This is a genomic window from Methanobrevibacter thaueri (assembly GCF_015062915.1).
Classification (GTDB): domain Archaea; phylum Methanobacteriota; class Methanobacteria; order Methanobacteriales; family Methanobacteriaceae; genus Methanocatella; species Methanocatella thaueri_B.
This window is the reverse complement of sequence record NZ_SUTJ01000002.1, coordinates 127,315-242,657: the sequence shown is the minus strand read 5'-3', so window position 1 is coordinate 242,657 and position 115,343 is coordinate 127,315. Positions and strand designations below refer to the sequence as shown.

Here is a 115,343-nt window from a genome sequence, read left to right as displayed (position 1 = left end):
GATTGACATGGCGATTGAAAGGATGAACATTCTTTTTAATCGGGCTGAGATGGAATTCATCACCCATCCTGAACGATCCAATCGCTACGTGGAACTTGCACTTAAATTATCCACCAAATACAATACAAAGGTGCCTGAAGAATGGTCCCGAAGGTATTGTAAGAATTGCAAGAGTTTCCTCACACCTGGTCGCAATTGCACCGTCCGGCTAGTTAACGAGTCAGTTAACATTTTTTGTGGTGAATGCGGTCATGTAATGAAAGTTCCTTACAGTAAGGAAAAAAAGTTTAAAAGGAGAGCTAAATATGAGTCACGAAAAGAAGGAAATGATGAATAGAGCTCTTAATGCGATGACAATTAACATTGGCAAATCTGGCGTTAATGATAATGTTATTGAAGAAATCAAACGCCAACTGAAAGCTAATGAAATCGTTAAACTTAAATTTGCAAAAAATATCGCTAGAGATAAAGATAAATACATCGACGAGATAGTCTCTAAGACAAGAGCAAAACTCATTGACGTTAGAGGTCATGTCGCTGTTATTTACAAGAAAAAGCCTTAAACATTATAAATTTAGAGTTACAGGCCCTATTTTTTTAGGTCTTAAATTTACAGTGGATTAAGCTACAATAAAAATAAATATTGGAGAATTAATATGACTACTGTATTTGATGTACCTGCAGATTTATTAATTGAAAAAGTCGCAGAAGAATTTAAAAGTAATGATAAGATAGAATCTCCTGCATGGTCCAATTTTGTTAGAACTGGTGTTCACAAAGAAAGAAAACCAGAAAATGCTGATTGGTGGTTTGTAAGAGCTGCTTCAATCATCAGAAGAGTTTACATTGATGGACCTGTTGGTGTTGAAAGTTTAAGAACTTTTTACGGTGGTAAAAAAGACCGTGGAGTACGCCCTGAAAAATTCATGAAAGGTAGCGGATCCATTATCAGAACTGCACTCCACCAACTTGAAGACGCAGGATATGTGGAAAAAGTTGAAGGCGGAAGAGTTGTCACTCCTCAAGGAAGATCCTTTTTAGATAAAATTTCTGGAGAAATAATTAAAGACATTCCTGAACTTGAAAAATATTAATTATAATTTGGAGAGTTTGATATGAGCGATTTAGATGAAATTCGTCAAAGAAGAATGGCTGAGTTGCAAGCTCAACAAGCTGCTGCGCAAAACCAAGCACAACAACAGGCTATGGCACAGGCTCAACAGCAAGAAGCTCAAGCACAATTCGAAGCTCAGAAAAAACAGATCTTAGGCCAAATTATGACTCCTGAAGCTCGTCAAAGATTATCAAATCTTAAATTGACCAAACCTGAAATGGTTAATCAAATCGAACTTCAATTAATTCAATCAGCACAGGCTGGAAGCCTAAGAGGAAAGGTAACTGACGAGCAATTGAAAGTCTTGCTCAGACAAATTGCAGGTCAGAAAAGAGAAATTAAAATTACAAGGAAATAATATCGATGAAAGCAGCCGTTTTATATAGTGGAGGTAAAGATTCATCCTTTGTTGCAGTAATGCTTAAAAGACTGGGTCTTGACGTTGAATTGTACACTGCAAACTTCGGAGTTTATGATTCATATGTTCCGGCTGGAAAATCCGCAGAGGCATTAGGATTCAAGCACAACGTTTTGGAAATGGATAAAAGCATCCTTGAAAAAACCTGTGAGATGATAATGGAGGACGGATTTCCAAACGACGGGATAAAATACATACATGAGAAAACTATTGAAACACTGGCTGAAAACCATGATATTATAGCGGATGGGACTAGAAGAGACGACAGAACCCCAAAGCTAAACATCAATCAGATAAAAAGTCTCGAGGATAGAAAACAGGTGCAATACATTAACTTGGACAGTTTCGGTCACAAGTCAGTAAAACTGATCACCGAAAACCTATTCGAAATCTCAAAGGAAAAGTCAAACAAGGACAACAGTTCCGATTTTGAGGTTGAAATAAGGACATTGATTGATGAGATGGGCGGAAACTCTTTGGACATATTCCCTGAGCATTATCAAACTCGTGTTATCGGATATAAAAAATAATTATTATTACAGGTGAAATAATGAGTAGAAATAAACCATTAGCTAAAAAATTAAGAATGGCAAAAGCAAACAAACAAAATAGGAGAATTCCAATCTGGGCTTATGCTAAAACTAACCGTAAACTTAGATACAGACCTAAACCTAGACATTGGAGAAGAAACAGTCTTAAATTATAATTGAGGGGTTAAAATGGAAAGAGTTTACACAATTCCACTAAGAAATGTAAAAGACATTAAAAGGACTATCAGAGCTCCTAGAGCTATTAGGGAAATTAAAATCTTTTTAACCAAACACATGAAAGCAAGTGATGTTAAAATTGACGAATCTGTTAATCATGTTATTTGGGCAAGAGGTATCCAAAAAATACCTTCTAAAATTACTGTAAAAGCAGTTAAAGATGATGATGGTGTTGTAACAGCTACTTTAGCAGAATAAACAAGACACCTATATTAATGTGAGGTAACAATATGTTAAAAAGAGTTGATATTGTAGGAAATCCAAATTTAGGAGTATTTATCACTGCAACTGATGATGTAGCTATTGTTCCTTATAATCTTTTAGACGAAAAAGCGGAAATTATTAAGGAAACATTAGAAGTTGAAGTAATCAAGTCTTCTATTGCTGGAAGTAGCCTTATAGGATCTTTAACCGTAGCTAATTCAAATGGTATCGTTGTTTCCCCACATGTTTTAGACAGAGAAGTTAAACAATTGGAAGATTTAGGTTTAAAAGTAGCTACCATTCCTGGAAAATACACTGCTGTGGGTAATATTGTCGCAGCTAATGACAAGGGTGCAATAGCTAGTCCATTTTTAAGCCAAGAAGCAATTGAGGTTATTGAAGAGACTTTAGATGTTAATGTTCAAACCAGCCACATTGTTGGAAGCGACATTATCGGTTCCTTGATTAAGGTAACCAATAAGGGATTTTTAATAAGCACAAACGCTTTGCAATCTGAAGTTAACTTTGCTCGTGAAGTATTTGGTGTTGAAGGAGATATCGGTACTGTTGGCAGAGGCATTCCTTTAGTGGGTGCATGCATCATTGCAAATTCAAACGGTGCAATAGTTGCCAAGGACAGTACAGGTCCTGAAATGGCTAGAGTTGAAGAAGCCTTAGGCTTTTTAGATGATGATTTTTAATTAATATATCATGAGGGATTTATATGATAACAAAAATTTACAGAGTTAAAGGTACTTTTGTAATGGGTGACGAATACCATGAATTCACCAAAGAATACAAAGCTACCAGCGTAAAAGACATAGAAGAAAAAATCTATGCTAGATTCGGTAGTAAACATGGTATCAACAGGAACCAAATCTCAATTGAATCAATTGATGAAATTGCTCCTGAAGACGTTGAAGACCCAATCGTAAAAGAAATTTTATAAATCACATTGAGGCGTTATTATGGAAGATCAACAAAGACTCAATAATCTTCTCAATGAAATTAATGTATACAGACAACAAGCTGAACTAATTCAACAACAAATTGAATTAATCCAAGCTTCCATTGCTGAAGTTGATGCATTGTTCAGTACTTTAGATGATATTGAAGGCAAAGAATCCGTTGAAGCATTCGTGCCTGTCGGTGCAGGTTCATTCGTTAAAGGAGAACTCAAAAGCACTGATGAAATCATTGTAAGTATTGGTGCAGGGCTTGCTGTCAAAAAAGACGCTGCCGGTGCTCGTGAAATAATCTCTGGGCAAAAAGAAGAATTGAAAGACAGCTTAGACAAGATGCTTGCTAACTTACAGCAAGTGACTGACATGGCTGGAAATCTTCAGGCTCAAGCAGAACAAATCGCAGCTGCAGCTCAAGGTAATATGACCCAAATGGGTTAAATTATCTTATTTTATTTTTTTTCATCTATTTTTTTCAAAACAATTTTTTAAATATTATAAACAATATATCTACTATTAATCGATTTTTATACTAACTTATCAGGTTGGGTTAATTTTGTTTGAATCATTAAAAAAGAAATTTTCACGAACCAGTGAGAAACTGGAAGAGGAATTAATAGAAGAAGCAGAAGCAGAAGACAACCTTCAAGAGGAATCAGGTTCCAGATTCTCATTCTTCTCATTCGGTAAAAAAAATAAAGAAGAGGAAAAGGAAGAGGAAGTTGAAGAGGAAAACTTGCTCCCTGAACCGGAAGAGGAAATTGAGGAAGAAGCTCCTGATGAAATTGAAGAGGTTGTTGAAGAGGAAGAAGTTCCTGAGGAAGTTGAAGAGGAAGAGGCTCCCGTTGAGGAAGTTAAGGAAGAGAAGAAGTCCCGCTTCTGGAACAGAAACAAGGATAAGGAAGAAACCTCCGAAGAGGATGAGGATTCCATTGAGGAAGTTGAGGAAGAGAAGAAGTCCCACTTCTGGAGCAGAAACAAGGATAAGGATGAACCTTCAGAAGATGAAGACGTTGAAGAGGAAGCTCCTGAGGAAGAGAAGAAATCCCATTTCTGGAGCAGGAACAAGGATAAGGATGAAGATAAAAGCGATGTTTCTGCTGACGGTGAGGCAAAAGGAGGAATATTCTCCTTTGTGCGTGAAAAAACCATTCAGGAAAAGCACGTTGAAGACATTCTCTTTGAACTTGAAATGGAACTCCTGCAAGGGGATGTTGCAATGGAGGTTGCAACAGAAGTTGTTGAAAGCGTAAAGGAAAACCTTGTAGGTAAAAAAATCAAAAGAAGCAATGACATTACCGAATACACATTCTATGCATTGAGAGATGCCGTTGAGGAAATCATCAGCATTCCGGGCAAGTCAATGACTGAAATGATTGAGGAGAAAAAGGCTCAGGGAGAGCCATTGGTGGTAATGTTTGTTGGTATCAACGGTACCGGTAAGACCACAACCATCGGTAAGCTTGCCAATTATTACATGAAAAAGGGTTACACTCCTGTTATTGCAGCATCAGATACATTCAGGGCTGGTGCAATCGAGCAGGTAACCTATCACGCTGACAATGTGGGTGTTAAAATCATCAAGCACCAGAAAGGATCAGACCCTGCTGCTGTTGCATATGATGCAGTTGAGCATGCACGTGCACAGGGCAAGGAACTTGTTCTAATCGACACTGCAGGAAGAATGCAGACCAATACCAATCTTATGGATGAGATGAAAAAGATTAAAAGGGTGTCAAAACCTGACTTGGTCATTTTTGTAGGTGATGCGATAACCGGTAACGATGCAACCGAACAGGCCCGTAAATTCAACGAGGCAATTGACATTGACGGTGTTATTCTCACCAAGGCCGATGCGGACAGTAAAGGAGGAGCATCACTTTCAATCGGTTACGTTATCCAAAAGCCAATCATGTTCTTAGGTGTTGGCCAAGGATATGACGATATCATGGAATACGATTCAGAGTGGATGCTGAACCAATTGTTTTCAGATGATGAGGAAGTTGTGGCAGATGAAGCTTAGAAATATTCTGCTCATAGTGCTTGTGATTCTTGTAATCATTGCAGTTTGGGCTACAATCTTCAATCCGTCAAGCTCCGTTGTTGATATGGGAAATAAGGAGAATGCATCCATTGCAGTCACAGGAGATGTGATGTTTGCACGTAATATGCCGGGCGTTTTGAGCATGGACTCATCACCTTTCAGCGGAGTAAGCGATGTCACATCCAATGTTGATTTGCTTTTGATTAACTTTGAAAATGCGGCAACAACCTCAGGTGATGCCTTGAAAGGGGATGTTCCCTTAAAATGCGACCCTAGCTATGTGCCATTGGCAAAGGCCAATAATGTCACAATTGCTGCTTTGGCAAACAATCACGCAATCGATTACGGTATCACTGGAATGCAGGACACACTGGATAACCTTAAAAGCGCAGACATCACTCCGATGGGTGCCGGCAATACTGAGGATGAGGCCCATCAGGCTGTGGTGAAGGAGGTCAATGGTCGAAAAATCACCATCCTGAACTATATGGATTCTGAGAATTTCGCTGAATACTCATATGATGTGATGCCTTATGCAAACGGATCAAGTCCAGGATATTCCGCATATGACTCTGAGGATGCCCAAAAGCAGATTGCAGCAAATAATGATTCAGACTTGATTGTTACTTACATGCACTTTGGAAACGAGTATTCAAATTCACCGAATGAAAATCAGGTCAAGATTGCACATGAACTGATTGATTACGGTGCGGATGTGGTCATAGGCGCCCACCCTCATGTGACTGAGGGAATCGAGATGTATAATGGAAAGCCGATATTCTACTCATTGGGTAATTTCATATTCGACCAGTCCAACACTGCAACACATTCAGCATACTTCGTCAAGATTGACCTTGTCGGAAACACCGGTGAATGCACAGTCTATCCTATCTACATTTCCAATTACCTGCCTCAGTATATGAGCGCATCTGATGGAACATCACTTCTCCAAGGATTATCCCCTCAATGCGACCAATTGGAGATTACAGGCAATGGAACTGGTAAATTAAGCTTTAATTTAACTGATAGTTAATATTATCAGTTAAAAATTTTCTATTTTTTATTTTAACAGATTCAAATCAAATATTTAAAATCTAATAAAGTCACTATTTTTTTAATTTCAATTCAATATATTTAAGCTTTTTATAGGTTATTTTAACATATTTTTTCTTTTAATTGCTATTTATATATGTTTTTATTTTATTTTTCTTAATTTAAGCGGTTTTAATTCGATTTTTCAAGTAAAAAGATTTATATATGTTTTTTTATAAATTTTTATTTACTATAGGAAGGTGAAAGAATTTCGATAAAAAATAAGACATTGTTGCTATCATTTTTATTAATATTCTTTTTCACATTGGCTGCAGTCAGCTCTGCAGACAATTCAACTTTAGGTGATGAACATGACCTTGTCGCAGTCAGTGGCGAGGAACTGCAATTGGAGGAAAATGCGACAGATTCCAATGAGGAAGATGATTCAGCGGATTCATCCGAGAGCAACAAAACCATTAAAACATCACTTGAAAGCGATGATACAACAATAATAAAAGGTAAAGACTTTTCAGTAAAACTAACTGACGAAAACGGAACAGGAATTGCCAACAAGACAGTTACATTCATATTGAACAAGGTGACTAGTGAAGTTTTAACTGATGAGGATGGAATAGCCAAGATTAAAGTAAATGTGAATCCTGGAACATACACCATCAAATACTCCTTCAAGGGAGATGGATACACAGACGCAGCGGGTTCAAAAAAGATTCTGGTTGTTTCAACAAGTACCTCAAAAATCAAGGCATCAAATTATGTTGCTTATGTCGGTGCCAGGAACAAGTTTGTCGTTCAGCTCACCGTCGGCGGACTTCCATTGGAAGGAAGGACAATCACATTCAAGATTGCCGGAAAGACATACAATAAAAAAACCAATTCTAAAGGACAAGCCAAATTAAGCATTAAATTGGGAAGAGCCCAATATAGGATAACCTATTCCTATGCCGGTGAGGACAATATCAAAAAGACTTCAGGATATAAGACAATCAAGGTTTATGAGGGCGTTCCTGTAAAGATTAGCAAGTACTACTCCCAGATTTACCGTAACAAGAAAGCGGCAAAGTTCAAAATCAAATTGGTTGATGTAAGGGGAGACGTTTTGGCCAAAAAGAAAGTCAAGTTCAAGTTTAACAAGAAGACCTATACCAAAAAGACCAACAAGAACGGTATAGCGACCGTTAAAATCAAACTGAAAACCGGAACCTACAAGATTAAGGTCTCCCATGCAAAGGATTCCATATACAAAAAGGCATCCAAAACCTACAAGATCAAGGTCAAACCGAAACAGGCCCGTAACAATGGATTTTGGCTATTGTCAACTGACATGAAAAGCGTGAACTTCGACAAGCTTCAAAAGTACGGCACAAAGCACATTTTCCTCAATGAAATGGCATTGTATCGTTTCGGCCAAGGCTATGTGGAGTCATGGATTAAGGATGCGAAATCACATGGAATAAAGGTTCATCTGTGGGTGCAGGTGTTCTACAAGTCAGGCAAATGGCAGAACCCTGTAAAGAACGGTAAAATCAATTATGATATGATAAATACGAAGGTTAAAGAGGTTAAAAAACTTGCAAAAGTCAAGGGCGTTGGAGGAATCCATTTTGACTATGTGAGATATCCTGGAAATGCATATAAATATGATGGTGCAGTCAAGGCTGTGAACCATTTTGTCAAGAAGGCATCCAAGGCAGTCCATAAGGTCAACAAGAAGATCATAGTTTCAGCGGCAGTAATGCCTGAACCGTCCTCCATGAAAAAGTATTATGCCCAGGACATTCCTACAATGAGCAAATACCTTGATGCAATAATTCCAATGGTCTATAAGGGTAACTACAATGCGGGCACCAGTTGGATCAAGTCCGTAACGAAAACCTTTGCTAAGCAATCCAAGGGAGCAAAAATCTGGACCGGCCTTCAGACATACAAGTCAGATTCAAGCCTGAAGAAACTGTCCGCCAAGGAACTGATGAATGATGCCGATGCAGCGGCACTTGCCGGAGCATATGGTGTCATAATGTTCAGGTACGGACTGCTTAATTTCATAAACTTCAATGAGGTGTAAAGCGTGAAAAGGATATTGATGCTTTTAATAATTATTTTAACATTGCTGTCAGTCGCTGCTGTTTCAGCAGATGACAATTCAACAGTGATTGCTGATAATCCAACAGCTCATGAAGTGGCCACCGTAGATGACTTGCCCGAAAATAACGGTGAAAATACAGGCGAACTCTCCTCTTCAAATTCAACAGGCATTGTCAGTGAAGAGGCAACTGGCGAGGAGGAGCCTGCAGTCAACAAGACTCCTTCCACAATAACCGCCTCAAATGTCATTGGGTATGAGGAATTCACTACAACATTCAAGGTTAAACTGACAGCAAACGGCACTGCACTGGCTTCAAAACAGATTAATATTTATCTGGACGGCATCAATTATAAGATGTACACTGACAGCAAGGGTGTAGTCACCTTAAAGCTTCTCATGACCAAGGGCACATACACCGCTCAGATAACATACCTGGGGGATGATTTGACAAGCAATGCAACAGGCACATGCAAGGTCACAATCAAGGCTCCAACCAAGACAAAATTGAAGTTGGGCGACAAGTACATTAACTATCGTCAGGGTTCAAAGTGCCTTTTCTATGTGAAGCTGGTTGATGCCAACAATAAGGCCATAAAAAACCAGATTGTCAAATTCAAGGTTGCAGGAAAGACCTACAGTGTCAAAACCAACAAGAACGGTAATGCAAAAATCTATCTGAACCTTAAAAAGGGCACCTATAAGATTAAGTACTCCTTCAAGAAGACTTCGCCATACCTTGCCTCAAGCGGGTCCTATAAGATTAAGGTAAAGGCAAAGATGGCAAAGGGCAACGGGTACTGGCTGTGGCCTGCTCACATGAAAAGTGTGAATCTCAAGAAACTCTCCAAAAAGGGAACCAAGCACATCTTGCTTCATGTTCAGGCGTTATCAGTCTACGGTAAGTCAGGTGTAGTTTCATTCATCAAGAAGGCTCACAAGTACGGCATGAAGGTTCACCTTTGGATGCAGGTATGCTACAGCGGAGGCAAATGGGTAAGGCCGATTAATGACAACAACAAGATTAAATACTCATTCCTGAACAAGAAAATCAAGGAAGCCAAAAAATACGCTAAAATCAAGGGCGTGGACGGTATTCACTTTGATTATGTGAGATTCGGCGGAACCGCACACCTCTATAAGGATCCTAACCGTGCAATCAACTACTTCATGAAGAAGTCATCCACACAGATTCATAAGGTGAGGCCGAACTGCATTGTTTCGGCGGCGCTGATGCCTGAGCCGAGTGCGATGACATATTATTACGGTCAGGATGTCTCAACAATGAGTAAGTATGCTGATGCATTGATTCCAATGGTCTATAAGGGCAATTACCATCAGACCAGGTCCTGGATTACATCTGTAACCAAGGCATTCGTTAGCCAGTCAAACGGTGCTCAGATATGGACTGGCCTTCAGTCATATCATTCCGATGACAACGTTAAAAAGCTCTCTCACTCAACATTGATTAAGGATTCAAAGGCTGCAATGAAGGGTGGGGCAAAAGGAGTGATACTGTTCCGAATCGGTATCAGCCATTATTTGAATTTTAAAAAGGTTTAATTAACCTTTTTACCATTTTCTTTTTGATAATGCCTTAAGGCGTTTTTTCTCAAGGCTTTTCTTTTTTTCACTTTGATATTGCTTGTTCTGGCGATTGGTTGTTGTTTCATTGTTTCTCATTACGGTTACAAGGTCGATTGAATTGCCTGTGCATGCCATCAATACTCTTATTTCCTTGTAATCCTTTCCAGGTGGGGCATTGTAGACAACTGCATATTTTTCTTTTTCAACATGTTCATAGGTGATTGGATCCTCGTTCATCAGGCAATCCACAACATATTCACGGCTTATCCCATTGTCATCCAATCGTTCAATGAAATGCCTGTTTTCAAAGCACCAGTTAATGCTTGCAGTGTCACCTATTATAAACTTGTCAAATACATTCATAATAATTTTATATGTTAGGAATATTATATATAGTATTATGAGTGAACATGCGCAATGGGATTCATCATTATCATTTATTTTTGCTATGATTGGTGCTGCCGTTGGACTTGGAAACATATGGAGATTCAGCTATGTTCTTTATTCCAATGGTGGAGGATCATTTTTCATTCCTTATCTTATAGCAATCGCTATCATGGGAATTCCATTTTTAATACTAGAGTACGGTGTGGGATTCTCATTCAAGGAATCCTATTCAAAAATCATGTCGAAAGTCAATCCGAAGTTCGAGATAATCGCTTGGATTTTGGTTTTATTTGTTTTTATTGTTACAATCTATTATATGGTAATCCTGAGTTGGGATTTGGTTTATCTTGCAAGCAGTTTCACCTTCAGTTGGGGAACTGATGCGGCACACTACTTTGTTAACAATGTAGGTGGAAGCTCAAACCTTTCCAATGCCAGTTTCCTGCTTTTCCCGACCACAATCGGTGTTTTACTGTTATGGATAGTTTTATGGTTCATTTCACACAAGAATGTTGATAAGGGTATCGGTAAGGTTTCCAGGATTCTTATTCCAGCATTGTTTATCATAATGGGAGCTATTATCATTTATGCATTGACATTGCCTGGTGCAGGAATCGGTGTTACAACATTGCTCGCTCCTGACTGGGGAAAACTCTTGGATGTAAACATTTGGCTTGCAGCATTTGCACAAATCATCTTCTCCCTGAGTATGGGTCAGGCAATTGCAGTTACATATGCCAGTTACCTTCCTGAAAACTCCAAACTCATTGATAATGTTCTGATTGTTGTTGCTTCAAACTCCCTGTTTGAAATCTGTACAGCATTCGGTGTTTTCTCAATTTTAGGTTACATGTCATACACCGGCGGAACACCTATGGTTCAGCTGATTACCGAAGGAACCGGTCTGATATTCATTGTATTCCCAATGATTTTCAACATCATGGGACCGATCGGAAGAATAATGGCACCGCTATTGTTCCTGGCGATTCTGTTTGCAGGAATCACTTCAGCATTAGGGTTCTTCGAACCGATGCTTAACTCAACAACTGAAAAACTCGGTTGGACAAGAAGAAGAACCGCAACAGTTCTGTCTGTGATTGGATGCATATTCTCATTGATTCTTACAACCGGTATCAGCAGCTACCTGGTCGGAATCATTGACGGTTTTGTAAATGAGTTCGGTATTCTGCTCCTTATCGGAATCCAGTGTATCATATTTGCATGGTTCTACGGAGTCGACAAGTTCCTTCCAGCACTTAACGAGTTTTCAACATTCTCAGTTGGAAGAATCTGGACATTTGTAATCAAATACCTGTTGCCGCTTGTTTTAATCGTGATGTGGGTAATCGGTATCATTAAACTGTTCTCAACTGCAGCCGAATTCGAGATAATAGTTGACTTGATAATTATTGTTGGCGTATTGGTTGCGGCATTTGTGTTATATAAAATTAAACCGGCAAATGATTAACTCATTTGCTTCAATTCTCTTTTTTTTAATAATTTTTGTATGCATCATAACCTGCATACAGGTGGTATAAGGTTTGTATTAGGCTTCCAAGTGGGTTGTTTAGTAAAAACCATATTAACAGGTGCAATATGACTGCTCCTCCGAACAGTGCCAGTCCCTTTTGCCTGTCTCCGCTCAAGGCCTGTCCAAGCCCAGGTATTATGAATGAAAAAATTCCGTTTTTTAATGAATTTGTATCCATTTTATCACTCCATGTAGATTACTAAAATAATAATTTGTTTTCAATTTGTTTAAGTTAATTAAATTTACTTTGTCTTTAATAATTTTAATAGTTTTTGGAACAACATTATTAATTATTTGGGCTATCTTTTAAATTAATGATACTTTTTTCCCATGCATATCACAATATTTATTTTATATGATATACAGAATACTAATCATGAACATGATTAAGGTATTTTCAGTAATTCTATTCGCATGTTTACTAATCGGCATGGTAAATGCAAGCGATGACATCAATTATTTCAACAACACTACAAACATTACTTTTGAAGGTGTTAACTTTACCATTCCCCAAGGATTCGGCGAGCTGAAAGACTCACAGGATTTCAATGACCTTGGCTCTGAAGGACAGACCTGCTTTTATATCAATGAGGCTCATGGTGAAATCCAGATAACCGTAATCTCAGACTGGATGGGAATGAGTCTTGATGAGCTTAAAAAGGACGGCGCAACCAAAACCAAATTAAACGGCCATGAGGGCTGGAATTACACTGAAAACAATTTGACATATTTCGCATATGTTGAAAACGATACCGGAATACTGGTTGGAGCCACAAACCAAACAAGATTATTTGAAGTAGTCTTATAAACTTTTTTTTTTAAAATGAGCAATATAGTTTGCCCTAAAGGAAGGATGGATCCTTTAGGACTTTAACTAAAAAAATTTTTTTGTAACACGGGAAAATGTTACAAGTTATATTATGGTATCAGGTCTTATTTAAAGATATAATTATTTTTATGTGCCTAAAAATTATTTTGTTGACTTATGTTTCATTAAATTAGATTTAAAGTTATATTTACATTACTTTTTTTGTATAGAAATGTTTTTTAATATGCACCGACTATTCATTATTATGAAATTCAAGTATCTTTTTGCAATGATTCTTGTTCTTGTCTGTGTCGGTTTCGCATCAGCCGAAACATTCACTCCTGACCATGGAAACTTTGCATACAGGGAAGTTGAAATATTTGAAATCAATGACATTAACTTCACAGTGCCGACAGATTACGAGGTTACATTTGAAAACAGCACCGAGATGCACTTCAAAAACAGTGGCGACAAGCTTGAAATCAGTGTCGTTGAAAACGGCACAGTGAAGAAGGTCAAGGAAAACAAGACCAAAAACATCACCTCAGGCAAAACAATGCTCGGATTGGTTGATGGATATCTTGTGGATAAGAATGGAACATACACATTCTCTTATGAGGATAATGACAAGCTCGTGGTCATAAAATCCGAAAACATGCCATTGATGATTGGAGTAATGGAAAAAGATTATTAGCATTCTTTTAGTTCATTGTTAAAAATATATTCCAATTAAATATATTTTAACCTCCAACATATTATTAAATACCTATGGGAGGTAATGTTATGAACAAAAAGATATTGGCTCTACTAACATTGCTTGTCCTTGCGGCAAGCGTAAGTGCAGTTTCTGCATTCGGATTTGAAGACCTTTTGGGCGGTGAGAATGAAACAGTCACCATAGACGGTATTGATTTCAACATTCCGGCAGGCTTCAAGGAGGATGCAAACTATTCTGCTGAAGACGAGAAGACATCAGTCGGAAGCATATCATACACCTTTGACCAAAAACTATATGAGAAAGGTAGCACTGCAGTTTCCATACTGGTGGCGGATTACGGTGAAAATAAGGTAACTGATGAGATTGTCGGTTCAATCGGTGGGGAAAAAGCCACCCTCAACGGTATTGATGGGTATTCAAGTAAAGAAAATGATATCTACATATTCAGCTATGCCAAAAACGACAAACTGGTAACAATAACATCAACCGATGAGAAAGTTATTGGTGATTTCTTAATAGCCTGATAACAGGCTATTAACATTATTTTTTTATACTTCTTTTTAAATATTATTAAATATGACTTTCAACAAGAGAAACATAATTATCCTTTTGATTTTCATAGCGGCCCTCTTTGTCATCGTGGCAGTCAGCGCCGAAGCGGACAGCGCCGCCAAGACACCGACCAAAAAGGTCAAGGTCAAGATTCATAACTTCAAGCCAGGGGTTCTCTGGGCTCCAAAGGCGGTTAAATTGCAAAGCGGCGATGCCATTGCAGGTTATGTCTCCTATGACGGCAACATGATGTTCGACAAGGGAACAGGTGTCACCTCATGGTATATCGGAAGCGGACTTGACGGGGATATTGAACCTCACCACACAAAAATGGTCAAGGTGAAGTTCTACTTCAAGAATAAAAAGGGTAACGTCAAAACAAAAACCGTTAAGGGATCAGGTGCCCACATCAGCACCAGCCTGATTAAAGGTTACATTCCATACAAGGCTAAAGTATGGTATAATGAATATTAATTAAAAAAAGATAAGGAAAATGAATCATGATTCATTTTCACTATTTAATTTTTTTATAGGAAATCTCAGTGTATTTGATTGCAACGTATACCTTATTTGTTGATTGGTATTGGTATTGGTGCATATCATCTTTTTTCTTGCTTTTCAGCCATTTCTTGAATGCATATACCTTTTTTCCATGTGATTTGGCATAGATGTTTGAAGAAAATTTAATGAATTCACTGTACTTGCTTGTTCCGCCCACTGCCAAATAGTGAGTTGTGCCTGATTTTTCATGAGCAACTATGAAAGCATAATTCCCGAACTTTTTAATGTTTGTTTTCTTTTTAACTGGAATGGATACAGTCTTTTTCTTCTTGATGACCTTATACTTTTTCACTGTTGACTTTTTCTTAGAGGTTACCTTGAATGTTGCGGAAGACTTTTCATAGTCATCGTTCCCATCAAAGGCAACGCTGCATGAATAGACAGTTTTGTACTTGGTTGTTTTGGTCATTATCTTTCCCTTGGTTTTCATTTTAGTCTTGAAAACTTTTGCGGTTGGGAATTTAATGGTTTTAGTGGCCACACCATTTGCATTTGTTGTTGCAGTGTATTTCTTGCCGTTAACCTTGAAAACAACCTTGACATTTTTAACCGGTGCGTTTGAAGAAATCTTGACAGTGGCAGTCAATTTCACTTTCTTTCCCTGTTTGCCGCTAACGGACTTAGCGGTGATTTTAGTCTTTTCTTTTGTAACGGTTGTGGGTGTTGAATTCCCGCTGACTGCTGATGAATCGTTTGCGGCATCTTCAGTTAAAACGAATTCATTATCATCGGATGTCAATTCAACAGGCTCATCCGCTTCTGCAATGGGTTCGCCTGTGATGTTGTCGCTGGCTGAAACCATGCTGACTGTCGCCAATAATATGAATAGCAATCCGAATATTATGACTCCCCTTTTCAAATTATCGCTAAACATGAAATTATGTTTGTTGGAATGATGTATTAAGGTTATCTGTTAAAAAATTAAGAAATGATTATTTTTTAAAACGAGCGTCAACGTATGTTATACCATCAAACATTCAGAAACATAGGTATGTAAATATCAGTTTATCTGCCCTTCATGTCTCTGGTATAGTTATGTATAAATATATTTATTGATAGATTTTTATTCATGTTTTAGAAGTTTTAAACAAAGGGCATGTATTTTTATGATTGTTTGAATGAAATAAAACATTTTTTAGCATACAATTTTCAGGAGTTCAGGGAGAAAATGAAATACAGGAAAATAATGTTCATGCTGGTGCTGGCCATATTCATATTCGGTGCGGCCAGCGTCTGTGCCAGTGATGTGAACGATACGGTGATTGCTAGTGAAGATACAATTCAAACAGAATTGTCTGCAGGCAATGAAAATGAGATAGTCGAACAAGCAAGCAATGATGAAGTAATCAGTGAGGCAAATGTGGGAACATTCCAGGAGCTTCAGGAAAACATTACACAAGGATATTCATCCGGTGAAATAACTCTTGATAGAGATTATGAATGCGAAGACGAATTTAGTGCTGAAGGAATCACAATCGCACAAGGAATAATTATTAACGGACAAGGACATAAAATCGACGCCAAAGGAAAAGCAACAATATTCAACATCCAAGCAGATTGGGTTTTTCTAAAAAATATCACATTTCTAAATGGTAAATCAAAAGATGGGGGTGCCATTAACTGGGAAGCTAACCTGGGAAGTGTTTTAGATTGTCGTTTCGTGAACAACACTGCAACAGATGATGGTGGCGCAATCTATTGGCATAATCGTGGAATACTTCCATATCTTAATTCTAATCTTGTTCGTGGATGTAGTTTTGTGAACAACACTGCAACAGGTAATGGTGGTGGAGCAATTTTCTTTGCAGGTGGTGAAAATGAGTATGATACTACTGTTGAAAATTGTAATTTTGAAGGTAACTCCGCACCTACTGGAGGTGCTATTTACTATATGAGTGAGTATACTGCCACTGTGACAGATTGTAATTTTACTGGCAACACTGCAACTGTAGATGGTGGTGCAGTTTATTTTTGGTATCAAGGTACTGTGACAAATTGTAATTTTACTGACAACTCTGCATACTATGGTGGTGCAGTTTACTTCTTGGATCAAGGTACTGTGTCAAATTGTAATTTCACGGGCAATACTGCATCTCGTTATGGTGGTGCAGTTTACTTTGATGAAACTGGTAATGTAACAAATTGTAATTTTACTGACAACACTGCAACTAGAGATGGTGGTGCAGTTTACTTCTCTAATACTGGTAATGTGACAAATTGTAATTTCACTAACAACAAAGCAACTGGAACTGTCAAGTATGATGGTGGTGGTGCAGTTTACTTCTATAGTGCCGGTAATGTGACAAATTGTAATTTTACTGACAACACTGCAACTAGAGATGGTGGTGCAGTTTACTTCTATCAAGGTACTGGTAGTGTGACAAATTGTAATTTTACTAACAACAAAGCAACTGGTACTAACTCTTGGGGTGGTGCTATTAGGATCTCTTTTGGTAGTGTTGAAAATTGTAATTTTACTGGCAACACTGCAACTGGAGATGGTGGTGCAGTTTACTTCTCTAATACTGGTAATGTGACAAATTGTAATTTTACTGGTAACACTGCAACTTATAATGGTGGTGCTATCTGGATGGATTCTGGTAGTGTGTCAAATTGTAATTTTGCTGGTAATAATGCTACTACTGGTTCTGCAATTTACTTCTACAAAGGGGATTCTTCAGATACTTTAACTGTTTCCTATTCTACTTTCTTAAACAATAGGGCAAATGCAGGAGCTTTAGATATTGTTAAAACTGAAAATAATATTACAATCACATTCATAGGTCAGAATAACCTTTTAAATGCAATTTATTCTAGAATTGATGCTGAAGTTGCTTTTACCAATGTGACATATTGGGGAGCAAAGGGAATTACAACAGTCAGTGCTACAATGTCTGGATCCAATAAGGCTGCTGGTCAAAATATCACTGTGGGCGTTGTTGTAAATGATAAACTTGTTTTAAATGATGTTATAATCACAAATGAAAACGGTACAATTGTTTTGGATATAAGTGCAGGTGAAAATTATTACATAAGCGCTCGCCATGACGCAGATTCATACTATACTGAAGCTGAAAAAACAATCTCAAACAACACTAAATTCAATGTGAATGTCACCTCTCAGACAACAACTAATAAGACTGTTAACATCACTGCAAAATCCAATATTTACAGTGAGCTTATGCCAGATAAATTACTATTTATCTTACCAAACGGCACTCAAATCGAGGCAACCTATGGCACTAATGGTACCTGGTGGGCAGTGCATAAATTTGATGCTTATGGTGATTATCAGGTCAATGCAACATATGTTGGATTGGATAATGTAACAATTACAAATGCAACAATCGGTATTTCTAAAACTCCAACTGAAATCACAATTGTAAATGAAACTGTCGAATTGCTTGTAGGGGATTCCATTGGTACTGGTGCTGCATTAACTCCTGCAGATGTGGGTGAGTTAACTTTCACTTCAAACAACATTACTGTTGCTAAAGTTGAAGATGGAAAAATCGTAGCTGTTGGTGAAGGCTCCGCAATCATTACAGTCAGTTTTGCCGGTAATGATGATTATGCAGCAGCTGAAAACAAAACAATAAATGTTAAAGTAATCAAATACGATTCCAAAGTCACAATCGAACCAATTAACAATACCATATATCCAAACAACGTTACAATCAAATACACTATTGAAAACAAAACCAACGTAACAGTAACAATTGATGGAGTATCCGATGATAAAATAATCATCACAAATGACACTATTACTGTTATTGGCCTCGACGCTGGCGAATACACAATAACAATACTCAACAACGAAAGCAGAATATACCATCAATCAAACGACACAAAAACATTCACTGTAAACAAACAGGCAACCAGCATTACCGGTGCTGATGTGTCCACAACATACAACATCAACAAAGAGTTGGTAATCACTTTAAAAGACAGCAACGGCAATCCGTTAACTGGTGCTAGCGTAACTGTTGACTTGAACGGTGCTAAAACCTACACCACAGACAAAAATGGTCAGATCAAGGTATCAACCAATGGACTTGCTCCTAAAACATACACTGCAAAAATAACATTCAACGGCAACACTAACTATGACAAGTCAACCAAGGATGTTAAAGTCACTGTCAAAAAGGCCACTCCTAAACTTACCGCCAAAAAGAAAACCTTTAAAACCAGTGTCAAAACCAAAAAATACACTATTACCTTAAAGGACAATACCGGCAAGGCAATCAAGAAGGCCAAAGTCACCCTGAAAGTCAAAGGAAAGACTTATAAGGCCACTACCAACAGTAAAGGTAAAGCGGTCTTCAAGATTAAAAATCTCAAAAAGAAAGGAACCTTCAAGGCAACAATAACCTATAAAGGAAACAAGTACTACAACAAAATAACTAAAAAAGCCAATATCAAAGTTATTGTCACCTTCAAGACTGTTTCCAAAGGAAGCAAGGACAAATCAACTGTTAAGGAAATCCAAAGGGCCTTAAAAGACCATGGATACTACCTCTCATACAAAGGACACTACCTTAAGGTTGACGGCAAGTTCCAAAGCTGCACCGAGAGATCCGTCAAGGAGTTCCAGCATGACAAAGGTCTTAAAGTGACCGGTAAAGTTGATGAAAAGACAGCCAAAAAGCTCGGTTTAATTTAAATCTAATGTGGATGCAATTGCATCTGCACTTTTTTCTTTTTTTGCATTTTTCATTTAATCATTTTTTAATAGGTACTCCTTTTTTTTTAGTTTTTAAAGTCAAATCAATATGTGTATAAATATCAGTTGTATCTTGTAAGCTAAGTGCAGAATTGGCGAAAGTATTATATGTCTTTTTCTATTAATATATAATTAGATAATTTTTCTTTTATAGGAGGAATTTTTTTTAATTTATGAAAATTTTTCTTTTATAGGAAGAATTTTTTTATATATTTTAAAAATTTTCTTTTATAAAATGTATTTTTTATTAAAATATAAAGGGGTGAAATTTCATGATGAATAAATTAATCAAACGTTACGATTATGTTGATAACTTAAAGGATTATGTTAACTCTGATTTTGTTAAGGTATACATTGGAATTAGAAGGTCTGGTAAGACTAGTTTAATGTATAATATTATTGATGAAATCAAATCAATGGGAGTAAAAGAAGAAAATATAATATTCATTTCCTTTGAATCACGAGAATATGCTCATATAGATAGTTGCGAACAATTAGATGAAGTTGTTTACAGCAAAACAGATAATCTTGAGGGAAAAGTATATCTGTTTTTTGATGAGATCCAACAGGTTAAAGGATGGGAAAAATCCATCAACAGTTATAGGGTTTCAATCGATTCAGACATTTATATCACAGGTTCAAATTCAAAATTGTTGTCCGGTGAACTTGCAACACTCTTGACCGGAAGATATCTCACAATCAATGTTTATCCATTCTCATTCAAGGAATTCCTGCAGTATAAAAATGAAATAGAGGGAATGGAATTAACAAAAGACACAATAAGTGAGCTGTATGATGATTACTTTAACTTTGGAGGCATGCCAGGTATACTGTCACTGGGCAGTGATGAATTTAAAAAATTGGCCCTGAAAGACATTTATAATTCCATATTATTTGAAGATGTGGTTTCTCGATTTAAGATAAACAACATTGACTTGCTGCAACGCTTTGTAAGATATATGATTAGCAGTACTGGTGAAATATTTTCATCCAAAAGCATAAAGAACTACTTGAAAAGCAATAACATCTATACTTCTCAGGACACATTGCTTAAATACAATCAATATTTAAACCAGTCATTTTTCATTTCCAAATGTAAATGCTTTGAGCTTAAAGGAAGAAAAGAAATGAAAATACTTGGAAAGTACTACTTGACAGATCATGGATTTCACCATGCACTAATAGAAGACAACATGTTGAAGGTTACTAAAATTCTTGAAAACATTGTTTATGTGGAGCTTTTGAGAAGAGGATACAAAATCAATATCGGGAGACATCCCGACAATACTGAAGTGGACTTTGTATGTGAGAAATCAGGTAAATACAAGTATATTCAAGTTTCTTATAGGTTAACAAGTGAAAAGACACTAAATCGTGAAATCACACCATTATTGAGAATTTCTGATAAATTTGAATCAATATTGATAACAACTGAAAATCATGACTTTTCAAAAGAGGGTGTTAAACATATTAACATAATTGATTTTCTATGCGGGGATGAAGTATAATAGTATCGCCTGTAAATATATTCAAGTTTAAATGTTTGGTGCTGCGCTTTCAATGTGAGGGGCATCGCCAAATGAATTGGAGTATCCCGGCACATGACTCACGTCACCTGATCCACTAACATACAATCCGTCTACCTTCTCGGTTGTGTCATGGTGTGGGGCGTCTCCGGCTTCTCCTGCATAGACTCCTGCAAATGCGATTGAAACAACCAATACAAATATTAAGCCTTGAATCAATATTGCTTTGTTCATTTTAACTTGCCCCTTTTAATTTTTTTAAGTTTTTTACAAACTCTACTTTATAGTTTAAAGAGGCCCATATATAAAGGTTTTCGACTGCAAGTGCTCACTTGCATCTTAAAATTACTTATAACTGATTATTATCAGTTTAAATTATGAAATAAGTTATTTAAGATTAATTTTTAAAAAATAATTCATTTTCATTGAATATTTTTGCAGAAATTATTCAAAAGGATGAACACTAATTGTTAATAATAAAAAAAGAAGAGGATAATTATTCAATGTTGTCCTCAAAATTAACATTGTTTGCAACATGAATATCTATCCCTAAGTTGTTTTAATTTGAACTACCCCACATTTTTTAAATCGGTTGTTAAAATATTCTTTTCTCAAATTGTTTTCATTTAAATTTTACCGAATTTCCCATTTCTTTTAACAAATCCAAATTCATATTGGTGTCTGTTAGAACAATCAATTTGTTATTTGATTCTTTACATACTACATACACATCATGATCATTTGGGTGTGCTGTAAAAATATGTAAGTCTCCCTCTTGTCTTTCATTTTCAGGAATGCAAATTTCAGCAATAGAATTAATTTGAGCACTTAACACCTCCCTGTAATCAGAAAATCCGTCGTCTTTATAATCAAAATAATGAATTGAAATATTTCCATCGCTCCAAGAAGGATGTGATCCTTCAGGACTATCATCAGACAGGAAGTTCATTGCATTTTCACTGTCATCGCCATCATACCTATTCATTGAACTGGATTCTTTGAATGTTGAATCTACTGGAACTTTCATTGTAAAATTTTCAAAATCTTGTTCAGAAAGTTCAGGCACATCAGATAAAAAATCGAAGAATCCTGCATTAACAGCACTCATTGATAGGACAATCATTGTTAAAGCCAATGAAGTTACCAAAATTTTTTTAATATTCATTTTTCCCCCCATATATTACTGACATTTAATTTAACTAAAGTTAATCTCGAAGTTTTCTTCGCTGATTATCAGTTTTCCAGAAGTAATTGAACCTTTACTTGAATCTGAAACAGCATTGTTAAACTTATTTGCTGGTTGATTTTTAACATGTACATTTAAAACATTGTTTTCCAAACTCAACTCACTAAAAAGATCATTAATACTTATATTATCATTGTTTGAACTTACATCTGAAATAATCGATGTATCTTCAGGAACAACAGCAATATCAATGGTTTTATTTTCATCAATTGCATTTTGAAGTTTATTCAATTGATCTTCTGAAGCATTTAATTCAATTTTAATATCACAATCGAAATATGCCAAATCTTCATGATTTCCTGTGGTTACTTCGGTTGATGGAACAACCCTGAAATCATATGAGGAAGATTGGATATTACCATCAATTATTCCAGAATCATTTCCTGAAAAATCGAAAAGTCCAGCATTAACAGCACTTACTAATGAAACAGTCATTATTAAAGCTAAAAAAATGACTAAAATCTTTCTAATATTCATTTTTCACCATCCTTAATATAAAAAATTTTTTAATACATGAATTTGATTGACTTTTCCTAAGAAATAATAAAGTCTCCAATTATGTCTTTATTGTTTGTTAAAATTCCAACAGACTTGTTGTCTTTTGCATAATAGAAAAAATAATTACCACTTTTCTCAAAGTGATGCAGATATCCATTAACACCATTTAATGTCATTGAATCATCATTTTCGTTTTCCCCTTTGATTTGTACATAAATATATTTATAAATTTAAATTATGGAATTTATCCTGCCCATTCACCAACGCCATCCCAACATGCTTCAAGATTTCTACCATTAACTCCTCTCATTGTAGCCATCCTATGTGCTTTAAGCATAAGACCCATCCCTCCAGCATCATATAATTTCTGTCCAATATTACGTAAAGGTTGAGACTCAGGAGAACGCATTATAAAACCACCAGGGTTACGGCTATATATCCTTACAATTTCATCCACACTTTCTTTCAATACTTTTTCTTTACTCGGCTTAAAAAAATCAAATAAACCCATAATATCACCTTTAACTATTTTTATCCTTAATATCGAAATTTTATCAAAGGATATATATGTACATATATAATAACTTTAATTTAAGTGAAATAAAGGAATTTATTTAGTTTTAAACTTTAACACCCCCATCACCAATTCAAAACCTAATTTCTAGAACGCTTTCATATATATCCAAGTGCAAAATCAAAAACCCAAAACTGAAAACTTCTCCGTTAATGTCAATCCCATCAATTTAAATCAAAACAAAAACTTCAGTTATTGTTTTCTAATGGCAATCGGTTTATATAATACTTTGTTAATGTTTACCCATTTTTAATAACAAGGCAAAAAATAGTGTTATGGCTTAAGCTATTGAAAATTGGTGTTATAAGTTATTGTGAATTTTTAAACCGATTTCGGTCAGTTTGTAGAGTCTTCCGGTTTCATCTTCTTCATTAACGCAAACAAGTATTTCTTTATCTTTTAAATCTCCAAGTATCCTTGAAACAAGACTGAATCGTGCATCCATCTCTTCAACTATTTCAGTTGGTGTTTTCATTGAAGTTGCAATGATCCTGATTACGTATAAAACGAATGTTTTTGTCTCAAATATACGTTGGATTTCAATTGGCTGTGCGTAAAATAATAGGGAGGAAGGAGGGTTCAAGTCAGCCCTCCGTAAACATCATTCATAGGTATGTAGCGGGATGGTGTCAATCGGATTTTCGCCGTCAAAGGTACAGGTATGTCCAGGCACATGAATTTCATCGCCTGATACGCTTACATATGGTTTGTCTACATTACTGGTTGTGTCATCATGCAGAACGTCTATCGTCTCTCCAGCATGCGCTCCTACAATTACAAGTGAAACAACCAGTACAAATATCAAACATTGAATTAAATCTGATCTGATCATTGTATCACCTTTCATGTTTTAATTCTTCTGCTGTATTTAATAGTTAAATAAGCTCTATATATAAAGGTTTTTGAAAGTAAGCGCTCACTTGCATCTTAAAAGGCTTTTTAGTTCTTTAAAAATTGATTTAGGCTGTTTAAGAGTGTTTTAAAAAAATAAAAAATAAGTTTTGGTGGGTTGAAAAATGGTTGGATAATTTTCCTATTATTGTGGGATTAATAGTAGGGAGGAAGGGGGGTATTCAAGCCAAAACCCTCCATGAGTGTTAATAATTAGATATGCAATGGTATTGTGTCAGGTTGCACTTTGCTGAAGCTGAAAGTGTTTCCCGGTGCATGTGCGACGTCACCTGATCCGCTTACATATAATCCATCCACATTATCGGTTGCATCATCATGTGAAGATTCAGCTGCCTCTCCGGCATACACTCCTGCAATAGCGAGTGAAACAACCAATACAAATATTAAACCTTGAATCAAACCTGTCCTGTTCATTTTGTTCACCTTTTAAATTTTAGTTTTACAAACTCTACTTTATAGTTTAAAGAAGGCCATATATAAAGGTTTTCGAGTGCAAGTGCTCACTTGCATCTTAAAATCAGTAAAAAAAGATTATTATTTCTTTATTGTATTATTTGAGTTGTTTAAGATTGGATTTTTAAAAACAAGGTATAAAAAGTGCGTTAACTTCTGTTCGTATTATTTTTTAATAATGATGATTTCTCTGAATTATATAAAACAGTATGCCCTTAATATCATGGCAATATTGAAGTTAGGTTGTAAAATTTTGAGGTTGTAAAAAAAATAGTTTTTAATCGAATTTGAGACGGTTGAAGATTTTTTGCATGTGGTGTATGGAGTCATTAACTTCTTTTGGAGTAATGTTTACAAAGGGGTCATAATCAGCCTTTTGTCTTAATATGGCCAAATTTTGAAGTTCAACTTTCATATTATTTTCACCAAAATCAGATAATGCAAGTCGTACTTGTTTGTGTTCGCTAATTTGATTTTCACCATTTTCAAATTCCCAAGGTTTGAGGACTTGGAAGTTCTTAACATATTCTAACCATAATTCACAGTATAAATATGAACTATAATAAGCTCTGTTGATTATTGTAGCATTAACACACCATTCATCACAGTTTTCTGGAATTAACTGATTTTTTAACATCAACAAATGCAATGTCAATAAGTATAGATGATATTGGGGGTATTTGGTTATATCCATCAGGAATCACCTTTTGTATAATATGGTTGCGTTTCTGCAAAATTCGGCAATGCCATTTGCTTTTGAAAATTCTTCCATATGATTGTGAAGCTCATTCAGGGTTTGGTCCAATATGTCCTCGCTGGTTCCATTTAAATTTTCAAAAGAGAAGAGATAATCTAGCGTGTCAATATCTGGCCTTTCGGTTAAGGTTATGTCGCCCAGATAATCATATTTTTTTGAGAATTCTTTCAATTCCTGGGTGTAAATCTCTTTTGCAGGTTCCATTTTACGTTTAAATGTGTCTAATCGTGTAACCATTTTATCACATCCTCTTTATTTCTAATATTTTCCAGTGTTGGGAAAATTTTTGCCACAATTAGTATATTATTTTCCTTAAATATAAATTTAACTATTCTATGTGCTTTATTTTATTCAATTACAAATCAATATTTAAATTAACATATTAATGGCAATATTTAATCTTTAATTAATATTTGGAGGAAATATAAAACGAGTTTAAATCAATATTGCTTTTACTGTGTATTGTAATAATTGTGGGTGACATTTTAAATATGTGGTTTTTTAGCATTTCAATTACTCATATCTAAAATTAAGCATAAATACAATATTACAGAGTATTCTAGATTTAACAGTACTGTCAAATTTTCAATCAGCAAATGTTTGGAAATAATTGGAAAAAAGAAATGATTCTGTTTCGATAAACTTTAATAGTGTTAATCAATATAGAAAATATTAATCCATCAGTGGAGCGAAAACCATGTCTAGGCGAATTGAAATTGCAAAAAATTTTGCAAGGGAAATGAAATCCGAAAAAATAGGAAGGATGATATTGTTCGGTTCCGTTGCAAGAGGAGATGACCATTCTCATTCCGATATAGACATACTGGTCGTTTCCAATCATCGAAAGGAAATCTGGCCAAAAATTTCACACATTATTGCTGACACTGTAATGAATGAAGGGGAATTGCTTTCGGTGCATGTCATGCCTGAAAACATTTTCAATGAAACCAGGGATTATTCCTTTTTAACTAATGTTAAAAGAAGGAATACTTCTCGAATTCTAGACCATGTACTGTTTGTTTAACCTTATTTTTTTTAACAATCATCATTTCACTATTTGGAATAATTATGGGATAACTTTAGAATATTGTTGGGATGGAGTTGGAACACATTTGGGATAACTTTGGAATGGTTTTGGAATATTATTGGAAAATATTTGGAATAATGTTGGTATAGGTTTGGAATATTATTGGAAAATATTTGGAATAATTTTGGGATAGAGTTGGTATAGATTTGGGATAACTTTGGAATGGTTTTGGAATATTATTGGAAAATATTTGGAATAATTTTGGGATAGAGTTGGTATAGATTTGGGATAACTTTGGAATGGTTTTGGAATATTATTGGAAAATATTTGGAATAATTTTGGGATAGTATTGGTATAGATTTGGGATAAGTTTGGTACATTGTTGGGTTGGAGTTGGAACACATTTGGGATGGTGTTGGAATAGGTTTGGTATACCTTGGGGATATTGTTGGTATAGTGTTGGTATAGATTTGGGATAACATTGGAATAATGTTGGGAAAGCCCTGATAACTTTAACTGTCATTACAAATCCGCTGATGGCTGAGAAATGTCCAGAACGCAACCGACGGGTTTATCGATGCATTTCCATTGATTGATGGCTATGAAGCCTACAAGGCCATTGTATGGTATGAAAAATAGAAAAGGATTAAACACAATTCGTGTTTAATCTGTTAATTCAATTGACTGAAGCATCTTAATCATGGCATCCTCATTGTTCCCGATTAAGGTGACTTCATAATCTCCAACATCACGTTCAATATAATAGACATTCTCGCCCTGATTGTCCTTGTAGACGGTAATGTCTCCAACCTGACTGTCCAGTACGGTTCCTGATGGGTATGACCCTCCCTGTATTGTGGAAATCATTATGCTGTAAACCTCATCGGAGTAGTCTCCGGCATTTTCCATTCCATAGTATCCTCCATATCCGTAATCAGGTATTGAGGAGGTCTCAACATAATTCGAACCTTCTGGAATGAGCATTGTCATCACTCCAAAGTCCTGTGTCACAAGAGGCACTTCCGGTGTCAGCACTCCGCTGAATAATGTCACTGCGACAAGAAGAATCGCAACCACTGCCACGAGTCCTATAATGATTGTCCTGTTGTTGTCTTTTGGTTTTGCACGTTTTGCCAGTGCACTGCTCATGCCGTGTCCGCATTCGCCACAAAAACTGGCACCAGGGCTAAGTTCGCTTCCGCAATTTTCACAGAAGTTCTTGTTTTCGATTATTGTTTCTTTTGCTTTTTCTATTTCGCTTCCGCAGTCCGGGCAGAATTTCGCACCGTCCCTGATGGCTGCGCCGCAGTTTTTACAGTATTCTTCCATGATAACTCCTAGATTTTTTTGACAATAGTATTGGTTATATAATTATTTGATGTTGCTTGGTTATATCTTTTTAACCGCAATATTTAGGGGGTGTGAAATTTTATGATGAGTTTCTCTTGATTGACGGCTATGGGCCTACAAGGCCATTGATGGTGTGAAAAATAGAAATGTAAGGGTTTAATCAATTAAACCCATTTTATTTTATAGTATAAGTGTCCTTCTCCAGCGCTGTTTCTTTGCTTGCAGAAGTTCCATCCTTTCTTGCCCCAATCATCAGGATAATGTGTATAGTATAGGCGGAATGTATGTCCACCTTTCTTTTTAGTGCTGTCGTAGACCTTGTCTCCATAATATTGTGAAGCTTTCTTGTTTTTCTTGAGCTTGGCCTTGTACTTGTGGCCTTTATATTTGAATTTGGCAGTGTAGTACTTCTTTTCTTTCTTGATTTTTACAATTGGCTTGGCATCAACCGGTTCGCAGGCATATGCGCAAATCATTCCCACCACAAAGATGGTGAGGATTGCCATAAGCAATACTTTTTTGTTCATTTGTTTTCCTCCTTTTAGATTTTCATATTGTAAAAAATACTTGTCAAGGATATATTGTAACTGATAGTTTATATCCTTTTAGTAACAATATTATAATAATGGTGATAATATGAAAATGAGATATGCTGCTATTCTTATCTTCATCGCTCTCGTTTCAATCTCAGCAGTTTCCGCTATGGACAATCAAACACTAATTTCAGCCGAAAGCGATGATGTGGATGAAACACTCTCTCTTAGCAATGATGAGGACACACTGGAGAAATCCTACTTCTATGATGCAGAGTATGATGAGGAGTATGAGGACGACACTGTCGTGACACATAACGTGGTCAAGTACTACGGTGACACCGACACTAAATTCAAGGTCAAGGTCTATGATGCGGACTACAATCCTGAGGAGGGAGTGTATGTGTCTTTAAGGGTAGATTGGGGAAACTATAAGGAAAAGGTGACCAACGCCAACGGCAATGTGTACTTTCCATTAAACTATAAGGTTGGAACATACTATGTTGATACTTATATCGAAAGCGATGACGGTGAAAGCTACTGGTATGCTGACAATACCGTTAAAATCAAGTCCACAATACCGACAAAAGAGCTTGTGAAGTATTCTACAAGCCATAAGAAGTTCAAAATCAGGTTTCTGGACACCAAGGGCCATGCCCTTAAAAACAAGGTTGTGAAGATCAAGAAGAACGGCTACTGGTACAAGTTCAAGACCAACAGCAAGGGATACATTAAAATTCGAAGCACATTCAAGGTCGGAAAACACAAGATAACTGCCTACAATCCTGTTTCAAAGGAGAAAAGAAAGATTTCAGTTGTGGTCTTGAAGAAGGGTACTCACAAGGTCAATGTGAAGTTTCACAAATCGGAATCTGGTGCAGGGGTGAAGAAACTGAAGAATGGTGATGGATTGTATACAATCTATTCGACAAAATATGGACAATATTATCCTGGAGCTTATGTACAAGGGTTTTCCAGTGGAATTGAACTTCCAAAACACACTAAAATCGTAAAGGCAAAATTTTTCTTCAAGAACAAGAAGACCGGAAAGGTCATCACCAAGACCTCCAAGAATGGGGGCTATGCAATCAATGTAAATCTTGTAAATGGGTACATTCCGTATAAGGCAACTGTCTGGTATAAGGACAAAATCAAGGCTTAAACATTTAAATGAAATCAGTCATCTCATTGATGGCTGATTATTCAATTATTTTTATTCAAATCGCCTGATGGCATTTATTTTTTACGCTATATTTATATATCTCTCGTGATAAACCTTCAATCATAATTCCAAATAGGGAGGGATTATGGAAATGAAGTTTAAAAAGAGCTTTTCAACATTAATATTGCTCCTTTGCGTCCTGTTCACCATGACCTGTGCCTTTGCAGGTGATGTGGATGACACTATGGCGGTCAGTTTGGACAATTCGCAAATGGAAATGTCACAAGATGATGAGAACAGTGAAGTCATTTTCGCTGATGAGACCCAACCAATCGGTGAAACTGATGATGGAACATTTGCAACTTTGGAAAGCAAAATCAATGCGGGCTACGGTTCAACAATAACATTGGAAAACAATTATACATATGAAGGTTCTGGATACACCAACGGAATCAAGATTGAACGCAGCATAACAATCGACGGTAAAGGTCACACTATCGATGCCGACGGCAAGGCAAGAATATTCGATGTTCAGGATGGTGATGTGACACTTAAAAACATAGTTTTCAAAAATGGATATCAAAGCTTCTTTTTCGGAGGGGGAGCTGTTCGCGTTAATACAATTGACTGTGTTATTGACAACTGCACATTCATTGACAATTCAGCCCCTAAAGGAGGAGCCATTGAATATCAGGGAGGATGGAACAATGTGACTAACTGCATTTTCATAGGCAACTATGCCGAACAGGGTGGAAGTGCCATATATTTGGGTGCCGCCAATTGCATGTCAATTTCAAGATGCCTGTTCATAGGAAATGACATTGTAGGATCTCAGGCTGATTCGTCTAAAATCAATAACAACATTTTCATCTTTTCAGGTGCTTCTTTCGACTTTACATTCGATCTCGACTTAAACAACAACTGGTTTGGAAACAATGCTTATTATTATGATGAAGCGCCACAGGATAACATGAACGCCTGGCTGTTTTTAAATGCAACAGCTGAACCTGATGAAATTCCACTTTCAGGCACTTCAGATGTCACATTCAAGCTGTACTTATATGACGCATCTTCCGGTAAAGTCTTAGACTATGACAATTCCCTGTTGCCTGAGTTTCTCATGACACTCTTTGCCTCCAACGGGAAACTCAGTGATTATGAAAACGTCACCCTCGGCCAAAAAGTCCAGTTCACAGGAACCGCTCTTGGAGTTGGAACAGTCGGTGTGGAGATGGATGATTCTTCATTTGAAATTGAAATTCCAATCACACAGATGAAAACAGAGATTGCAGCCGATGACGTAACCTCATCATACAATGACAACAAAAACCTTGTCATAACCTTAAAGGACGCAAACGGCAAGCCTGTGGCAGGAGCTAGCATAAGCGTTGACTTGAAAGGTGTTAAAAAATACACAACTGATGCAAAAGGACAGGTTAAGGTGTCAACCAAGGGCCTTGCTCCCGATAAGTATGTGGCAAAGATTGCATTTGCAGGAAATGACAACTATACTGCATCATCAAAAGAGGTCAAGGTCACAGTCAACAAGCTGGCATCAAAAATAACCGCCAAGGCAAAAACCTTCAAAACTACTGTTAAAACCAAGAAATTCACTGTAACATTGAAGGATAAGACCGGTAAATCAATCAAAGAAGCCCAAGTTGCATTGAAAGTCAACGGTAAGACATACAAGGCCACAACCAACAGCAAGGGCAAGGCGACCTTCGAGATTGCCAAGTTGACCAAGAAGGGAACCTACAAGGCAACAGTCACATTCAAGGGTGATGCATACTACAAGAAGGCAACCAAGAAAGTGAATATTAAGGTCAAGACAGCCTTCAAGACAGTTTCCAAAGGAAGCAAGGACAAGGCAACAGTCAAAAAGATTCAAAGGGCACTGAAAAAGAACGGATACTATCTGTCATACAAGGGCCACTACCTAATGGTTGACGGAATCTACCATGACTGCACTGTCAGGGCCGTCAAGCAGTTCCAAAAAGCCAATGGACTGAAAGTGACCGGTAAGGTTGACGAGAAAACAGCATTGAAACTTAAAATAATTTAATGGATGACTATCATCCATCTTTTTTCTTTTTTTAGACACTTCCATTGTCTGAACTCTGATGAAGTGGGATTTAAGCAAATTCATCTTTAATCTCATGATTTTTGAATGTAATTTATTTGCATAATTGGTGATGTCAACATCTTCCTTTATGCGACTTATATCCTAAAATCCACAAAGGATAGTTTAAGGTGATAATCATGGGATTTTTAGACAGCATATTCAAAAGAAAAAGCGAAGCCAAAAAAGAAGAGAATGTGGATGAGATGCTAATCGAGTGTGTAAAGGAGCTTGTAATGATTTACAGTCGAAATCCAGGAGGATTTCTAATGGACTCTCCAAGCGCAGAGCCGGTAAAGGCGATTGGAAGAAAGCTGAACGAGGCGGGTGGAATGGACCTTATGCTCAGGGCGCATGGAATCTTTTCAGCAAATGCGCCGGGTCCGGGATTGGCCCGTAACCTGGAAATGGTTTGGGACGGCATCGGTGGCTGGTGCGGATAAAACTCCACAAAAAAGATTAAAAGGGGTTGTGTTCACAAGATTCAGGCACTCCCTTTATAATCCCTCTAAAGCCTTAACGCCCTTGTAGGTGTAAAGCAGGGCAAGTATGCCGCAGACCGCAGATACAACCAATATCACCGCAAGCATGGGCATCTGGAGTATGAAACTCTCAACATGAAGGATATCCGCAAAAATCACGGCAAATAGATTGTTCATGATGTGAATTATGATTGGAACCATGATGTTTCTGGTTTTCAGGTAAACCACACACATACACAATCCGAACACGAACTGAGTAACGCCAAAACCATGGAACAGGCCAAACAATAATGATGAAATCAACATTGCAAGGACAAGACTCATTTTCTCATTCAAACGATTGAAAAGAACGCCCCTGAAAAGCAGTTCCTCAACAACAGGAGCCAAAATCACTGAAGACAATACATTGAACAGAAAACCCGCACCGGTATACTCTCTTGAAAGCGCAGAGGTATCAAATCCGCTGGGATCAAAAAAAGTAATGAAAGCAACCAGGAAAAACCCGAACAGGAAATTAATCACGAAAAGATAGATGATCTCATTTTTATGCTCAAAAGCAGAACCGATTGAATCCGTAAAGCCGGTAGTGCCCCGCAGCATATAGATGAAACCCAAAAATACGATAAAGATAAGCAGGTTTTCACCAAAACCCTGAATAGAGTCAAGGCTTGTAACCCTTGTAATGATGCCAGTCACTATCATGCCCACAATAAGAAAGACAATAGCCTCCCTGATTCTTATACTTCGCAGCTTCTCATTGTAATTCATGAGTGATATTATGTAATGATAGTATATTAAATGATGTGAAAATGGAATTGACATTAGTGTGGGTTTTTAAACTTGATGGGCAATATTTAAAAAAATCAATCAGTTAGCTAATTTTAGGGACACCCTTGATTGTTCTATAATAATTTATATCCTTTTAAACACAATATAGTATTAAGGTTGGTTGCAATGTCAAAAGATTATCAAAAATCTAGAATTCCTATCGAGTTTAAAGAATACATTTTCTATAATCATGGTTCTTTTTCAGTTAAAAACGATGAAAATGGGATTATGGTGACTTTTGGAAGATTTTCTTCTCAAGAGGTTGCATGTGCCGCTGCAGGGCTTTTGATTAAGCATGAATGGAATATATTGGCTGTTAGTGATGATTTGTTATTTGAATTTGAGGATAAATTTTATGTTTTTAAAGTAATGAATAACAAATTAATATTTGACACTGATTTCGATAATTTTGAAAGTGCCGTAGAATATTCTGAAATCAATTCTCGATGTAATGATTATCATAATGATATATTTAAAAGTCCCATCAATAAAAAGAAAGGATATAAAGATCGATGGAAGGAAACTGAAAAACCTGTTGAAACAGATTTAAAACATATTTTCAATCAAAATGATCAGTTCATAATTAAAAAATCAAATAGAAGAGATAGTCATGTTTTTGCTAAGTTTGATTCATTGAATGAAGCTAAAGCCGCTCGAAAGTTGCTGATTGACTCTAACTGGAGAATATCTGACGGTAAGGAAATAGTATTTTTTGAGAATTACTACTGGGTATTTGAAGTCAATGATGATTATTTGAAATATCTAGGCAAGTGTGAATCCTATGATGATACATTTGATATTATTAATCCGGTAGTTGTTGAAGAAAATGATAATGATGACTTGGACTCAAAGATAGAGGAATATTATAAACGTAAAGAAAAAAAGAAACAAAAGCAGAAAGAAAACCAAAAGAAACGAAAAGTCAAGCCGATATCCAGTTCAAAAAGTAAGCTTAAATCACGTAGAAGTAGTGATGAAAAACAAACTCCTGTGGATATTAGTAGGATATGGGATCCAGTAATCAAATATAAACAAGTAAAATTTCGACATTATACTTTTAACATTGTTAAATCATCTAAAAACACAAGTAACTTTGTTGCGGTTTTTGATTTTGACATATTCAAAAATAAAATTGACTGTGAATTTAATGGTGTTAAGATTCCATGGGAGAAAAGGTTTAACAATAATCTTTTTAAAGAATTTAAACTATTTTTTGAGATATTTGAGAGGAACTACTGGGATATTCATAAAATTAATGAATCATCATCCATTTACTATCATGATTATTTATATTACAAGATTAGAGTCGTAAGTAATGATACAATAATTTTCAATACATTTGATACATATGCTGAAGCTGAAGGAACTCCATTGGTATATGATGGCAAGATTCTTGAAGATTCTAAACCTGTTGAAATTGATAAAATCGGTGATAAATACGAAGTAGTTAAATTTCATGGGGGAAATGTATTGAAAATCCATCCTTTAAAATCCTTGGAATATGTTAAAATTATTAGAGATATACTGAATCATTTAAATTGGGATATGAAAGAGTTTAAAAAATATGATTTATTCTATTTAAATGGCTTGTACTGGGAATTGCAATATAGTAATCATGAAATTACTCTGGTTAATAAATATGAATCTGTTAAAGTAATTTAGTTTAATAATAGCTATTTAAGACAATATTGTTTTGAAATAAGAATATTGACTTCCTGCGAAACAAATATTTTATAAAATAGTATTTTAATAACTATATTTAATTAAATTTTAAATTTTTTTATAATTTTCAATTTTAGAGTATTTGATCTATGTGATACTATGAAGTTTCAAACCATTTTGAGAAAGAATAATGTTCAAAGGGTATTATTAATTGATCCCGCATTCCCTATTGCTAATAAAAGTAGGAATCATAAGGATTTGCTACCAGTTGGTTTGTTGAAAATTAGTTCTTATCTTAAAGGTAGAGGAATTGAAACAAAACTTATTAGATTAAATAAGGATAACAATGATATTTTTAATGAAGAAATAAAAGAATACAATCCTGATCTTGTAATGGTCACTTCTGTTTTCACATATTGGTTTAATGAAGTAAAATCCGCTGTTGATTATATTAGACTTGTTTTACCAAAGGTTAAAATCATGGTTGGTGGAATATTGGTGTCTTTATGTTATAAAGATTGTAGAAAATCTATTAAAGCTAATTATTTTCATAAAGGACTTATTGAAGAAGCAGAACATCAAAAACCCGATTATTCCATACTTGAAAATGGTGGAAAAGATATTGATTATCAAATCATTCACAGTTCTAGGGGTTGTAAACGTAATTGTAAGTTTTGTGGTGTAAATAAAATTGAAAATCGTGGTTCTGAGGTTTGTTCTATTGAAAAAGAATTGATTGGAAAGAAAAATTTGGTTTTTTACGATAATAACCTCCTTGAAAACCCTCATATTATTGAATTGCTTAATGAATTAATAAGATTACGAAAAGAAAAGAAAATTACTAAATGTGAATCTCAAAGTGGTTTTGATGGTAGAATACTAAACATTGATTTGGCAAGATTATTAAAAGAAGCTAATTTTAAAGATCCTAAAATCGCTTGGGATGGACCTTATGAGGGTTGGAAACGACGTAAAGAAGAAATTTCTATTTTAGAAAAAGCGGGGTATAAACGTAAGGAGATTGCAGTGTTCATGTTATTTAATCATGATTTGTCTTATGAGGTACTTGAAAAAAAGAGAGCATGTTGCTTTAGATGGGGTGTTCAAGTGTCTGACTGTAGGTTTAGACCATTGGATAAGTTAAGTGATGGTTATAATCCTAACAAACGAAAACAAAAGGATAATGAATATCATATTCATGATGGTTGGTCTGATGAGCAAGTTCGTCAATTTAGAAGAAATGTTAGGAGACACAATATATGCATTCGCCATAATATGAAATATCATTCTAGACAGGCTGAGCTTAAAAAAATATCAAAAGAAGATTCTATGTTGATTAGGAATATGGAAGCGGATGAGGCTATGGCAACTGGGATTATTGATGATGCTTGGAATCCAGCTATAGCTCATCTGTTTGAGGAAGAAAAATAATCGGATTATTCTTTTAACTTTTTATTAATCAATTCCTTACTTATCATAAAACAAGTTTTTGTAGTATTATTTTCAAAGAAATTTTCATATTTGTCTCCTTTCTTCCCTTTTGGAGCTAATTCTAATTCATAATTTTTATAACCATTTGTAGATAATGGCAATAATGTAACATCTCTTTTTTCTATAGCCAATTTAGTTTGAGTATATGTTTTTTCAAACAAATCTATTTCTTCAGCTGAAAATGTAATGGTTTTAACTGCATTTAATTTTCTATAACCATTTTTTTCTTTATTTTCTGCAATATATCCTATTAAAATAAATGTTGTTTCTTCAAAAAATTGTTTCCATTCTGAAGTTTCCCAGGGTTCCTCGAATTCATCAAGTCTTAAGTTTCTAAATGATAATCTCTCTTTTGGCGTTCCATTTTTATTCAATGAAGTGTTTTTAATTAAGTATCTTGTTTTCTTGAATAAATCATCTTTTTCAGGCAATTCTTTATCTTTTCCTATGAGTAAATCAGATATCATTTTGCTAAAATTTTTTGGAATCTTTCCACTGAATCTTTTTTGTGTTATTGTTTCATAGATTTCAATTTGCCTTTTACCAAAATAAGGAGTTAATTTATCTTTCACATAACTTTCAACAGTAGTAAAATTTGAAAATGAAATTAAAGTAGGATTTTTAGATTTATCTCTTAAAATACCAGTCATATAAGCATTTTTTAGTGAATAAGCTCTAGGTTTGGGAGGAATATCTGAAAAAGGTTGTGTTGTCCGATCTGATGAAGTTCTTGCTTTAGTACATGCTCCTAGATAGGAGGTATCTCCTTCAGAAAGTTCATGAGCTTTTCCCTCTAGTACTTTTCCTTTAATAATTTTAAAATCATTCTCAAAAATCTTTATATCTTGGGACATATCATATAACTGGTAATCTGTTATTAGGAAATCTTGAGCATTTTTTTCTTTATCATACTCATACCATATTATTAGCATTTTTTCACATTTTCCAAGTACGTGACTTGTTTTAAATGTTTCGTTAATTATTTCATTAAAATTGATTTTACTTAAAACTAATCTTTCTTTAGCTCTTACGCTGCCGTTTTTATTTTTAATATATCCTGTAACTTTTAATTCGATACCTAATTCTTCAAAATCAGCTTTACTATCATTGTTTAATGAATATTTGTAAAATCCAGTTTCAACTACATGACCCAACACTCCTTTTTGCCGATTTAAACTAGTATGTTTAAGCAATTCTTCAGAATCAATTTCTTTAAATGTTTTTCCTTTTATCTTCGATGTGTACTCTAATAATTCTTTTTCAGTTTTAAATTTCATTTTAAATTCCCAATTATTACTGTTCATTTGCTCTCTAATTAATTATTAATATATTAATGGAACAATATATAATATACTGGAGAAATTGTTATGGACAAAACTGTTGTTGAATTATTTGCGGGTGTTGGTGGGTTCCGTTGTGGATTCAATGATGTTGAATTTGATGGAAATAACGTCACTGAAAAAGAAAATTGGAAGTTTATATGGGCAAATCAATGGGAGCCTTCTACTAAAACACAAGCCGCTTTTGATTGTTACTGCGAAAGATTTGGGAAATCAGACAATCATGTTTGTCAGGATATTGGTAAAATAGATAAAACCACAATTCCAAATCATACAGTTTTAGTGGGTGGTTTCCCATGTCAGGATTATTCAGTTGCTCGATCACTTTCAAATGAAAAAGGAATTGAAGGTAAAAAAGGTGTTTTGTGGTGGGAAATTGCTGAAGTTTTAGAAGCAAAACAACCCCCTTTTGTTTTACTTGAAAATGTTGATAGATTGCTTAGATCACCTTCAACACAAAGAGGTCGTGACTTTGGTATAATGTTACGAACCTTTATGGACAATGGTTATGCGGTTGAATGGAGAGTAATTAATGCGGCAGAATATGGATTTCCTCAAAAGAGAAGAAGAGTTTTCATATTTGCTTATCATAAATCTACCAATTACTATAAAAATATCGTTCAAATGTCATCTGAACAAATTATCCATAGTAAAGGGATATTTGCAGTTAATTTTCCAATTAAACAAACACATTTAGATGAGGGACACTCTGATATTTCTTCAAAAAATTATGAGGATATTGTTTATATTAGTGATGAATTTGATTTCCATTTCTTTAATGCAGGATGTATGATTGATGGGGCAATTGATACATTTAAAGTAGAAGCAGTCCAATGTAAAAATATCACTACTTTAGGTGATGTTCTTGAAACAAATGAAGTTGATGAAAAATATTACCTTTTAGATGAGAAACTTGAAAAATGGGAATTTCTAAAAGGATCTAAAAAAATTGAGAGAACAAAGCCAAATGGCGAAAAATATTATTTTTCAGAGGGACAATTAGCATTTCCAGACAGGTTAGATGTTCCTGCAAGAACCATGCTTACAAGTGAAAGTACTACAAATAGAAGTTCTCACGTTGTTAAAGATAAAGTTTCAGGTAATTTAAGAACATTAACTCCTGTTGAAGCTGAAAGAATTCAAATGTTTCCAGATAATTGGACAAATATTGAATCAAAGGCTATGACTGAACGTAGAAGATTTTTCATGATGGGTAATGCTTTGGTTGTTGGTGTTGTTGGAAAATTGGGTCATTATCTTGAAAAAATTGTTGCGGATGAAAATTAAATCATTAATATTATTTTTTTTATTTCCTGAATTTTTAATGTAAATTACTTTTTTTTATTTAATATTATATATTAATTTAAACATAAATAATATACAATATTGATATTATTGAACTTAAAAGGGAGTTGCCATGTCTGAATTAATTTATGAAAAATTTGGGAAAATTCTTTCAAATGATGTAGTTCAAAAACTATTGGGGGCACATGATGATTTTAAAATAACACAACATCATTCTTTACCTTCTAAAAACATTTTAATTGGAGCGTTATTGCCTAAATCTCCAGAATCAGAAATTTCTATTGAAAATTCAAAAGAATTGAATTCAATTTCTGTAAAATGTTTATTGGAGGATAATGTTACTCCAATTAATGTTGATGTTTCATTTTCTGTTTTTTATAGAGTACTGCCATCATTTGAACAGCAAATTGAAGGTATTAAAGATCAGGGGAATAAAAAAAATTATCCTATTGAGAGGGTATGGAAAAGAAAAGATTTTTCTATTAATAATTTGACTATTAATCCATTAAATTCAGAGAAGATAGAGTTAGATTTGTCTGATTTAATTAAAGATATTAAAAAAGATAATGATGTTCTTAAAACAGAAAGAAAAATTCCATCTAGTGAGTTACAGTCTGAAAATGATTTCAATACTTTTTTAGATAAATTACGTGATGATACTTTTGATTTCAAATATTCTTGGAATATGTATATTAAGCCTAAACTTAGGACTTTTTTCCAAGACGATAAAGAATATTTTTTATTGGAACTATTTTTAGTAAATAATACTATTGATTTATCCAAAGACGATAGTTCTTATAATCTTTATGATAGGACTGTGTTCAACTCAATAATGAAAATTAATTTAAATGATAATAAGTTAACTCCATTTCATTATGAATACACTTATGATGATCAATTAAAACAATATTATGGAGATTTAAGATGTTTAAATTGTCATGGTAAATATGACGATGAGAAAAATTCGATTCTAACAAGTAATTACGTTACTTTTGATCAAGTGAAGGTTTCTCCAAAATCAGATGTGGATTATGCAGATATTTCATTTAAAATGCTTTCTTCAGAAAGAGGATTTTTGGAATTAGATAAAATTTACATAAAAATGAATGAATTTTATGAGAATGCGGTTAATTCTAATTTATCTGACGACCCAATATATCGTGAAGAGTTAGATGAATTCGAAAAAATGAAAGAGCGATTCAATGAAAATATTAATTTATTAAGAACTACTCCTAAAGCAGCTAAAGCATTTTATTTAATGAATGAAACTTTTGAGAATAATTCTAAATATCCTACTTGGAGATTATTCCAAATTGTTTTTATTGTGCTGCAAATTAAAGACATTGTAGAAACAGATTATCAAAGAGATGTCTGTGAATTACTCCATGTTATGACTGGAGGGGGTAAATCTGAAGCATACTTTGGTATTGTAATATTCACTGCATTTTGGGACCGTTTAAATGGAAAAGAGTTTGGAGTTTCTGCTTTAACTAAATTCCCATTAAGAATGTTGTCTATACAACAATTACAACGGATAGCTAATGTTTTTATTCATGCTGAAGAAGTTAGGAAGAATAATGATGTTGGTGGTGAACCATTTTCAATTGCATATTATGTAGGTTCACAAGGAAATGAATTCCCTAGTCATAATTTCAGAATCATTAATCAAATATTGTCTAAACGAGAAAAAAATGAATTTATTAAAGGTAAAATCATTGAAAAATGCCCATTATGTGGTGGTGATGTATTTTTAGACATTGATGAAGACCAATATTTAGTTGTTCATAAGTGTCATGATTGTGATAGTATTTTTAGATTATATTATTCCGATGATGAAATATATAGGACTCTTCCAACTTTCATTGTTTCAACTGTTGATAAATTGGCGGCTGTTGATTCTAACCGTCGTTTTAAGAATTTGTTGGGCGGTAAATTAGATTTATGTAAAAAAGGGCATGGTTTCATTCCTCATAACGATAAATGTGGTGTAAAATTTGGCCCTAGACAACCATGTAATGAACGGGGCACTGAATTCCCAGTTGATTTTAACATCGGACCTACATTAATTATTCAAGATGAAATGCACTTGATAAGAGAAGGTTTTGGAACTATCGACTCCCATTTTGAATCATTGATTGAATCAATGAAAAGTGAGTTTTCTGATGGGGTTAAGTTTAAAAATATTGTAATGACCGCAACTGTTACAGGAGCTAAAACTCAAATAAAACATTTATATCATAAAGAAACAAGAATATTTCCTCCAGTTCTTGAAGATTCTAAAGGAAAAAATTTCTTTTTTGAAAAATCTGAAGAAAATGGAAAAATTATCAATCAACGACAAATTGTAGGTTTAAAACAAAATGCCTATTCGAACATGTTGTTACTGGTTATTTTAAGATATATTTCAGAATTTATTAAAAAAGTAGAAAGTGATGTATCCACTTTTGCAGAGGATAATGATTTTGATTTAAAAGAATTATTGACAGTTATACCGTATTATAAAAATTTATTAACATATCATAATAGAAAGCAAGATGTTCACAAAATGTCATATAACATCTTAGACTTGGTTAATTCTTATAAATCTACTTATGATTTAGTATCAAACAATCTAACTGGGGACGATAATTTAGATACTATTAAAGAGACAATTAATAATGTTGTTTCTTTCCAAGATAAAGAAGAAAACAAGGATAAATTATCCTTGGTCAGTGCAACAAGTATTGTTTCTCATGGTGTTGATGTTGATACATGGAATGTAATGGCGTTTGAAGGAATGCCAAGAAATACTTCAGAGTATATCCAAGCATTAAGCAGAGTCGGTAGAAAACATTTCGGTATTGTTTTTGTATTGTATGATTATATGAAAATTAGGGATGTGAGTTTCTATCAAAATTTCACTGAATATCATGAAATTTTGGATGATAAAGTTGAAAATGTTCCTCTCTCTCGTTGGACTAAATTAGGGTTTAAACAAACATTTACATCAGTTTTCTGTGCGGCTGTATTAAATTACATGTCTAATTTATTAGAAAAACCTCTATATACTGTTGAAGAATTTAATAGGGTATTTGTTGAAGATATGAATAAAAGATTATTAATTAATTTCATTAAGGAAGCATATATTTCTAATTCAGACATGTTAGGTGCAGATTTCTTTGATGAAACTATCGAACAAGAAACAATAGATAGAATAGAATACCTTGCTAATTACACTGGTAGTGAAATGTATTATTTCCCATCAGCTTTAAAAGATCAAAAAGATAATAAATATTATAAAACACAGTTTGGTATGAGGGGTATTCAGGATTCCCTTGTATTTTCGCCGGTTAATAAGGATTTAGAATTTAGAAAGAGTTTGGAGGGTGATTAATATGGAGGATTTCAAAGTTCCATTTGCAGCCTACAGCGCATTGTTTAGGGCTGTTAATAATTCCATGTTTATTAATGAAAAATTATCAAATAAAATTGTTTGGTTAAATAAGGATAAAGCTGATTCAGATTTGCCTATTTATAATGAAAAAAGGTTGAAAGATATTCTATTCAAAGAAATTAAATCATTATATAATGACAGGATAAATGTTCATGATTTGAATTTAACTAGATTGAGCGACAGTGATATTAATAATTTCTTTATAGAAAGATTTTATTTGGTTGATGAAAATGATTATTCCAGTTCAGGATTATTTGAAATTTTCCCGAAAACATTTCGCTGTGAGAAATGTAATGATTTTAGAATATTTGAGAATGATGAGGAATGGTCTAAATTTGATGTAAATAAATGTAGAGTTCCAGGATGTGACGGATCTTATACTCAGGTGCCTTTTGTTGGTTATTGTGAAACCTGTGGCGAAATTACATCAATTTTTCACAACTGTAGTGAACACGGTCATGAGCATTTAAAACTAATGAGAAAAGATATTAATGCCCCAGGTACTTGGAAAATAAGATGTACTGCATGTGGCGCAGAAATGGATATGATGAATTTTTGTAATCACCGTAAACATTCCTTGTCTGATAAAGATATTACTAAATTAAGGCCTATCAACGTGAACCAAGGGGGAATTTTTAGATCAATAGTCAAAACAAGCATAGACATTCCTGATTATCAAGAGTCTAAAGATATTGATATTATATTGCTTGGAGCCTACCTTCATTATTGGGATAAATATTTTGATGAAGAGGAAGATTTAACTGATGAAGAGATTATTGATGATATTATTACTTATTTGTCAAAATTAGAGGAGTATCCAACTGAAAAAGATAGGAAAAAGGCCATTAGGCGAGGTTTTTGCACAGAAAAAATATTTGAAACAGGTGAAAAAGTTAAAAATGATATTGAGGAACTTAAAGAAGAATACGATTTTTCATATTCTGAACTAAATGACTATTTCATTTTAAAAGAAAGATTTTCTGAAGAGGAAGATACTAAAAATATTAATTATTATGACATTATTAAAGATGATGGGGAACAATTAAAGAAATTCTTTGATTTTAAGAAAGACATTGGAATTGAAGAAGTAACTTATATTCCAGATATTCATATGATTTCTTCTTCAATTGGTGTGATTAAAGGAATTAATAATTCAGAAGATTCTCTTGCACCTCATTTTGAGCCGCATTGGAAAAGTTATAAAGATAAAGATAAATTTGAAGCGTTATCTTTCCCATTTGAGACTGAAGGAATCATGTTTGATTTAGATAAAGAGAGATTAGTTGATTGGATTTTTGCTAATTCTGATAAAACTCGATCTCCAAACATATCTGCTCAACAATTTTTATTTGAACTAGATGAGTCAAGTGAGGAATTTGAAAACTTAAAAACATTAATACATACATTTGCACACATTTTGATAAACAGGTCTTCATTATACACCGGTTTGAATTCCGATTCCTGTGGTGAATTGCTATTTCCAAAAGCGGGTTCATTCTTAATCTATTCAACATCTAATATTAATATTGGAGGATTTTCTTTTGTTTTTGAAAATTCTTTATTTGAGTGGTTTAACAATGTAAAATTGGAAGTAAATGATTGTGTATTTGATCCAACATGTATTGATGAACATGGGGCATGCTTTTCTTGCGTATATCTTCCAGAATATGTATGTTCTCATTTCAATAACTTCTTGGATAGAGATGTATTTTTAGGTGAAAATAGATTTAAAAAAGGTTACTGGAAATAATTTTTGAGGTTTTGTTCATGGAACAATGGAGAGACATATTTGATTATTCGATTGTTGCAAGATCAAATAATAAAGATGATCATAGGCAATCTTATTTAGTAAATCGCCGTGATTCAACAGAGGATGTTTTGAGTCCTGTCACTAACTTACTGTTAAATTCAATAGTTAAAATATTTGATTCGGATGAAAATTTAATTATTAACTTTCCTAAAAAAATTTTAAAGCCTATTCCATTAATTTCATATATCTTTGCTGAAATGAAATCTAAAAGTGTTCTGGTATTTACAGCAGGAAATATGGCTAATAAAAATGATTTAATTAGAATCCACAATGATAATTTTTATTTATTGAGTATGGTAAACCAATGGAATAACAGTGCCAATCTTTATGAAAATTGTTCTATGGGTTATCTTAAAAATAAAGGTGAAGTGGCCTACAAGTTTTTCCTCCCTCATGCTAATGCAGCTTATAAACAACATTTAAATCAAAATTTAAATACTATTTTAGGAGATAAAAACAAACCTAAAATTGTTTTAATGGGAAGTTCTAGTTTAACAAGTCTCACTAATACCATTAATCGCATATCTATTGATAATAATGAATTAAATGATGAGAATATTAATAATAATATTGATTTGGATATTGGTTGTATAATTTTTGAAAATGCGGATAAATATTTTAGTTCTAAACATAATGCAGAATTTTTCGTAAAATGGTTAAATGAAAACGTTTCTTCCGATATTAAGATTATATTTCATTTTTCAAGTCATGACTTACAGTATTTAGACTATATTAAAGAATTAACTAAAGCTAAAGTAATTTCATTTAATGGAGGGGTTATTAAAAACAATGATATTCTAATCGAATCTTCATTAGATTATTATGAAAACATTGATAATCTCCATATTGTTAATAGATATAACCTTGATGATCAAAATGACTACAATTATGATTCTAAAATTATTTTAGATGATTTTAAATTGGATAAAGGAAACTTAGATTATTTCTCATACAGTGCCAGAAAGCTTACAGAGTTTATCAATGAGGATGAAATTGGAGTAAATTCATTGTATTACAATGCCCAAAAACTCTTTTTGGATTTGCCAAACTTAACAATTAATCCTTCTTTCTTAAAATTTCAAGTTAGATATCAAAATTCATTTTCATACGTAACAGTCCCTCAATTTATTGATTTATTCGATTCAAGCTTACAATATGAATCTTCTCATAATAGAATTTATTTAAAAAGGTATCTCTCATTTTTAAGTCAATTTTATAATGAACTTTCGAAAAGGAAAAGGGTTATGGAACCGAATTCATATAATAAAATTGGTAAAGATTTTAGAATAATTGAAATAATTAAAAATAAAGAGAAATATTTTGGCAATAATAATAATGTAATTATTGGAACTTTTTATAATACTGAACCAAGTATTTTAAATCATTATTTAAAAGATTTTCCAGATGTGGAAGTAAAATTTATGGGTAATTTAATTAGGGAATATTCTGATTCCTCTAATTTTAATTTATTATTGCCAGGTTTTGTACCACCAAGATTCTTATCTGAATTATACAAGGATTATTCAAAAATTTTTATTTTAAACTATGATGGATATAACCGAAAAAATATTGAATATCAGGTAGAATCAATTGAAAACCCTTCCATAAAGGATGAAACTAAAGTTATGGATTATTTCTTAGAGTTATATGATTATCTTGGAATTAGTAAAGACAATGCTTTTGTAAAAAATTATTTAAAACGGCTTGAAAAAGAAGATATTCCTGAAGATCCTATTGAAAAACCTGTATCAACAGTAACTGTTGGTGACGATGGTTATGAAGAAGATGATGAAACGGAAAGTTATGATGATTATCTGAAAATAATTAAAAATATTGAAAAAAGGATTTCAAATTATCAGTCCACTCCAAATATTTCAAGTAATATTTCCAGTTCTTCTCCTCAATATGATAATTTAAAAACTGTTGAGCTAGAATTACTAACTCAAAATACCAATGAACATATTAAGAAGGTAGTTCCAGCTAGAAATAAATATCTTCATTTTAAAGATTATGGTGCATTAGAAGATGCATTTGAGATAAAAGCTGAAAATTTATCTAAGGGAGATTATGTAATTATTTTAGATAATGAAAGGGTTTCTTTCTTTGATTTATTTATTGAAGTTTTCAAATTAGAGGAAAATATAGATAAACATCTTGCGGACTATTGGAAGGATAAACTTTCCATTTTCGTTGAAGACAATAATTTGTCTTTTGATGAGTTCCATGAGTTATATAAAAAAGAAGGGGGCAAAATGGGAATCCAAACAATTAGAAATTGGATTAAAGGTAAGAATATCTCTCCAAGAGATTATCAAAATGATTTAGTTTACCTTTCAAAAGTTATGGATGATGATTTTTTACGAGATAATATAGATATTATGGGTGATGAATTTAGAAAGATTAAGTCAATGCACATTGCAATGGGAAGAAATTTAAAAGCAATCATGAAAAATATTATTGTAGATGATTTCTCATTAAATTATGATTCATTAAGTTTAGAGGAACAAACAATGCATAATATTATTAAAAATAGTGTTTATCAGGTTATAAAGGTGAAAAATAAATAATTGCTAACTATTGTGAGGGATTTTTTTGAAAAAGAATTTGGATGAGATTAATAAGGATATTCTAGATAAAATAGACAGTTTAGATGTCGACCAAAATATTAAGGATTTTTTGAAAGATGCTTTATATGAAGAATATACTCACAGGGATGAGAATTACACTCTCTCAGATAAACGTAGTGAGAATTATGAGCCTCTTATTAATAAATATTATAAAGGTGAGTAAATGATTATCAAATCAATGACTATTGAAAATTATAGGCCATATAAGGGTCCAGTTAGCATTGAATTTGCTCGAGGCAAACAAAATGTCACTATAATCCAAGGTAGGAATGATGCAGGTAAAACCAGTTTTATAAATGCATTTACATGGTGTTTATATGATAAGGAGCCATTCAGAGATGAAGGTATTGAAGGCAGATGTAATCAATTAGCATTGGATAAAGTTGATGTTAAGGATAAGGTGAATGTTAAAGTTGAAATGATAATGGAGGATGCATCCGGAAGAGATGTGAGAATTACTCGTCAACAAACTTTTATCAAAACATCAAAAAATTCAAATAGAAGTGATGGTAATTCAAAATTGAGTATTTTTCGAGATGATGGCTTGCAGGAGAAAAAAATTGATGATCCAGAAAATTACTTGATGAATAATTTGCCAGAATCTTTACAAGAATATTTCATGTTTACTGGGGAAAAATTGACTCAATTCTTTAATAAAGATCAAGATTTTGTTAAAAATGGAGTTTATACATTATATCAGTTAGATTTATTAGAAAATATAAATATTCAAGCTAAAAAATGGGAAAATTACTTTAATACTAAATTTAAAAAGATTAATCCAAGATTAAGTGAATTAAAAGAAGAAAAGTCTAAAATACTTGAAGACCAACAAAATGACAAAATATTATTAAGACAAAATAAGGAGCGTATTAAAACTTTAGAAGTTGAAATTAAAACATTATACGCTAAAATTGGGGCTTCTGGTGCTGATGCTAATGAAATTAGAAGAGATATTCAAAGTTTAACTGATGAAAAAAGATCTTTAAAATATGATTTGGAAGGTGTTGAAAGAGAGTTATCATCACTTGTAACGGATAATTTTTCTCATATTATGGCTTATGATTTATTGGAGAATCTTGAAAAATGGGAAGATTTTGAAGAAGAATCCGAAACAGAAGGTGAAATTTCGTTTGTTGTTTCCGATTTAAAAAAATTATTAAAAAATAAGGAATGTGTTTGTGGTTCTTTATTAGAAGAACACACTGATCAGTATAAGCATATTGAACATTTAATCGAATTTTTAGAAGAAACTTCAAAAGAATCTGGACCAAAAATTGAAGAAGTTATATCTAAATTACTTGATGTTTCTAGTAATATCCGTGTGAGGTATCCAAAAACTTTTAAATCAGATTTAGCTTCTAAAAAACAAAGAATTCTTGAAATTAATCATGATATTGAAAGTAAAAATATTAAAATATCTGGTTTAAAAACAAGGCTTGATAATTTAGATATTGATGCTATTGATGAACTGAATAAACAAATTGATGAAAATCAAAGTTTAATTAAAACTTTAACTGAGGATAATACTATTTTAAAAGAAAATATAGAAACTTATCCTTTAATGATTGAGGAATTGGATACTTTAATTTCAGAAGCTATTAAAGATGAAGATGTTAAAGATGATATTGCTGACAAATTAGACTTCTGTGAAGAGGTAAAGTTAATTTCAAAGAAAATTTATGATGAACTTGCAGTAAATATATATCAAACTCTTTCAAAAGTTGTTACAGAAGAGTACAAAACTATTCATTGGAAACCTGATTATAAAAAAATCATTGTTGATCAGGATTTCAAAGTTTTAGTTGAAAAAGCACGAGGAAATATTGTATCCGCAACAGATCCATCCACTGGAAGTAGGAATGTGTTGGCATTAACATTCATGGCAGCTTTAAATTCATTATCTGGTTTTGTTTTACCTCAAATAATTGATACTCCTATTGCTTCTTTAGATTTAGAAATGAGAAGTGAAGTAGCAAAAGCTTTGCCTAGGTATATGGAAGGTAAACAAATGATATTATTAGTAATGAACTCAGAATATACTGGTGAATTTAAAACTAATATTCGAAAATTTGTTGGATATCAATATAAATTAGATTATGTTGGTGCAGAGGGTGAAGGTCAAACAGTTATCAAGGAATTTGAGGATTGAGGGTGAGAACTATGGATAGTAATATAGAAGATATTTATGAAAAAACTAACATTGAGCATGTTAGTATTCCTAGGAAGTGTTATAGTAAAAAAGGACATCATTCAGAGTATTCTTATCAACATTTAAGTAATGTATTGTCCATGGGTAATATTGAATTTTTCACATTAACTGTATTAATAGGTAAATTTATTGTCAAAGCGAGAAAAGAAGTTGATGGTGGTGTAGATCAGTTTTTTAAAATGACAAAGAACAACACTCGAAAAGATGAATTGACAATATTAAAAGCAGTTGCCGTTGATGAAGTGAATAATCCATTTATTTTAAAAGACTATCTTGCTATGCGAAAAATTTGGATTGAATATTCTTATGCAGGTTTTGATAAATTATATGAATGGTATCAAAAAGATAATAATGGGCTTGAAGAAAAATTATCTGAAATAATGCTTTCTAATTTTAAAGAAAATTTAGATGAATAATATATTAGAGGGATTTTTCATGGCAGATAAAACCAATATTGAAGAAAGAATTCAAAAGGCAGTTGATCTTAAAACATCCTTGGAAAGCAAACTGGAAAAAGTCAAAGGTTCTCCAAGAGAGGAGGAATTCCAAATTCAAGTCGACAAGCTCAATGACTTGATTGCTCATCTCAAGGCCGAACTTGAAAAATAATTTTAATTAAAACTCCGATTCATTAAATCATGACCTAACTTCAAAACTTCTATTTAATGAATCCTATTTTTTATTATTTTAAACAGAATCTCATTTTACCTATTTTTAACACCTCTAATCTACATAGTCCACCAAATTCAGGTGTCAATAATATGTTACGTATATTATGTCCTATAAGGTGCAGTCCTCGTAGAACTCTCATTTGGCATCAGATTAAAAATAATTTTTTGAAAAAACAGAAATATTTGCTGCCCGTTTCTTATTCAAAACAGGCAGCTATCTAAAGTGTGTATCTATAGGAAAATGGTTTATATTTTGAAATGTCCTGTGATGTATCACAGCGTTTGATGTCTGGAAGTTTCCGTTTGAATTGGACTTTTCAGACCTATTAATTCATTTATGCGATGCATTATATAAAGTTTTTCGAATGTAAGCGCTTACTTGCATTTAAACGGTAAAAAAAGAAATTATTAATCTTATTTTAAAAAAATAGTATAAGATTTAAATTGTAGAGTTAAAACACCAATGATATTCATTACTGGGGGTGTTTTTCTACAAGATCATATTTGGTGAATTTTCCCATTGTCTTAAAGCTGGTTATGGGATTATTTAGATAGTGTTTTTTCGACGAATTCTTTGCTCACGTTTACTATTTCGATTATTTCTTCTATTGTGCATCCATGGTTTTTAAGGTTGATTATAATTTTTTCATTGTTTTCATCTACTTTGTCTTGTGCATATCTTTCTACGTTTTCCATATTTTCGCCTGTTGGTTATTTTTATTTGGATAGTGTTTTTTCAACGAATTCTTTGCTTGTTTCGGTTAGTTTTATTATTTCTTCTATTGTGCATCCGTTGTTTTTAAGGTTGATTATGAATTTTTCAGTTTTTTCATCTACTTTGTCTTGTGCATATCTTTCTATGTTTTCCATGTTTCCACCTACTGTGTTGGTTATTCTTTTGTTCAACTTTTTGTCTTTAACAAACTTATCACATAGCATCAGCACTATTCCTTTGACGAATTGTGCCATCTCTTTATCTAATCCTGGAATGTTGGTTATGAGTTCTAAGGGGGTCAAGGATTGTGTAATTATTTGGCTAGTGTTTTTTCAATGAAGTCTTTGTTTATTTTGGTTAGTTTTATAATTTCCTCTATTGAGAATCCGTTGTTTTTAAGGTTGATTATGAATTCTTCATAGGTTTCATTTACTTTGTCTTGTGCATATTCTTTTGCATATTTTTTTGCATATCTTTCCGCATATTTTTCCACGTTTTTCATGTTTCCACCTACTAGATTTGTTATTTTTTCATTCAATGTTTCATCTTTAACAAACTTGTCGCATAGCATTAGCACTATTCCTTTGGCAAATTGTGCCATCTCTTTATCTAATCCTGGAATGTTGGTTATCAGTACTGCTGAGTCAAGGATTGCTTTTTCCATGTCCTTTTTACTTTTCATGAAGCAAAACAAGGTTATCATAAGCAATTCCTTTTCAGTGAAGTACTCTTCATGTGTTATTTTTGTATTCATCTTATTAATAAACTTGTCTCCGTCAATGCTTTTTAAGGAATGGATATATATCGGAAAGCGGGAATCTGGATTGATTTTGTAGCATTTGGTCTTTTCGCTTTCAACGGTGCTCAGCACATGAACTTCAATCGGCTTTTTGGATTTTACCTTGACTTGGTCGATTATTGCGCTGTAAAAGCGGAATCTTCGCTTATCGTTAACATCCACATAGCTGCTTTGAAATTCAAGGATTATAATTCTGTCTTCCAGCTCAAAAACAAGGTCTGGCTTGTACATTTTGGGATCAACTATTCCATATTCTGTCTGGTGCACTTTCAGGATTTTTCCCTTGATGTTGATGATTTCTATCAGTTCCTGCCCATATTTCTGGCCTTCAATCTTGAAGATTGTATCCTCGTGAAATTTCATTAATTTTCACCTCATTGAATTTTGTTAATTATTCTTTAATTTAGGTTTTAAAGAATATAAATCTTTTGATATCGGTTTAAAGCAATATTGTTATTGCAATATAATAAAACAAGTATAAATCAATATTTATTTCAAAATAAATTAATTTACGGTGGAATAAATATTGCTTTGATGTCGTTAAAAACTATGTATAAAATAAGTTACGTATATTTTGCCTCAAAATATCCGCTAAACATTTAGTTAATAATTCTCTGTTTCTTCATTAACGATTTTAAATATTTCATTTTCTAATAAAAATTATTATTTGTCCTTATTTTTTGATTTAACGATGCAAGTAAGTACTTGCATTCGAAAATCTTTATATATGGTCTTTAATATACAATGTAGTAGAAACAAGTTTTCTAAAATAATCGAGGATTTATAATGAATAGAATAATTTTAATTTGTGCAACAATTTTTGTATTTGTAATCGGTGTCGGTTGCGCATCCGCAGCTGACTTGAATGAGGCAGGTGACGCACCTGCATTAGATGTTGTCGATAGTGTTTCTATCGTAAAAGACGATGACTTTTCCACATCTCAGTTAAGACCTGATGTTGTTGATAGGCCTGATGTTCAAATGTCCGCTTCACTTAAACATTCTGGAAAGGCTGCTGATTACAAAGATAAACCAATTATAGCATTCCAAGATGATGAGAATTCCCCACTTCAGTTAAGACCTGATGTGGTTGATGATGTTTCTGCATCTCAGATAAGACCAGATGTTCAAAAAGTTTATATCCCTGAAAAGTATACTAATCTTGAAAAAGAGCAAAATAGACCAATTGCATCTTTTTGGGACCATGTGTTTCCATTTGATATAAATAACATGACTGAATGCGGAATGGGAAGCTAACTCCTGTTTTTCATTCTCCCAATTTTTTTTTCGACGAAATCTCTCGTAACATTTAATTTCTATATCTTTGCTTTTTTTGAAACAAATAGACTTATCATGAGCAACTCCTTTTGCATGAAGCATTTTTCATGGCTTATTTTACTATTCATCTCATTAATTAACATGTTTTCATCAATGCTTTTTAGGCTGCCTGAGGGATTTAAGCACGGCTATGTCATGGCGAAATGTTTATATACTGTAATTTTCATATTATAATTAAAAACCGACTAATAGTCGAAAAATGATTGACAAGAATATTAAGTCAATTACAATATGAACATCAAATAACGAGTATTTTTGGAGGTAAACATGAAAAAAGGAGAAAAAAGGAAAAAAGAGTTGCTGAAAATAGCCTATGACATGTTTCTCACACAGGGATATGAGAATACCACAGTTGACGAAATCATAGAAAAGGCGCAGATAGCCAAAGGCACATACTACTACTATTTCGAAAGCAAGGAGCAGATGCTCGAAGAGGTCATAGACATGATGATCGACAGCGAGATTGAAGCGGCAAGGGAGATTATCGAGACGGATATTCCTGTGCCGCAAAAGATCGTCGGCATAATCGCGTCAGTAAAGCCTACCGAAGCGGAACAGCCAATAAAGAACGCTCTTTTCCAGCCTGAAAACGTGCTGATGCACCATAAGGTCAGGAAAAAATTGATCCATGTTGTCACTCCGCTTCTCTCAGAAGTCATAAATGAGGGAGTAAGGGAAGGCATCTTTGAATGCGACAACATAGCCGAACGCGTCAAGATGCTGCTTGTCATCAGCGACGGCACCTTCAATGAAGGGGCATTCACTGAAAGGGACATCTCCGTATTTATAGACATGACCGAAAAGCTTCTCGGGGCAGAAAGCGGAACGATGGGTTTCATTTACGACCTGATTGACAAGAGCGACATGGAGGCGGCCGAGTGAACGCTACGGAAAAATACAGATATAGGCCGGTTCTCTTCTTTTCCATGGCATATCTTTTCACATGGATATTTTGGATTCCAGCAATATTCACGCCTGAAAGCATCAGTCCCCTGCTGATGCTGATAGGCCTCATGGCTCCGGCCATCGTGTCCACGGTTTTCATCATGATGTCCGGGTCAGATGCCCTCAAGAGGGACTTCAAGAATAGGATCTTCGGATTCTACAAGGTGAAATGGATGAATGTGGTTTGGGCCATAATCGCATTTGCGATAGTGATAGCCTGTTCCATTCTCCTGTCCCTGCCCTTCGGACAGTCAATCAACCAGTTCTCATTAACTGAAAACTTTTCCTTCACAGGCGTTGGGATAGCAGGAGCATTCCTCACCATCACTGTCGCTTCAATAATTGAGGAAGTGGGATGGAAAGGATACTGCGAGGATTCCATTGGAAACTATATGAACTGGTTTTGGGAATCCATGATTTTTGGAGTGCTGTGGTCTTTATGGCACTTGCCCCTAATCTTCATTCCGGGAACATATCAGGCGGGGCTTATGGCGGATCCTCTTTTCGTGGTCAACTTTTTTGTCAGCGGAATCCCCATGGGATTTGTCATCACATGGGTCTATCTTGAAAGCGACCGTTCGATACTGGCCTGCATGATATTCCATTTTTTTGTCAATTTCATGCAGGAAAAAATTGCGTTGACCCCAGAGACAAAATGCCTGGAGACAATAGTGATAACAGTGCTTACAGTCATCATAATCATGGCTAAAAAGGACATGTTCTTTGAAACTCGCCATGTCGGAAGACTGCCTGAGTACAGCTACAATCAGAATGAGATATAGCCTCAATCAGTGCTTTTTGAATGCCATCACCAGAACATCAAAGGGGTCTCTTTGAACTTTCCCGGTGTCTACACAAATATTCAGGGTTATGAAAATTTATTATTTAACATCAAATTGTATTGAAAATGTTAAATTGCCTTTAAAAAACCATTTATTAAATGATTTTCCTTTTATTTCTCTTATCAAGATTTATATGCTTTCTAAACCAATTTTAAACCATGTACCTTAAAAAAATTTTTTTATTAATTTGTATGATTTTAACGTTATTGGGAAGTGAGGATCCCTTTGGGGATTATGAAAAACTTAAAGCTGAAGATACTCCGTCAATCAGGCGTGAAGACTTGCCGGATGAATTCAGTGATGAAGCTTTTAGGACTGTTGACGAGTTCATAAGAAAAACCAAAAATCTTGAATTTGAATGCGTGATGTATTGATTATGTCACAGGTGAAATCCTTAAATTTGCCTTCGGTGAAATTGATAATGTTAAACTATCCTTTGAAGATGATGAATTTGAGGATAATTATGTTGCATCAATTCACAATCATCCCTCAATTGTATACTCTCCACCATCAGGAAAAAATTTTGGAATTTTGCTCAGAGATTTTGAAGACTACGAATTGGTTGTCGGACCAAATGAATTATGGGTTTTAAAAGCAAAAGGCATTTGTCCTTTATTGCATGTTGATTTAAAATATTCTTCTTTGATGATTTTAGATTCTTGTCAAGAATATTCTAGAAAAAAATATTCAGGGCCCAAAACTAATGATATATGTGATATAATGTATGGAATAATGTTATCAAATTATATAAATGATAAAAATATACATAATATACAATTAACTAAAAAGGAGTATCGTTCATGAACATCAAATCAGCGGAGTATTCTTGTATTAAAAAACCAACAACCCCTGAAGAAATCAGGGAAATCGAGGAGCGTATAGCCGACCCATACACCTTGACGGGAATCGATAAGTTAAGGGCATTTCATGAAATGATGGGTTTGGAGTTTGATGAGAATATCTTTGAGAAAATCATCGAAGAGTATGGCCTTGACGATTAAAAAAATAAGTTTAATGAGAGTGTTTCTCCTTATTTGATTTTTACTGTTTTAATTTTTGTTTTGAACTAAATTCAATAATTATATTATTTTACGATAGTGTCATTTTCTGTTTAGTTATTTATTTATAAACTCAAACACATACTATTAAACATGAATGTTAAAAATGTTCTACTTTTGACAATGTTGGTTTTTTTAACAATCGGTGCGGTAAATGCCGCTGATAATGTTACAATTGACGATTTGGCCGATGAAAAACCTGTTGTTGATGACATTAACGTCACTTATGATGATGTGATGTGGAAGGAGAACCTGACAGACATTGAGGTTGAATTGCCTGACGACTCACAGGGGAATTTCAGCGTAATGATTGATGATGAGGTAATCTACAACCAGACAATCACCGAAAAGTCATTCAAGGTTCCGATAAAGCTTCCGGAAAAGAGGTTTTACGTGATTGCTTCAGTATGGCCTCCGATTGACTACATGACATATAAGGTTAGTGCCTTTTACAACAACGTCAATCTGAACCTTACTACTCCATTGAAGGTCATGAAATTCTCACCTCAAGCCAATTACATGCATTTTCCGGCGGAGATTCTTCATGGGGATTCTAACTCAGGTTTGATTGCATTTCCAAGATCTGCCAACGGTACAGTGGAGTTTTACATTGACGACAGGCTGATTAACAGGACAACAGCGATTCCGGTGTTCCATTGGGATGACAATCCGTTTTCTAAATTGCCATTGGGAAATCATACATTCAAGGTAATCTATTTTGGGGATAGATATTATCTTCCATACAACAAGACATTCAATTTCACGGTGGAGGATGCCGTAATCGAGATTCCAAGTACAATAAACATAGGCCATGATGACTGCATAAGCGTTTCCACTTCAGAAAAGCTTTCCGGAACCGTCAAGGTTTACATTGACGGCAAACTGGTAAGGTCATCAAAAACCCAAGGCGGATACTATGTATTGTCACTTGAAAACTTCATCAAGTACACAAACACAGAAGTGAAGGTTGTGTTTTCAAGCAAGGATTTCACAAGGACAAAAACACAAAAAATCAATTTCACCTATGACTTTGACGTATATCCGCAGTATTTCACATACGGGGATAAGAATATCCTTGAGATAATACTTCCGGACACTCTTGACAACAAGCTTCTAACAGTTACAGTCGACGGCGTGAAATATCAATTCAAGCGTTCAGTGGATGTTGTAAATAACCTGATTGAAATTGACGTTTCCAAACTGTCACAAGGCAATCATGTTCTAAACGTCACATTTGCCGGTAACGACAAGTTCTACCCGCTTTCAAGAGAATACAACCTGACAGTGGACTATGAGGTAATCTGTCCAGGTGATGTGACTTATAAGGACAACTCCAAGCTATACCTGAAATTGCCGAAAGATGCAAAAGGCGATCTCGTCGTCAGCATCAACGGCAAACACTTCAAGACTGTAAGGATGTGCAACGGATACGCTGAAGTCAGAATCGATTCACTCAAGCCTGGAATCTACAATATTGACGTGAACTATACAGGAAGCGACTACAATGTCTCCGACTATTCAATGAGAGTGTATTCCAATCCTAAAATCACCGTTGCATACAAGTTCCGCCAGGGTGAGAACAAATACATTAAGGTCAAAGTGCCTAAGGACTGCAAGGGTCATGTCATAATCAGCATCGACGGAAAGAACCATAAGGTTTTAATCAAGAATGGCATTGCCAAATACAGTCTCAAGAAGCTTAAAAAGGGCGAGCATGAGATTGAAATTGGATACTATGGTGATGATGGATACGAGGACCTTTACTATTACTATGACATAACCGTATTGAAACAGAAGGTCAAATTGACACTTGGTAAGGTCAAGGTCAAGAAATCCGCCAAGAAACTCATCATAAAGGCCAAATTGAAGGTCAACGGCAAGAAGGCGAAGGGCAAGACTGTCAAGTTCAAGTTCAACAAGAAAACCTACAAGGTAAAGACCAACAAGAAGGGCGTTGCAAAACTCACAATCAAAAAAGGCGTTCTTAAAAAACTCAAAATAGGCAAAAAGGTAAAATACCAAGTGGCTTATGGTAAAAAATCAATCAAAAGAACCGTAAAGGTTAAGGGATAGGATTACAAACCTATTCCACTTATTTTTTTTAATGTTTATTTTATATTCTATGTTTTTATTTTCATCACCAAATCATGCACATTAAAACTAAACAACTGTTCATTTTATGAATTGAAAATTTAAAACAAATAATATTTAAATTTGGATAAGGAGCATCGCTATTAAGGCGAACAGACAACAATATTTAAATATCATATATTCTATACATCTTTAACAGTGGTTTATATGAAATTTAAACATATTTTAATAATCGGAGTAATCCTATTTTTTATCACGATAGGTTCGGTCTGTGCATCGGATAACACAACAGATGATGTGCTGGCTGAGGATAATTATGAGATTGAATTGGATGAAGACGATTTATGGGAAGACGGGAACGGTGATATTGCAAGAGTATATTCACTTGATGATCTTACAGGTGAAATCAGCGTGAGCATAGATAATGTTGAGCACTTCAAGGATGATATCTCAAACTGCAAGCATTATGCTGATGATGACATTCCTGAGTATTCACATTACTACATTACACAAAAGCAATTGTCTCCGAATCTGGAAAAGGGAAAGTATAATCTTACAGTCGCCTATGGCGGCCAATCCAAAACCGGAATATTGATTATTGGAAACATTATTGAAATCGGCGATGAGGTCATTTTTGGAAACTATGATGATGATGAGTTAATTCCGTTTTGCCGCATACATGACACCGAACCAATCAATGGAACAGTCAAAATCACTTTTAATGGAACAGAATGCTTAAACAAAGAATTCTCAGGTGACTATGATTTAAATGTCATTTATCGCTCAGACTTGAGGTTTCCTAGTGGATTTAAATACGGCACATATGATGTGAAAGTGACATATGAGAAAAACGGAAAGACCTATTCAAACGAGAAGAATGTCCTGTATCACTATTATTTCCATTTGGGAATGAATTATGTCAATACCATAATATATCCTGACAAGACCATCAGGACAGATGTAAATTTCTACATAGGACTTCCAAGAAGCGCCACAGGCAATGTTGCAATCAATTTCAACGGAAAGAAGTATAACGTTGACTTGAACCTCTATTCTGAAGAGGTGTACACGGTCAAGAATGTCAAGCTGGACTTGGGCAAGCACACTGCATTTGCAACATATTCAAGCTCAAAATTCCCAAAAAGGACAGTCAACTGCACAGAAACGCTCTTGCCTGCTGTCAAATGGCCTGAAGTGATGTCCGTTGGCCAGGACGAGTACATCTACATTGCAGCTCCAAAAAACTCAAAGGGAATCGCAACGCTCTATCATGCAATAATCGAGTCTGATGATGAGGAAGGCCAATGGGTTGTTCCAACCAAGAAAATCGCTACAGTCAATGTGGTTGACGGATACGCTGTGTTTTCACTTAAAGGCTTGTCTGAAGGATCTCATCGCTTCTATTTGAACTATACCGTCAACGGCATTACCGGTGATGAGGATGGAATTCTCGTAGATGTTCTTAAAAATACCAATGGATTCTCATCATCACTGAGCGCAAGCAAAATCTATGTTGATAAGAGCGCAACCCTCACAGTCAAGGGACCATCCGGAAGCGGTAAGGTTAAAATCTATCTTGATGGTGAACTATATAAGCGTCCAAGCCTAAGCACTGGAAAAGCGAAACTGACCTTCTCCAAGCTCAAAGCCGGAACCCACAAGATTGACGTGCTCTATCAAAAGTCAGGCAAGTTCTATTCAAAGACACATTACCTGACAGTCAAGGCGCATGTCATCAAGCTGACACTTCAAAAGGTAAAGGTCAAGAAATCCGCCAAATCACTTAAAATCAAGGTGAAACTTAAGATTGACGGCAAAAAGGCCAAAAACAAAAAGGTCAAACTCAAGTTCAACAAGAAAGTTCTCAAAGTCAGAACCAACAAGAAGGGAATTGCCAAATTCAAAATAACCAAGAAGGTTTTAAAGAAACTCAAGGTGGGCAAGAAGGTCACCTACAAGGCATCCTATGGCGGAAAGACAGTCAAGCAAATTGTTAAGGTTAAAAGATAATGATTTTTTCATTATCTCTCTATTTTTTTTTAAATTTTTGCATCTATTTTTAAACGCTTGTCAATTTCAGCGTCTCTTTTTGTAGTTATATTACTTTTTGAATGTATCGATATTGCTTATTGTTAAGATTATGATTTCATTCGGTTTATTTTGAAAAATAAGAATGTATATATTATATTACATTTAAAAATAATAATTGTATTCAATTTGAATATAAGTTTTATTTAAATGTGATGTATTATGAAGTTAAAACATATATTGATTGTCAGTCTCATGCTGGCAATACTGACATTTGGCGCCGTCAGCGCATCGGATGATGCAAACAATCTGACGGCTGTGGACGATGCTGTTGTGACATCAACGGATGATGTTGCCGAGACAGTGTCTCAAGTAGAAGAGGTTGATGTCATCGCTGAGGATGATTCAGATGTAAGTGAAGTTCTTGGTGAGAAAAGTGACATGGGTTATGATATTAATTGTAAAGATGAAATAGCCGGACCTGCATTTGATGGGGAATGGGATGACTATAATGGCTATATTGGAATTAGTTTATATGACTCAAGTGAAGCTAACATGAAAATTTTCCTGGATAATGAAGAGGTAGCTAGTTTTCCGGCATATGAATTTTATGGGGATTTTTATTCTCATAGAGTGGTATTAAACAATTATGATTTGTCAATTGGAACTCACTCCGCCCGATTCGTATTTGATGGTGATGACTATTATAATCCGTTTGACATAACAAAGGAATTTGAATATTATTATATAAAAGATTACACTCCTTCTGAAATAAAAATTGGATCATGGGACACATTTTGTGTAAGTTTAGCTAAAGATGCTGGAGGTACATTAAAATTATTAATTGATGGTAATGAGGTATTTTCAGCATCAACAGATGGTTTACGAGAAGAATATGCTGAAAATCCTAGTATTCGTATTAGATGGGAGGATATGAATCTTGAATCAGATTTAGAATTTGGTCCGCATTCATATGAGCTCAGATATTCAGATGGAAAATATGATAATAAAACATTCACAGGCAATTTTAATCTTGATTATCAATTTAATGTGGAGAATGATTATCTTTATGAAGGAAATCCGGTCACCTATGGCCATTCCATAGCGTTTGACGTATATCTTCCAGACGATGCCTCTGTGGAGAATATCACTCTCATTGCTAATGATAAGCAATATTCCGTTGAAGTTGATTCAAATTATGTTTTCGTTTTCAATGACTTGGTATATGGCAAAAACAATTTAACATTCATTTATCAGGATGACAAATATCCTAAAAAGAATGTGACATGGATTTTTGATACTGTGGGCCGTATTAATGTTCCTTATGAAATTGCATTTAATGATGGCCAAACTATTGAACTCGTATTGCCTAGTGATGCACAGGGCAATCTAGAAATATATCATGCTATTGAAGATGAATGGGGGGACTTAACAATTGATGACCTTATAAAATCAACTTCTCTTAACAATGGTATTGCAAATGTTTCATTAAATGATTTTAAATTTGGAAGATACAATATTATAGTTAAATACACTGGTGAGTATGATGTTTCTCAGGTATCACAGGAAATAGTTGTAGGACCTGATGTGGTGTATAAAAAGTATTACTGGGTTGATGGTGAGAATAATTTGACTGTAAACTCTCCGGAAGGTCTTAGCGGCAAGTTCAATATAAGCATAGTTTATAATTTCTATGATGATGAATATAATTGGCAAAGTCTAGTTATTCCATTGTATGAAGGACCTGCAAGCGAAAAATTAAATATCACATTGCCTAAATTAAATATAACCTCCTATGGATACTATGGTGATGGAGACGGTTCCCAATATTATTTCAATGTAAAATATATTGAGGATGATGAAGAGTTATTTGAAAATAATTACTATTTCGATGTAAAAGCAGAAGTTCCAGTATGGGAAATGGATGTTGACTTCCCTAATACTGCTGTTAAAGGTGAAGACATCGAATGGCAAATATTGAATATTCCAAGGGCCTTGTACTCAGGATATGTAATCGTATATATTGACGATACTCCAGTATCCCGTGCTAATTATGATTATGAGGATTTAGGTTTTGATGATACAAATTACATCTCCTCTGATGTTCTTAATGCTTTGGATCAAGGCAGTCACACCTGGAAACTTGTATTTGTAGATAGGAATGATTACTATGAAAATGCCACTCAAAACGGTACCTTTGAGATTTCATGGATTGCGATTCCAAGTGAAATAACCTTAGGGGAATATAATATTTATTTTGAAACTGATGAGGATGCTACAGGTTACTTGACCCTTATAGTCGATGGAAATGAATATTCAACTGAATTCGTTCAGGATGGAAGTGCAATCATTGATTTGGATGACTTGACATTAGGAGAACATACATATGAAATCACCTATTCCGGCGATAAAAATCATGAAAAATTGACTAAAACTGGCACATTCACCGTAAAAATGTCATTTGACATCAGCATAGATGATGATGACGTATTGCCATTAATGGAAAGGTATGTTATTGATGTTGATTTGCCTGATGATGCAACAGGTAATGTTTTGATAAACATTGGTGGTAACAACTACACTAGTGAAGTCATAAACGGTAGCGCAAAAGTTATCGTGACAGGTTTATCTGAAGGGGAACATGTCATTGTAGCTAAATACTCAGGGGACAGCAAATATCCTTCTCAAGAAATTACAAGGAGCTTTGAGATTGAAGGTTATAGAATTATCGTTGAATATGATGAGGATGATATTCCAACTTCATTCACATTGCTATTGCCAAGTGATGCAGACGGGTGGTTGATTGTTTCGAATGAGCTTGAATATTCAGAATATAAACGTGCTCCGATTGAGGAGGGTAAAGTAAAAATCTTGGTTTCAGATTTAGGATTATCATACGGTGTGTATCCGCTTGAAATTAGATATGAACAGGAAGATTATAAATATGATGTAAGCCATGAGCATGTTTCACTTGAACTTAAACCAAAAGTTGATATAATCGAAGATGTATTAATCGGTGAAAGTTCTAAAGTAGATATTGATGTTGGTGATGCTGAAGGTAGCATTATCATCAAAATAAATGATGAAGTATTTTCTACAGAAGAAATCAAAGACGGTAAGGTTAGCGTAAGCATTCCATCAGATAAACTTAATCTGGGTGAGAATATCGTAACACTTGAATATCAGGGTGATGATTTACCTGAAAACTCCTTCTCAGAATATGACGGGGAGGTTGACGATTATGTGCCAACCAAATATTATGTATATGTCACACCTAAAGATTTAACAATTCCAGATGACTTTGCAGCTGACGGATCCGGAAATATCACTTTGGAATTGCCTGAAGGATCAAGCGGAAACGTGAATGTTTATGTGGATGGGGAACTAGTATCAACAACTCCAGTGGCTGGCGGAACCAATACTGTCCCAGTATCCGGTTTGCCTACTGGTAATCACAATGTAAGAGTTGAATATGAGGATGAAAACGGTCAAACATATTCCACATCAAATGAAGTTAACGTTCCAAAACCTGAACCGAAAATGGACATTGCAACACCAACCGACAGCACCAATCCGGAATTCTCCATCAGCTTGCCTGAAGATGCAACAGGCAGCTTGATTGTAACTGTTGACGGTAAAAGTTACACCGCTGATTTGGTCAACGGTAAGGCAACAGTTTCAGTTCCTGGTTTGGAAGATGGTAATCATAACGTGACCGTAAAATACACTGGTGATAAAAACTATGCAGGATTTACCAAAAACACTAATGTTGTTGTGAATACAACTCCTAAAAAAGAGGACACCAAACCTGCACCTGCACCTGCTAAAAAAGCGGATAAAATCACCTTAAAACTCAAAAAGGTTAAAAAGGTCAAAAGGTCCGCTAAAAAACTTGTGATTAAAGCCACCCTTAAAATCAACGGCAAGGCGGTTAAAGGCAAAAAGCTGAAATTCAAGTTCAACAAGAAAACCTACACTGCAAAAACCAACAAGAAGGGTGTTGCAAAAATTACCGTTAAGAAAAAAGTTCTTAAAAAACTCAAAGCAGGCAAAAAGGTAAAAATCCAAGTGTCCTACGGTAAAAAAACAGTTAAACAAAAAGTTAAAGTTAAAAAATAAGGATTGATTTCCTTATTTTCTTTTTTTTATTTTTAACCCAATGTATAATATTTTATATACAATCAAGTTAAGAAATATTTATATAAACTTAATTAGGGTTGTTTTGTTTTGAAATTTAATAATATATTATTGATTAGTTTATTTTTAATATTCATTTTCACTCTTGGTGCGGTCAGCGCCAGTGAAAATGCGACTGATGAAATTGAGATTTCAGAGGATACTGACAATCTAGGGGATGTGGAAATTCCATTAGATGAGGAAGAGGACTTTGAAATTGGTGAAGATACAATTACTATTACTATACCTGATGGTACTAAAGGTACCTTGTCAGTTAATATTGATGGTAAAGCTGCGGGGTTAAATTACAATGATGATGAAGGATACATTGAAGTTTATAATGATAATTCCTACAGCAAGTCTTTAGTACTGCCAAATAATGATGACTATAATTATGAGGAAGACGAGAATATATGGGATTATGATATCATATTGGATAAATTAAATCCAGGCATTTATAATATTGATGTTATATTTAAGGTTACTGGAGGTGAAACATTCTCAAATTCATCAAGAATAACCCTGCATAATCCCGGTCAAATAATTGAGGACGATGACATGGATGTGGAGATAGATGCTGAAGACACCTATATCTACTCAAAGGCAGGCAATATAATTAGCATCACCGCCCCTTCAAGCATTATTAAGGACTTGAACATTAAAATAAATGATGTTCAATATTACGCTGAGGAAAAATCATCTACAGAGGTATATGTGGACATATCTTCACTGCCTCTTGGCGAGTACACTATTGTTGTGACTTATAATAACAGCCAAAACTCCACTAATGCATCATTTGAGGTCATAAATGCCATTGATGCTCCCGAAGAGATGACTTATGGGGATTCTAAAGAGGTTACATTAACACTGGCTGCTGATGCTGAAGGCAGTCTGAAAGTGACAATTGACGGAAAGGTTATCGGCACTGTCCAACTGGTTAATGGGGTTGCAAAAGTTCAAATTCCACAATTGAGCGTTGGAACTCATGATATTGAAGCTGAATACACTGGTGAGGACTATGATGTGGATTATATTGATGAAATTGAAGTTATTCCAAGAATAACTCTTCCAGCGCAGATGAATGCGGGTGAAAACAAGTTTTTAACAATTGAAATCGGAAACACAACCGGAACCGTTGAAATCACTGCAGATTGGGATCATTATGCCACTCTTAAATTTTCTAATAGTGCAAACATCTCCCTGGCTGGTTTGGATGACGGTGAAATCACAATTGGAGTCGTTTTCTTTGATGATAATGGATTATACAGATTTGAAGAGGACGAGTATGAAGTACTTGTCAAATCAGTTCCCCCTAGATTAACAGGCCCGTCAAGTGTTCAGATGGTCTACACCAAGTCAGGCCAATACAAGGTTAAGGCTTACGACACCAACGCAAAACCTGCCGAAAAGGGTGATTTGGTTGAATTCAAGATAGGTAAAAAGACATATAAGGCATACACTGACAATAACGGTGTTGCAACATTCAAGATACCTGCTTCTCTTGCTCCGGGCAAGTACAAAATTTCAGCAAGCTATGAAGGAGCATCCGCTAATGCCAATCTGGTTGTTAAACACCTTTTGAAACTTAAGAAAGTTAAAAAAGTTAAAAAATCAGCCAAAAAGATAGTCTTGAAGGCAACAGTCAAGAACGTCAAAAACAAGAAGGTTGTTTTCAAGTTCAAGGGCAAAAAATACACTGCAAAAACCAACAAGAAGGGTGTTGCAAAGGTTACAATTAAAAAATCAGTCTTGAAAAAGCTTAAGGTTGGAAAAAAGGTAACCTATCAGGCAACTTACCTTAAGGATACAGTTAAAAAAACAGTTAAAGTTAAAAAATAGAGTTTAACACTCTATTTTTCCATATTTTTATTTTAATCGATTTACTGGTAAAAAATATTTTTCAAGTAACTTCCTATTTTCACTCGTTTTCAGCTAATTTTTACCCATCATTTCCTTTTCACTTATCATTTCTTTAAAATATCCGCAGATTCAATTTACAAGGTAACGTTTTCATATGTTTTCAGCCCTATTGATTTTTCAAGTTCACTATCGAATTCACCAGAAATTCATGACTGATCCATATTTTTACATCATTTGATGTGGATTCATCTGTTTTGTTTGGCTCAGATTCATTTGCCGATTCATTTTTTAATGTTTGTCCTTAAAATTATTAATACAAATCACTCAACCATCAACATTATCTCCTCTCCAATTAAAATATTGCAGCGGTAATTTGGAAATATTTTACACTGATGGGATTGCCTTCAACAATACATGTGTTTAAAATTTATTTTTAGCCTGTTTTAAGTCAGTTATTGAAAATATTTTCTGTTCTAATAATTGTCATTTTCTTGATTTAATTAAATTTAAAATCAGTTATCCTTCCATATTTGGCAATGAAGATTTCTCTGTAATATTTTCAGCGATTGTAAGGTCAATGACCCCTTTTCCAAAATGTCATATATACTTTACTTTTTCACCAAAATCCTGCAGATGACACATAATTTTTACAAAATTTTAAAAATCAGACGATCATCATCTTAAATAATAAATAACATTCTCATAATTTCAAATCAATCCCAATAATAAATTAAAAGACATTTAATCAGATTTAAATCAATATCCATCGGTTATTGTAATAATTTTTCCTGCCAGTAACTCCATTTTTTAACCACATTTTAAGTATTACTGAAGGTGAATCAAAATCAAGATTAAATAACATCAAAAACATTAAATAATTATTTTTTGAATGTTTTAAGCAGTATTTATATTTTTTTTAAAAAAATCTCCAATATTAACTTTTTACAGTTGAAATGCACCTCTCTTTAGGGAAAAATTTTATAAAATATTCAGACAAATATTAACTTGATGAGTGAAAAGTACATTCGTGAAAACAAGAATTCATGCACAATATACAAGAGTTCGAAAAACTATGGAAAATTCAGAAATCTTGATGATGCAATACTTGCACGTGACATCCTGATTGAAAATGACTGGGACATTGAGATGATTCCCGAAATCATAAAGGATGATGATGACTATATCATAGCCAAGGTCATAGAGGACAAGCTGCACTTTCTTGCAAGATATAAAACACGGCCAACTGAAGAGCAGATTCAAAGGCATGTCAAGAAGTTCATGAGAAACCCGAACAACTCGAAGTATGGACTGAACATATCAAGAATATTTGAAACCTTCATAATACAGAAGATGATTGCAGGTGACGAGTATATATTCGGATACTATGACAATCTTGAGGATGCGGAGTTTGTGAGAAACTTCCTGATGGATCACATGTGGAACGTCAATGAGTTTTCTCAGATTGAATATGATGATGAAAAGAACAACTACAAAATCATTGAGGTTATTGATGATAAGGCATATGTGATAGACTCATACATGACAAGGGATGAAATTAACATGACAAGTTCACATGAGAAATTCCTCAATAAAATCTCAAAGCACAAGCTGGGCCTTGCATCACACCCATACCTTGACGAGCTGACTGATAAAATTTCAGAACTTGAGGAAAGATTCAATGTCAAAGTCAGCGATGATACTTGGAGTCTTGACAACACTCACGACCCACTTAATGACATAATATTCACATTGACCCCTTGGCAAAAGACAGTCTATGATGCGGTCAACGAGTCAACAATCGATGAGATTGAAAAGGCTCTTTCAAGGTACAGGTCAAAAAACTTCACACAAAAAATAGAAAAAAACCTGAACGAACTGATTGAGATGAAGTTAATCCGCAAAAATCAAGATGTTTATATTAAAAGAAAAATATAAATTACATTATAGTTCTTTTTTGGTTTGAACTATATGGGGAGATTTTGTCATTGTTCTCCCCAACTAATTCAAAATTATTGTCTGTCGCTTAAAAGCTCACCGGCAACGCCGATGCTTTCCTTAGGATAAGCCTGTACCAGAACAGTGATTGCTTCAATAGGCAAGTCATATGCCTCAGCAACTGTTTCAGATACCTTTTTAACCATTTCTCTTTTTTTCTCAACACTTATTCCGTCGTTTCCAGCTATTGTAATTACAGGCATTTTATCACCATTTAACTATATTAACAAAATCAAATAAATAAGTTATTAATAGATGTGATAATTATGCTTGGTGAAGAAGAACTTGTTAAACTGTTTCCTGATTTTGCAGATCTTGTGCAACCATCAGGAATTGACCTTGAACTTGATAAGATTTATGTGCAGAAAAGCGGAGGCTCACTCATTGACAATGAAAAGACCCTCCCGGAAATCGAGGAGCTTCCAGGTGAGGTATACACACTGAAGCCCCACACTGCATACCTTGCAAGCATCAAAAGGAAAGTCAAAATCCCAAAGGGATACACCATGCTTTACCTTCCACGCTCAACACTTCTAAGGTCATTCATATCAGTCCAGACCGCAGTGGGGGACCCTGGCTTTTACGGAACACTCATGTTCATGATATACAATCACGGTGAGTTTGACTATAAAATCAAGTCAGGAGACCGCATAGCACAGGCTGTGGTTTACCCGGTTAAGGGGTCAGGCGAGTACAACGGCTCATACCAGGAGGCCGAAGAGTGAACGTTGCTGATAAAATCGTGAAAATACTTGAGGAAGAGGGAATCGATACAGTCTTCGGTGTTCCCGGTGAGCAGATAATGCCATTATACAAGGCGTTGTCATCATCAAGTGTTAATCACGTTCTCACAAGACACGAACAGGCAGCTGCACATGCCGCTGACGGTTTTACACGTTCAAGCGGAAAGATTGGAGTGTGTGTTACAACAGCCTCTCCAGGGGCATTGAACACTACCATGGCATTGGCCACAGCATTCAAGGACAATGTGCCAATGCTTATATTGACCGGGGACAATGAACTGCAGTACCGTGGCACTGACCACTTCCAGACAACACCTCAATTTGAAATCTTCAAGCATATCACACAGGCATCATACAATCCATTGAACGGAACAGAGGCAATGTATGTCTTAAGGGCAGCAATCTATGAGCTCAAGACAATCCCGAAAGGCCCGATTCACATCAACCTTGCAAAGGACGTGCTTTTAGAGGAGGACTTTAACGATTTTGACTTATGTTACTTATGTGAGGATGACCTTTCAAAAATCTCAGATGCACAGGAGCTGATTGACTCAGCCGAAAAACCGTTGCTGATTCTAGGTGCAGGTGCAATCACACAATCTGAAAGGATCAATGAAATTGTTCACAAACATGGAATTCCAGTCACCACAACATTTCACGCAAAGGGAATTGTCAGTGAGGATGATGAGCTTAACCTGGGATTGTGTGGCATAAGGGCAAATGCCCAATCAAAGTATGCAATCGAAAATGCAGATTGTATCATAGGTCTTGGAATGAAGGCAAGTGAAAGGACACTGCCAAAATTGCCTGACAACTTCATACATGTGAACCTGAATAAGGATGTTCTGGTTGGCGACTATCCGATTCATGGAAAGGTTGAGGATTTCATAAGTGAAATCAACTTCCATGATGTTGACTGGATTGCAGAGATTTTGGAGCATGATGACTCATACCACTTGAAGGGTCTTGATGATGATTTGAAACCTCAAGCGGCAATCAAGAGGATACTTGAAAAATTCCCAGACAACATCATTGTTTCCGATGCGGGCTCACACACAACATGGACAACTCTTCTTAAAAAATCCCTAAAACCAAGACAGTTATTGTTCTCAGGTGCGATGGCGCCGATGGGCTATGGTGTTCCGGCTGCAATTGGGGCCAGCATTGCAACATCAGAAAAAATCATTGTCATTAACGGTGACGGTGACTTTCAGATGAACCTTCAGGAACTTGCAACAATCAGGGAAAATGACTTGGACATAATAATATTCATACTGAACAATTCAGAGTTTGGAATCATCAGGCAATGGGAGGAGGACTTCTACGGCATGGACCCATACCAGGTTGCACTCAAAAATCCAAGCTTCACAAAATTGGCATCAAGCTATGGCATTGATGCGATACGCGCAGATAATCTGGAAGACCTTGAGTTGATACTGGAAAATGACTTGGAAGGTCCATTGGTTGTTGAGGTGATTGTTGAAAGTGAAAACATTCCCCTACCTGAGTAAGCAATTTTTCACAAATTCTTCAATAATTACGTTAATGTCAACAGTCTCATCTAGGGGTGCGAAGTAATATTCGCCATTTTCTTCATAAATTATTCCGACTGGTGTTATGCTTGCTGATGTCAGTTTGTCTTTCATGGTTAGAACTCTGGTCTTGTAGGCAAATGTGAACCCACATACTTCACGAAACTCGAAACCAATAGTCTCGTTTATGCTGAACATGTCCATGAGCTCATCTTTCATCAAGCACACCCCTTATCAATTTTCTAACATCACCGTTTAAAATAAGTTTAACAGTTGGGACTATAAGCTTCAGAGGATAAATCTCAAGATTGTTTTCACCGTACCCGTCAAGCACACTACCGGTGAATGACGGTTCGGCACTTATCTGCATTTTCTTATGCATCGGATTAACGATTGCACATATTGCCCAGATGATGCCGATATATTCCCCTGTATCAGCGTAACTGTCCATTCCGAAAATGAGGTGGTTTTGGATCTTTTGGATTTTCATGCTTTTAAGGACGGATTTCAGATAATTCTTCAAGTCTTTAAAGCATGGCTTGGCCAGTTCAAATATCTTTTTAAAGTCACGGTCCTTACTCTCTTTTTTATCATCTTCTTTTTCTTTATTATCTTCGCTAGGCCAGTTGAGAGAGTAAACCTTTAATTTCTTAAAAATAAGTATTTTTAAACATCCTTTGACTTCACTACCTTTCTTATTATACTCAAGACTTATTCTAATTCCAATTATGAGTAAAATAATAATAAATAAGATGATTATTAGTATAATCATCCCTAGGATGTTTAACATGTAGTAAAGTCCTATTCTTCTGTAGTGTCTTCGGTTGTGCTGAATTCAGGTTCGATGTATTCGGATTCGTCATAGTATACATCTTGGCCTTGCTGTGAATCCAGGAAGTTTTTCACAAGATCGGTAATGATTAGTCCGATATCGGAAATTGCCTTGTTGGTTTCGGTTCCTTTGCTTAAGTCAAGCACGCGAACTCCTTCAGCGTCATTTCCCTTTTTAGGAATCATAACCATTGATATAGGTTCAACTCCGGCACCAGCACCTGCAGCGTCACTGCCTTCGCTACCTAAAATGTTTTCTCCAGCACCGAATCCAACTCCCATTTTCATTACAGGAATCAGGATTTTATCTTCGGTTTCTATTGGAGTGCCTATTACATTATCGACATTTATTAATTTGCGTAATTCTTCTACGGTTGTTTTAATATTATCTGACATAGTTTCACATCCTATTATTGTTAGTATTTATGTTGTTGATATGTTAAATAAGTTTAGGAAAATTTTTGAGTAATACTTTTTTCACTTATAAGACATAAATTTCAAGTGTAACTTATACCTTATAACTACCTTGAGACATGTATTTCAAGTGTAACTTTTAACTTATAACTACTTTTTCGAGACGTGCATTTCAAGTGTAACTTTTAACTTATAAGGTATCATAAAAAATCAATGTAAAAAATATTTTACTTATAAGTTAGAACATGCATTTCAAGTGTAAAAAAACAGGTACTTATAACTTATAACAATGATAAATCAATAAAAAAAGAAGAAATCAGAATCATAAGTATGATTCTGCAATTGATGCAACACCTGCACCAGCGTCTTCGATTACGCCTAAACCTTTTAAGGTCATTCCGATAGCACCAAAGGTTTGGAGTAATTCCTTGTAGGAAATATTTCCCATGTGTCCGATTCTGAAAATGTTTCCTTTCAAGTGATCTTGACCGCCAGCCAATTCAACGCCGTATTTGTCACGGGTAGTTCCTCTAAAGTCACTGTCAGCAACTCCTTCAGGCATTTTAACTGCGGTTACGGTAGCAGATGAAACAGCTTCATCAGCGAATAATTCTAATCCTAATGCTTTAACAGCATCAACACTTGCTTTAGCAGCCTTGTGGTGACGTGCAACCCTGTTGTCAAGTCCTTCTTCCATAATCATTTTCAATGCTTCGTTCATTGCGTATGTAAGTGAAACTGAAGGAGTGTATGGGGTTTCAGGAGGCACTTTGTTTCCGCTTTTTCTTGCAGCTTTCATGTCCAAATAGAAAGTGTTGGTTTCCACTTTGTCAACTGCAGCCCAAGCGTCGTCACTTAAGGTGATTGCACCCATTCCAGGTGGTGCTGCGATACATTTTTGGGAACCGGTAAGACAAACGTCAATTCCGAACTTGTCGACGTTCACTTCATCTCCTGCAAGGGAGGATACTGTGTCCACGATGTATAATGCATCATAGTTTTTCATTACTTTACCTATTTCTTCAATAGGTGCTGCTACACCGGTAGAAGTTTCGTTGTGGATTACACTAACAGCTTTGATGTCTTCATCAGCTTCAAGAGCTTCTTCAATAGCTTCAGGGGTTACAGCTGTTCCCCATTCAACTGCAAGTTCTTGGGTGTCGATTCCATGGGTTTGAGCGATTTTCATGAATCTTTCACCGAATTTTCCACCTACGACATTTAACATTTTTTCGCCAGGAGCAACAGTGTTAGCGATTCCAGCTTCCATTGCTGCAGTTCCTGATCCGGTTAATAAATAAGAGTCATTTTGGGTTTGGAAAACTTTACTCATTAATTCAGTAGTTTCTGTTAAAATTTCACCATATTTGGCTCCCCTATGGTTAACAACAGCTTGTGACATTGCATTGAGTACTCTTGGGTGTACTGTTGTTGGTCCTGGAAGCATTAATAAGATATCATTCATTAAATTTCCTCCAATATGTAGCTTTTATTCAGCTATGTTTATATTTTAATTTTTATACTTATTAAATATTTTTAATGTATACATTTATTCAATATGCTGCAAATTTCATAGTACATTTTAGTACACTGTTTATTTTTGTATACTAATTTTTACCAACTGTTTAAATATGATATGAATCTAATATTGTAGTATGCAATTCAGCGGAGAAGAACTAACGGTAAAAAGGGTATTCAACTACATTTTCGGACTATACTTGATAACATTGGGGGTGGCATTTTCAATAAAATCAGGTTGGGGCTCCGCTCCGGTCAGTTCCATTCCATATGCGATGAATCTTATCTGGCTTGTTGAAATAGGCGTTGCAACATTTCTGTTTCATGCACTTCTCGTAGCCATCGAACTCATTCTGCTTAAAAAGGACTTCAAGAAAAAGCACTTTCTCCAGGTATTCGTCGGTGTGCTTTTCGGTGCATTCACAAGTTTCTCAGTGGCGCTTCTAGGATTCATACCAATGTCCGACAGTATTGCAGTTTCCATTCTGATGACCCTGCTTGCAGTGTTTTTCATTGCTTTGGGACTATTCTTCTACGTTCCGACAAACATCATACCGCTCTCCGTTGAAGGGGTTACACAGGCGGTTGCAATCGTTACCGACAAGCCATTCCCTACAATAAAGGTATACTTTGACGTATGTGTCGTTGCAACAGCACTGATACTCAGTTACGGGTTTTTAGGCCAATTTGGAAGCGTTGGCATTGGCACAATAATAGGTGCGCTATTTATAGGAACAACCGTGAAATACATTCACAAGATCCATGGCCATTTCACAGGAAATCATGTGGATTTAAAAAAGATGTAAAATATATATTATAAGTATGTTTAAGAGAATCTGTTCATTTGTTGTGGGACTTTTTATAATGTCACTTGGTGTGGCATTCTCAATCGTATCAACACTTGGAACAACTCCCATAAGCTCCATTTCTTATTCTTTGGCATTGATAACCAATATTAACATTGGAATAACCACATTCATATTCAATGCGGCACTTATACTTGTTCAATTTTTGATTTTAAGGTCACGTTTTCATAAAAAAAGACTGCTTCAGCTAATAAACTGCGTCTTGTTCGGATATTTCACCGATTTGGCACTGTATCTGGTGTCATTCATTCCGTTTGACGGGTCAATCCCGATGATGATAGTGTTTTTGGCCGTAAGCATATTCTTCACTGCCCTTGGAATATTCATCTACATGCCTGCAAACATTGCACCGCTTCCGGGGGAAGGATGTGTCGAATCAGTTGCAATCGTCACAGGCTGGAGATTTTCAACAATAAAAATAGCATTTGATGCAATTATGGTGATAATATCCCTTATAATGTGCGGATTATGGTATACAAACATTTTTGGAGCTGTATATATTGGAACAATAGTCTCAGCATTCATGGTCGGTTTCACACTAAGGCAAATCGCAAACCTGTACAATTACATTACAGGTGAGCGAATCAATGTAGTTAATAAGTGATTGAATGGTTTGAACCACTCAAAGCAGCAGAATCAATGAGTTGATCAATTCCTTTGCCTGTGGAGTGTTCAAGTCATCCATACTGTTCAATTCCTGAAGCTTGTTTTTCAGGTTGTCTCTTTCTAGTTTTAATTTAAGGTTTTCCTCTTCAATTTCCATAAACTCGTCTTTAAATACGGCTCTTATGTCGTTTTTAATCTGGTTCATGCCAATCATCTCCATCAATTTGTTTTGTTTTGTTTCGTCCTCTACATTTCTTTTAATCATCGCACCTAATATGCTTCCAACATCTATTCTCAATCGTTTATCTTCAATTTTTGCATCTTTAAACCTTCTTGCAAGGTTTTCTGTCATGAACGGTGCATCCTTTTTGGAGATATACTTCGGAACAAATGCAATGTCAAGAATTTCTCGCTCACTCAATTTCTCTTTTTGTTCTATCTTGTTAATAAGATTTTCATATTTTGCCCACAGTTCATCCTGGGGGAAATATATGTAGTCTGGTCTTAAGATGTCTGTTTTTGTTATCTCATACTCCTTTGGAAAGTTCTTTGGGTCCTTATGGCAGATTATCGCCGTATAAACCGGTTTTGAATAGACGAAATTGCCGAATGTCCTGTATCTTGAAATCTTTTTCAATGTTTTGTCACTGACTTTTCCGCTTTCCTCCTCAAGATTTATAAGAATTCCCTCTTTAATGGAATAGAATTCGTCAACCCTGCCTGATTCCATATTCGGAAAGACCACCTCGTTTGGGTATCTGCTTTCATACTCTCCAGGCAATCCCAAATACTCATGCTGCCTTCTGCAAAGCGCCATCGACGAGTACTTGAGTGTCCTGTCATTCACATGGGGTATTTTTGATGCCATTTTCAATCCTCTATTTTTTTAGGATTTCCGGAAATCAAATATAAACTTCTCATGAGCAATAAATAATTTAAAAATAAATTAATATAAATCTATGTACCTTAAAAACTTATAATTGATTTTAAATTGTAATATTACAAGTTTTAAGCAATTTTTACTTCGTCATGTAAACAATAAATTATTTAATTAACCAGTTCTTAAATTAAATATAGTGAGGTTTAAACATGGAATTTGGACTCTGGGAAAAATATTACAAAGAAATTCTTGACGATTTTGGTTTTTCACGCGAAAACGATGAGGAATCAGCAAAACTTTTGGATGAAATCCTCTCCACAGAAGGATGCCTGACACTGGACGAATTAAGTGAGATAGTGGGCTTTTCAGATAAATACATAGTATTCGGAGCTGGACCATCCCTAAAGGAACACGTTCAACTTTTGAAAAATGATTATGACCTGAAGGATTATGTATTGGTTGCCGCTGACGGTGCAACAACCGCACTTATTGAGGAAAAAATAGCGCCTGATATAGTTGCAACAGACCTTGACGGCAGACTTGACGACATACTTCTTGCAAACATAAGAGGAGCCAACATTATTATACATGCTCATGGCGACAACATCGATAAAATTGCACGTCTAACTCCATTCTTTAACAATGTTCTCGGTACCACCCAGGCACAGCCTGCAGGAAACCTCTACAATTTCGGAGGATTCACCGACGGTGACCGTGCGCTCTTTTTGGCGGTGGCACTTGGAGCCAGTGAAATCACCCTTGCAGGAATGGATTTCGGAGATGTCGTAACCAGATACTCAAGGCCAAACATTGAAACCGCCACAGCAAAGGCTGATGACTTTAAAAAGAAAAAACTCATGTATGCCGAGAAATTCACCCAATGGATAATCGACAATGAAAACGTAAAGGTCGTCAATTTAAAAGAATAATTAATATAATAGTTAATATATAATATGATAATATGGGAATAGAAGATATTTTAATGCACGATGAGAGTCTTTTTCAAAACATAAACGCTTTCGACCCTGATTATGTACCTCCGAACTATAATTTCAGGGATACACAAATGGAAGCAATGGCAATGAGCATAAGGCCTGCAATGCGCAGAGGCCAACCGTCCAATGCAGTCGTTCTAGGTTCACCTGCAACAGGAAAGACCACTGCAATGAGGAAAGTCTTTGAGCTTGTTGAGAAAAACACCGAAAAGGTGGTGTGCGTCTACATTAACTGTCAGATACACACAACAAAATTCGGAATATTCTCACAAATCCACAAAAAGATTTTTGGACACGCTCCGCCGGAAACAGGCGTTCCATTCTCAAGAATCTATGATCAGATAATGAAAAAACTTCAAAAGGACTCAAAAACATTAATCGTTGCACTGGATGATATCAACTACCTATTCCAATCAAACAATGCAAATAAAGTGGTGTATGATCTTTTAAGGGCATATGAGGAATATCCTGGAGTCAAGACATCAATATTTGCAATACTCTCTGATCTTGAATTCAAATACGCTTTCGACAAGAACGTAAGCACTGTTTTTATACCTCAGGAAATAATATTCCCATTATACACTTACCCGGAAATCGAGGCCATCCTGCGAGACCGTGTGAATGCAGGATTCTTCCCCGGAGTGCTTTCAGATGATATTCTCGAGCAGATTTCAATGTACACTCTTGAAAATGGTGACTTGAGAGTCGGCATCAATCTCTTGAGAAGCTGCGGAAACATAGCCGAAGCCGATGCAAGCCGTGAAATCACACAGGAACACTTTGAAAAGGCAATCGAATCCCTGGTTTCAATCAACATAATCGAAACATTGAACAACCTCTCCGACAATGAAAGAACATTGCTAAAACTAGTTGCGGATTATGAGGGCGTATACACTACCGGTGAGTTGTTTGACCTCTTTAAGGAGGAAACTGGTAATGGTAAATCTTCTTTTAACCGTACCCTTGATAAGTTAGAATTCGTAAGATTGGTTGATACTAAATTTACAGGAAAAGGGGTTAAGGGGAATTCTCGTGAAATTATATTGCGTTTTAACCCCGATGATTACGAATTGTAGTCCTGTAAATTGGGAAATTAGTTTCTGTTAAACATTAGAGTATTTGCATGATAGGCCCATAGTCTAATGTTTACAACCGCTTTTTAAGGGTTTGGCATTGTAAAAAAGGACCAATTTAAATAATTGGTGCTTGTGCGGCCGCAACAGAAATAACAGATAATAGGAATGCTGTAACTACTACGAGCACTACCATGCAAGATTGAATGTCTATATTGTTATATGCTAATTCGTCTTTTATTGAGCTTCTTTTTCTTAAGTCCACTTGGACTGTGGTGTCATTATTGCCTAACATTTTAATCACTATATTTAAAATTGTTGAAAACCTAATATAAACAAAGAGCAAGAGAGCATTTGGTCACTAATATTTTTGGAGAAAAAATCATGAAAAAGTATGAGTATTTTGAAGCAACCGCCGACATTGGACTAAGGGCATTTGGAGAAAGTTTAAATCAGGCATTTGAAAATGCAGGACTGGCAATATTTAATATCATATCAGACACATCCAACATTGAAGCGGAACGTGAAATATCATTCAAGATACGCTCAGAGGACGAAATATCACTGCTTTACGATTATCTTGAGGAGCTGTTGTTTTACCATGAGATAGAATTCATGCTATTCAGCGAATTCCACGTTGAAATAGATGACAATCTCCAGTTGAGGGCAACAATAAAAGGCGAAGCCATAGACTGGGATAAGCATGAGCGGAAAACCGAGATAAAGGCAATAACATATCACAAGATGGATGTTAAAAAAACCGACCATTATGAGGTCCAGGCCATAGTTGACTTGTAACTATTAAATAATATAATAATATATAATAATAAACATGAAACGAACTAAGATAATTTCAAGAAACTTTGAAATGATAATGGGTCTTATAGGATCCGTCATTGGAATATTTTCAGGGTCATTCCTGATATTTCTGGAAAGTTTCGGCCAAGTCCACACTTCTTTTTTAGGTCTTGTAGCTATTGCTGCGTCACTTTTGGGATTGGCTTCAGTATATTACGTTAGAAAAAATAATGAGATTGCAGGAATAGGATTCATAATCGCCACAATGTTTGTGATTGTCGGTTCCGCACATATCAATGTCCTAAGCGGAATATTCTTACTCGTTGCAGGAATATCCTCATTGTTTAGAAAATAGTTAAACTAATTGATATTTTACCAAAACCTTATTAAAACACCACGAATAAATATTAAAACATAATATTTTAGTGATTATTATGAGCATTAAAGATGAAATTATAAAGGTTAGAGATAATGTTTATGAGATTCCAGGGTCCTACAACAAGAAAATGAGGGCTTCCGGAAGATTTTACATTGCAGATGAATACATTGACGAGCTTGAAGAAGGAGCCATTGAACAGATTGTTAATGTGGCATGCCTTCCGGGTGTTCAAAGATTCTCCATAGGATTGCCGGACATCCATTTCGGATACGGATTCCCAATCGGTGGAGTTGCAGCATTCGGATTGAGAAACGGTATTGTATCCCCTGGAGGAGTGGGCTTTGACATTAACTGCGGTGTCAGGCTGATCAAGTCCAACCTCACAATCGATGATATTGAAGACAAGCTTGACGAGATTACAGAAAAATTATTCAAGAACATCCCATCAGGAGTCGGAAGCAAAGGAAAAATAAGACTTGAAAAGGATGAAATCAACGATGTGCTCGATTACGGTGCAGAATGGGCAGTCAACAACGGTTACGGATGGCCGGAAGACTTGGAAGTCCTAGAAGAGAACGGAAGGATGGATGACGCTGACTCAAGCATCGTATCCGATAAGGCTAAAAAAAGAGGAATTCCACAATTGGGTTCCCTAGGTTCAGGAAATCACTTCCTTGAAGTTCAGGTTGTTGATGAAATATATAATGAGGAAGTTGCAAAGGTATATGGCCTTGAAAAGGGAATGATTGTAGTGATGATTCACACAGGTTCCAGAGGCTGCGGACATCAGATATGCTCAGATTACTTAAGAATAATGGATAAGGCTTATAAGAATTACAAAATCGACATTGCAGACAGACAATTAGCATGCGCTCCACTCAACTCAAAAGAAGCGCAAAACTACATCCAGGCAATGGCGGCAGCAGCAAACTACGCATGGGCAAACCGTCAAATGATCACCCACTGGGTAAGGGAAACCTTCGAGGACGTGCTTGGAAAATCCGCAAAGGACATGGAAATGGATATTGTCTATGATGTCGCTCATAACATCGCTAAAATGGAAACCCATAAGGTTTACAACCGTGAAGAGGACGTATTGGTTCACCGTAAAGGTGCAACAAGAGCATTCGGACCTGGAAGGGAAGAAGTTCCTGAAAAATACAGGGAAGTCGGACAGCCAGTACTGATTCCTGGTACAATGGGAACAGCTTCATATGTATTGCACGGTACCGAAACCGCAATGGAAGAGACTTTCGGTTCAACCGCACACGGTGCAGGAAGAATCCTCTCACGTTCAAAGGCCAAAAAGGACTATGACGCTGATGAAATCACACAGGACCTTGAATCAAAAGGAATCAAAATCAAGGCTACAAGCAAACACGTGATTGAAGAGGAAGCCCCAGGAGCATACAAGGACGTTGATTCAGTGGTTAGAGTATCCGACAGCACAGGCATCGCAAAACTTGTCGCTAAGGTTAAACCTTTATCAGTCTGCAAAGGATAGATAACATGATTGGCATAATCGGCGGAAGCGGAGTGTATGAAATCACAGAAAAGGCAGACAAATGCGAGAAAAAGCTTGTCAAAACCGATTACGGTGAAGTGGAAGTGTCCATTCTTGAAATATTTTCCAAGAAAGTGGCATTCATCCCACGTCACGCTTCAGGCCATTCAATTCCGCCCCACAAAATCAATTTCAGGGCAAACATCGACGCCCTGAAGAATGTAGGAGTTACAAAAATCATCGCAACAAACTCAGTGGGATCCATGAACCTTGAAATGCCACCGGGCTCATTTGTCATACCTGACGATTTTCTGGACTTTTCACAGGACAGGAAGAAAACATTCTATGAAGATAAGGTGGTTCATATAGATGTCACCGAGGCATATTGCCCACAATTGAGGGATGTTCTTGCAAAATCCGGTGATGTGATCCTTGGAGGAACATATGTCTGCACAGAAGGGCCAAGATTCGAGACCCCCGCAGAGATAAAAATGTTCAAGATGCTAGGAGGAGACCTTGTGGGAATGACAGGTGTTCCGGAAGTCACATTGGCTCGTGAAAGGGAAATCTGCTACAATTCAATTTGCATCGTGTCCAATTACGCTTCAGGAATATCCGAGGATGAATTGACAATCGATGAGGTCTTTGAAATGGTTTCCCAAAAGGAAGCTGAACTTCTTGATTTGATTTATAACTTCATTAAAAACGTTGATGAGACCGAGGACTGCTCATGCAACCATGCATTGGACGGTGCTGAAGTATGAGCAAGGTCATATTGCTTAATGCAAGTCCAAGGAAGAACTCAAACACTAAAATGGTCCTTGAGGAATGTGCAAAGGAAATAGAAAAGGAAGGCGTTGAAGCTGAAATCATCACTTTAAGGGGCAAAAAGATCCAGTCATGCATAGCATGTGACAAATGCATGGAAAAAGGAAACTGCGTACTTCCAGATGGTCTTGATGAGATAATTGACAAGCTTCGTGAAGCAGACGGATTCATACCTGCCGCGCCGGTGTACTTTGGAACCGCAAGAGGAGACATCATGGCCGCACTTCAAAGGATTGGCCGTGTCTCAAGGCATGGGGACAAGTTCCTTGACTGGATGGTCGGAGGACCTATTGCAGTTGCCCGCAGAGGCGGAGTGACACTTACCCTTCAGGAAATGTCAATGTTTTTCACAATCAACAACATGATAATCGCCGGAAGCAACTACTGGAACATGGTAATTGCCGGAGCTGAAGGAACCGCTCTTGAAGATGAGGAAGGAATCGAGACAATAAGACTTTTCGGTCGCAATGTTGCTCAATTAATCAAAAAGGTGAGGGATTAGAAATGCGTTTGGCTGTTGTATCAAGTGACGGTAAAAATGTCGACCTTCATTTAGGTCGTGGAAGCTCAGTATATGTATATGACTGGGAAGACGAGCTGACTTTTGTGGAAGAGAGAAATGTTGAAATTTCAGAGGATGCAAAACATCAAGGAGGAAAGGTCATCAAGATGTGTGACGACTGTGATGTACTGTTCTGCGTTCAATACGGTTTCAAGTCCAAGATTAAGGCAGACAATGCAGGATTGAAGCTTGTCATGGATGAGGGTCCTATTGATGAGGTTCTTCAAAAGTATATTGATCATGTTAAATTCATGGAAAACGTGAAGATTTAGTATATTGTAACTCAAAATTTCATCTATTGTAACGTTTTTGGGATATTGATTGTAAGAGCTTAATTCATCTTTTTAGGCTTTTACATCTCTTTTTCATTTTCTCCTGTAAACTTTTTTCCAAATTTTTTATTTTTCAAAATTTGCATTTTTTTCTAATTTTTCCACTATTTCAATAATCTTTATATATCATGAATAAAATAACTAATTATAACCTTTATGGGCGGGTTTTATAAAATTAAATTTTAATTACGGATATTTCTCAAAAATAAGTGAGAATAACTCATAATAGTCAAATTAACGATTGTAAAAGTATAATTAGTTCAAATCGTTTTTACAGTTCAGACAGTATGTTAATGACTATTTTATAAAATTTTAATGGCGTAAACGCTAACATTACAGATTAAATTTATAAGGTTGATATAATGGCAAAAGCAAAAGCAAGACGTAGAGTACGTGATACATGGAAAGAAAAATCCTGGTATACTATTAAAACACCAGTGAACTTTGAAGATAAAGAAATTGGAGAAACTCCAGCAAAAGACCCAGAACTCCTTATTGGAAGAGGAGTAGAAGTAACCATGAGAGAATTGACCGGTGACTTCTCAAAACAATACATCAAACTCAGGTTTGAAATTGACAATGTAGCAGGAAATGTTGCAAACACCAAATTTACAGGTCACAAGACCACTACCGATTATGTAAGAAGCATGATCAGAAGAGGAACTTCCAGAATCGACGCTTCCGCAATAGTTAAAACCAAAGATGACCGCAAATTAAAACTCCAAGTTTTAGCAGTAACAATCAGAAGGGCAAAATCTTCCCAACAAAGATACATGAGAAAAACCATTGAAGACTTGCTCATTGAAGCAGCTGCTGAAAGATCATTCGATGAGTTAGTTAAAGTTTGCGTAAACGGTAAATTAGCATCCGAGATTTACCACAACGCTAAAAAGATTTACCCTCTCAAAAGAGTGGAAATCATCAAAAGTAAAGTAATCAAATAGATTGCTTTATTCAATTCTTTTTTTTTAATTTTCGGATTATTTTCTCTATTATTATAATTTTTTTGTCCATTCATTGAATATACTAATTAATCCATTTTTAATTTTATAGTATATTTATATTATATGTTCAGTATTTATTATCTTATAATGTAAAAATTCTAAATTTTTGTTAAAAATCCATTTATTAAAGTTTATATATTAATAAATAATAATATACATATCACGATAGACTCTCCCTGACATGATAAAAAATCATGTTAAGAATATGGGAGGGGGTGTATTATGTTAAGAAAAGAGATATTAATTATATGTTTAATAATATGTTGTCTTTTCTCACTGCAGGCCGTTGCGGCAGCAAGTGATGGAAATTCAACAGATCAAGTTGTTTTAACAACAGAAAGTAATGTCTCTGCATATTCACTTCCTAACACAGATAATCAGCTGCAGGATGGAAGTGATGCAGGAACATTTTCAGACTTGCAGAATGATTTGAGCCTTGGAGGGGACATAGTATTAACTAAAAATTATACTTATGATGGTGATAAAGATACTGGCTTAGTCAACGGTATTTCTGTTCCAAATACAGTTAACAGTATAACTGGTATCGGAAACATAGTTATCGATGGTAGCCAGCAAGCTAGAATATTTAATATACACAGCGGTCACAGTATAACACTGACTGGAATTACATTTATTAATGCCAATGCTGATGGAAACGGAGGGTCTATTAATTCTGATGGTACATTAATAATTTCTGATTGTAATTTCACAAACAACACTGCTAGTGGCCATGGTGGTGCAATATACCTGGGATCCGGTGAAGGAGATACAGTTACCAACTGTAACTTTGAAGGCAATGTCGCTGGAGGAAATGGTGGTGCTATAGATTGGTATGCTGGTTCATCTAATGGAAAGATTACCGGTTCCACTTTCACAGATAATACTGCTAAACGTTCAGGTGGTGCAGTACATTGGAGTGGTCACTATGGTACTATAAGAGATTCTAATTTCACTAACAATGTTGCTACTGGTGAAGTTACTAGTGAAATCGGTGGTATCGTTGGTGGTGGAGATGGTGCTGCTGTACTATGGGTAGGTAGTAATGGTACTGTAACCAATTGTATATTCACTGGTAATGTTGCTCAAAATCGTGGTGGAGCTATATTCCTACATGGTAACTCTACAGAAAACTGTACTAATACTACTTTCAGTCATTCCATATTCATTAACAATACTGCTGGTTTGAATGGTGGTGCTATTGATTGGCAAGAAGGTGCTCAGGATGGTAAGGTAGCTTATTGTTATTTCATCAATAATACTGCAAGTAGTACTGGTGGTGCTATATACTGGAGTGGTTATAATGGTACAATAATAAATTCCAACTTTACCCATAATAAGGCATTAGGTACTGTTAATGGAACAGGACCTGATGGTTCTATTATCCTTGGTGGTAATGGTGGTGCTATTGTTTGGAAAGGTGCTAATGGTGATATTATAAACAGCACCTTTAGATTGAATAATGCTTCACGTAATGGTGGTGCTATCTTCATGCAAGGTGGTTCTAATGAAGATTGTACTAATATTACTGTTGATGGTGGTTTATTCATTGATAATTATGCAGGTAGAAATGGTGGTGCATTAGATTGGTATGAAGGTGCACATGATGCAGACCTCTATAATTCTGTATTTATCAACAATACTGCTGAGAGGTCTGGTGGTGCTGTATATTGGTTCGGTCATGATGGTACTATTAGCAATTCCACCTTTGAGAATAACACTGCTAAAGGTAATGTTTTAGATTATGACTCTTATGGTAACTTGACTTATGGTGGTCATGGTGGTGCTATTATGTGGACTGGTGCTAATGGTAAGGTTTTAAACAGTACCTTTAGATTGAATAATGCTTCACGTAATGGTGGTGCTATCTACATGCAAGGTAGTACTGATGGTGATTGTAGTAATATTCTTGTTGATGGCAGTGAATTTGTTGATAATTATGCTGGTATTAATGGTGGTGCTCTAGATTGGTATGAAGGCGCTCACGACTCAACTTTATCTAATTCTGTATTTATTAATAACACTGCAGCAACTGGTAATGGTGGATCCATATTCTGGAATGGTAATAATGGTCAAGTTATAAATTCCTCATTCTCCAATAACTACGCTAGATTTGATGGTGGTTCAGTATATATTGAAGGAAATGACTGTCTATTGATCAATTCAACATTTGATAGCAACACTGCAGGAGACGACGGTGGAGCAATATTCTGGACCGGTCAACGCGGTAAGATGTATAACATAACTGCAAACAACAATAGAGGTATCAGTAAGAGTGATGCTCTGGATGAGTCCCACTCAAAAGGAGGTACCATAATTATCACCGGTTCAAACATGGCTATTGACCAACTTGTCGTAACAGACAGTTTCGCTAATGAAGAAGCAGGAGGATTATTCCTCACAGGTAACAATGTCAATTTAACAAATATCTACTTCTCCAACTGTTCAGCAAGTATTGACGGCAGTGCACAGAATAATACAAAAGGTGGAGCAATGGAAATTATTGGAAACAACACCTGCATCATAAATGCTGTTGTTGAAGATTCTTTAGCTGTAGATGGTGGAGGAATCTACTGGTCAGGTAATGACGGTTATGTTTACAATCTTACAGCTGTCAATAACGAAGCTGTTGAAGATGGTGCTGCATTATACATCTCAGGAGATAATTGTAACATACTTGCATCCAACTTCACTGATAATGTCGCAGGCGATGACGGTGGAGCAATATACTGGGAAGGACACAACGGTGCTCTCGATGGAAGTTCCTTTGTACGCAATATCGGTACCAGTACTGGAGATCCTTCAGACCCAAGTACCTCTAAAGGTGGTACACTTTCCATTACAGGTAACAATGTAGATATATCAAACTCCAACTTCACTGACAGTTTAACTAAAAATAGGGGTAATGAGAATACTGGTGGTGCAATATTCATTACAGGAAATGATGTGGATATTGATGGATGTAACTTTAATAACTGTGCTGCTGAAGGAGCAGATGGTGGTACAATATATATTATTGGTAATCATACTGATATTTCAAACTCTACTTTCTCCAACTCTACTGCAAGAGCTGGTGGAGCAATATATGTTGAGGGTATCGGTACATTTATTGGAGGTTCTGATTTCACTGAAACTTCCGCAAAATCCGGATTCCAATATACTTCTAATAATTTAGGTGGAGCAATTTACATCAAAGGTAAAGACACAATAGTTTCCCATTCCAACTTTGAAAATTCCAGCGCATATAATGGTGGAATTGTCTATATCGAAGGGGATAATGGTGTTGTTATGTATTCTTCACTGAATAATGGTTATGCAGCTAGGGATGGTGGTGCAATCTATTCTACAGGTTCACATGGTACTGTATATAATTCTAACTTTACAGGTAACTTAGCAGAGTTGAGTGGAGGAGCTATATATTGGTATGGTGGAGCTAACTCTAGATATAATACTGTTGATGGTTGTATATTTACAAATAACACTGCACATGGTAATACTACTGGAACTATTACAAGAGGTGGAGGTGCTGTTTATTGGTCTGAAGGCGGATACTACGGTACTATTAAAAATTCCGAATTCTATTATAATTCCGTTCAATCTACTATTGATAAGAAAGTGGATGGGGGGGCTGTTTTATGGGATAAAAGTTATCATGCATTGGTTGATAATTGTATTTTTGTAGGCAATTTCGTTACCACTAATGGTGATACATCAGGTACATCAGCTTCAGATGTTTGGGCTCAAGGAGGAGCTATGTATTTAAGACCAAATGCTAATTATACTATAAGGAATTGTCTATTTGAGAATTGTTCTTCCTCTAAGGAAGCTGGTGCATTGTATATACAAGGACTTGCCTCCAGTAGTGCCCGTATGATTACACTTGAAAATTCAGTATTCATAAATAACGTTGCTCAAGCTAATGGTAAATATAACATTAATGGTGGAGGTGCGATTCAGATTAAAGAATGTCCTCATTCCGTATTTAATAATCTTACATTTATAAACAATACAGCTAATAAAGCTGGAGCTTTATGTGTCTATAATAGTGTATCTGATTTAGTAGTAACTGGTGCTAATTTCACAGGAAATAAAGCAAATAGGGGATCTGCAATTTCTGCATCAGTATTTTTCACATTAAATGATGCTGTACTTCTTGATAATAGGGCAGATACCACCAAATTCGACTTAGATTTTAATAGAAATTCAGGTAGCGTCGACATAGTATTGGAAGGAGCAGATACTCACTTAAATTCAATGTATATTAAACATGGAAATAAAGGATTTACTATATCTTGTAATAATGTTACATATTGGACTGATAATAACATAACAACTGGTCAGACAGCTGTTCAAACCGGCAATATATCTTCTATAAAAGACGGTTTCGCTCGTGAAGCAGGTATACCTGTACTCGTTGAAATATTTGATGGGGACAATAATAAATTATATGAAGGTGTTTATGCAACAGATGAAAATGGTAAAATCCACTTGGAAGTTGCAGATGTCCTAACTGAAACATATCAATTAGATGATATTTATGTGAATGCAAGACTTCTAAATGAAGATTACTATACCAGGGCAGCAGATACCTCAAGAGATAAAGATGTTTTCATTGACGCTTCTGCATTGGACACCATATTCCATAGAAACACAACAGTCACTGCAAACATCACTGGTAAGAGCGGAAACATTCTACAAAGTGCAAAAGGTATCATTTCTGTTTATATTGACGATGTATTTAAAGGAAACATGACTATTGAAAATGGTAAAGGATCTTTGGAAAACATTCTTACCAATTTCACTGCAGATAAATTCTTTGAAGTTGGCAATCACACCGTATTCTTAAAATACTGGGGTGATGCAAACTACAATGAAGTTAACACAACAGTTTCATTCAATATAACTAAAGCACAATCCAATTTAACAGTCAGTATGGATGATTTGGGATATAATCTTTACATGAATTTCACAATTACTGATGATTGGGATGGCAAACAATATTGGGATGCTAATGGAATAGCAACCGTTGAGTTTTATAGTGTTGATGATCCAACAATGGTTGTCAGATTTGTAAATGTTAGAATTGTTGATGGTTTTACTTCTGCAATTATTCGTGATTTGCTTCCTAGAAATTACACTATAAAAACAATATATCATGATGACCATAACTATTACGATTCAGAAAATGTAACTAATTACACTTTGAATCAAAAAGAATTTGCTGCGGTTTTCATTGAGGTAAATGCATATGACATTATGGTGAATGATACAGTCTATATCAATGTCACAATTGTTCCTCCTGAAGGATATGATGTACCTGGTAATGTAACCCTGTATCTTGATAATATAGGTTATAATTTAACATTAACTATGGGAGCTACCAATGCAACAGCTACATTCAATGCAACTAATCTGACTGCAGGAATTAAGAAGGTAATAGTATTCTATGAAGGTAGTAAACTTTTAGGACCTGCTAAAGGTGAAGCTGATTTCAGGGTACTTAAATATGACACTCCAATTTCAGCAAATGTTACAAACATTACCGTCATTCAAAATGAAATAATCAATATTACCCTTTTAAATGACACTACTGGTGTCGTTTCAGTTATTGTTGATGGAAAAGAATATTTCGGCAGAATTAAGAATGGTACTGTATCAATTGAACTTCCAAAATTACCTGTCGGGGAATATAATGTGACCCTATTCTATGAGGGAGATAATAAATATAATAATGTTACTAATTACACAGTATTCTATGTGACCCAAGGGGCACCTGAAATCATTATTGATGTTGACAATGTAACTTATGGAAATGAAACTTTAATTGTCGTAACACTTCCTGAAGACGCTACAGGAAATGTAACTGTCAAAATTAATGATACCTATTATGTATTTGACACACAAAACCTCACAGAAGGCAAAGCGATTTTACCGGGTGTCATATTGCCTGCTGGAAACTACACAGTTGAAGTTATATATAATGGTGATGAAAACTACACAGTAAATACAAACAGCGCCAATTTCACAGTATATAAAGCAAAACCAATGCTCAATATCACTGTTGAAGACATATACTATGGCGAAGAAGCAAATATTACTGTGACAGTTCCTGAGGGAGTAACAGGAAATATAACAATTAAGATTAATGGAACTGATAAGAATATTACCTTGCCGATTGTTGATGGTAAGGTCAATTGGACTGTCGGAGGTTTGGCTGTTGGAAATTATGTAGTCATTGCTACCTATAGTGGAAATGCAAACTACACTGACGCTGTAGTAACCGATGACTTTAACGTATTGCAAATCGGCACAGTCTTAGATGTTGATGTGCATAACATCCCAGTATGGGATACAGAATATGTAAATGTTACAATCAAAGACGCTGCCGGCAACATTATCACTAATGCAACCGGTAACGTAACTATAAACATTGATGGTGTTGACTACACTGCAGAAATCAAAGACGGTGTTGCAAGATTCAACATTACCAGCTTGACTGTTGGACACAAAATCGCTTGGGTATTCTATGATGGAGATAGAAACATTACCGGCAACAGATCAAAGGCCGAATTTGATGTTACCCAAAGAGTTCCTGAAGTAAATGTAACTGCCTTGAACATTACTGTTGACCAGGACGGAAAAATCACAATCAACATTCCTGCCAATGCAACTGGTTTCGTAATCTTAAGCGGAAACTTCACTAAAAGTCCAATATATGTAGATAAGTTCACAAATGGTGTAGCCGAAATCACTGTAATTGATTTGGCTGTTGGAAACTACAGTGTACACATCAAATACTATGGGGGTACACTTGACAATTACACAGTTGCTGAAAATGACACAACTTTCAGAGTGGATTCAATAAATACTACAATATCTATTGATGTCGAATCTATTGATTATGGAAATAAAGCAAATATTACTGTAACTGTTAATAATAATGCTACTGGTTATATAACTATTAGAATTAATGAAACTAGAAATATTACTTTACCTATTGTTGACGGTAAAGTCAATTGGATTGTAGAAGACCTCGCTGCTGGTAACTACACAGTTTACGCTAATTACAGCGGTGATGGCAAATATAATGTAAATGAAACTAATAAAACATTTGAAGTAAGACAAATCTCACCTAATGTTGAAATTATTCATGTTGAGTCCACATCCGGTGAAAACGCAACCATTATTGTCAGAGCGGATCCTAGAGTAACCGAGAATGTGACTATTGAAGTTGGAGGCAAACAATATTCAATGGCTGTTGATGAGGATGGCGTGGCCATATTCACTACTGATGTTCTTGAAAACGGCACTTACACAATTGTTGCATCCTATCCTGGTGACAGAAACTTCACAGTTAACTCTACTGAATACACATTCACTACTAACCTGACTTCTGATTATGTAATGAATATTACTGCATCCGATATTTATGTTGGAAACAACACCAACATTACTGTCAATGTTCCTGTTGATGCAACCGGTAACGTAATCATTGAATTGAACGGAACCAATTACACTGTTGCTATCAGTCAAGGCAAAGCCGTATTGAATAACATTTCAACACTTAAAGAAGGTGTTTACATTGTTACTGCTTACTTCGGTAATGATAAATATGTAAATAAAACAGCATCTACCAGATTCACTGTATCTAAAGTTGGTAGTCCGATTAAAGTTGATGTTGAAAACATCCTTTACGTTGATGATACTGCATATATCAATGTTACTGTACCGGATGATAATGCAGGTAATGTAACTATTGAAATCAACGGTAAAGTTTATGGTCCTGAAAGCGTCACTGACGGCGTTGCAAGATTCGTTGTTCCTAATGTAACCTACGGCAATAAGACTGTAGCTGTAACTTACTCAGGAACCGATAAGTATGTATCCAATTTCACTACCGCTAACTTCGCCGTATCTAAACGCACTCCTATTGTAAATGTTACCAATATCACTATAACTGTCGGTAATGATGCTGTAATCAATATTTCAGGTCCTAGTGACCGTAATGGTACTTTAATCGTTTCTGTTGATGGTGCTAATTATGCAGTCAAAATGACTGGAGGCAATGCTACTTTAACCGTTAATGGATTAAGTGTTGGCAATTACACTGTATCTGTAACTTATGTTGAGAATGATAAGTATGTTGAAGGTACTGCTAGTGGTTGGGTGAATGTCACAGCTAAAGGAACATCCGCTATCAATATCACTGTAGAGGATGTTTATTATGTCGGTGAAGAGATTGTAATTACCCTAACTCCTGTTAATTCCACTGGTAATATTAGTGTTACCATAAACGGTGAAAAGTATAATATTACTAATAATAAAGTAACAATCGAAAATGGATTGCCTATGGGCACCTATGAAATAGTTGCTGTCTTGGATGAAGACGAATATTATTATGGATCTACCGCAAATGCAACATTCCAAGTTGTTAAAAAGAATATGACAATTAGTGTCAATGCAACCACAGTTCCTGTGACTATTTATGTTGGCAGTCCGGTAACTATCACTGCTAACTTGAATGAGTCAGTTACAGGTGATGTTGTATTTACAATTAACGGCGCTAACTACACTGTACATATTGCAGATTCTAATGTTGCTACTATCGCGTACACTCCTGTTAATAATGATACAATTACTGTTGTCGCTACATTCATGGGCAATGACAAGTATAACGGTAACGTATCTAATCCTCAGAAATTCAATGTCAATCGTGTTCCTACTGATATCAGTGTGACAGTTAAAACTCCAATCACTTATGGTGATGTGGCTGTCATTACTGTTGAATTGAATGAGACTATAAATGCTACTGTCAAATTGACTGTTGACGGTAAGGAATATGATGTTGCTATTATCAATGGTAAAGGTGGATTAAATGTTTCAGGATTGAATAGCGGCGATCATAAAGTCAATGTAACCTATGTTGGTGACAATAAGTATGCAGGAAGTGAAAACTCTACAAGATTCACTGTGGATAATGCTACTTTAGTTGCTGATGTGACTGCATTCAATGTTACTGTTGAGCAAAACACTACATTCGTCATAAATGTCACTGATGACTTTAATGGAAATGTTTCAATCAAAGTAGGAGATAAAGTACTGTACAACGGAAGTGCAAAAACCTTAATCCTTGCTGATGTATTGCCTGCAGGTGATAAGACCGCTACTGTTGTATTCTATGGCGACAGCAATTATGATGAACTAACATTAAATGATGTCAAATTCACTGTTTCAAGAATGGATCCTTCTATCGATGTGGTTATTGGCGATGTGACTTATCCTGATAAGGCTGTTGCATTTATTTATGTTGGCAATGATGCTAACGGTACTGTCAATATCACTGTAGACGGTAAAGTATTCAGCGGCACCGTATCTAAAGGTGTTGCTCAAGTTGATTTAACTGATTTAGCTGCAGGAAGTAAAGTCGCTAGTGTCGAATTCTTCGCAACAGATGATTATAATGATAACGCTACTGCTAGCGCTAAATTTACAGTTTTAAAAGCAAATACAACATTGGATGTTGAATTCAAACCTATTATCTATGTAAATGAAACTCAAGTCATAAATATTACAGTTAACAATACAAACGCAACTGGTAATGTCACAATCATGATTGGTGGCAAAAACTATACTGCAACCTTAATAAACGGTCGTGCTAACTTCACAACCGATTTACTGCCTTATGGAAACCATACATTGACTGTAATCTATGAAGGAGATAAGAACTTAACAGGTAGCTTGATTTCCAAAACAATTGAAGTAATTAAATTGCAATCTGATTTAACAATCAGCGTCACTAATATCACTACCGCCTCAGATGAAACCATTAAAGTAAATGTAACTACTGGTGCTACTGGTTCCGTAGTGATTACAGTAGATGGCAAAGATTACTATGTAGATCTTGATAACGGCGTTGCAACATTAGTATTAAGTAATTTAGCTAATAAAACATACACAGTTCATGCTAAATACCTTGGTGATGATAACTACACAACCTGTGAAGGTGACGCAAGCTTTAATGTGGCTAAAGTCAATTCCACAGTAAGTGTCAAAGTTGAAAACATCACTGTCGGTGATGTTGCTGTGGTCAATATTACTGTACCTGCTGATGCTACCGGTAATGTGACTGTTGAAATAGATGGTGTTGGAACTTACACTGTTCCTGTTGCTGGCGGAACTGGCTTATGGGTCGTAAAAGACTTAGAAGTTGGTACCTACACTGTTAAAGTAACTTATAATGGTGATGATAACTACTTGCCAAGCAACAATGAGACAACATTCAAAGTATCTAAAGCCGAATCTGGTGACATTAAAGTGGTTGATCAAGGTAACCGTACTGTTGTAATTACAGTTCCTGGTAAAGATGGTAATGTAACAGTCAAAGTTGGAAATAACACTTACAATGCAACAGTTGTAGATGGTGTGGCTACCGTTGATTTAGTCAATGAAACTCCTGGACCTAAAGATATAACTGTATTCTACTCCGGTGATGAAAACAATCCAAATGCAACTGCAAACGCTACTGTAAACATTCCTAAATATGATACTCCAATGAGTATTGAAGTTGCCAATTCAACTGTTGGAAATGTCACTACAGTAATCGTCAATGTTCCTGAAGATGTTAAAGGTAATGTGACTGTTAGCATTGACGGTAAAACCTATTCAGTAAAACCTGTTGATGGTAAAGCAGTATTTGAAATTGAAGGTTTAATCGCTGGTAATAAGACAGTTGCTGCAAGTTATGTTGGTGATGACTGGTTTGTGGCTAATTCCACTGTCGCTCACTTTAAAGTCGATAAAGTTGCTTCAAGCGTAAATGTTACTGGTGATGTGATTAATGTTGGTGAAAATGCAACAATCACTATAACCTGTCCTAAAGACTACAATGGAACAGCTGTTGTTAATGTTGACGGTAAAAACTACACTGTATCAATTACCAATGGTATCGGCCAAATTGAAGTTAGTGGACTTGCAAATGGCACTTATGATGTAAAAGTGACACTTCTTGAGACTGATAAATATCTTGGAAGTGAAAATGACACTGCTAAAGTCCTAGTTAATAAGGTTGAATCATTCGTAACCGTTAATGTTGATGATATCATTGTCGGTGATGTTGCTGTAGTCAATATTACTGTACCTGCTGATGCTACTGGCAATGTGACTGTTGAAATAGTCGGTGTTGGAACTTACACTGTTCCTGTTGCTGGCGGAGCTGGCGTATTGGTCGTAAAAGACTTGAAAGTTGGTGACTATACTGTTAAAGTAACTTATAACGGTGATGGCAAATACTTGCCAAACAACAATGAGACAACATTCAAAGTATCTAAAGCTGACACTGATGACATTAAAGTGATTGATCAAGGTAACGGCACTGTTGTTATAACAGTTCCTGGCAACGCTACAGGCAATGTAACAGTCAAAGTTGGAAATGAAACTTACAACGCTACTGTCGTAAACGGCACTGCTATTGTAACCTTGAATAATGCAACTCCTGGTGAACATGAAATCGAAGTGATTTATTCCGGTGATGAAAACCATAACGGCACTTCAACTAACTCTACTGTAAACATTCCTAAATATGATACTCCAATGAGCATTGAGGTTTCCGATGGAAAAGTCGGCGATAAAGTTAAAGTGACCGTAAATGTTCCGGATGGACTTACCAATAATGTAACTGTTGAAGTCAATGGTAAAATATTCTCAGTCAAACCGGTAGATGGCAAAGCAATAGTTGAAATCGAAGGATTGCTTTCAGGCAATAAGACCGTGACTGCAACTTACGATGGTGACGATAATTATGTAGCTAACTCTACAACTGAAGTCTTCAAAATCGATAAGAATCCTGCTCCAATATCTGCCACAGTTGACAACTCCACAGCTGGCGAGGTTACAATTGAAGTGACATTGCCAAGTGACGCTACAGGATATGTAATCGTTAATGTCAACGGAACAGATTATGGTATTAACTTGACTGCTGGTGAAAAATCAGTCACAATTCCAGTCGAAAATTCAGGAGACTACACTGCCAAAGTAACTTACCTTGGAGATGAGAAATACTTAGGCAATTCAACAACCGTTGACTATCATGCCACAAGCAATAAAACCTCTTCTCAAGTTACAGCTGAAGTCAATGATGTTCCTATAGGTCAGGATGTTGTTGTCAAAGTGACAGTTCCTGAAGGTGGAGACGGCAATGTAACCGTAAGAATCAACGGAACAAATGTAACAGTTCCAGTGAAAGCCGGAGAAAACATCATTAACGTTTCTGGAGTAAGTGAAGGAACCCATGATGTGATTATCGAATATAGCGGAAATGATCATGTCGAACCGCAAACAATCAACAAGAAGGTAACCGTATTCAGGTCAATCATTGCTGAGAACATCACAAGAGGATGGAACAGTCCGTATGATTACAAGGCAGAGTTCTTAGATAACAATGGTCATGTGCTTGCAGACACTGAGGTTCAATTCATTGTGAACGGTCAAACCTACACTGCCAAAACAAACAGTCAAGGTATCGCATACTTGAATGTCACAAAATTGGACATCGGAGTTTACACCGTAACCTGTGTCAACCCAGTGACCGGTGAGAAACGCAATGCCACAACAACAATAGTTAAACGTCTGATTGAAAACAAGGACATCACAATGGACTTTGTTGATGGAACATACTATGTCGTAAGGGCTATTGGTGACGACGGCAAACCTGTAGGCAAGGATGAGTTTGTTGACATCTTTGTGAACACTGTCCACTACTCATGCAGAACTGATGAGGACGGTTATGCAAGACTTAAAATCAACTTAAACCCAAGAACCTATGACATTACAGCTGAATACAAGTCTTACAAGGTAACTAACAAGCTTGTTGTAAAACAAACTCTCAAATTGGTCAAAAAGACTGTGAAAGTTAAAAAGGGTAAGAAATTAAAACTTAAAGCAACCCTTAAATGGTCTAACGGCAAACCGATTAAAGGTAAAAAGATTGTCTTCAAATTCAAAGGCAAAAAATACTCCGCAAAGACTAATAGTAAAGGGCTTGCTAAAGTGACTATCAAGTCTAAAGTTACCAAAAAGCTCAAACCTGGTAAAAAATACAAATACAGTGCTACCTATATCACTAACATTGTTAAAGGTAAGGTGAAAGCAAAAAAATAATTTGATTTAATTAATGTTGTTTTTAAAACAACATTTAAAATTTTCTTTTTTTCATAAATCGGAGTTACAGATCCGAATCCACGTTTATCACAACATTTCATAAGATAGTTTAATAGTGTTATAGACTTTTGTTTTTAGAAATAAAGGCATATGTTTGCTTATTTTTGTAATAGCTAGGGATATTTTAATCAGGAGTAATATATTTAGTTCAATTATATCAAAACTAATTTTTGTTAAATAATTCTTACTTGATGAGGATAATACAATTTCATAACAAAGCACATGTCAATCGAGTGGAAATTGTAGAGTTTCAGTGATTTCAAGGTTCATTTTTATCTGCAAATCATTATCCTTTTAGGCAATGTTTTCAAATTTAATGGTAATTCTGTGTTTAATTTTAAGTATTAAATTAAATATTGTTCATTATATTTTCAATATTGGGCTCTATGTTTTGGATTGTTTAATAATAACTAAACTATTTTTAAATTTAATAAGGTATTAATCACTTTGTTTATTTTTAGGCATGCCTAATTTGATGCTTTCCAGCATATATTCATGCTTTTTAAAAAGGTATTAATATTTATTTAATGAATTTGCTATTGTTTAAATTTAAAGGAAGTTTTATGAATATATTTTAATAATTTTGTCAAAAATGCTAAAAGCAAACCTTATATATTAGAATATATTAACATATATATCAGCATAAACTCTCCATGTATGTTAAAATTTAACATACTATTTTATAAATGGAGGGGGTGTATTATGAAGAGAAGAGATATATTAATAATATGTTTAATAATGTGTTTCATCTGCTCAATTTCAGCGGTTAGCGCTTCTGATGTGCAGACAGATGACACAAACACAACAATGTTAACAACTCAGACAACTGAGACTGTTGACGCAAGTAATGATTTCTCGTCTCAATCACTCCCTGAAAATGATATTTTAGGTGAAGATAATGGTGGCGCAGGATCATTTTCAGACTTAAACGAATTGATAAGTAGTGATACTACGGGTACGATTACGTTGGATAAGAATTATACCTATAATCCAGATACGGATTTCGATTTGGCCAATTTAGGTATTCAGATTTCAACAAATAAGGTTATCCAGGGTAATGGTAATAAGATTACAATAGATGGAAAAGGAATATCCAAGCTGTTTACCCTTTCAGGCACCATTACTTTAAGGGACATTACCTTTATAAATGGTTATTCAATGGGAACAGCGGCAATTTCACAAGCTACAGGTAGTAATTTGAATGTTTACGACTGTACCTTTATTGAAAATAGTGGTTTGAATGGTGGTGCAATTCAATCATGGGGGAACCTTGATTTGGACGGATGTACTTTCATCAACAACACTGCGGTAAGTGGTGGTGCCATACAGACAGCTTCAATTCCAGTATACTCTGCATCCATTAAAAATTCAATATTCATAAATAACTCCGCTACCACACATGGAGGGGACATAGATTCTCCATCTTTAATATTGACTATTGACAACTGTAACTTCACCAATTCCTCAACCGATGGAGAAGGTGGTGCAATATACATGGGGTATATGGAAAGACCTCCTATGATGCTTGCCAATGTTCGCATAGCAAATGTCAATATTAACAATGCATATGCTAATCGTAATGGTGCAGGTATTATGGTTGCCGGTTCAGGTGTAATAATTGATAATATTAATATTAGTGATTCTATTGCCGAGTTTGGTGCAGGTATGTATATGAGGTATATTCCTAAACAGGCAAGTAATTTACAATTCATTAATAACCATGCTAATAGTGATGGTGGAGCAATATATTATTGGGGTAATACTGCTGCGGGTGTTAGTCCAATGACTAATGTTTCATTTATTAATAATACTGCTGATAACAATGGTGGTGCAGTATATCTTTATGGTAGTAATGGTGAAATGCAAGATGTACTATTCATAGGTAATAATGCTACTAATGATGGTGGTGCCATATTTATTAAAGGTTCCTATTGGAGAGTTTATAATGGAACCTTCAATAACAACGCTGCTATTGATGGTCGTGGTGGTGCTATATATCTAGAGGATAGTATTGGTGCTACAATAGATGCTTCAACATTTACTGATAACACTGCTGGTAATAATGGTGGTGCTATTAACTGGCATTTAGGTGCAAGAGATGGTAAAGTAACTAACTCCATATTCACTAACAACACTGCTAAACGTAGTGGTGGTGCAATACACTGGAGTGGTTATAATGGTCTTATTAGTAATTCTAACTTTACAGGTAACAAAGCTACTGGTGAAGTAATATCCGAAATCGGTGGTGTCACCGGTGGTGGAGATGGTGGTGCAGTACTATGGGTAGGTAGTCATGGTATTATTAAGGATAATTGTAACTTTATTAAAAATACTGCTACTTACCGTGGTGGTGCTGTATTCCTTCATGGTAATGCTACTGAAAACTGTATAAACACTACTATAACACATTGTAACTTTGAAGACAACATGGCTAAACTTAATGGTGGTGCTGTTGATTGGCAAGCTGCTGCTAATGATGGTGTACTAAGCTATTCCACTTTCACCAATAATACTGCATGGAGAAGTGCTGGTGCAGTATACTGGTATGGTATCAATGGTACTATTAATCATTGTAGCTTTAATGATAACCATGCATGGGGTAATGTCACTGGAAAGACTTTCCCAGTTGCTACATATCTGACTAATGGTGGTAATGGTGGTGCTATCGTTTGGACTGGTACATTAGGTAAGGTTACATCTTCCAATTTCACATCAAATACTGCTGATGTTTTGGGTGGTGCAGTATACCTTCAGGGAAACACTACCATTAACTGTACTAACACTACATTTGATGACTGCAGATTTATCAGTAATGTTGCAGGTGTTAACGGTGGTGCTATTGACTGGCACGAGGGTGCCCATGACGGTAACATTTTAAACTCAGTGTTTGAAGACAACATTGCAGGATCAAATGGTGGTGCAGTATTCTGGAGTGGTCACGATGGTGAAATCAGAAACTCCAACTTCACAAACAACACCGCTCAAGGAGCATTAATGGATGCTCATGGAAACATAGGTGATGGTGGTGCAATCATATGGTCTGGTATCAACGGTACTGTAGATAATTGTAGATTCATCGAAAATGTAGCTAAATTCAATGATACATATACCTCTGGTGGTAGAGGTGGAGCAGTTTTCCTCCAAAACTGTACTCATGGAAACTGTGAAAACACTACCTTCACAAATTGTTACTTCAAAGACAATGTTGCAGGCACAAATGGTGGTGCTATTGACTGGCACGCTGGAGCGCATAACGGTTTAGTAAGTAACGGTACATTCATAAACAACACTGCTTCCCGTTCAGGTGGAGCAATCTTCTGGGATGGACACAACGGTACTGTATTCAAATCCAGATTCTATGATAACCATGCTCTAGGTATTGTTGAAGCTTTAGACGTGCATGGTGTTCCTACTATCGGTGGTGACGGTGGTGCCATCATGTGGTCTGGTGCATTAGGTACAATCGAAAGATCAAACTTCGTAAACAACACCGCAGCTAAACGTGGTGGAGCGATCTTCCTTCAAGGTAGTCACAACGAACTTTCAGAAAACACCGTATTCAAACATTCATACTTCGCAAACAACGTTGCAGGTACAAACGGTGGTGCTATCGATTGGCATAAAGGCGCTCGTAGCGGTACAGTTGACAATGTAACTTTTGTCAACAACACAGCCAAACGTTCAGGTGGAGCGATTTTCTGGGATGGACGTAACGGTACTGTTGAAAATTCCCGCTTCATCAACAACAGGGCAACAGGCGAAGCCTTACAGTATGATATGGACTTGACATACGAGGACATTATCGTTGTCAACAGCAATCAGCTTCCAACTGGCGCTCAACAAGGCAAATTATACGTATTGAACTACACCAATGGAGATTTAAGAGTATTCAAATCATACACTCTTGACAGTGATGGCAATTGGGTTTTATTGGATGAAACCGAATTGGACAGCACTACAATTTCCCCAATGGATTGGGCATTGGATCAATTCTTCGGCGGTGACGGAGGTTCAATCCTCTGGGATGGTGATGTCGGTCACATTTATAACTGTACATTCACAGACTCCAATTCCGCCCGCCGTGGTGGTGGAGCATACATGACCGGAAGTGACAACGTCACTTATGACAACTGTAAATTCATAGACTGTACATCAGGTACCAATGGTGGAGGAGTTGACTGGTTAGCTGGAGCAAACTACGGTAAGATTTATAATTGTATATTTAATGGAACTCGCGCTGCACGTTCTGCAGGTGCAATCTATTATGACGGTTGGTATGGTGACCTTCAAAACATTACAATAATAAATACAAGGTCCTATGGTGGAACCCTGAAAAAAAGCGATGACGGTCTTGTAAATTATGCAGGATGGGATTCAAGCCACTGGGACACCAACACTACCGGTGGTGACGCAGGAGCGATCATGTTCACCGGAAACCACGAACACATTTACAATGTAACTTTCATAAACTGTACCGCACAGGGCCGTGGAGGTGCAGTCTTTTTACAGGACAACGATAACGTAACATTCGACACCTGTAAATTCATAGGCAACGAGGCATTAGGTATTGCTACAAATACCTGGGACGATTATAAAGAACCATATGACGGTAGCGGTTATGATTATAAACTAACAGGTCACGGTGGAGCTATTGCATTTGATGTAAACGCTAACGACGGTAACATCTTCAACTCAGAATTCACAGACAACTATGCCCGTCGTGACGGTGGTGCAATCAACTTTGCTGAAGGGGCATTTAACTGTACTATCGAAAACACTACATTCACAGACAACGCTGCCGGTGACGATGGTGGTGCAATCAACTGGGAAGGTGATAACGGTTTGATTAGAAACATCACCTGTTACAACAACACTGGTGTTGCTTATAATGACGCAGTGACCGGCGCATCCACATCAAAAGGTGGAACAATCTGTCTTACAGGGGATAATGTAACAATCACAGGATCTAAATTTGAGTTAGGCACTGTGTTCCATAATGCGGGTAAATTGAATGAGACAGATGCAGGTGCATTATTCATCACAGGTAAGAATACTACCATTTCAGACTCATACTTCAACAGATGTTATTCACCGAACAATGCAGGTGCAATTAAAGTAATCGGTAACTATACCACTATCGACAACTGTACTTTCGAAAACTGTAACGCAACAGAGGATGGTGGAGTGCTTGAAATATCCGGTCAATACTGTGAACTTAATAACTCAACATTCAACAACAACTTTGCAGGAGATGACGGTGGAGCAATCTCCTGGAAGGGTGGCAACGGTAAAATTTATAATATTACATGTAACAACAATAGGGGAATAAGCTTAGGCACTGCAACCTCCAATGGTGGTACACTTGAAATCACAGGTTCAAACATCACTATTGAAAAGGTAAATGTCACTTCATCCTATGCTAAAGTGGCAGGTGGAGCAATATTTGTTACAGGTGACCATGTAAACATAACAGATTCATCCTTCGACAATTGTAACGTATCTCATACTATACAAAACACCGGTAAAGAGTACGCCAATGGTGGTGGTGCAATCTATCTATTTGGTAATTACGGTCTCATCGATAACTGTACTATAAATGATGCAAATGGTAGGAAAGGTGGAGCAATCTATATCCAAGGTTATGATGTTATAATCAACGGCACAACAACCACCAAAACCTATGTGGGACAAAATGGTGGATCCATTTATGTTAAGGGTATAGATGCCATTATCTCAAATTCAAACATCATTGATTCCAACGCTACAGTTGCCGGTGGTGCAATTTACATTGAAGGTGCAAACGCTAAGGTTATCAATTCAACATTCAACAGCACCAATGCAAAAACCACATCCAGTTTTGTCACTGATAATAAGGGTGGTGCATTATATATTGTTGGTAATTATGCTACTATTGACGGTTCCAATTTCACTGATGCATCTGCATATCAAGGAGGTATTCTTTACCTGCAAGGCCAATACTGTAATGTTATTAACTCTTCATTAGACCATGGATATTCATATCATGATGGTGGTGCTTACTATTCTACCGGTACAGATTCTAATGTTACTGGTTCCAACTTTACAAACAATGTTGCTAGATCTGATGGTGGAGCTCTCTTCTGGCTTGGATCCAAATACAATTATGTAACCGGTTGTATTTTTGACAATAACACTGCTTATGCAAATCCTGGACACGATACTAAAGGAGGAGGAGCTATCTACTTCTCACAAAATGGTGAATATTGTGGTATAAAAGATTCCAAGTTCTTCAATAATTCAGTACAGTCCACTACCAAAGCAGATGGTGGAGCTATCTTATGGGATAAAAGTTCCCATATTTTCATTGACGGATGTCTTTTTGATGGCAATTATGTTACATCTACCGACTGGCAGAATCCTAAGACTTGGATACAAGGAGGAGTAATGTATGCAAGGCCTGCTGACAATTTAACTATTACTAACAGCGTATTCCAAAACTGCTGGTCTAAAAAGGAAGCTGGTGCATTATACTTGCAAAACGGTGGAAGTATAGGAATTCATTTAATCAACAATACATTTATAAATAACACTGCTTACAGTGATAGGGTAACTAATGATAATGACCTTGGTGGTGGAGCTATTTTAATTAAAGGTACTGGTAACGGTGTGCACACAATCATAAATTCCACATTCATAAACAATACTGCAAACTTTGGTGGAGGAATTGTTCTCTATCAAACTAGTGCCAATGTTATTATAACCAATGCTACCTTCGATGGCAATAAAGCTATCATTGGTGGTCAAAGTTGTGGCCAAGGTGGAAGTATATGGACTAAAGTTAAGTTTACTGCGAATAATATCACATTTGCCAATGGTGAAGCTACAAATAGGGGTGGAGGATTATATATTTCTAGTAATGCTGACATGACCTACACTAATTTAACTTTCATTAATAACTCCGCAGGTTACGGTGGAGGATTATATTGGAGTAAAAACAGTGTGACAATTGATGGCATGACATTTATAAACAACTCCGCAGAACAGGGTGGAGCCATATTTTTCCCTAACGGTGGTTCTTCTACACAAAATCCTACTAAAGTTATTAACAGTGATTTTTCAGGTAATTCCGCAACTAGTGGTGGTGCTATTTATTTAAATAATGTAGGAAATATATTTATTTTAAATAATAGTTTCACTGATAATAGCGCTGTTATGGATGGTGGTGCTATTTATGTTCCTTTCGGTGGTTATCTTGTGGACATAGGTTATTCAAATTTCACAGGAAACAATGCTTCTCAGGGTGGTGCAATATTTTCAGGAGGCAAAGGTGTAACTACTGGTCATATTCATGATTGTAATTTCAATAATAATAGTGCTACTGTATCCGGTGGGGCAATTTATGTTTCAAATACCCAACTGATTATGAATTGTAATTTCGATGCAAACAAAGCTGATGGAGATGGTGGTGCTGTTTATGTCTCAGAGGGTGTAACAGGAGCCAAAATTCAGGATTCAACATTTACAAATTCACATGCGAGCAACGGCGGTGCTGTTTATTATGGAGGCATCACTAGTAATTTTAACAGGGATTGTCTTAAAATAATAAATGATACTTTCATCAAAAACATTGCTGATTATAATGGTGGTGCAATCTTATATGTCACCAATAATGGAATTAATAACTACAGGGATTACAATAACTTTGATGGAATAGGTATTCCAGTAGATGGTGGCAGAACCACAGTTAAAACAAACGGTACAAATGTTGAAATTATTTCCAGATCCCTATTTGAGAATAATATAGATTATAAGTTGCTCCTTAGGGTCATTTCTGACAGGGAATCCCCATTCATTGCGGTTTATCTTGATGCTCCTAGAGACTGGAGAGCTAATAGGCTCAGGTTTGTTGTGAATTTAACCAATGCAACCACTCATGAAGTAATCAGCTCTGTAATTGTAAATGCATCCAACTATGATACTCACTACCGTGACGGAATGTTGTATGTATCTTTCAGTAATCTTATAATGAATGAAACCTATAACATCACTGCTTCATTCGAAGACCTGACTCATATGTATAAGGTAAATTCCACTACAGCACAGGCACACGGTGAAATAATCGGTGAGTTCAAACTCCTTCAAAGATTAATCGAGGATGCTCTTGAGCGTGGTGACAGCGAGATTATTTTAAACAGGACTTTCACTTTCACTCCATTTTACATGGGCAAACACGAAAACATGGACGACAGATGCATTAATTTAACACATATCAATCGCCCATTCACAATTCGCGGTGAAGGCTGGCTTATTGATGCAGCGGGATATTCAAGAATATTCTATATAACCTCCCCATATGTAACCATTGAAAATGTGGTATTGGTTGGAGGTAACGCCAGCGGTGAATATGGTGATCCTTTGTATCATGACGGCGACATTGGAGGAGCCATATACTGGGCTGGAGCAAACGGTAAATTAATTGATTCACACGTTGAAAATAACACTGCAGGTCTCGGTGGTGCAATCTATTTCAATGCTTCCGCTCCAGATTGTCAAATTATAAATACCGTATTTGAAGAAAACACTGCAGTCACCCATGGTGGTGCTATTGACTGTAATGCTTCTAAAATGGAATTATATAACAATACCTTTAGGGATAACTCTGCATATATCGGTGGAGCTTTATGTAGGGAAATCAATTCCACTAACGGTCGTGGTGTAAACAATACCTTCATTGATAACAATGCTGAATATGCAGGTGCGGGAATTGCATGGATAAATGCAACACACATCTCCATTGACGATTATAAATTCTATAACAACCATGTAGGTTACAGTGGAGGAGCAATTTATGTTGGTGAAGGCAGTCTGAACTGTGAAATATTGAATTGTATTTTTGCCAACAATGCAGTTGATAACGAAACTGACGGTCATGGTGGTGCTATTGAATGGTATTCAGAAAAAGGTACAGTCACTAATTCCGTTTTCATTAACAACAGTGCATATGACGGTGGTGCAATTTATGTAGGAGAAGGTTCAGGCTATATCAATGTTACCGGATCCACTTTCTCTGAAAATGTTGCATTGATTACCGGTGGTGCAATCAGTATTGTAGCATCTGCCGTTACTATTAACGGATCCAATTTCTATGATAATATTGCTAAAGACGGTGGAGCAGTATATGTCGGCGGTGAAGGTACTGATAATTATGTATATTCATCAGTATTTGAAGGAAATAAGGCTATAGGTGATGAAAATGCGATGAATGGTATTGGTGGAGCTATTGATTGGTTTGCTTCTTCAGGTACCATTGTCGATACCAGATTTACCGATAACTGCGCTGATTATGGTGGTGGAGTATACTTTGGAGGTAAATCAAATGCAAGTAATATTATAAACTGTACATTCGAGCGCAACCAGGCTAAATATAATGGTGGTGCGATTGACTGTAATGCATCCATGATGTACATTGAAGGCACATTATTCGACGGCAATGTTGCACAATTCGGTGCCGCATTATGTAGGGAAACCAATGCAAAAACAGGTGCAGGTATAAATAACGTTTTCAAAAATAACCATGCTATTGTTGCCGGTGCAGCTTTAGGATGGATGGGATCTTTCGGTATTACAATCACCAATTACACATTCATCAACAACTCTGCTGATGTTGCAGGTGGAGCTATTTACGCAAGTGTAGACAGCCACAACTGTTCTGTCAATGACTGTACATTTGAAGATAACTACGTGACCGAAAAAACAGAAGGATGGTATGGTGGTGAATCATTCACTTGGATTGCTTGGGATGGCACAGAAATGACTTATCTTACTGACTATACTCCTGATCCTTCTAAAGCTACAACTGCAGATGTATTACCTACTTTAACCATATTCTATTATAATAATACTGAACAACTCGACGCAGTTTTAGGCACTGGTGGAGCAATGACCATTTTCGGAGCTAATGCAACAATAACTAACTCAAACTTCACAGGAAACCGTGCTAGAATCGGTGGAGGAGTATACATAGGTGCTAGTTCAGGTAACGCAGACATAGATGGTGCAATATGGAGAAATAACGTTGCTAAAGAACGTGGTGGAGCTATTGATTTACGTGCATCCGCAGTAAATGTAACAAACTCAAAGTTCTATGACAACATTGCTGTAAACGGTAGTGCATTGTATGTCGGAGGTGTAGGTACAAACAATAATGTTTACTCCTCCTCATTTGTAGGAAACAATGCAACAGGATACGGTGGTGCAATATTCTGGAAAGCTTATGCTGGTGAAATAGAGGATTCAAACTTCACTTCAAACACTGCTCAATACGGAGGTGCAATCTTCCTCAACGGTGTTTCAAGCAACAGTAACCTTACAAATGTAATATTCAGATACAATAACGCTGCCAAAAACGGAGGAGCTATTGACTGCAACTCATCCAACATGGCATTGAACAATGTTCTATTCGAATTCAACAATGCGGGTGAATACGGTGGAGCATTATGCAGAGAATCCAATGCTACAAACGGTACAGGTAGTAACAATACATTCAGATCAAACCACGCTGGCATTTCCGGTGGAGGTTCTGCTTGGATGGGAGTGTATGGTGTACAAATCAACGATTATAAATTTATAGACAACACAGCTGATGTAAACGGTGGAGCAATTTACATAGCAGATGGCAGTGACAATTCACTCATCAACAATTCAGTTTTCACAGGAAACGCCGCTAATGAATTGGGTGGTGCAATTGACATTGTTGCCGATAACATTGCTATCGAAAATTCAAACTTCACAGACAACCATGCAGCTAACGGTGGTGCAATATTTGTAGAAAGTGATTCAGGTAATACAAACATCACAAATGACCTCTTCACAGGCAACGGAGCTACCCAAGACGGTGGTGCCATTAACTTATTTGCATCAGGCGTAAACATTAATGAAACAGAATTCTATGAAAACACTGCAGGTAACAATGGTGGAGCTGTTTACATTGGAGGAGAAGGTACCTCCAACACTATCCACGATTCTGTCTTCGAAGACAACGATGCAGGCAGCCACGGTGGTGCAATCGACTGGAGAGCATCCGCAGGTGAAATCATTGACACCAACTTCACAGGCAACTCCGCTGAATACGGTGGTGCAATCTACTTGAACGGAATTTCAACAAACAGTAACATTTCAAACATTCGCTTTGACAGCAACACTGCTTCAAAACATGGTGGTGCGATTGACTGTAACGCTACTGAAATGGCATTGACCAACTCAGTATTCACAAACAACATCGCTAATGAATATGGTGGAGCATTATGCCGTGAAGAAGGAGCTACCGGTGGAGTGGGATTAAACAACACATTCATCAAGAACCATGCAGACATTTCCGGAGGAGCCATTGCATGGCTAGGTGTTGACAATATCACAATCAGAAATTACACTTTCGAAAACAACACTGCTGACTTTAGCGGTGGAGCAATCTTTGCAAATTCAGACAGTGCTGACTGTAAGGTATATGATTCAGTCTTTACCAACGATTTCATCACTTCCACAATTGGAGGTCGTGGTGGAGCTATCGACTGGTTAGGTAACAATGGTACAATTGAAAATGCAAACTTCACTAACTGTGTTGCTCCAAACGGTGGTGCCGTATATGTGGGTATTGAATCAGACAACTTCACTATTTCCAATGCTTCATTCACATTATGTAAATCATTAGGTGACGGTGGAGCCATCCTCTTACACGGGGACAATGTAACCATTGACACCGTTAACTTCACATCCAATTCTGCTTTCGGACACGGTGGTGCCTTAGCGGGAATGGATTCCGTCAATGCGAACATTACAAACTGTAACTTTAATTATAACACTGCTTCAGGATACACTGATCCTAGCGGCACTTCATATGGTGACGGTGGAGCAGTCTATTGGGCTGATTCAGTCAACTTTAGAATTGCAGATTCCAATTTCACATCTAACCAGGCAATCTTGTCCGGTGGTGCAATATCCGCAGTGAACTGTAATGATTCAGTCGTATCCAACATTTTCACTTCCCACAGCAAAGGATTTGTAGAGGGTGGTGCAATATCATGGACAAATTCAAATAATGTAACAATTGAGGATTCAACATTCAATGATTCCTATGCGGGTAATAACGGTGGTTCAATCTACTTTGAAAACGTCAATTCTACTGTTGTTAAAAACTCACACGTTTCAGACTCACAATCCGGTTTAGGTGTTGGAGGAGCAATTTACATAGATGGTAATGTGACAATCAACAGCACTGCATTCGCTCGTTCCGGGTCAAATGCTGACAATGCTTCCGCATTATATTTCAATTCAGGAAACTCAACTGTTTACAATTCAACATTTGCAAATGATGGTAATACAATTGTTGTTTCAAAAGATGCTGAAGTTCACTTGACTGAAAACAACATTACTAGCACCCATCCTAATAAGGATATTTATTACTTGGAAGACAACACTGATGCTGGAGCTAGAAAAGTTGACTATTCAGTATGGAACGACGGTACATTATACCTTGACGGCAACAACTTTGACTATGTGATATTCAACAATGGAACAATAATGACTCCAACCACAACTGAAATATTGGACAACAAGACCTGGAACGAAACATGGAACAATTCATACACCTTCTGGGCTCACATATTTGATGATAACAAAAACACAATCATATCCGTAAGGTCATTGGACACTTACAACAATGTTTACCCTGATGAACACTACATCATGCCATATAACAAGATTGATTTCCCTAACCTGTACTATCAAGGATCATTCTTGCTCTATGGTCTTGACAATGGATTGGCTCAAAATACTGTACTTCCAGGTGGTTTGAACGTTAAAATGCCAGTGACAATAACTGAATTAACAGCAGACACATCCATTCAGGGAAGAGTTGTAATCAATGCTACACTAGAGCCTCTAGTAAGGTCCAACTACACAATTCAAGACCAAACTGTCAGATTCATAATTGGAAGTCATGAATATTACGCTAACATAACTGTCAATGAAGACAGATGGACTAAAGCATGGGCGGTCTTAACACTTGATAACTTAACTGCTAACAACCACTTTGTAACTGCAGTCTATGATGGTGATATTGTTCACCTTGGCGCTGAAAACCAAACTGAATTTGCAGTCACACTTCGTGACACATGGTTAATCATAAGTATTAATAATGTCTTATATGGACAAAACGCTACAGTGACAGTTACAACCAATTCAAACAGTACTCCGGTGCTTGTTAATTACGCAGGAAAACGTGAAAAATATCTTCAATTGACTAAAAACGGTGAAAATTACACTGCAACATTCAACATAACCGATTTAGGGCCTGGTGAATATTATGCAAGTGCAATTATTACTTCAAATGATTTCTATGAGCATGCAATCAACTACACTTATTTCACTGTAAGCAAATGGAACACAAGTATCAATGCGACTCCTGACACTCCAATCAAAGTTGGAGATGTGGAAGACATTGCCATTCAAGTGCTTGAAAATAATACAAAAATCAATGCGTCAGGATTTGTTAAATTGACTCTCAGCAACGGTAAAAAATACCTTGTTGAACTTGATGAAAATGGCACTGCTCACTTTGACATCTATGATTTAACTAACGGCACATACACAGGAACCATTGAATACTTCGGTGATGACTACTTCAACAGAAGCTCAACTGATGTAACATTCACAGTAGGTCCAACTGACGATTATGAAATGAGAGTGCTAGCAGATAATATCACTTACGGTGAAAATGCAACCGTGACTGTAATATTGCCAAGTGACGCTACCGGAAACGTGACAATATACATTGACGGCGTCAACAGGGGAACAGTTAATATTACTGATGGAATTGCAACATTAACTGATATTGCAGGATTAGAGGCTGGCCAACATGAAGTTAACGTAACTTATAACGGTAATGAAAAATACGCTTCAAAAGACAACAACGGAACAATATTCCATGTTCTTCCAACTGATGACTGGACAATTGACATAGATATTGAAGCGCACGAGTACGGTGAGGATACAATAATCACTGTGACATTGCCTGAAAATGCAAAAGAAAATGTAACCTTGGAAATCGATGGAGTCAACTACACAGTCAAACTGACCAATGGTGTGGGAGAATTAACATTAAACAACCTTTCCGCCGGATTGCATGAGGTAAATGCATACTACCCTGGTGATGAAAACTACACCAACAAGACAGCAAGTGACAAGTTTGTAATTGATCAAGTGACTCCAACTATAATTATAAATGCAACCAATGCAAAAGTCGGTGAGAACGCTACAATCAACATTACAGTATCTGGAAATGCAACTGGAAACGTAACAATCTATGTTGACGACCAAATGTTTGAAAGAACACTCACTAACCATAGTGTAATATTGAATGTGACTAATCTGACTAGTGGAAACCATAAAGTTGTGGTGGTCTACGAAGGCAATCAAAACTACACTTCAAACGTCAACTCAACTTCATTACGTATCTTTAAAGACAGTTCAGATTTAGTAGTTGTTGCAACTCCTGAAAGCGTCGTTGTGGGCAAGAACACAACAATCACAGTGACATCAGTCAATGTGACTTCCGGAAACGTGATCATTGAAGTGAACGGAATCAACTACACTGTTGCTCTAAACAATGGCGTTGCAGTATTGAATGTGACCCTGCCTGTTGGTGACTACACAGCTAAAGCTTACTTCCTTGGTGATGACAAGTACAATGCATCAACCAACACAAGCAACGCTTTCCATGTTGTCGCTAAGACTGTCGCTTGGGTAAACATAACTGCCCCAACCAGTGTTGAAATCGACAATAACTTGACTTTCACTGTCACTACCAACAGTAATGCTACATTGGTTGTTAAAGTGAATGGTGTTGAAATCACTCCTGTTGACGGAGTATACAGTTTCAACGGCACTGTTGCTGGTAATTACACAATCACTGCTGAGGTTGCTGAAAACGATTACTACACTCAAGCTTCAAATGCAACAGAATTCACAGTATATAAACATGCCAGTGAAATTGAAAGCGTGGCTGTAACCCCTAATGTCGTTGTTGGCAAAAACAGCACAATCACTGTGACCATGGCTAACAATGAAACAGGAAACGTCATGATTGAAGTCAACGGATATAACTACACTGTAGCTTTAAATAATGGTGTTGCTGTATTGAATGTGACATTACCTGTCGGTGACTACACCGCTAAAGTATACTATCCTGGTGATGACAAATACAATGCTACAAACGCAGTAAGCGATGTATTCCATGTGGTCAACAAGACTGTTGCATGGGTAAATATCACTGCTGCTAGCGTTATTGAGATTGATAACAACTTGACATTCACTGTCACAACAAACAGTAATGCTACTTTGGTTGTTAAGGTGAATGGTGTTGAAATCACTCCTGTTGCTGGTGTATACAGCTTCAACGGAACCGTTGCTGGCAATTACACAATCACTGCTGAGGTTGCTGAAAACGATTACTACACTGCTGCAACCAACTCCACAGTATTCACTGTAATCAAGCACAATTCAACTGTGGCTATTGATGTTGGTGCAGTTTATGAGATTGAATCTGACTTTAATATAATTATTACAAACAATACTGCTGCTGTTGTAACAATCAACGGTAAAGAATACCCTGTTGCTGACGGTAAGGTCGTAATTGACACTACTGAATTGGCTGCAGGACATTACATTGTAACCGCTACAATCACTGAGAATGATAAGTATTATGCTAACAGCACAACTAAAGAGTTTGATATTGTAAAACACAATGCTACTATTGAAAGCGTTGTTGTTCCTGGTGTTGACGTTGTTGTTGGCAAGAACGCTACAATCACAGTGACAATGGGTAATGTAACCACTGGATCAGTTATCATTGAGGTTGGTGGACACAATTACACTGTTGCAATCACTGATAAAGTGGCTAAATTGAATGTAACCTTGCCTGTTGGCGATTACACTGCTAAAGCTTACTACTTAGGTGATGACAAGTACAACCCAGTTAATGCAACAAGCGCTGAGTTCAGTGTTGTCAATAAGACTGTTGCTTGGGTAAATATCACTGCTGATAAGATTATTGAAATTGACAATAACTTGACATTCACTGTCACTACTAACAGTAATGCTACATTAGTCGTTAAAGTGAATGGCGTTGTTGTAACTCCTGTTAACGGTGTATACAGCTTCAATGGTACTGTTGCTGGTAACTACACTATTACTGCGGAGGTTGCTGAAAACGATTACTACACTCAAGCTTCAAATTCAACAATGTTTACAGTAATTAAGCATAACTCTACTGTTTCAATAACTGTTGGAGAAGTTTATGAGATCGAATCTAACTTTGATATAATTATTACAAACAATACTGCTGTTGTTGTAACAATCAACGGTAAAGAGTATCCTGTTGTTGACGGCAAAGTCAATGTAAACACTGCAGAATTGCCTGCAGGTCACTACATTGTAACTGCTACAATCGCTGAGAATGATAAATACTATGCAAACAGCACAACTAAAGAGTTTGACATCATTAAACACAATGCTACAATTGATAGTGTTGTTGTTCCTGGTGTTGATGTTGTTGTTGGCAAGAACGCTACAATTACAGTGACAATGGGTAATGTAACCACTGGATCAGTTATTATTGAAGTTGGTGGACACAATTACACAGTACCTATTGTTGATAAGGTTGCTCAATTGAATGTGACCTTGCCTGTTGGTGATTACACTGCTAAGGCATACTTCCTTGGTGATGACAAGTACAACCCAGTTAATGCGACAAGCACTGAATTTAGTGTTGTTAACAAGACTGTTGCTTGGGTAAATATCACTGCTGATAAGATTATTGAAATTGACAATAACTTGACATTTACTGTCACTACTAACAGTAATGCTACATTAGTCGTTAAAGTGAATGGTGTTGAAATCACTCCTGTTAACGGTGTATACAGCTTTAACGGAACCGTTGCAGGTAATTACACAATAACTGCTGAGGTTGGCGAAAATGATTACTACACTGCTGCAACTAACTCCACAGTATTCACTGTAATCAAGCATAATTCCACTGTGGCTATTGATGTTGGTGCAGTTTATGAAATCGAATCTGACTTTAATATAATTATTACAAATAATACTGCAGCTGTTGTAACAATCAATGGTAAAGAGTACTCAGTCGCAGACGGTAAGGTCGTAATTGACACTACTGAATTGGCTGCAGGTCACTACATTGTAACCGCTACAATTGCCGAAAACGATAAGTACTATGCAAACAGCACAACTAAAGAGTTTGACATCATCAAACACAATGCTACAATCACAAGCATTGAAGTGCCAAGCGTAAACGTCGGTGTTGGCAAGAACGCAACAATTACAGTGACAATGGGCAACGTAACCACAGGTTCAATTATCATTGAAGTGGGCGGACACAATTACACTGTTGCAATCACTGATAATGTCGCTGTATTGAACGTTACCCTGCCTGTCGGCACATACACAGCTAATGCATACTACCTTGGCGATGACAAGTACAACCCAGCAAACACAACAAGCGAAGAATTCACTGTCGCTGATAAGAAAATGCCTACAATCATAATTGACGCTCCTGAAGTCATTGAAGTTGACAATAACATTACTTTCACAGTAACCAACTCAACTCCGGTGAACGTGACTGTAAACGGAGTGACTGTTGAGCTTAAAGACGGCAAGTACACTTACAATGTCACTGTTGCAGGAACCGCTACAATCATTGCAAGATCTGCTGAAACAGATGACTACTATGAAGGATTCAACTCAACTGTCGTAACTGTAATCAAGCACAACTCAACAGTAAGCATCGATGAGGTTCCAGGACACTTTGTAGGTGACGAATTCGATATAACTATTACTAATAATACATCTGTTGTTGTAACAATCAACGGTAAAGAATACTCTGTTGCAGACGGCAAGGTTGTTGTTGACACAACTGCTCTTCCTGCTGGTGAATACACTGTTACAGCTACAGTATATGAGAATGACAAATATTATGGAAACAGCTCAACTGTTTCATTCAACATTAAAAAACGTGCCTCAAGCGTAAATATCACTGTAGGTCCACAATATTACGTTGGAGACATATTCAATATTACAATTGAAAACAATACTGCTGTTAATGTAACAATTAACGGTAAATCATACTTAATTGATACAAATGGAAATATCATAATTGATACAAGCAAATTGCCTGCTGGTGAATACATAGTATCTGCTAGCGTGGCTGAAAATGACAAGTACTTTGCAAATGCAACTTCAAAAACATTCAACATTGTCAAAAAGGCATCAGACATGACAGTTGTTGCAGCTCCTGAAAGCGTTGTTGTAGGCAAAAACACTACAATAACAGTCACTATGGCAAACAATGAAACAGGTAGTGTAATCATAGAAGTGAACGGAGTCAACTACACTGTTGCAATAAAAGATCATGTCGCTCAATTGAATGTGGCCCTGCCTGCCGGTGACTACACTGCTAAGGCATACTACACAGGTGATGACTACTACAATGCATCCAATAACGCAAGCAATGTCTTCCATGTGGTTGACAAGACCGTCGCTTGGGTAAATATCACTGCTGACGCTAGTATTGAGATTGACAATAACATTACATTCACAGTCACAACAAACAGCAATGCTACATTAGTTGTTAAAGTGAATGGTGTTGAAATCACTCCTGTTGACGGAGTATACAGCTTCAACGGCACTGTTGCAGGAAACTACACTATAACTGCTGAGGTTGCTGAAAACGATTACTACACTGCTGCTTCTAACTCCACAGCATTCACTGTTTACAAACATGCAAGTGAAATCGAAAGTGTTGTTGTAACTCCTGTAACTGCAGTCGATGGTCACAATACCACTATCACAGTTACAATGGCAAATGCTGAAACAGGCAGCGTTTTAATAGAAGTCAATGGATTGAACTACACTGTACCGATTAAAGACGGCGTGGCAACTTTAACAGTTACATTGCCTGTCGGTGACTATACTGCTAAAGTATACTACCCAGGTGATGACAAATACAATGACACCAGTGCTCAAAGTGACGCATTCCATGTAGTCAACAAGACAGTAGCCACTGTAATCATTACAGCAGACAGCATCATTGAAATCGACAATAACTTGACATTTACTGTCACTACCAACAGTAATGCTACATTGGTTGTTAAGGTGAATGGTGTTGAAATCACTCCTGTTAACGGTGTATACAGTTTCAACGGCACTGTTGCTGGCAACTACACTATTACTGCTGAGGTTGCTGAAAACGATTACTACACTGCTGCTGCTAACTCCACAGCATTCACAGTGATTAAGCATAACTCCACTGTGGCCATTGATGTTGGTGCAGTATATGAGATTGAATCAGACTTCAAAATTACAATTACAAATAATACTGCTGCTGTTGTAACAATCAACGGCAAGGAATATGCTGTTGTTGACGGCATGGTCAATGTAAATACTGCAGAATTGCCTGCCGGACACTACATTGTAACCGCTACAATCGCTGAAAACGACAAGTACTATGCTAACGCTACAACAAAAGAGTTTGATATCATCAAACACAATGCTACAATCGATAGTGTTGCCGTTCCTGATGTTGATGTTGTCATCGGCAAGAACGCTACAATCACAGTGACAATGGGCAACGTAACAAGTGGATCCGTCATTATCGAAGTTGGCGGACACAACTACACAGTCCCTATTGTTAATAAGGTTGCTCAATTGAATGTGACATTGCCTGTCGGCACATACACCGCTAAAGCTTACTTCACTGGCGATGACAAGTACAACCCAGTGAATGCAACAAGCGCTGAATTCAATGTGGTCAATAAGACAACCGCTACAGTGATTATCACAGC

The 115,343-nt window shown here is 35.9% G+C and carries 86 protein-coding genes (1 of these 86 running past the window's edge); 60 read left to right on the top strand and 26 right to left on the bottom strand.

Going from position 1 to position 115,343, the window contains the following annotated elements:
- From E7Z78_RS02425 to E7Z78_RS02360, 14 genes are all read left to right on the top strand, one after another.
- Positions 1–337, top strand: the 3' portion of a protein-coding gene (locus E7Z78_RS02425) for a ribonuclease P protein component 4 (RefSeq protein ID WP_303723582.1). Its footprint begins 29 nt before the window's first position; the window shows 337 of its 366 coding nt (coding positions 30–366); the start codon falls outside the window, past its left edge; its stop codon occupies positions 335–337.
- Positions 306–563, top strand: a complete 258-nt coding sequence (locus E7Z78_RS02420) for a YhbY family RNA-binding protein (RefSeq protein ID WP_116592794.1) — start codon at positions 306–308, stop codon at positions 561–563. The genes E7Z78_RS02425 and E7Z78_RS02420 overlap by 32 nt, the downstream gene beginning before the upstream one ends.
- Positions 564–656: 93 nt before the next feature.
- The gene (locus E7Z78_RS02415; protein WP_303723581.1) at positions 657–1,094 is read left to right on the top strand and encodes a 30S ribosomal protein S19e; all 438 of its coding nucleotides are present in this window, start codon (positions 657–659) and stop codon (positions 1,092–1,094) included.
- 21 nt (positions 1,095–1,115) lie between these two features.
- Entirely contained in the window at positions 1,116–1,472 is a 357-nt protein-coding gene (locus E7Z78_RS02410) for a DNA-binding protein (RefSeq protein WP_303723580.1), read from the top strand.
- Between the two features lie 5 nt (positions 1,473–1,477).
- Entirely contained in the window at positions 1,478–2,062 is a 585-nt protein-coding gene (locus E7Z78_RS02405; protein ID WP_303723579.1) for an asparagine synthase-related protein, read from the top strand.
- A gap of 20 nt (positions 2,063–2,082) precedes the next feature.
- Positions 2,083–2,238: a 50S ribosomal protein L39e gene (locus tag E7Z78_RS02400; RefSeq protein ID WP_004032463.1), complete on the top strand. Its 156-nt coding sequence runs from the start codon at positions 2,083–2,085 to the stop codon at positions 2,236–2,238.
- A gap of 13 nt (positions 2,239–2,251) precedes the next feature.
- A complete protein-coding gene (locus E7Z78_RS02395) occupies positions 2,252–2,497 on the top strand; it encodes a 50S ribosomal protein L31e (protein ID WP_303723577.1) in 246 nt (81 codons plus the stop codon).
- 32 nt (positions 2,498–2,529) lie between these two features.
- On the top strand, positions 2,530–3,204 hold the full coding sequence (locus tag E7Z78_RS02390; protein ID WP_303723576.1) for a translation initiation factor IF-6: 675 nt from the start codon (positions 2,530–2,532) through the stop codon (positions 3,202–3,204).
- A gap of 23 nt (positions 3,205–3,227) precedes the next feature.
- Positions 3,228–3,452 (top strand): 50S ribosomal protein L18Ae, encoded by a 225-nt coding sequence (gene rpl18a / locus E7Z78_RS02385; protein WP_303723575.1) that lies wholly within the window; start codon positions 3,228–3,230, stop codon positions 3,450–3,452.
- 19 nt (positions 3,453–3,471) lie between these two features.
- Complete coding sequence (gene pfdA / locus E7Z78_RS02380; protein WP_303723574.1) at positions 3,472–3,906, top strand: prefoldin subunit alpha; 435 nt, start codon at positions 3,472–3,474, stop codon at positions 3,904–3,906.
- A gap of 115 nt (positions 3,907–4,021) precedes the next feature.
- Positions 4,022–5,488 carry a signal recognition particle-docking protein FtsY gene (ftsY, locus tag E7Z78_RS02375; RefSeq protein WP_303723573.1) on the top strand — a complete coding sequence of 489 codons (1,467 nt, stop codon included), beginning with the start codon at positions 4,022–4,024 and terminating at the stop codon, positions 5,486–5,488.
- Positions 5,478–6,542 carry a CapA family protein gene (locus E7Z78_RS02370; protein WP_303723572.1) on the top strand — a complete coding sequence of 355 codons (1,065 nt, stop codon included), beginning with the start codon at positions 5,478–5,480 and terminating at the stop codon, positions 6,540–6,542. The genes ftsY and E7Z78_RS02370 overlap by 11 nt, the downstream gene beginning before the upstream one ends.
- 324 nt (positions 6,543–6,866) lie before the next feature.
- Complete coding sequence (locus E7Z78_RS02365) at positions 6,867–8,624, top strand: putative glycoside hydrolase (protein WP_303723571.1); 1,758 nt, start codon at positions 6,867–6,869, stop codon at positions 8,622–8,624.
- Positions 8,625–8,627: 3 nt separating this feature from the next.
- Positions 8,628–10,205, top strand: a complete 1,578-nt coding sequence (locus tag E7Z78_RS02360; RefSeq protein ID WP_303723570.1) for a putative glycoside hydrolase — start codon at positions 8,628–8,630, stop codon at positions 10,203–10,205.
- A gap of 9 nt (positions 10,206–10,214) precedes the next feature.
- Here the strand turns inward: E7Z78_RS02360 and E7Z78_RS02355 are convergent, their stop codons facing one another.
- A complete protein-coding gene (locus E7Z78_RS02355) occupies positions 10,215–10,592 on the bottom strand; it encodes a DUF4258 domain-containing protein (RefSeq protein WP_303723569.1) in 378 nt (125 codons plus the stop codon).
- Positions 10,593–10,629: 37 nt separating this feature from the next.
- On the opposite strand from E7Z78_RS02355, the gene E7Z78_RS02350 reads away from it, so the two are divergent.
- Complete coding sequence (locus E7Z78_RS02350) at positions 10,630–12,084, top strand: sodium-dependent transporter (protein WP_303723568.1); 1,455 nt, start codon at positions 10,630–10,632, stop codon at positions 12,082–12,084.
- 25 nt (positions 12,085–12,109) lie between these two features.
- Here the strand turns inward: E7Z78_RS02350 and E7Z78_RS02345 are convergent, their stop codons facing one another.
- On the bottom strand, positions 12,110–12,325 hold the full coding sequence (locus tag E7Z78_RS02345) for a hypothetical protein (RefSeq protein WP_303723567.1): 216 nt from the start codon (positions 12,323–12,325) through the stop codon (positions 12,110–12,112).
- Positions 12,326–12,502: 177 nt separating this feature from the next.
- Between E7Z78_RS02345 and E7Z78_RS02340 the strand changes: the two genes are divergently transcribed.
- The 4 genes from E7Z78_RS02340 (at position 12,503) to E7Z78_RS02325 (ending at position 14,699) form a co-directional block, all read left to right on the top strand.
- A complete protein-coding gene (locus E7Z78_RS02340; protein ID WP_303723566.1) occupies positions 12,503–12,955 on the top strand; it encodes a hypothetical protein in 453 nt (150 codons plus the stop codon).
- Positions 12,956–13,220: 265 nt separating this feature from the next.
- On the top strand, positions 13,221–13,649 hold the full coding sequence (locus E7Z78_RS02335; RefSeq protein WP_303723565.1) for a hypothetical protein: 429 nt from the start codon (positions 13,221–13,223) through the stop codon (positions 13,647–13,649).
- An 89-nt stretch (positions 13,650–13,738) separates the two neighbouring features.
- Positions 13,739–14,197 carry a hypothetical protein gene (locus E7Z78_RS02330; RefSeq protein ID WP_303723564.1) on the top strand — a complete coding sequence of 153 codons (459 nt, stop codon included), beginning with the start codon at positions 13,739–13,741 and terminating at the stop codon, positions 14,195–14,197.
- Between the two features lie 52 nt (positions 14,198–14,249).
- Positions 14,250–14,699 (top strand): hypothetical protein, encoded by a 450-nt coding sequence (locus E7Z78_RS02325; protein WP_303723563.1) that lies wholly within the window; start codon positions 14,250–14,252, stop codon positions 14,697–14,699.
- Between the two features lie 40 nt (positions 14,700–14,739).
- Here the strand turns inward: E7Z78_RS02325 and E7Z78_RS02320 are convergent, their stop codons facing one another.
- Complete coding sequence (locus E7Z78_RS02320) at positions 14,740–15,660, bottom strand: hypothetical protein (protein WP_303723562.1); 921 nt, start codon at positions 15,658–15,660, stop codon at positions 14,740–14,742.
- A gap of 294 nt (positions 15,661–15,954) precedes the next feature.
- On the opposite strand from E7Z78_RS02320, the gene E7Z78_RS02315 reads away from it, so the two are divergent.
- Together E7Z78_RS02315 and E7Z78_RS02310 are read left to right on the top strand one after the other, a co-directional pair.
- Positions 15,955–19,449 (top strand): peptidoglycan-binding protein, encoded by a 3,495-nt coding sequence (locus E7Z78_RS02315; protein WP_303723561.1) that lies wholly within the window; start codon positions 15,955–15,957, stop codon positions 19,447–19,449.
- A 332-nt stretch (positions 19,450–19,781) separates the two neighbouring features.
- Positions 19,782–21,017 (top strand): ATP-binding protein, encoded by a 1,236-nt coding sequence (locus E7Z78_RS02310; RefSeq protein ID WP_303723560.1) that lies wholly within the window; start codon positions 19,782–19,784, stop codon positions 21,015–21,017.
- 27 nt (positions 21,018–21,044) lie between these two features.
- Here the strand turns inward: E7Z78_RS02310 and E7Z78_RS02305 are convergent, their stop codons facing one another.
- The 9 genes from E7Z78_RS02305 to E7Z78_RS02265 all read right to left on the bottom strand — a co-directional run bounded on the left by E7Z78_RS02305 (position 21,045) and on the right by E7Z78_RS02265 (position 25,712).
- Positions 21,045–21,269: a hypothetical protein gene (locus E7Z78_RS02305; RefSeq protein WP_303723559.1), complete on the bottom strand. Its 225-nt coding sequence runs from the start codon at positions 21,267–21,269 to the stop codon at positions 21,045–21,047.
- Between the two features lie 388 nt (positions 21,270–21,657).
- A complete protein-coding gene (locus E7Z78_RS02300) occupies positions 21,658–22,200 on the bottom strand; it encodes a hypothetical protein (RefSeq protein ID WP_287411231.1) in 543 nt (180 codons plus the stop codon).
- Between the two features lie 30 nt (positions 22,201–22,230).
- Positions 22,231–22,758, bottom strand: a complete 528-nt coding sequence (locus tag E7Z78_RS02295) for a hypothetical protein (RefSeq protein ID WP_303723558.1) — start codon at positions 22,756–22,758, stop codon at positions 22,231–22,233.
- A gap of 265 nt (positions 22,759–23,023) precedes the next feature.
- Entirely contained in the window at positions 23,024–23,188 is a 165-nt protein-coding gene (locus E7Z78_RS02290; RefSeq protein WP_287411234.1) for a hypothetical protein, read from the bottom strand.
- A gap of 466 nt (positions 23,189–23,654) precedes the next feature.
- The gene (locus E7Z78_RS02285) at positions 23,655–23,936 is read right to left on the bottom strand and encodes a hypothetical protein (protein ID WP_303723557.1); all 282 of its coding nucleotides are present in this window, start codon (positions 23,934–23,936) and stop codon (positions 23,655–23,657) included.
- Positions 23,937–23,954: 18 nt separating this feature from the next.
- Positions 23,955–24,185 (bottom strand): hypothetical protein, encoded by a 231-nt coding sequence (locus E7Z78_RS02280; RefSeq protein WP_303723556.1) that lies wholly within the window; start codon positions 24,183–24,185, stop codon positions 23,955–23,957.
- A 272-nt stretch (positions 24,186–24,457) separates the two neighbouring features.
- Positions 24,458–24,679: a hypothetical protein gene (locus E7Z78_RS02275; protein ID WP_303723555.1), complete on the bottom strand. Its 222-nt coding sequence runs from the start codon at positions 24,677–24,679 to the stop codon at positions 24,458–24,460.
- Between the two features lie 316 nt (positions 24,680–24,995).
- Positions 24,996–25,355, bottom strand: a complete 360-nt coding sequence (locus tag E7Z78_RS02270; RefSeq protein ID WP_303723554.1) for a hypothetical protein — start codon at positions 25,353–25,355, stop codon at positions 24,996–24,998.
- Between the two features lie 63 nt (positions 25,356–25,418).
- Entirely contained in the window at positions 25,419–25,712 is a 294-nt protein-coding gene (locus tag E7Z78_RS02265; RefSeq protein ID WP_303723553.1) for a hypothetical protein, read from the bottom strand.
- A 460-nt stretch (positions 25,713–26,172) separates the two neighbouring features.
- On the opposite strand from E7Z78_RS02265, the gene E7Z78_RS02260 reads away from it, so the two are divergent.
- A complete protein-coding gene (locus E7Z78_RS02260; RefSeq protein WP_303723552.1) occupies positions 26,173–26,499 on the top strand; it encodes a nucleotidyltransferase domain-containing protein in 327 nt (108 codons plus the stop codon).
- Between the two features lie 666 nt (positions 26,500–27,165).
- On the opposite strand, the gene E7Z78_RS02255 is transcribed toward E7Z78_RS02260, so the two are convergent.
- Both E7Z78_RS02255 and E7Z78_RS02250 read right to left on the bottom strand, forming a co-directional pair.
- Entirely contained in the window at positions 27,166–27,831 is a 666-nt protein-coding gene (locus E7Z78_RS02255; protein ID WP_303723551.1) for a zinc ribbon domain-containing protein, read from the bottom strand.
- A gap of 185 nt (positions 27,832–28,016) precedes the next feature.
- Complete coding sequence (locus E7Z78_RS02250; protein WP_303723550.1) at positions 28,017–28,379, bottom strand: hypothetical protein; 363 nt, start codon at positions 28,377–28,379, stop codon at positions 28,017–28,019.
- A gap of 109 nt (positions 28,380–28,488) precedes the next feature.
- On the opposite strand from E7Z78_RS02250, the gene E7Z78_RS02245 reads away from it, so the two are divergent.
- The 3 genes from E7Z78_RS02245 to E7Z78_RS02235 all read left to right on the top strand — a co-directional run bounded on the left by E7Z78_RS02245 (position 28,489) and on the right by E7Z78_RS02235 (position 32,112).
- On the top strand, positions 28,489–29,547 hold the full coding sequence (locus E7Z78_RS02245; RefSeq protein WP_303723549.1) for a hypothetical protein: 1,059 nt from the start codon (positions 28,489–28,491) through the stop codon (positions 29,545–29,547).
- A 145-nt stretch (positions 29,548–29,692) separates the two neighbouring features.
- Positions 29,693–31,612 (top strand): peptidoglycan-binding protein, encoded by a 1,920-nt coding sequence (locus tag E7Z78_RS02240; RefSeq protein WP_303723548.1) that lies wholly within the window; start codon positions 29,693–29,695, stop codon positions 31,610–31,612.
- 197 nt (positions 31,613–31,809) lie between these two features.
- Positions 31,810–32,112: a hypothetical protein gene (locus tag E7Z78_RS02235; RefSeq protein WP_303723547.1), complete on the top strand. Its 303-nt coding sequence runs from the start codon at positions 31,810–31,812 to the stop codon at positions 32,110–32,112.
- Between the two features lie 54 nt (positions 32,113–32,166).
- Here the strand turns inward: E7Z78_RS02235 and E7Z78_RS02230 are convergent, their stop codons facing one another.
- Complete coding sequence (locus E7Z78_RS02230; RefSeq protein WP_303723546.1) at positions 32,167–32,919, bottom strand: CPBP family intramembrane glutamic endopeptidase; 753 nt, start codon at positions 32,917–32,919, stop codon at positions 32,167–32,169.
- A 186-nt stretch (positions 32,920–33,105) separates the two neighbouring features.
- Between E7Z78_RS02230 and E7Z78_RS02225 the strand changes: the two genes are divergently transcribed.
- Together E7Z78_RS02225 and E7Z78_RS02220 are read left to right on the top strand one after the other, a co-directional pair.
- A complete protein-coding gene (locus tag E7Z78_RS02225; RefSeq protein ID WP_303723545.1) occupies positions 33,106–34,641 on the top strand; it encodes a hypothetical protein in 1,536 nt (511 codons plus the stop codon).
- Positions 34,642–34,800: 159 nt separating this feature from the next.
- On the top strand, positions 34,801–36,072 hold the full coding sequence (locus tag E7Z78_RS02220; protein WP_303723544.1) for a cobalamin-dependent protein: 1,272 nt from the start codon (positions 34,801–34,803) through the stop codon (positions 36,070–36,072).
- Positions 36,073–36,077: 5 nt separating this feature from the next.
- On the opposite strand, the gene E7Z78_RS02215 is transcribed toward E7Z78_RS02220, so the two are convergent.
- The gene (locus tag E7Z78_RS02215) at positions 36,078–37,436 is read right to left on the bottom strand and encodes a Sau3AI family type II restriction endonuclease (RefSeq protein WP_303723543.1); all 1,359 of its coding nucleotides are present in this window, start codon (positions 37,434–37,436) and stop codon (positions 36,078–36,080) included.
- Between the two features lie 63 nt (positions 37,437–37,499).
- Here E7Z78_RS02215 and dcm point away from each other — a divergent pair, with 63 nt between their 5' ends.
- From dcm to E7Z78_RS02175, 8 genes are all read left to right on the top strand, one after another.
- A complete protein-coding gene (gene dcm / locus E7Z78_RS02210) occupies positions 37,500–38,759 on the top strand; it encodes a DNA (cytosine-5-)-methyltransferase (protein WP_303723542.1) in 1,260 nt (419 codons plus the stop codon).
- Positions 38,760–38,889: 130 nt separating this feature from the next.
- A complete protein-coding gene (locus E7Z78_RS02205; RefSeq protein WP_303723541.1) occupies positions 38,890–42,150 on the top strand; it encodes a helicase-related protein in 3,261 nt (1,086 codons plus the stop codon).
- 1 nt (position 42,151) lies between these two features.
- On the top strand, positions 42,152–43,960 hold the full coding sequence (locus E7Z78_RS02200) for a hypothetical protein (protein ID WP_303723540.1): 1,809 nt from the start codon (positions 42,152–42,154) through the stop codon (positions 43,958–43,960).
- 17 nt (positions 43,961–43,977) lie between these two features.
- A complete protein-coding gene (locus tag E7Z78_RS02195; RefSeq protein ID WP_303723539.1) occupies positions 43,978–46,587 on the top strand; it encodes a hypothetical protein in 2,610 nt (869 codons plus the stop codon).
- A 25-nt stretch (positions 46,588–46,612) separates the two neighbouring features.
- Positions 46,613–46,810: a hypothetical protein gene (locus E7Z78_RS02190; protein WP_303723538.1), complete on the top strand. Its 198-nt coding sequence runs from the start codon at positions 46,613–46,615 to the stop codon at positions 46,808–46,810.
- Positions 46,811–48,796 carry an AAA family ATPase gene (locus E7Z78_RS02185; protein WP_303723537.1) on the top strand — a complete coding sequence of 662 codons (1,986 nt, stop codon included), beginning with the start codon at positions 46,811–46,813 and terminating at the stop codon, positions 48,794–48,796.
- A gap of 11 nt (positions 48,797–48,807) precedes the next feature.
- Positions 48,808–49,272, top strand: coding sequence for a hypothetical protein (locus tag E7Z78_RS02180; RefSeq protein ID WP_303723536.1), 465 nt, complete (start codon positions 48,808–48,810; stop codon positions 49,270–49,272).
- Positions 49,273–49,291: 19 nt separating this feature from the next.
- Positions 49,292–49,465 carry a hypothetical protein gene (locus E7Z78_RS02175; RefSeq protein WP_303723535.1) on the top strand — a complete coding sequence of 58 codons (174 nt, stop codon included), beginning with the start codon at positions 49,292–49,294 and terminating at the stop codon, positions 49,463–49,465.
- A 605-nt stretch (positions 49,466–50,070) separates the two neighbouring features.
- Here the strand turns inward: E7Z78_RS02175 and E7Z78_RS02170 are convergent.
- From E7Z78_RS02170 to E7Z78_RS02160, 3 genes are read right to left on the bottom strand one after another with little or no spacing between them, the layout of a single operon-like run.
- Positions 50,071–50,223, bottom strand: a complete 153-nt coding sequence (locus E7Z78_RS02170) for a hypothetical protein (protein ID WP_303723534.1) — start codon at positions 50,221–50,223, stop codon at positions 50,071–50,073.
- Positions 50,224–50,244: 21 nt separating this feature from the next.
- Positions 50,245–50,544: a hypothetical protein gene (locus tag E7Z78_RS02165; RefSeq protein WP_303723533.1), complete on the bottom strand. Its 300-nt coding sequence runs from the start codon at positions 50,542–50,544 to the stop codon at positions 50,245–50,247.
- A gap of 11 nt (positions 50,545–50,555) precedes the next feature.
- Complete coding sequence (locus tag E7Z78_RS02160; RefSeq protein ID WP_303723532.1) at positions 50,556–51,404, bottom strand: hypothetical protein; 849 nt, start codon at positions 51,402–51,404, stop codon at positions 50,556–50,558.
- Positions 51,405–51,827: 423 nt separating this feature from the next.
- Here E7Z78_RS02160 and E7Z78_RS02155 point away from each other — a divergent pair, with 423 nt between their 5' ends.
- The 10 genes from E7Z78_RS02155 (at position 51,828) to E7Z78_RS02110 (ending at position 67,314) form a co-directional block, all read left to right on the top strand.
- Positions 51,828–52,298: a hypothetical protein gene (locus E7Z78_RS02155; RefSeq protein ID WP_303723531.1), complete on the top strand. Its 471-nt coding sequence runs from the start codon at positions 51,828–51,830 to the stop codon at positions 52,296–52,298.
- 348 nt (positions 52,299–52,646) lie between these two features.
- Entirely contained in the window at positions 52,647–53,261 is a 615-nt protein-coding gene (locus E7Z78_RS02150) for a TetR/AcrR family transcriptional regulator (RefSeq protein ID WP_303723530.1), read from the top strand.
- 131 nt (positions 53,262–53,392) lie between these two features.
- Positions 53,393–54,106: a CPBP family intramembrane glutamic endopeptidase gene (locus E7Z78_RS02145; RefSeq protein ID WP_303723529.1), complete on the top strand. Its 714-nt coding sequence runs from the start codon at positions 53,393–53,395 to the stop codon at positions 54,104–54,106.
- A 251-nt stretch (positions 54,107–54,357) separates the two neighbouring features.
- Positions 54,358–54,540: a hypothetical protein gene (locus tag E7Z78_RS02140; protein WP_303723528.1), complete on the top strand. Its 183-nt coding sequence runs from the start codon at positions 54,358–54,360 to the stop codon at positions 54,538–54,540.
- 426 nt (positions 54,541–54,966) lie between these two features.
- Positions 54,967–55,167 carry a hypothetical protein gene (locus E7Z78_RS02135; protein ID WP_303723527.1) on the top strand — a complete coding sequence of 67 codons (201 nt, stop codon included), beginning with the start codon at positions 54,967–54,969 and terminating at the stop codon, positions 55,165–55,167.
- 150 nt (positions 55,168–55,317) lie between these two features.
- On the top strand, positions 55,318–57,297 hold the full coding sequence (locus tag E7Z78_RS02130) for an Ig-like domain-containing protein (protein ID WP_303723526.1): 1,980 nt from the start codon (positions 55,318–55,320) through the stop codon (positions 57,295–57,297).
- Between the two features lie 225 nt (positions 57,298–57,522).
- Complete coding sequence (locus E7Z78_RS02125; RefSeq protein ID WP_303723525.1) at positions 57,523–59,325, top strand: Ig-like domain-containing protein; 1,803 nt, start codon at positions 57,523–57,525, stop codon at positions 59,323–59,325.
- A gap of 240 nt (positions 59,326–59,565) precedes the next feature.
- On the top strand, positions 59,566–63,462 hold the full coding sequence (locus E7Z78_RS02120) for an Ig-like domain-containing protein (RefSeq protein ID WP_303723524.1): 3,897 nt from the start codon (positions 59,566–59,568) through the stop codon (positions 63,460–63,462).
- A gap of 129 nt (positions 63,463–63,591) precedes the next feature.
- The gene (locus tag E7Z78_RS02115) at positions 63,592–65,358 is read left to right on the top strand and encodes an Ig-like domain repeat protein (RefSeq protein ID WP_303723523.1); all 1,767 of its coding nucleotides are present in this window, start codon (positions 63,592–63,594) and stop codon (positions 65,356–65,358) included.
- 1,029 nt (positions 65,359–66,387) lie between these two features.
- A complete protein-coding gene (locus E7Z78_RS02110; protein ID WP_303723522.1) occupies positions 66,388–67,314 on the top strand; it encodes a hypothetical protein in 927 nt (308 codons plus the stop codon).
- 74 nt (positions 67,315–67,388) lie between these two features.
- Here the strand turns inward: E7Z78_RS02110 and dmpI are convergent, their stop codons facing one another.
- Positions 67,389–67,577, bottom strand: coding sequence for a 4-oxalocrotonate tautomerase DmpI (dmpI, locus tag E7Z78_RS02105; RefSeq protein ID WP_303723521.1), 189 nt, complete (start codon positions 67,575–67,577; stop codon positions 67,389–67,391).
- 63 nt (positions 67,578–67,640) lie between these two features.
- On the opposite strand from dmpI, the gene E7Z78_RS02100 reads away from it, so the two are divergent.
- On the top strand, positions 67,641–68,099 hold the full coding sequence (locus E7Z78_RS02100; RefSeq protein ID WP_303723520.1) for a deoxyuridine 5'-triphosphate nucleotidohydrolase: 459 nt from the start codon (positions 67,641–67,643) through the stop codon (positions 68,097–68,099).
- Positions 68,096–69,628 (top strand): thiamine pyrophosphate-binding protein, encoded by a 1,533-nt coding sequence (locus E7Z78_RS02095; protein WP_303723519.1) that lies wholly within the window; start codon positions 68,096–68,098, stop codon positions 69,626–69,628. Before E7Z78_RS02100 ends, E7Z78_RS02095 begins: the two co-directional genes overlap by 4 nt.
- On the opposite strand, the gene E7Z78_RS02090 is transcribed toward E7Z78_RS02095, so the two are convergent.
- The 4 genes from E7Z78_RS02090 to E7Z78_RS02075 form a co-directional block, all read right to left on the bottom strand.
- Entirely contained in the window at positions 69,617–69,868 is a 252-nt protein-coding gene (locus E7Z78_RS02090) for a hypothetical protein (protein WP_303723518.1), read from the bottom strand. The genes E7Z78_RS02095 and E7Z78_RS02090 overlap by 12 nt on opposite strands.
- Positions 69,858–70,421, bottom strand: coding sequence for a DUF2953 domain-containing protein (locus E7Z78_RS02085; RefSeq protein ID WP_303723517.1), 564 nt, complete (start codon positions 70,419–70,421; stop codon positions 69,858–69,860). The genes E7Z78_RS02090 and E7Z78_RS02085 overlap by 11 nt, the downstream gene beginning before the upstream one ends.
- Before the next feature lie 29 nt (positions 70,422–70,450).
- Positions 70,451–70,876, bottom strand: a complete 426-nt coding sequence (locus E7Z78_RS02080; protein ID WP_303723516.1) for a GerW family sporulation protein — start codon at positions 70,874–70,876, stop codon at positions 70,451–70,453.
- Between the two features lie 340 nt (positions 70,877–71,216).
- Positions 71,217–72,359, bottom strand: a complete 1,143-nt coding sequence (locus tag E7Z78_RS02075; protein WP_303723515.1) for an alanine--glyoxylate aminotransferase family protein — start codon at positions 72,357–72,359, stop codon at positions 71,217–71,219.
- Between the two features lie 190 nt (positions 72,360–72,549).
- Here E7Z78_RS02075 and E7Z78_RS02070 point away from each other — a divergent pair, with 190 nt between their 5' ends.
- Both E7Z78_RS02070 and E7Z78_RS02065 read left to right on the top strand, forming a co-directional pair.
- Positions 72,550–73,218 (top strand): YitT family protein, encoded by a 669-nt coding sequence (locus E7Z78_RS02070; protein ID WP_303723514.1) that lies wholly within the window; start codon positions 72,550–72,552, stop codon positions 73,216–73,218.
- 16 nt (positions 73,219–73,234) lie between these two features.
- On the top strand, positions 73,235–73,882 hold the full coding sequence (locus E7Z78_RS02065) for a YitT family protein (protein WP_303723513.1): 648 nt from the start codon (positions 73,235–73,237) through the stop codon (positions 73,880–73,882).
- An 18-nt stretch (positions 73,883–73,900) separates the two neighbouring features.
- Here the strand turns inward: E7Z78_RS02065 and E7Z78_RS02060 are convergent, their stop codons facing one another.
- On the bottom strand, positions 73,901–74,752 hold the full coding sequence (locus E7Z78_RS02060) for a hypothetical protein (RefSeq protein WP_303723512.1): 852 nt from the start codon (positions 74,750–74,752) through the stop codon (positions 73,901–73,903).
- A gap of 221 nt (positions 74,753–74,973) precedes the next feature.
- Between E7Z78_RS02060 and E7Z78_RS02055 the strand changes: the two genes are divergently transcribed.
- Both E7Z78_RS02055 and E7Z78_RS02050 read left to right on the top strand, forming a co-directional pair.
- On the top strand, positions 74,974–75,693 hold the full coding sequence (locus E7Z78_RS02055) for a 6-hydroxymethylpterin diphosphokinase MptE-like protein (RefSeq protein WP_303723511.1): 720 nt from the start codon (positions 74,974–74,976) through the stop codon (positions 75,691–75,693).
- Between the two features lie 32 nt (positions 75,694–75,725).
- Positions 75,726–76,835 carry an ORC1-type DNA replication protein gene (locus E7Z78_RS02050; RefSeq protein WP_303723510.1) on the top strand — a complete coding sequence of 370 codons (1,110 nt, stop codon included), beginning with the start codon at positions 75,726–75,728 and terminating at the stop codon, positions 76,833–76,835.
- A gap of 115 nt (positions 76,836–76,950) precedes the next feature.
- On the opposite strand, the gene E7Z78_RS02045 is transcribed toward E7Z78_RS02050, so the two are convergent.
- Complete coding sequence (locus E7Z78_RS02045) at positions 76,951–77,127, bottom strand: hypothetical protein (RefSeq protein WP_303723509.1); 177 nt, start codon at positions 77,125–77,127, stop codon at positions 76,951–76,953.
- An 89-nt stretch (positions 77,128–77,216) separates the two neighbouring features.
- Between E7Z78_RS02045 and E7Z78_RS02040 the strand changes: the two genes are divergently transcribed.
- The 9 genes from E7Z78_RS02040 to E7Z78_RS02000 all read left to right on the top strand — a co-directional run.
- Positions 77,217–77,630 carry an archease gene (locus E7Z78_RS02040; RefSeq protein ID WP_303723508.1) on the top strand — a complete coding sequence of 138 codons (414 nt, stop codon included), beginning with the start codon at positions 77,217–77,219 and terminating at the stop codon, positions 77,628–77,630.
- A gap of 34 nt (positions 77,631–77,664) precedes the next feature.
- Entirely contained in the window at positions 77,665–77,985 is a 321-nt protein-coding gene (locus tag E7Z78_RS02035) for a hypothetical protein (protein ID WP_303723507.1), read from the top strand.
- 79 nt (positions 77,986–78,064) lie between these two features.
- Positions 78,065–79,513 carry an RtcB family protein gene (locus E7Z78_RS02030; protein WP_303723506.1) on the top strand — a complete coding sequence of 483 codons (1,449 nt, stop codon included), beginning with the start codon at positions 78,065–78,067 and terminating at the stop codon, positions 79,511–79,513.
- Between the two features lie 5 nt (positions 79,514–79,518).
- The gene (gene mtnP, locus E7Z78_RS02025; protein ID WP_303723505.1) at positions 79,519–80,277 is read left to right on the top strand and encodes an S-methyl-5'-thioadenosine phosphorylase; all 759 of its coding nucleotides are present in this window, start codon (positions 79,519–79,521) and stop codon (positions 80,275–80,277) included.
- Positions 80,274–80,843: a flavodoxin family protein gene (locus E7Z78_RS02020; RefSeq protein WP_303723504.1), complete on the top strand. Its 570-nt coding sequence runs from the start codon at positions 80,274–80,276 to the stop codon at positions 80,841–80,843. The genes mtnP and E7Z78_RS02020 overlap by 4 nt, the downstream gene beginning before the upstream one ends.
- A 2-nt stretch (positions 80,844–80,845) precedes the next feature.
- On the top strand, positions 80,846–81,175 hold the full coding sequence (locus E7Z78_RS02015) for a NifB/NifX family molybdenum-iron cluster-binding protein (RefSeq protein ID WP_303723503.1): 330 nt from the start codon (positions 80,846–80,848) through the stop codon (positions 81,173–81,175).
- 422 nt (positions 81,176–81,597) lie between these two features.
- Positions 81,598–82,179, top strand: a complete 582-nt coding sequence (locus E7Z78_RS02010; protein WP_303723502.1) for a 30S ribosomal protein S3ae — start codon at positions 81,598–81,600, stop codon at positions 82,177–82,179.
- A gap of 282 nt (positions 82,180–82,461) precedes the next feature.
- Positions 82,462–95,391, top strand: a complete 12,930-nt coding sequence (locus E7Z78_RS02005) for an Ig-like domain repeat protein (protein ID WP_303723501.1) — start codon at positions 82,462–82,464, stop codon at positions 95,389–95,391.
- 762 nt (positions 95,392–96,153) lie between these two features.
- On the top strand, positions 96,154–115,343 hold a 19,190-nt coding region (locus tag E7Z78_RS02000), incomplete at its 3' end, for an Ig-like domain repeat protein (protein WP_303723500.1).

Bases quoted from the DNA above. Each gene is read 5' to 3' on its own strand.
- E7Z78_RS02310 (WP_303723560.1), top strand. From the start codon at position 19,782: ATGATGAATAAATTAATCAAACGTTACGATTATGTTGATAACTTAAAG.
- E7Z78_RS02230 (WP_303723546.1), bottom strand. From the start codon at position 32,919: ATGAATTACAATGAGAAGCTGCGAAGTATAAGAATCAGGGAGGCTATT.
- E7Z78_RS02280 (WP_303723556.1), bottom strand. From the start codon at position 24,185: ATGATCAGATCAGATTTAATTCAATGTTTGATATTTGTACTGGTTGTT.
- E7Z78_RS02220 (WP_303723544.1), top strand. From the start codon at position 34,801: ATGAAGTTTCAAACCATTTTGAGAAAGAATAATGTTCAAAGGGTATTA.
- E7Z78_RS02340 (WP_303723566.1), top strand. From the start codon at position 12,503: ATGATATACAGAATACTAATCATGAACATGATTAAGGTATTTTCAGTA.
- E7Z78_RS02300 (WP_287411231.1), bottom strand. From the start codon at position 22,200: ATGAATATTAAAAAAATTTTGGTAACTTCATTGGCTTTAACAATGATT.
- dcm (WP_303723542.1), top strand. From the start codon at position 37,500: ATGGACAAAACTGTTGTTGAATTATTTGCGGGTGTTGGTGGGTTCCGT.
- E7Z78_RS02160 (WP_303723532.1), bottom strand. From the start codon at position 51,404: ATGAAATTTCACGAGGATACAATCTTCAAGATTGAAGGCCAGAAATAT.
- E7Z78_RS02370 (WP_303723572.1), top strand. From the start codon at position 5,478: ATGAAGCTTAGAAATATTCTGCTCATAGTGCTTGTGATTCTTGTAATC.
- E7Z78_RS02035 (WP_303723507.1), top strand. From the start codon at position 77,665: ATGAAACGAACTAAGATAATTTCAAGAAACTTTGAAATGATAATGGGT.
- pfdA (WP_303723574.1), top strand. From the start codon at position 3,472: ATGGAAGATCAACAAAGACTCAATAATCTTCTCAATGAAATTAATGTA.
- E7Z78_RS02075 (WP_303723515.1), bottom strand. From the start codon at position 72,359: ATGAATGATATCTTATTAATGCTTCCAGGACCAACAACAGTACACCCA.
- E7Z78_RS02125 (WP_303723525.1), top strand. From the start codon at position 57,523: ATGAAATTTAAACATATTTTAATAATCGGAGTAATCCTATTTTTTATC.
- E7Z78_RS02410 (WP_303723580.1), top strand. From the start codon at position 1,116: ATGAGCGATTTAGATGAAATTCGTCAAAGAAGAATGGCTGAGTTGCAA.
- E7Z78_RS02200 (WP_303723540.1), top strand. From the start codon at position 42,152: ATGGAGGATTTCAAAGTTCCATTTGCAGCCTACAGCGCATTGTTTAGG.
- E7Z78_RS02170 (WP_303723534.1), bottom strand. From the start codon at position 50,223: ATGGAAAACGTAGAAAGATATGCACAAGACAAAGTAGATGAAAACAAT.
- E7Z78_RS02150 (WP_303723530.1), top strand. From the start codon at position 52,647: ATGAAAAAAGGAGAAAAAAGGAAAAAAGAGTTGCTGAAAATAGCCTAT.
- rpl18a (WP_303723575.1), top strand. From the start codon at position 3,228: ATGATAACAAAAATTTACAGAGTTAAAGGTACTTTTGTAATGGGTGAC.
- E7Z78_RS02015 (WP_303723503.1), top strand. From the start codon at position 80,846: ATGCGTTTGGCTGTTGTATCAAGTGACGGTAAAAATGTCGACCTTCAT.
- E7Z78_RS02135 (WP_303723527.1), top strand. From the start codon at position 54,967: ATGAACATCAAATCAGCGGAGTATTCTTGTATTAAAAAACCAACAACC.
- E7Z78_RS02085 (WP_303723517.1), bottom strand. From the start codon at position 70,421: ATGATTATACTAATAATCATCTTATTTATTATTATTTTACTCATAATT.
- E7Z78_RS02180 (WP_303723536.1), top strand. From the start codon at position 48,808: ATGGATAGTAATATAGAAGATATTTATGAAAAAACTAACATTGAGCAT.
- E7Z78_RS02250 (WP_303723550.1), bottom strand. From the start codon at position 28,379: ATGAACAAAAAAGTATTGCTTATGGCAATCCTCACCATCTTTGTGGTG.
- E7Z78_RS02045 (WP_303723509.1), bottom strand. From the start codon at position 77,127: ATGTTAGGCAATAATGACACCACAGTCCAAGTGGACTTAAGAAAAAGA.
- E7Z78_RS02330 (WP_303723564.1), top strand. From the start codon at position 13,739: ATGAACAAAAAGATATTGGCTCTACTAACATTGCTTGTCCTTGCGGCA.
- E7Z78_RS02225 (WP_303723545.1), top strand. From the start codon at position 33,106: ATGTCAAAAGATTATCAAAAATCTAGAATTCCTATCGAGTTTAAAGAA.
- E7Z78_RS02120 (WP_303723524.1), top strand. From the start codon at position 59,566: ATGAAGTTAAAACATATATTGATTGTCAGTCTCATGCTGGCAATACTG.
- E7Z78_RS02050 (WP_303723510.1), top strand. From the start codon at position 75,726: ATGGGAATAGAAGATATTTTAATGCACGATGAGAGTCTTTTTCAAAAC.
- E7Z78_RS02405 (WP_303723579.1), top strand. From the start codon at position 1,478: ATGAAAGCAGCCGTTTTATATAGTGGAGGTAAAGATTCATCCTTTGTT.
- E7Z78_RS02030 (WP_303723506.1), top strand. From the start codon at position 78,065: ATGAGCATTAAAGATGAAATTATAAAGGTTAGAGATAATGTTTATGAG.
- E7Z78_RS02260 (WP_303723552.1), top strand. From the start codon at position 26,173: ATGTCTAGGCGAATTGAAATTGCAAAAAATTTTGCAAGGGAAATGAAA.
- E7Z78_RS02390 (WP_303723576.1), top strand. From the start codon at position 2,530: ATGTTAAAAAGAGTTGATATTGTAGGAAATCCAAATTTAGGAGTATTT.
- E7Z78_RS02205 (WP_303723541.1), top strand. From the start codon at position 38,890: ATGTCTGAATTAATTTATGAAAAATTTGGGAAAATTCTTTCAAATGAT.
- E7Z78_RS02245 (WP_303723549.1), top strand. From the start codon at position 28,489: ATGAAAATGAGATATGCTGCTATTCTTATCTTCATCGCTCTCGTTTCA.
- E7Z78_RS02080 (WP_303723516.1), bottom strand. From the start codon at position 70,876: ATGTCAGATAATATTAAAACAACCGTAGAAGAATTACGCAAATTAATA.
- E7Z78_RS02240 (WP_303723548.1), top strand. From the start codon at position 29,693: ATGGAAATGAAGTTTAAAAAGAGCTTTTCAACATTAATATTGCTCCTT.
- E7Z78_RS02185 (WP_303723537.1), top strand. From the start codon at position 46,811: ATGATTATCAAATCAATGACTATTGAAAATTATAGGCCATATAAGGGT.
- E7Z78_RS02415 (WP_303723581.1), top strand. From the start codon at position 657: ATGACTACTGTATTTGATGTACCTGCAGATTTATTAATTGAAAAAGTC.
- E7Z78_RS02155 (WP_303723531.1), top strand. From the start codon at position 51,828: ATGAATAGAATAATTTTAATTTGTGCAACAATTTTTGTATTTGTAATC.
- E7Z78_RS02070 (WP_303723514.1), top strand. From the start codon at position 72,550: ATGCAATTCAGCGGAGAAGAACTAACGGTAAAAAGGGTATTCAACTAC.
- E7Z78_RS02290 (WP_287411234.1), bottom strand. From the start codon at position 23,188: ATGCGTTCTCCTGAGTCTCAACCTTTACGTAATATTGGACAGAAATTA.
- E7Z78_RS02295 (WP_303723558.1), bottom strand. From the start codon at position 22,758: ATGAATATTAGAAAGATTTTAGTCATTTTTTTAGCTTTAATAATGACT.
- E7Z78_RS02345 (WP_303723567.1), bottom strand. From the start codon at position 12,325: ATGGATACAAATTCATTAAAAAACGGAATTTTTTCATTCATAATACCT.
- mtnP (WP_303723505.1), top strand. From the start codon at position 79,519: ATGATTGGCATAATCGGCGGAAGCGGAGTGTATGAAATCACAGAAAAG.
- E7Z78_RS02100 (WP_303723520.1), top strand. From the start codon at position 67,641: ATGCTTGGTGAAGAAGAACTTGTTAAACTGTTTCCTGATTTTGCAGAT.
- E7Z78_RS02400 (WP_004032463.1), top strand. From the start codon at position 2,083: ATGAGTAGAAATAAACCATTAGCTAAAAAATTAAGAATGGCAAAAGCA.
- E7Z78_RS02040 (WP_303723508.1), top strand. From the start codon at position 77,217: ATGAAAAAGTATGAGTATTTTGAAGCAACCGCCGACATTGGACTAAGG.
- E7Z78_RS02270 (WP_303723554.1), bottom strand. From the start codon at position 25,355: ATGTTAAAAAATCAGTTAATTCCAGAAAACTGTGATGAATGGTGTGTT.
- E7Z78_RS02395 (WP_303723577.1), top strand. From the start codon at position 2,252: ATGGAAAGAGTTTACACAATTCCACTAAGAAATGTAAAAGACATTAAA.
- dmpI (WP_303723521.1), bottom strand. From the start codon at position 67,577: ATGCCTGTAATTACAATAGCTGGAAACGACGGAATAAGTGTTGAGAAA.
- E7Z78_RS02420 (WP_116592794.1), top strand. From the start codon at position 306: ATGAGTCACGAAAAGAAGGAAATGATGAATAGAGCTCTTAATGCGATG.
- E7Z78_RS02140 (WP_303723528.1), top strand. From the start codon at position 54,358: ATGATTTTAACGTTATTGGGAAGTGAGGATCCCTTTGGGGATTATGAA.
- E7Z78_RS02325 (WP_303723563.1), top strand. From the start codon at position 14,250: ATGACTTTCAACAAGAGAAACATAATTATCCTTTTGATTTTCATAGCG.
- E7Z78_RS02235 (WP_303723547.1), top strand. From the start codon at position 31,810: ATGGGATTTTTAGACAGCATATTCAAAAGAAAAAGCGAAGCCAAAAAA.
- E7Z78_RS02065 (WP_303723513.1), top strand. From the start codon at position 73,235: ATGTTTAAGAGAATCTGTTCATTTGTTGTGGGACTTTTTATAATGTCA.
- E7Z78_RS02010 (WP_303723502.1), top strand. From the start codon at position 81,598: ATGGCAAAAGCAAAAGCAAGACGTAGAGTACGTGATACATGGAAAGAA.
- E7Z78_RS02005 (WP_303723501.1), top strand. From the start codon at position 82,462: ATGTTAAGAAAAGAGATATTAATTATATGTTTAATAATATGTTGTCTT.
- E7Z78_RS02055 (WP_303723511.1), top strand. From the start codon at position 74,974: ATGGAATTTGGACTCTGGGAAAAATATTACAAAGAAATTCTTGACGAT.
- E7Z78_RS02350 (WP_303723568.1), top strand. From the start codon at position 10,630: ATGAGTGAACATGCGCAATGGGATTCATCATTATCATTTATTTTTGCT.
- E7Z78_RS02305 (WP_303723559.1), bottom strand. From the start codon at position 21,269: ATGAACAAAGCAATATTGATTCAAGGCTTAATATTTGTATTGGTTGTT.
- E7Z78_RS02130 (WP_303723526.1), top strand. From the start codon at position 55,318: ATGAATGTTAAAAATGTTCTACTTTTGACAATGTTGGTTTTTTTAACA.
- E7Z78_RS02175 (WP_303723535.1), top strand. From the start codon at position 49,292: ATGGCAGATAAAACCAATATTGAAGAAAGAATTCAAAAGGCAGTTGAT.
- E7Z78_RS02315 (WP_303723561.1), top strand. From the start codon at position 15,955: ATGAAATACAGGAAAATAATGTTCATGCTGGTGCTGGCCATATTCATA.
- E7Z78_RS02110 (WP_303723522.1), top strand. From the start codon at position 66,388: ATGAGTGAAAAGTACATTCGTGAAAACAAGAATTCATGCACAATATAC.
- E7Z78_RS02255 (WP_303723551.1), bottom strand. From the start codon at position 27,831: ATGGAAGAATACTGTAAAAACTGCGGCGCAGCCATCAGGGACGGTGCG.
- E7Z78_RS02145 (WP_303723529.1), top strand. From the start codon at position 53,393: ATGGCTCCGGCCATCGTGTCCACGGTTTTCATCATGATGTCCGGGTCA.
- E7Z78_RS02090 (WP_303723518.1), bottom strand. From the start codon at position 69,868: ATGAAAGATGAGCTCATGGACATGTTCAGCATAAACGAGACTATTGGT.
- E7Z78_RS02275 (WP_303723555.1), bottom strand. From the start codon at position 24,679: ATGAACAGGACAGGTTTGATTCAAGGTTTAATATTTGTATTGGTTGTT.
- E7Z78_RS02355 (WP_303723569.1), bottom strand. From the start codon at position 10,592: ATGAATGTATTTGACAAGTTTATAATAGGTGACACTGCAAGCATTAAC.
- E7Z78_RS02060 (WP_303723512.1), bottom strand. From the start codon at position 74,752: ATGGCATCAAAAATACCCCATGTGAATGACAGGACACTCAAGTACTCG.
- E7Z78_RS02335 (WP_303723565.1), top strand. From the start codon at position 13,221: ATGAAATTCAAGTATCTTTTTGCAATGATTCTTGTTCTTGTCTGTGTC.
- E7Z78_RS02265 (WP_303723553.1), bottom strand. From the start codon at position 25,712: ATGGTTACACGATTAGACACATTTAAACGTAAAATGGAACCTGCAAAA.
- E7Z78_RS02020 (WP_303723504.1), top strand. From the start codon at position 80,274: ATGAGCAAGGTCATATTGCTTAATGCAAGTCCAAGGAAGAACTCAAAC.
- E7Z78_RS02215 (WP_303723543.1), bottom strand. From the start codon at position 37,436: ATGAACAGTAATAATTGGGAATTTAAAATGAAATTTAAAACTGAAAAA.
- E7Z78_RS02320 (WP_303723562.1), bottom strand. From the start codon at position 15,660: ATGTTTAGCGATAATTTGAAAAGGGGAGTCATAATATTCGGATTGCTA.
- E7Z78_RS02195 (WP_303723539.1), top strand. From the start codon at position 43,978: ATGGAACAATGGAGAGACATATTTGATTATTCGATTGTTGCAAGATCA.